The organism is Marivita sp. S6314 (assembly GCF_023015985.1).
In the GTDB taxonomy this organism is placed as follows: domain Bacteria; phylum Pseudomonadota; class Alphaproteobacteria; order Rhodobacterales; family Rhodobacteraceae; genus Marivita.
This window is the reverse complement of the sequence record NZ_JALKAO010000007.1, coordinates 54,720-169,634: the sequence shown is the minus strand read 5'-3', so window position 1 is coordinate 169,634 and position 114,915 is coordinate 54,720. Positions and strand designations below refer to the sequence as shown.

Below are 114,915 nucleotides of genomic sequence, written 5' to 3'. Positions count from 1 at the left end.
AAAGTCCGCCTTCTGACCGAGCTGTTCGATCGGGCCGCCTGAATTAGGGCAATTCCGGGCCTCAGTCCGTCCTTGAGCGATCTACGCAACGATCCTAGTTTAACGGTTACCCATGGGTAACCGTTAAGATGCATTAACCAAATGCGATCAGATCAATCCGCGGGCGCGGAACAGGGCCTGCAGGTTGGCTTCGGGCCGTGGTCCGATATGCGAAATCACTTCGGCCGCAGCAACGCAGCCCATGCGCCCCGATGTCTCCATGTCGCGGCCTGTTGCCAAACCGTACAGGAACCCGGCCGCAAACTGGTCGCCCGCGCCGGTGGCATCTACGGGGACCACCTTGTCCACCGGGATATCGGTCCGTGTGCCGTTATGGATGATCGACACGCCGTCACCCGACCGCGTGCACACAACCAAGGGACAGATCGCGGCAACGGCTTTCAGGTCTGCCTCTAGATCATCGTTCTGGTAGAGCGACATGATTTCGGCTTCGTTGCCGATCACGTAATCCATCTCGTTTTCAATGAGATCCAGGAAGTCATCCCGGTGCCGTTCGACGCAGAACGGGTCGGAAATCGCAATGCCCGCCTTGCCACCCGCCGCGCGGCAGGTGCGGGCGGTGCGGATGAACGCCTCTTTGCCCTTGTCCTTGTCGAACAGGTAGCCTTCGAGGAAGACAACCTCGGCCTCTGCTGCCACATCTTCGGCCACGTCCTCTGGCCCCAGTTCGGCCGAAATGCCCAGATAGGTGTTCATCGAGCGTTCGCCATCGGGTGACACAAAGATCATCGACCGCGATGTCGGCAATTCGCCGCTCGTAACCGGTGCGTTCACGAAATCGGTGCCTTCTTTCTTCATCGCGTCCGCATAGAACCGGCCCAAGGCGTCGTCATGCACCCGACCAATAAAGCCGGTGCGCAGCCCCAGATTGCCCAAGCCCGCCAGCGTGTTCGCCACCGACCCACCGGGCGTCTGCACGCGTTCTTTCATCGCCGCATACAGCGTCTCGCCCCGGTCGCGTTCGACCAGTTGCATGATGCCTTTCTGAATACCCATGAGGTCCAGAAACGTGTCTTCCGCGCGCGCGATCACGTCGACAACGGCATTGCCGATGCCGACAACCTGGTACTTTTTGTTCATTCGGTTTTGTCCTCGAATTGACAGAGATCGCGGATCAGACAGGCCGCGCATTTGGGTTTTCGGGCGACGCAGGTGTAGCGTCCGTGCAGGATCATCCAGTGATGGGCGTGGTGCTGAAAATCGACCGGGATGTGATCTTCTATGGCGCGTTCGACCGCGACCACGTCTTTGCCCGGGCAAACGCCGCTCCTGTTGCCAAAGCGAAAGATATGCGTGTCGACCGCCTGAGACGGGTGGCCCCACCACATGTTGAGCACCACATTGGCCGTCTTGCGCCCTACACCGGGCAGGCTTTCCAAGGCAGCGCGGGAATTGGGGACCTCGCCACCGTAGTGTTCGACCAGAATGCGGCTGAGCTTGATGACGTTCTTGGCCTTGTTGCGATAGAGACCGATGGTCTTGATATGCTCGATCACACCCTCTTCGCCCAAGGCGAGCATCTTTTCGGGTGTGTCGGCGATCTTGAAAAGCTCTTTGGTGGCCTTGTTCACGCCCGCATCGGTGGCCTGTGCCGACAGCGCCACCGCCACGACGAGCGTATAGGCGTTGACGTGATCCAATTCGCCTTTGGGCTCTGCTTCAGCCGCCTGAAAGCGTGTGAAAATCTCGCGGATGGTGTGATAGTCGAGTTGTTTGGCCATAGGTTGCGGTATGCCAATCAGCGCCAAAAGGGGCAAGCGCGTAACTTGCGCAGGTTTCGGGTCGAAGCGGTACGGTTCGATGGGCTAGACCCTGAGTGCACAGAAACGAAAGGGCGGACGCATGCAGAACCTCGCGGAAGACACCCAAGGATATCACTTCAACGTCATGCGCCGCGCGCTGGATGCGGTTGATACGCTTGGACCGCAAGCGACTCTCGAAGACCTCGCGGCCTCGGTCCAGATGAGCCCGGCGCATTTTCAGCGCGTGTTTTCGCGCTGGGTGGGTGTCAGCCCGAAGCGGTATCAGCAATATCTGACGCTGGGGCACGCGAAGGCCTTGCTGGCGGAACGGTTCACGACGCTGGAAACGGCCCATTCCACAGGCCTGTCCGGTGGGGGGCGTCTGCATGATCTGTTCCTGCGGTGGGAGGCGATGAGCCCCGGTGAGTTTGCCCGAAAGGGCGACGGGCTCACGATCTATTGGGGGTGGTTCGACAGCCCGTTTGGCCCGGCATTGGTCATGGGCACGGACAAAGGGCTTTGCGGCATCGGGTTCACGTCTGAATGCACCGAAGAGCATGCGTGGAACGACCTGATCAGCCGTTGGCCCAATGCGACCTATGAGGAAAACCCGGACAGGTTGCGTGACTGGGTCGATACCGCCTTTGGCGCGCAGGATGCGCCGACGCCGCTTTTTATGATCGGGGCCCCGTTCCAGATCAAGGTCTGGGAAGCGTTGATGCGCATCCCGTCGGGACATGTGACCACCTATTCCGAGATCGCAGAGTATATCGGGCATCCCAAGGCGGTGCGTGCGGTGGGAACTGCCGTTGGCAGAAACCCGATCAGTTACCTGATCCCCTGCCACCGCGCCCTGCGCAAATCAGGGGGATTGGGCGGGTACCACTGGGGGCTGCCCGTCAAGCGCACGATTCTGGCGTGGGAGGCGGCGCGACAGGAGGCTGGGGTGTGACCAGACCCTTTGCGCGGAAAGGTGCCGATTTTCCCGCGACATCTGGCTGAAACCGGGTATGTTATCGCATAGCAGAAGCGAGACCCGTACAATCGGGCGCAGTTAAACGAGGCGAACCTATGACCCTATCCAAACTTTCTTTGTCCACAGCTTTGTGCGGTGCGATCTTTCTGTCGGCCTGTACCGACCCGAATGATCCCAATCGGCAAACCAAAACCGGTGCTCTGGTGGGCGCAGGTGCCGGTGCCGTTGTTGGCGCGCTGATGGGCAATGACCCCGAAGAACGTCGTCGGAACGCGGTTCTGGGCGCCGCCATCGGTGGCGGCGGCGGCGCGATCATTGGCAACCAGCTTGATAAGCAAGAGGCCGACCTGCGTGCCCAATTGGGCAATGACAACGTGACCATCCGCAACACCGGGGATCGTCTGATCGTGACCCTGCCGCAGGACATCCTGTTTGCCACCGACAGCGCAAGCCTGCGCCCGGATTTGCAGCGCGAACTGCGTCTGGTTGGTCAGAACCTGCTCGCCTATCCGGACACCACGGTTCAGGTGCTGGGTCACACCGACAACACGGGTGACGCGGGATATAACCTTGATCTGTCCCAGCGTCGGGCGCAGTCGGTTGCGAATATCCTGATGAGCGAAGGCGTGCCGTCGTTCCGTATTCAAAGCATCGGTCGCGGAGAGGACCAGCCGATCGCAAGCAATCTGACGCCGGACGGCCGCGCGCAGAACCGTCGTGTTGAGATTGTGGTTCTGCCGAACGCTTGATCCTATTCGATACTCTCATCGAAAAACCCGCGTTTCAGGACGCGGGTTTTTTTGTGGGTCATTGCGCGGGCTCTTGCCATCGTTTCGCTTTGGCCCAGTTTTTGTCGCGACCATAAGGAGAAGACCATGGCTGAACTCAAACTACTCGGGCTGTGCGGATCACTGCGCGCCGCGTCCACAAACCGTTTGTTGATGCAGGAAGCGGCCCGGCGGTTCGGTGACGCGGATTTCGTCGAAGGCGACATCCGTTTCCCGCTTTATGATGGCGATCTGGAAAGCGGTGAGGGCATTCCACCGGCGGTCCTGACACTGGCCGACCAGATTTCCGAGGCGGATGCGGTGCTGGTGGTGACGCCGGAATACAACAAGGGCATCTCCGGGGTGTTGAAGAATGCGCTGGACTGGGTCAGCCGCACCAAGGGCACGCCCTGGTCCGGCAAGCCGGTTGCGCTTTTGTCTGCGACGGCGGGTCGGGCCGGTGGAGAGCGTGCGCAAAACATGGCACGGCTGTGTCTTGTGCCGTTTCGCCCGTTGATCGTTCCCGGACCTGAAGTGCTGGTTGCTGCGACAGCTCAACAGTGGGACGATGACGGACGTTTGACCAACGAACTCAATGCGAAAGCGATTGATGAGTTGATGCAGAACCTGCGCAAGGCGGCAATGGCCAACTGCGCAAACTGAGGGATCAGCAGCCGGTGGCCTTGGTTACAACGCTGACGGTTTTCCACATCACTTTGATGTCTTGGGCAAGGGTTACCTTGCTCAGGTAATCCGCATCGTAATTGGCACGGTCCGCAAAGCTGCTCTCGTGGCGTTCGGAAATCTGCCAGAACCCTGTGAGGCCCGGGCGCAGTGCATAGTAGGCCGACCCTGGATACAACGCTTGCTGATCGACCATCATGGGGCGCGGGCCAACGATGGCCATGTCGCCTTTGAACACGTTCCACAGCTGGGGCAATTCATCGAGCGAAGTCTTGCGCAGGATCTGGCCAACCTTGGTGATGCGCGGATCGTGACGCAGTTTCTGGTTGTGATCCCATTCCGCCTTGGCGGCCGGGTTGTCTGCAAGATACGCCTCAAGCGCCGCATCAGCGTCGGCAACCATGGTGCGCAGTTTCCACATTTTGAAGGTCTTGCCAAACCGGCCGATACGCTGCTGGCTGTAGAACGGTGATCCACCGTCACGGGCGACCAGAATGGCGCAAACCGCGAGGACAATGAGAACCGGAAGAGCCGCAAGCGAGACGAGCAGAAGATCGAACCCGCGCTTGAGGTAGTTGCGATAAACGCTTTTGATTTCCGGTTTCGCGAACGCCTTGGTGACAAGCGTTTCGATTTCATTGCCAGGCAGCGGTTGGCGAATGTGAAGTGTCATTGGAACACCTTTTGACCCTTTGTGCAGGGGTCCGGTGCCGAGCTGTCTTGGGCATGCAAAAGTCGGTTGCTTGCCACGCAAAGTCGCAAACAGTGTGAAAGGGAAAGTTCCCGATTTTCAGACATTTATAGTACTAGGCAGATTTCAGCAGACGAACCTTACGCAACTCCAAAATGGAAGCACCAACCCCCAAGTGCCAAACTCAAACATGGCAGGAATGTGACCCGCCAGATCGTGGCTTGTTTATGACTATGTGCCTCATTTAGGTCAACTTTCAGAACGGGGGGAAACTATTGCGTGTATTCTCATGTTGTACTCGCCTCTGGGCAGATCGACGCGACAGCCGATTTTGGCCGATCTGCGTGTTCTCTTCACTTTTTACAAATCGTGAGCAATCTTCCGCTTAAAGGCGAGTTTCGGCTCAAACAGTTGGTTTAACATGTTTTCTTGATGCAGGTTTAAGGTTGACCGGACTGATCAAATCACGAGTTCAATTCCAAAAGAATGAGAGAACTGTTCTAAAATTCTACGCAACTTTGGAATTAATCGTAAATTAAGCTTTTCATTGTTTCCGCTTCGGAGACAATTGACCAAACGTAAGCTGATTTGCAATTCTATTTCCGTCGTTCACGGCGTGGAAACAATTTGAACCGCGTCAAGTTGAATTTTTGGTCCAGCCAACCGTCCGCGCCGTCCGCGCACACGCGATTTTTCGCCGATCACGGATCGACACATATTGAAACATATCAGGCGGAAGTTGGACATGACCGTGTCAGCTTTGGACGCAAATTAGGGCGAATCGTGGCGGGATTTCGAGAATCGGGAGAAACTTGGGCAAAGTTGGACCGGTTGCGCCACATTCTGCGAAGGTCTATTTGCGGATCGTTGTTCCAAGCAGAAAGCGCGCGCCATGCCACATCACGTGTATTCCCGTGACCTTCCGGACGCTCTGGACCTGGGGTCCGAGGTTGCGATTGATTGCGAAACCATGGGTTTGCACCCGCACCGCGACCGGTTGTGTGTGGTCCAATTGTCCGGCGGTGATGGCACCGCGCATCTGGTCCAGATTGAAAAGGGCCAGACCTCTGCCCCGAACCTGGAAAAGCTTTTGGCGGACCCATCGGTTCTCAAGCTGTTCCATTTCGGGCGATTTGACATAGCGGCACTTTATCATGCGTTCGGGGTTGTTACGGCCCCGGTCTATTGCACCAAGATCGCCAGCCGCCTTGTGCGCACCTACACGGATCGGCACGGGCTGAAGGCGTTGTTGCAGGAACTGCTCAGCATCGACATTTCCAAACAGCAACAATCCAGCGATTGGGGCGCGCCGACGCTCAGCCAGGCGCAGATCGATTATGCCGCGTCGGATGTGCTGTACCTGCACAAGCTGCGGGATGCGCTCAACGGTATGCTGGAGCGCGAAGGGCGAGCAGAGATCGCGCAGACCTGCTTTGATTTTCTTCCGACGCGGGCCAGACTTGACCTGATGGGGTGGCCGGAGACCGATATCTTTGCCCACTCCTGAACCCGGTAAGGGGCCCTCATGTATTCGCGCCTGATTGCCTGGCTGAAGATCCTGCTGCCATTGGGGGCGTTGGCGCTGCTGTCGACGATTTTTCTGTACTCCAGAAGCCCGGATCCGATTTCGGTCATCCCGGTTCTGACCAATGGCGCAGACCCCAGTCAGGGCGAACAGGTTGGCAAACCGTTTTTTGCCGGGACCACCGATGGCGGGCATGCGGTGACGCTGTCGGCGCGACAAGCGCGCGCGCGGGAGGATGATCCGTCCCGGATGGTGGTGTTCGATTTGCAGGCGGTGCTGGATACCGACGAGGGCAGCCGCATCACGATTGATGCAGAGCAGGGCGAAATGTCTGGAAGTGATGCGTTGCAACTGCGTGACGGCGTCGTGTTGGAAAGCAGTTCCGGCTATATCGTCCGCACCGAAGGGCTGAACGCGGCGATTGACCGGGTCGATATTGAAAGCACCGCTCCGGTCGCGGCAGAAGGCCCCGGATTGACCCTGACCGCCGGTCGGTTGCGGGTCGAGGACATGGGGCCCGAATCCGATTTACAGCTTCTCTTCACGGAAGGCGTAAATCTGATATACATCCCGCAGACATCAGAGGCAGAGCAATGATCCGGGTATTGACGATAGTATGTGCGCTTGGTCTCGCAACATCCCTGGCGGCACAGGGAACCGAAGTGGCCTTCGGGGCGGTTCAGCAGGACACGTCTCTGCCGGTTGAGGTCAGCGCGCAAAGCCTGTCAGTCTCGCAGAATGACGGATCGGCCCTGTTCACCGGCGACGTGGTGATCGGTCAGGGAGAGATGCGCCTGTCCGCCCCGCGCGTTCTTGTTTTCTACACGAAGGATCAATCCGGCATCGAACGTTTGGAAGCAACGGGTGGCGTGACGTTGGTGAATGCGGATCAGGCCGCCGAAGCCGATACGGCAGAATACGAGGTCAACCGCGGCACGATCCGGATGGTGGGCAACGTGTTGCTGACGCAAGGGGCCAACACATTGGTGTCTGACACCATGGATGTCGATCTTGAGAACGGCACGGCGCGGATGAATGGCCGCGTGCGGACCGTGTTCCAGTCAGGCGACAACTGATGGGCGCGACGGACCTGACGGTCACCGAGGGCAATAGCGGACTGACGGTCCGCCATTTGCGCAAAAGCTACAAGAAACGCGTGGTGATCCGCGACGTGTCGCTGGAGGTGCAGCGCGGAGAGGTTGTGGCGCTGCTTGGTCCGAATGGCAGCGGCAAGACCACGTCCTTTTATGCAATCGCCGGGCTGGTGAACCCCGAAGGCGGGCAAGTCCTGATTGATGGCGCGGATGTGACGTACCTGCCGATGTATCGGCGCGCGCGGATGGGGATCGGATATCTGCCGCAGGAAATGTCTATCTTCCGGGGCATGAGCGTCGAGGATAATATCAGCGCAATTCTGGACATCAGCCAGCCGGATCGGCACAGCCGCCGGGAACGTCTGGAAGAGTTGCTGGGCGAGTTTTCCATCGAGCACCTGCGCCGCGCTCCGGCATTGGCGCTGTCTGGCGGAGAACGCCGTCGGGTGGAGATTGCGCGCTGTCTGGCGGCTGATCCCAAGTATCTGCTGCTGGATGAACCGTTCGCCGGTGTGGACCCGATCAGTGTTGGCGATATCCGCCATCTTGTGGCCGATCTGAAAAAGCGGGGCATCGGCGTGTTGATCACCGATCACAATGTGCGCGAGACGCTTGAGATCGTGGACCGGGCCTACATCCTGCATGATGGCAAGGTGCTGATGTCCGGGTCGCCGGATGACGTTGTGCGAAACGAGAACGTGCGCCGCGTCTATCTTGGCGACAGTTTCCGCATCGGATAATTCCTGCCAAATTTGACGGAAGTCATTGACACACGCGCGTTGCGGGATTGAAATGATGGTATGGTGCTTGGCTCATCAGACCGTCAGTTCCGCAACAACCAGCTTCTCTGGCTGGACCGTGGAACGCTACAGTCAACGCGCCTGATTTCCTTGCTTTGTACAGTGCAACCGGATCCGTCCGGGCGCGTTTGTCTGCGAGGCTAGAACAATAAAAAGGACACCCTATGCGTTACCAGATAACCGGCAAACAAATTGACATTGGTGAAGCGCTTCAAACCCATGTGAAGACCGAATTGGAGGAGATGCTGAGCAAGTATTCAGGCCGTCCCACCGATGCGACCGTCGTCTTTTCAAAAAGCGCGCATGAGTTCGTTTGCGAGACAGTCGTCCACCTGTCGACCGGTTTGAACGCGAGCGCGAAGGCGCACGCGACTGAAATCTACGCCGCTTTTGACGGTGCGTGCGAGAAGATGGACAAGCAGTTAAGGCGCTACAAGCGGCGTCTGAAAGATCATCACAAGGACCGTACAGAACCTGTTGAACTTATCGGCGCTTCTTCTTATATCCTCGCCAGTGATGCAGAGGCGCATCAAGAGGAACCCGAGTCGCTTCAACCCATTATCGTCGCTGAGATGGAAACCAAAATCCCATCTTTGACGGTAGGTGAAGCGGTGATGCAAATGGAGTTGGCTGGACTGCCGGTACTGGTTTTCCGCAACGACAAAAAGGACGGTGTAAACGTCGTATACCGCCGGGACGATGGCAACATCGGCTGGATCGACCCGTAGGTCAGAAAAACGGGCGACGCAAAGTCCACAATGTGAGCAGAGCATGAATTTCACAGATTTGTTGAATTCGAAGGCCGTAAAGGCCGTTACGACCGTTTCCAGCAAGAAACGTCTGATGCATGACATCGCCGACGTTGCTGAAGCGGCCTACGGAATCTCTGCTCAGAGGGCTGTTGAAGCCTTGATGGAGCGCGAAAGTCTGGGACCAACCGGCGTTGGTCATGGCGTCGCGCTCCCGCATGCGCGGTTGAACGGTGTGCAATCGGTGTCCGGCGTGTTCATGCTGCTGGAAAAGCCAATTGATTTCGAAGCCGTGGATCGTCAGCCGGTTGACGTGATCTTTGCATTGTTCGCACCCGAAGATGCAGGCGTTGAACATTTGAAAGCGCTGGCGTTGGTGTCGCGGACGCTGCGCGATCAAAACTTCTGTGCGAAGCTCCGGTCAAATCCGGATTCGACCACCCTTCACACGATCATCACGGAATCGGCGGCTGTTCAGGCCGCCTGATCGCGTCTTTCCAAGAGACATCTGACATTTGAAACGCGCTTTGCGCGGCCATCAGGCAGGCGTGCAGGGTGCTGTGCCTGCCTGATGTGGTGTCGCCCGACCGTGTCAGGCGACGGAATATGCACCGATTTTGGACGTACGCAGCCGCGTGTTGACCAACGCTTCGGCAAAGGTGATGCCAGCGGCAACGCCGTCGATCACGGGCAAGCCAAATTCAGCGCTCAGGTCTGCCATGAGGTCTGCCATGCCGGCACAACCAAGAACGATTGCCTCGGCCTTGTCTTCGGCAATGGACACGCGGATTTCGGATTTGATCTTTTCCAGTGTCGCCGGATCGCCATCCTCAAGTTTCAGCACCGGGATCTCGGTCGCTCGGACCTTGGCACATTTCTGGGCCAGGCCGTAGCGCATCAGATTGTTTTCGATCCCGGGAACAGAGCGGGACAGCGTGGTGATCACGCTGAACTTGGTCGCAACCATGCTGGCGGCATGATACGCGGCTTCTCCGATGCCCAAGACGGGTGCCGAGACCAATGTGCGCACGGCGTCAACGCCGGTGTCGTCGAAGCAGGCGACAACCACGGCGTCCACATCGGTGTGGCGGGCCACTTCATCCAGCAGACCCGGCACGCAGGTGGCGACATCCAGAAAGCCCTGGATGCTGGTCGGTCCGTTTTGCGAATTTGTTGCGATGATCTCGGTGTCTGGCCGCGCGACGGCGCGCGCCGCAGCGCCGATCTTGTGGGTCATCGACTCGGTGGTGTTTGGGTTTACGACGAGGATTTTCATCTTAAACGTCACCACCCAGATAGGCCGCCTTGATACGGTCATCGTGCAGCAATTCCTTGGAATTGCCTTCGATCACCACATTGCCGGTCGCCATGGCGTAGGCACGGTTCGAAATGCTGAGCGCCATGCGGGAGTTCTGTTCCACCAGCAAGACCGATACACCCTCATCCCGGTTGATCGCCACGATGGAACGGGCGATGTCCTGCACCAGCTTTGGCGCAATTCCAAGGCTGGGTTCATCCAGCAGCAACAGCTTGGGCTTGGCCATCAGCGCGCGACCGATCACCATCATTTGCTGTTCGCCGCCTGACAGGGTGCCGGACGCCTGGTTGTACCGTTCCTTCAGGCGCGGAAAGCGTGTCAGGATGCTGTCGAGCGTGTCCTGGATCTCGGCCTTGTTGGAGCGGGTGAAGGCCCCCATCATGAGGTTGTCCTTGACCGACATGTAAGGAAACACGCGGCGGCCTTCGGGCACCATGGCGATGCCGCGTTCCACGATGCTTGACGGATCGGTTCCGTCGACGCGTGTGCCCTCGAACGTGACCGACCCCTTGGACGGTTTCGCCAGTCCGGTGATGGCCCGCAAGATGGATGATTTACCCGCCCCATTGGCCCCGATCAGGGCCACGGTTTCGCCTTCGTTGACGACCAGCGACACGCCTTTGAGCGCATAGACATGATCGTAGTAAAGTTCGACGTCTTTGAAATCCAACATAACTGTCATGGCTTACATCCCGATCTCGTCGTCGGCGCTGCCCAGATAGGCCTCGATGACTTTTTCGTTGTTCTGAATTTCCGACGGTGAGCCTTCGGCGATTTTCTCGCCAAAGTTCAGAACGACAATCCTGTCAGAGATTTTCATCACTGCGGGCATGTCGTGTTCAACGAGCATGACCGTCACGCCCCGTTCGTCCCGCACGGACCGGACCAGATCCACCATGCGCATGGTTTCGTCGTGGTTCATGCCAGCGAAGGGTTCATCCAAAAGCAGCACCTTGGGGTCCGTGGCCAGCCCGATCGCAATGCCAAGTGCGCGCAGGTTGCCCTGCGGCAGATTGCTGGCCAGTTCATCCGCGATGCTGTCCATACCGAGGAATTCAAGCAGTTCGTCGGCATAGCGTCCAAAGGACTCAACGTCCTGCCGGGCTGTTTTCGAACCCCAGAAGTAGCCCGCCAAAGATGCCTTGGCCCGCAAGTGCTGGGCCACGACCACGCTTTCCCGGACGGTCATGCTTTTGAAGATCGTTGTTTCCTGAAAGGTGCGCACGACGCCTTTGCGGGCCACCGTATGCGGTTTCAGGTTCGAAATCCGCTCTCCGCGATACAGAACTTCGCCGGAGGTGGTGGGCACGAAAGACGAGATCATCTTGAACAGGGTGGACTTGCCGGCCCCGTTCGGTCCGATCACCGACAGAATTTCGTTTTCCGCCACATCAAACGAGATGTCATTGTTCGCCGTCAGACCACCGTATTTCTTGGTGACGTTCTTGATTTGAAGGAGGGCGCTCATTTCTTTTCCCCCTTGCCAAAGCGGATGCTCAGCAAGCCATCAGGCAGGAAGCGGATCACGACGATCAGGATGGTGGAGTAAATCAGCAGTTGGTACTTGCCGAATTCGAACAGCAGGTCCCAGCCGAAATAGATCAGCAGCGTGCCAAGCATCGGGCCAAACACGTAGCCCAGACCACCCAGAAAGCAGTTGAGCATGAAATCCACGGAGTCCTTGACGACAAAGGTCGCGGGATAAACCGACTGCGAAATCGAGCCGAACATCGCGCCACCGATGCCACCAAAGAAGCTGGAGATCGCGAAGATCAGGATGCGGATATATGTGATGTTCACGCCGATAGAACTTGCCAGCTCTTCGTTCTGCTGCATCGACCGGCACAGGTGCCCGAGACGCGAATTTACCAGACGGTAAAGCGCGGCGTAGGTGATAATCATCAGGATGCAGGCGGTGAAGTAGAACGCCATGCGTGTGTTCTCAAGCTGACCGAAATCGGGGATCAGGGTTAGTCCGAAGAGCGACACACCCGATGGAAGTGGGATGTTGGTAATCCCCTTGGCCCCGTTGGTGATCGGCAGGGCCAAAGCTGTCAGCGTGGCCACCTGCGTCAGGACAAGGGTGATCATGGCGAAATAAACACCGCGCAGGCGCAGGATCGGCAGGCCCAGAAGTACGGCGACAAGTGCTGCGAACAGCCCGGCGGCCGGCAGGGATATCCAGAACGACCATCCGGCCTTCACCACCAGAATGGCCGAGACATAGGCACCGACCAGCGCAAAGGCGCCCTGACCAATGTTGATGCGACCGATGTAAAAGGTCAACCAGACCCCGGCGCTTGCGATGGCCAGAAGGGCCACCGACGTCAGCGTGAAGTAAAAGTCCCAGCGGCCGGTTGCGGCGATGAACATCGGCACGCCGACAAAGATCACCAGTAGAAAGACGGCTACGCCAAGGATTTGTTTTGCGGAAAAGTTCATCATGTGCTCAGCCCCACGGTTTGCCCATCAGGCCCTGCGGCCGGATCGCGAGGAAAATCATGAGAGAGACGAAGATCAGCAGGTAGGTGATGTCACCATATTGCGACAGATAGGCCAGACCAAAGGCTTCGAGGAAGCCAAGGATGAAGCCGCCCCAGATCGCGCCTGAAATCACGCCCGCGCCGCCGATCATGACCATCATGAAGGCCTTGATGGATGTCGGGCCCCCCATGCCAAGGTTGATCCCGGTGATGGTGACCAGCAGACCGCCGACCAGCCCCGCCAGCATCGCGCCAAGGGCAAAGCCGATCATCGAGTAGCGGTCGACGTTGACGCCCATAAGCTGGGCCGCTGTGCGGTCCTGCGCCAGCGCGCGCAGGGCGCGGCCGGTCTTGGTGTATTGCATCAAAGCGATAAAGGCGACGATCGACAGGATCGCCAGCACACAGATCAGGATGCGGTCATAGGGCATGATCAGCCGGAAATCCCAGTTGAAAACGCCATCCACGATCTTGGGCACACCGCGCTGCTTTTCGCCAAAGACCAGAAGGATCAGCGCATCCAGCAGGAAGGCGATGCCCGCCGCGAGAAGCATGGTGCTTTCTTCGCGGGACGACCCTTTGATGACAGGTGCGAACAGGTATTTTTCAATCAGCGCGCCGATGACCGCCAGGGTCATGCACGACATGAACAGCGCCAGCACAAAGGGAACGCCCCATTGTCCGTAGAAGGTATAGGTGACGAAACCGCCGATGACATACATCTGCCCGTGGGCAAAGTTCAGGACGTTCATCAAGGCGAAAATCAGGGTCAATCCCAACGCGATCATTGCGTACTGAGACCCCAGATAGACCCCATTGGCCAATATCTGTTCCATGAGCTTTTACTTTCTTTGGCAAACCCGGTCTGTGCTGCCGGAGGAATCTGCTTCCGGACGTATCCGGAAGCAGCCAGTCATATTGAGTGGTTTAGTCGACGCGCGCGATGAACATCGTTTCAAACGCACCGTCCTGATAGACGTTCACCACCAGAGGGACCGCGATCTGGCGCTTCTGACCAAAGGAGGTCATGCCCACATAGGTCAACTGCTCGTCGCCGTTCATGTAGGGGTTTGGCGCAGAGAAGCTGTCCATGGAGGCCTTGAACGCATCAACATCGTCGATGGCTTCGGGCGTCGCCTTCAGCGTCTCAAGGATGTACTCAAGCGCGTAAACCTTGGTGTTGGATTCGTCGTTATATTCGCCAAACATGTTGGTGTACCGCTCGACGAATTCGTTCATCATCGGCGAGGCCAGTTCGGGTGTGGACGCGCCACCAACCGAGATAAAGCCGTTCGCCAGATCACCGGCGCCTTCCGCCAGAACACCGGCGTCCTGTGCGGTTTCGGTCGAGATCAGACCTTCAAAGCCCAGTTCGCGTGCAGAGCGGATCAATTGCGGCGCGTTGGCTGGCGACACACCGGACAGCACCAGAAGGTCAGGACGGGTGCGCAGAACCGGTGTCAGAACCGGCGTGAAGTCTGTTGTGTCGACCTGATAGGTGACCGAGTCAGAGACAACTTCGAGGCCCAGTTCCTTGGCCGCGGCAACACCACCGTCGCGCTGGCTCAGCGGGTCGGATTCGTTGGCGGCAATAAACGCAACGGTTTTGACGCCTTCGTTTTCCATCAGGTGCTTATAGATTGCAGGACCGGACTGGTAGTTGGCGATCATGCCCAGAACCGCGTTGGAGGCGGGCGGCGAATACAGTTCCTTCGGGAACGCATATGGGAAATACATGATGTCGTTGGCTTCTGCGACCGGGCGAACCGCTGCCGCGCCGTCATCCACGTTTGGCCCCACAACGTAGTGGATACCTTCCTGCGCCATCTTTTCCATGCCCGCGATCGCGCGCTTGGGGTCTTTCTGATCGTCGAAGGACACGATCTCGATGTCGTAGGTTGTGCCACCGATTTCGAAACCGCCGGTTTCGTTGATCCACGCGGCGCGGGTTTCCATCGAACGCTGGTTCGAGATACCCTAGGCCGCCGCCGGGCCGCTTGTTACACCGACAAAGCCGATCTTGAGAACTGGGTTTTCGGCGTAGGCCGCCGAAGACTGAAACGCTGTGATGGCGGCAGCCGTAACCGCGGCCTTCAAAAGTGATCTACGTTGCATTCTTAACTCCTGCTGAATTCTGTTCTGACGCTGACAGCGCCAATTCTTGTTCGACGACGTGACGGGAATGTTGACCGTGCCGTAGGGTCAGGGAGCAATTGTTAACAATATTTGTCAACATATTTATTGATTTCGTCGACAAAAACTGAAGACTGGATTTAAGCTGGGCAGACGTTAGGTTGCGATGCGCTGCCACTCGGCCAAATATAACCGCGGAAGGTGTCGATTTGCCCCTGAACACGCAGATAACCGAAGCAAAAGAAACGGATATTCAATCCGGAACCGAAGAAAGCGTGATCGTTGAACGCATCTACAAAGCGGTGATGGAGCAACGGCTTGCGCCCCGAACCAAGCTGAGTGAGGCGCGTTTGTGTGAAACATTTGGCGTTGGGCGCATGCGTGTGCGGCGGGCACTGCTTTTGCTGTCCAGTCAGGGAATCATTGATCTGCAATCGAATCGCGGCGCGTATGTGGCCTGTCCGGACAAGGACGAGGCCAATGATGTGTTTGCAGCCCGCCTGCTGATCGAGCCGCCCCTGGTCCGGCAACTGGCCGAACGTTCGGACCAGATTGATCTGTCGGTGCTGGTGGATCATCTTGATCAGGAAAATGCAGCGCGGGCCAAGAATGAACGAACCGAGGTCATTCGCCTTTCTGGTGAGTTTCACACCAAGCTGGCGCAAGCTTCGGGGAACAAGTTTATCTCGCGCGTGATGCGTGAACTGGTGACCCGCACATCGCTGATTGTCGGCCTGTTCGGGTCGTCCAACACGGCAAGCTGTTCCGATGACGAGCACACCAACATCCTTGACGCGATCAAGGCGCAACAGCCCGACCGCGCGGAAGAGCTTGTGACCCTGCATCTGCAGCATATTCAGGGCGGATTGGATATGAATGCCCGTCAGGACAAACAGGATGACCTTGCGGCCATCCTTGCCTGATACGCCTGACTTTTATTCAGCCATCTGCCGGTCGACCACCTGTTCCTCGTTGATCATCGCCTGCAACTGTCGCCGGAACCGCAACTGACCGCCATCAATCGGCAGGTCGATATGAGGAGAGGTCTTGTTGGACATACCCTTCTGCACCTCGTTCAACACCGCGCGGTCTTCTTCGAACGCGTGCTGGACGTCCTCACTCATCATCTGTGACAAAGCTTCGTCGTCGGGGCGGATATTGCGCAACTGGAACCAGTAGTACCGCGTTTGCCCTTCATTCGTCGGTGTCATGAAGTTGTAGCTGTCCATGATAAAGGTTTTTTCATGCAGCGGCCCATCCGGACCCCCGGTGCCAGCCGGAGTGAAGATCGCCCGGATCAGCGCATGCGAGGGGTAGCGGACCTCGTAATGCTGGAGGCGGTCGCAATTGCCTTCGAACTCCACCACCTTCTTGTAGAAGGGTGCAGGTTCGTGATCCATCATCCAGCGATGCACGATCACGCCGTCATCCGTTTTAGAGATCCGGAGCGGCGTGTCCTTGGTCGCGTCAGCGGCAAAGCTGCTTTGGTGAACCCAGGCCACATGGGTCGGGTCCAGCAGGTTGTCGCACATCAGCAGGTAGTTGCAGTCCAGTTCCATCGCGGCACCACGGTTGATGCCCCAATCGGGATTGTCATAGTTTTCGATCTCGAAAATATCGTTCGGATCGGCCAATGCCGGGTTGCCCATCCAGATCCAGACCAGCCCGTATTTTTCGTGCAACGGATAGGCGTGGACCTTGGCGTTGGACGGAATGCTGCCCGACCCCGGTGCCCAGACGCATTGGCCGACGCAGTTGAACGTCAGCCCGTGATAGCCGCATTCCACGGTGTCCCCCTTGATCCGCCCTTTGGACAGGGGAAGTTTGCGGTGCGGGCAAGCGTCTTCGAGGCCAACCAGTGCCCCCGCCTCGGATCGGAACACACAGATCTTTTCCCCCAGTACGGTGATCTGCTGAAGGTCGCGTGTGATCTCGTGATCCCACGCGGCAACGTACCATGCGTTCTTCAGAAACATGTGATTACTTTCCCAAGATTCCGGGCAAGTTCAGCCCCTGTTCGCGTGCGCAGTCCAGTGCCTCCTGGTATCCTGCATCGGCATGTCGCATCACACCGGTTGCGGGGTCATTCCAAAGCACGTTGGCAATGCGCCGGTCGGCATCTTCCGTGCCATCGCAACAGATGACCATCCCCGAATGCTGGGAAAAGCCCATGCCAACGCCGCCGCCATGGTGCAGAGACACCCAGGTTGCACCGCCTGCGACGTTCAGCATCGCGTTCAGCAGCGGCCAGTCGGACACGGCGTCAGAGCCGTCCTTCATCGCCTCGGTTTCGCGGTTGGGCGAGGCGACTGACCCACTGTCGAGGTGATCGCGCCCGATCACAACAGGGGCGTTGAGTTCGCCGGTGCGCACCATTTCGTTGAACGCCAGCCCCAGCTTGTGGCGCAGGCCCAGACCCACCCAGCAGATGCGCGCGGGCAGACCCTGGAACGAAATCCGCTCGCGGGCCATGTCCAGCCAGTTGTGCAGATGCGGATCGTCGATCAGTTCTTTGACCTTGGCGTCGGTCTTGTAGATGTCTTCCGGATCACCGGACAGCGCACACCAACGGAACGGGCCGATGCCCCGGCAGAACAGCGGACGGATATAGGCAGGCACAAAACCCGGGAAGGCAAAGGCGTTCTCTAACCCTTCTTCCTGCGCGACCTGCCGGATGTTGTTGCCGTAATCCAGCGTCGGCACGCCCTGGTTCCAGAAATCCACCATCGCCGCCACTTGCGTTTTCATCGATGCGCGGGCCGCTTTTTCGACAGCCGCCGGATCGCTTTCCTGCTTGGCGCGCCATTCGGCGACGTTCCAGCCTTGGGGCAGGTAGCCATGGATCGGGTCATGTGCCGAGGTTTGGTCGGTCACGATATCGGGCTTCACGCCGCGCTTGACCAGTTCCGGGAAGACATCGGCGGCGTTGCCGATCAGCGCGACAGATTTCGCTTCGCCCGCCTTGGTCCAGCGGTCGATCATCGCCAGCGCTTCGTCCAGATCGTTGGTTTTCTCGTCGACATACCGCGTGCGCAGACGGAAATCGGCGCGGCTTTCGTCGCATTCCACGGCCAGACAGCACGCCCCGGCCATCACGGCCGCCAAAGGCTGCGCGCCACCCATGCCGCCCAGACCGCCGGTCAGGATCCAGCGGCCTTTAAGGTTGCCGTCATAATGCTGGCGGCCCGCTTCCATGAAAGTCTCGTAGGTGCCTTGAACGATGCCCTGCGTGCCGATGTAGATCCACGACCCGGCGGTCATCTGGCCGTACATCGCAAGCCCTTTCTTATCGAGCTCGTTGAAATGGTCCCATGTCGCCCAGTGCGGCACGAGGTTGGAGTTCGCGATCAACACGCGCGGGGCGTCCTTGTGGGTGTTGAAAACACCGACCGGCTTGCCCGACTGCACCAGCAAGGTTTGGGTGTCGTCCAGGTCTTTCAGCGCGGCGACGATGGCGTCAAAGTCATCCCATGTGCGCGCGGCACGCCCGATACCACCATACACAACCAGTTCATGCGGGTTTTCCGCGACATCGGGGTGCAGGTTGTTCATCAGCATGCGCATCGGCGCTTCTGTCAGCCAGCTTTTCGCGGTGATCTCGGTGCCGGTGGGCGGGAAGATGTCGCGCTGGTTGTGACGGGGGTCGGTCATGATGTGCCTCCTAGGGTCGGGGCCAGTGCGGCCAATGTGGTCAGAATTTGAGTCAGGTGGGGTCTTAGCTTTGCGGCCTTGGTGCCGTCATAGGTCCAGGGCGCGGCTTCATCTGTCAGGTATGTCGATTGGGCCAGTTCCATCTGGATCGCGTGCATCTTGTCCTGCGGCTGTCCGTAGTGTCGCGTGGTCCAGCCGCCTTTGAAGCGGCCATTCACGGTCGCGGTGTAGCCGCCGGCGGCTTTGCAGATATCGGTTGTTGCGGCTTCGATCCGCGCGTCGCAGGTCGCGCCCTGATTGGTTCCGATGTTGAAATCGGGCAATGTGCCGTCGAACAGGAACGGGATATTCGACCGGATCGAGTGGCAATCATACAGGATCGCAATGCCATGCAGCCCCCGAACACGGTCCAGTTCAGCCTTCAGCGCCGCATGATAGGGCGCGTGAAAAGCCTGACGGCGGTGTTCGATGTCGTCGGATGTTGGCGGGGTGTCCCAGATGTCCTGCCCGTCAAAATCGGTGAGCGGCACAAGCGTTGTTGTATTCTGACCGGGATAGAGGCTGACGCCCGCCGGGTCACGATTGGCGTCGATGACATAGCGATGGAAGTTCGCCCGAACGGTTGTAACATCTGCCAGCAGGCCATCATAAAGCGTGTCGATATGCCAGTCCGTGTCGGCCAGTTTGCGGCCGTTGTCGTTCAGCTTGGCTGCAATCTCATCTGGCACGAACGTACCGGTATGGGGCAGGCCCAGAACGATGGGGCTGGTGCCGTGTGTGACGGTAACCGGGATCATGTTGCGTCCCCTTTCACAAAGGCGGGCAGGTCGACAGAACCGGCCAGGGTTCCGTCCGCCACCAAGACGCTTGCGGCCTCGATGCAGGGAGCCATGTAGCGGTCTTCGGCCAGTGTTGGCACGGCGGCGCGCAGTGTTTCCATTGCGGATTTGAGCGCGGCACTGGTTTGCAGCGGCGCGCGGAATTCCACACCCTGCGCCCCGCACATCGCCTCAACCCCCAAGATCACGTTCAGGTTCTTGTTCATCCGCAGCAAACGGCGCGCGGCATGGGCGGCCATGCTGACATGGTCTTCCTGATTGGCTGAGGTCGGCGTGCTGTCGGTGGTGCAGGGATTGGCCAGATGCTTGTTTTCGCTCATCAGCGCGGCGGTGGTGACTTCGGCGATCATCAGACCGGAATTCAGGCCGGGATCAGGTGTCAGGAAAGGCGGCAGGTCAAAGGACAATGTCGGGTCCACCATCAAGGCAATGCGCCGCTGCGCGATTGCGCCGATCTCGGAAATCGCGACGGCGATCTGATCTGCGGCAAAGCCGACCGGTTCGGCGTGAAAGTTGCCGCCTGACACGATCAGGCCATCGTCGACCAGCACAAGCGGATTGTCCGTGACGGCGTTTGCCTCGATCTCAAGCGTGCGGGCGGCAAAGTGCATCAGGTCCATGGCGGCCCCGGTCACCTGTGGCTGGCAGCGGATGCAATAGGGGTCCTGCACCCGTGTGTCGCCATCCCGGTGGCTTTCGCGAATTTCAGAGCCTTCCATCAGCGCGCGCTGCGCCCGGGCAACCGCGATCTGGCCGGCATGACCGCGCAACGTGTGAATGGCGTCCTGCAGGGGTGCGGTGGACCCCATGATCGCGTCGGTCGACAGCGCGCAGGTCAGAACAGAGGTCGCCGCGTTGCGCCAAGCGCCCCAAAGGCCGACCAACGCGCAGGCGGTTGAAAACTGGGTGCCATTGATCAGGGCCAGCCCTTCTTTCGGGCCAAGCACGATCGGCGTGATACCAGCTTTGGACAACGCCGCGCCTGAGGACATGCGGGTGCCCTCGTACATCGCTTCGCCTTCGCCAATCATGGTGGCCGCCATATGCGCCAGCGGGGCCAGATCGCCGGACGCCCCGACCGATCCCTGCGCGGGGATCACGGGCGTGACACCCTTGGCCAGCATGTCCTGAAGGATCTCGACCGTTGTCATGGCAACGCCAGACGCGCCACGCCCAAGGGACAGGAGTTTGAGCACCATCATCAACCGCGTGGTGGCGACGTCCAGCGCGTCTCCGACGCCGCAGCAATGCGACAGGATCAGGTTGCGCTGCAGGGTTGCAACATCCTTGGCCGCAATCTTGACGCTGGCAAGTTTGCCGAACCCTGTGTTGACGCCGTAAACCGCCTCTTCGCCAGCGGCGGCGGTGGCGACCAGTGCATGGGCCGCCTTGATCCCATCATGGAAAGCCGGATCGAGAACGACCGCCTGTTCATGCGCCCAGATGTCGTGCAACTGCGCCAGTGTCGCCGCGCCGGGGGTGAGTGTGATGATCATAGCGCGCCCCCGAAGATGCGTTTGTGAAGTGGATTGAACCCGATGCGATAGGCCAGCTCTGCGGGGTGATCCGCGTCCCAGACACACAGATCGGCGCGCGCACCTGTGGTGATGCGGCCCTGGTCAGACATCCCAAGTGCTTTTGCGGCATGGGCGGTCATGCCCAAGAGCGCTTCTAGCGGTGTCATGCGGAACAGGGTGCAGGCCATGTTCATGGTCAGCAAAGGCGAGGTCAGCGGTGACGATCCGGGATTGCAGTCCGTGGCCAACGCCATCGGGACACCATGGTCGCGGAACGACTGGATGGGCGGGGCCTGGGTTTCGCGCAGGGTGTAGAACGCACCGGGCAGGACGGTTGCGACGGTACCGGATGCAGCCAATGCGCGGGCGTCTGCGTCGGTGGCGTATTCCACGTGATCCGCGCTGAGCGCCTTATACTGTGCCGCCAATTGTGTGCCGCCGATATTGGACAGTTGTTCAGCATGCAGTTTGACGGGAAGGTCCAGATCTACTGCGACGTCAAAGACACGTTTTATCTGGGCGGTGTCAAAGGCAATCCCTTCGCAGAACCCGTCCACGGCATCGACCAAGCCCTCCGCATGCGCCGCGCGCAGGGTTGGGATACAGACATCGTCGATATATGCGTCGGGACGGTCTTGATACTCTGGTGGTACAGCATGCGCGCCCAAGTAGCTGGTGCGCACATCGATAGGACGCGCCTGCGCAATCTGGCGCGCGGCGCGCAGCATCTTCAGTTCGGTGTCCTGATCCAAGCCGTAGCCGGATTTCACTTCGATCAGGGTGACACCTTCGGCGATCAGCGCATCAACGCGGGTGAGCGCGTCTTGCAGTAGAGCGTCCTCAGCGGCGGCGCGCGTGGCTTTGACGGTCGAAACGATCCCGCCCCCGGCACGGGCGACCTCTTCATAGGATGCGCCGTTCAAACGCAGTTCGAACTCCGTCGCGCGATTGCCGCCAAACACAACATGGGTGTGACAGTCGATCAGCGCCGGGGTTACGAGGCGGCCTGCAAGATCGTGCACCGGTTCGGTGCGATAGGTGTCGGGGATGTCCTTGGCCGATCCAACCCATGCAATCTTCTGTCCATCCAGTGCAATCGCACCGGCGTCGATCATGCCGTAGCTCTTGTCGTCTTCCAGGGTCACGATCCGGGCGTTTGTTAAGAGCATGGGTCCGACTCACTTGCAAAGAAACGTACTTAATGTTGTTATGTGCATACATAATAACATGTCAAGCGGAGTAGACCATGCAAACGATCTGGGCGGAGACGGCGTTGTTGCCGTCAGGTTGGGCGGAAAACGTGCGGATCGACATTGATGCCACGGGCCGGATCAGCGCGGTGGAGGCCGGTGCGCCCAAGGCGGGCACGCAAGTGCCGATGCTGTTGCCTGCCCCCGTCAACGTGCATTCCCATGCGTTTCAGCGCGCAATGGCCGGTCTGACCGAACAGCGCGGCCCTGATCCCAGCGATAGTTTCTGGACCTGGCGCCAGTTGATGTTCCGCTTTCTTGACCGTCTGACCCCCGATCATATCGAAGCGATCACCGCTTTTGTGCAGATGGAGATGCTCGAAGCCGGGTACGGTGCGTCGGTCGAGTTCCATTACCTGCATCACCAGCCGGGCGGCGTGCATTATGATGCGATTGCAGAGACGTCCGAGCGTGTTGTCGCTGCATCCGATCACTCCGGAATGGGGCTGTGCCTGTTGCCAGTGCATTACCAATTCGGCGGCTGCGACCGGCGCGGGTTGGGGCCAGGACAAATCCGCTTTGGAAATACGCTTGAGAGTTTTCAGCGTCTGCATGCCGGTGCCGCGAATGCGATCAAAACCAGCCGTGCAGACGCAGCCCTCGGCGTTGCGCCGCATTCCCTGCGGGCGGTGGGGCAGGATGATCTGAAGTCATACGCGACCACGTTTGCCGATGGCCCGATCCACATGCATCTGGCGGAACAGCGGGCCGAGGTTGACGAAGTGCAGGAACACTGGGGCGCGCGGCCTGTGGAATGGGCGCTGGGCAATATGGGGTTGGATGATCGTTGGTGCCTGATCCACTGCACCCAGATGATCCCGGATGAAACCATCGCCCTCGCGCGCAGCGGCGCAGTTGCCGGGCTGTGCCCGATCACTGAAAGCAGCCTTGGCGACGGGATCTTCGACGCGGTGCGCTGGCTGGATCATGGCGGTGCGTTTGCCATCGGGTCTGACAGCAACATCCGCATCGCGCTGAGCGAGGAATTGCGGACGCTGGACTATTCCCAACGCCTGCGCGACGGGACGCGGGCAGCCTTGGCAACGCCGGAAAAATCGACCGGCCGGCGCGTGTTTGACGGCATGCTTGCGGGTGGCGCACAGGCCGCCGCGCGCTACTCCGGCCGGATCGAAGTTGGGGCTTGGGCGGATCTTCTGTCACTTGATACCGCATCAGAGCATATGTGGGGCCGCACGGGCGATACCGCGCTCGATGCGTGGGTCTTCGCGGGCGATGACACTCTGGTGCGCGACGTCTGGTCTGCGGGCCGCCACAAGGTGACAGGGGGGCGTCATGTCGCGCGTGACGAGATCGTGGCGGCGTATAAGCAGACGATCGATGCGCTGAGGGATGCCTTGTAATCGCCCGTCAGGTCGCGTGCATCAGTAGCGCGTGGTCAGCCGATGCCCCTGCCGGTAGGTCAGCTGAACAAACGTGACAGGTTCATCATCCTGTCGCGTGGTGCGTTCAACCTGAAACAGCGCATCGCCTCGCGCGCAGTCCAGATGTTCGGCGTAGACCGCATCGGCCTGAATGGCGCGAAAGCTGATCTGGACATCGGTGAAGGGCACCTGCTTGACGAGCCATTCGTTGGGCCCGGTCTGCGAAAAATCGAACGTCTCGGCATCCGGCGTCGCGGCAAGGTTGATCCAGCGATTTTCGTATTGGTACGGTGCATCGTCGGCATAATGCATGCAGATCAGGTGCAGCAGCCGGTCAGATGATTGAAGCCCAAGCCGCGCCCGCAATCTGTCACTGGCCGGGGCAATATCCCGGCTGACAAGAGCGTAGCGGTAGACCGATCCCTGTTCCTCGACTTCCTGTTGAACCAGCGGGATGTTGAACTTGGCCTGCCGCAAAGGGTTGCGCCGCACACGGCTTCCGGCTTTGCGACGGCGTTCAATCAAGCCGTCATCGGCGAGTTCCCGCATCGCGCGGTTCACCGTGGCCCGGGCACATCCATAGCTTGCGGCAAGGTCCACCTCGTTGGGAAGGATGCTGCCGGGGGCCAGCTCGCCCTGGGTGATCTGGCGAAGAATGTCGGCTTTGACTTCGCGATATGTTGTCGACATGACGCGCCCCACAATCTGGACCAAACGTTTGGTATCGCCACCCGCTCTGGATCAGTCACAAAGATATAGACATAAAACCTATAAATCTAGACCAATGGTGCGTCCCGTTGCACGCCGCAAGTCACCACCCGCGTGTGTTTATCTGAACCACTGCACAACATGGTCCCGAAAGCGCGCGACCAACGGACCGCCATGGGCCTGCGCAATTTGTGCCAAGGCGATGCGATGCGGGGCCAGAGGGCCGTTCAGGTCCAGCCGGACCACAGGTTGCCCATCGCATGCGGTTGATTGTGCGATGTCGGTCGCCAGCAGGCCAACGCCCATCCGATTGGCGACCATCGCGCGTAGCATTTCGATTGATCCGGTCTCGTATTCGATCCGGGGCCGGACCCCGTTCATCTGGGCCAGAGACAGGAAATATTCGCGGCTATGGGGCAGGTTCATCAGGATCAGCGGGTCGTCCAGCAAATCCCCCAGATCGACCGCACCGTGCTGTGCCAACCGGTGGTCTGCGCAAACCAGACCGTAAGGGCGCACATCCGCCAATGGCACGATCTCCAACGATGTGGGCACACCGAAATCGTAGATCAGTGCCAGATCGATGCGGCCGGTCTGTAGCCAATTGGTCAGCTGCTCCAGATCGCCTTCGACCAGATCTACACGGCTCTGCGGCGCGATGTCTTTGAAGGTCCGGATCAAGGCCGGGGCGTAGCGTGGACCAAGCGTGGAAAACACGCCCAGTTTCACCGGCTCGGTGTCGACGCTCTCTGCGCTGAGCGCGGACTGCGCCTGGATGCGCAGGCTTCGCAAGGCCGCCAGTTTGCGCAGGCCGAACGGGGTGGGTGTCATGCCCTGACCGCTGCTGCGGATAAACAAGGCGCGCCCGAAATGGGCTTCCACCTTGGCAATGGCCAGCGACACAGATGGCTGTGACACATTCAGCGCCCGCGCCGCCGCCGCTGTGCCGCCGGTTTCTGCCGTGGCGATCACGTAATCAATCTGGCGCAAGGTGACGGGTATAGATTGCATTTATTGCCTTATGAGAAACCTATATTTCCACCAATAGCGGGCGCGTGCGTACGATCCAATGAAAGAGTCAGGAGAACACCATGCCCGCAGATCCCTCGCCCGTTTCAGACAAGCCGCTGTCCGGTGTGCGTGTGCTGGATTTCACCCGTGTCCTGGCCGGACCCTATTGTACCGCGATGATGGCCGATCTTGGGGCCGAGGTGATCAAGGTCGAAGCGCAGCACGGCGATGATTATCGCCATATCGGTCCGTTCAAAGATGGGGAAAGCCTGTTGTTTCAAGCGGTCAATCGCGGCAAACGGTCGATCGCGCTGGACCTCAAATCGCCGGATGCGATTGCGACGGTCAAGGCGCTGCTGGTCGATTGCGATGTCATTATCGAAAACTTCCGCCCGGGTGTGATGGACAAGCTTGGCCTTGGGTTCGACGCTCTGCATGCTGAGTTTCCCAAGCTGGTTTACGTGTCGGTGTCGGGTTTTGGTCAAACCGGTCCCAACACACGCCAACCTGCCTATGACATCATCGTGCAGGCGATGAGCGGTCTGATGGATGCCACCGGTGCGCCGGACGGCGCGCCGACCATGGTGGGCGAAGCCATCGGTGATGTCGCAGGCGGCGTGTTCGCGGCCTGGGGCACGATGGTTGCGCTGTTCGAACGCAGCCGCACGGGTCTTGGGCGTCACGTCGATGTCGCGCTGTTCGACAGTCTTGTGTCGATGATGCCGATCCTGGCCTGTCGCACGTTGATGGCGGATGAATCGCCGGTGCGGACGGGCAATCGGCACCCCCTGTCGGCCCCGTTTGGCACCTATGCCGCGCAGGGTGGACATTTTGCCGTAGCGGTTCTGAACGACAGGCTGTTTGCCACGTTCTGCACTGTCATCGACGCGCCCGCATTGGTCCAAGACCCACGGTTCGCCACCGACGCGCTGCGCCGTGTCAATGAACCTGCGCTGGCCGAAGTGATCGAGGGATGGGCCGAGACCAAACCGGTTGATGCCGTAGTGGCGGCCCTGCTGGATGCCGGTATTCCGGCATCGACGATCCAATCGGTTGCACAGGCCTGGACCTCGCCGCAGGCGTCGGCGCGCGTACTGGCTTCGGACGTTTATCATCCGGTGCTTGGGGCGCTGACGACGCCCGAACAACCTGTGCATTTTAGCGGCGTGCCCCGAGGCAACCGCGCCCCGGCCCCGGCCCTGAACGCGGATGGGCCGGATATTCTTGGAACAATCAGCAAGGACGCATTGAAATGAACACCTATCCAATGACCGATGATGAACGCGCCATGATCGACCAGGTCGCGCGGTTCTCTGGTGACGTTCTTGCCCCGAAGGCGGCGCAACTGGATGAAGAGGCGCAATTTGCGACGTGTCACTTACCGGCGATGGCCGATCTTGGCCTGCTGGGGATGAACCTGCCGGAAGAGCACGGGGGTCTGGGGCTGTCAGGACCGGCGCTTTATGCCGCTGTAGAGGCGATTGCCGGGGCCTGTGGATCAACTGCGTCGATGCTGACCGCGCATTTTCTGGCCACGGATTCCCTTCTGCTGGGTGCAGACGCAACCTTGCAGGACCGATTTTTGCCGGATGCGGCGGCGGGTCGGACGCTGGGTGCGTTTGCCCTGACCGAACCGCAGGCGGGATCAAACCCGGCAGATATGCGCACAGTGGCGCGGCGCGAGGGCGAAGGATACCGGATCAAAGGGTCCAAGTGCTTTATCTCGAATGCGGGGGCGGCGGATTTCATCGTCGTCTATGCCAAGACCGATCCGGACGCGGGCGCGCGGGGTGTCAGCGCCTTTGTGGTTGAGCCGAAATCGACCGAAGGCGTGTCCATCGCGCCGAATGAACGGACCATGGGGCTGAAGGGCGGACATGTGTTCGGCATCAGTTTCGATTGCTGGGTGCCCGAGGGCAATCGCGTGGGCGCGGAAAATACCGGGTTCCGCACCGCGATGAAGGTGCTCGACAATGGGCGGATCGAAGTGGCGGCGCAGGCGACGGGGATCGCTGATGCGGCCCTGAAAGCTGCGATTTCCTATGCCAAGGAGCGACAGGTCAGCGGGCACGCGATTTCGGAATTCCAGGGATTGCAGTGGATGCTGGCCGACTGCGCAACAGAACTGGCCGCCGCGCGCGCGCTTGCGATGCAGGCGGCTGTACTGCGCGGAACCGGCGTTCGGTATTCCAGCGAATCTGCCTACGCGAAACTCTATGCCAGTGAAGCGGCGTGGCGCATTGCGGACCGGGCGTTGCAGATCCACGGTGGCTATGGCTACACACGTGACTTCCCGCTTGAACGCTATTTGCGCGATCTGCGGATTTTCCGGATTTACGAGGGATCTTCGGAAATTCAGCGCACCATTATCGCGCGGGGGCTTCTGGCCTGAAGGCGACGGCACAGAGCCGATTGACTCCAATATGTGTATACATAATAACATTAGATACGGATTTTAAGTGGTGCAAACGGCGACTTGACTCGTCGCTGCATCACGTCAGCGGAGGAGAGACGCATGGAAAGACGGACATTTTTGAAGGCTGGCGCGATTGGCACCGCCGCAACAGCTTTGGCAAGCCCTGCCATCGCGCAGGATATCCGCCAGTGGAAGATGGTCACCGCATGGCCCAAGAACCTGCCTGGGCCGGGCGTTGCCGCGCAGATGCTGGCCGACCGGATCACAACCCTGTCGGGGGGGCGCATTGACGTTCGCCTGTTCCCTGCGGGGGAACTTGTTCCCGGTCGTGGCGTGTTCGACGCCGTCAGCGAAGGCACGGCAGAACTCTACCACGCGGTTCCAGCCTATTGGGGGTCGAAATCCAAGGGGATCCTCCTGTTCGGCTCACAGCCATTTGGCCTGCGCGCGGATGAACAGTTCGGCTGGATGCTGCATGGCGGTGGTCAGGCGCTTTACGACGAGATGTACGGCCGTTTTGGCATCAAGCCTTTCCTGTGTGGCAACTCTGGCCCGCAATGGGGCGGTTGGTTCCGCAACGAGATCGCCTCTGCCGAAGACCTCAAGGGTATGAAATTCCGCACAACCGGGCTGGCCTCTGAAATGGCGACCAAGCTGGGGATGGCGGCCGAAGCCATGAGCGGTCCGGCGATGTTCCAGGCGTTGCAGACCGGTGCCCTGGATGCAGGTGAATTTATCGGCCCGTGGACAGACAGCGCGCTGGGCTACTACCAGGTTGCGAAGAACTACTACTGGCCGGGTGTGGGCGAGCCGTCCTCTGCCGAGGAATGCGGCGTCAATGCCGAAGCGTTCAACGCGCTGCCGGATGACCTGAAAGCCGTTGTTCAGACAGCCTGTGACAGCCTCTACACACAGGTTTGGACCGAATACACAACCAAGCACGCACAAGCCCTCCGGGCGCTTCAGGCCGAACAGGGTGTGCAGGTCAAGATGTTCCCCGAGGATGTTATCACGGCCTCCGGCAACGCCGCCGCCGAAGTGATCGACGAACTGCGCCAGGACGACGATGAACTGGTCGCGCGGATCACTGAGAGCTTTGTCAGCTACCGCGACTCGGTTGGCCCCTACATGGTCTTTGCCGATAACGGCCAGATGAACGCGCGTGCCGCGGTCATGGGGTACTAAACACCAACAAAGGCGCGGGCAGGGTCCGCGCCTTTTTCAGTCTCTGACTTGGGGCGGATCATGGACAGGCTGGCCGATGCGCTGGACAGATTGAACACGGGTGTGGCGCATGTCGTCCGGTGGCTTGCAATTGCAATGATGCTTGTGCAGGTCTGCATCGTTGTCGGGCGGTATGCGTTTGGCGTAAATTCGATCGCGGCCCAGGAAAGCGTGCTTTACATGCATGCGGCGCTGTTCATGCTGGCAGGGGGATACACCCTGCTTGTCGACAAGCATGTGCGCGTCGATGTTTTTTATGCCAAGGCGTCGGACACTGTCCGGCGACGCATCGACATATTCGGACATCTGTTCTTTCTGATCCCATCCATGCTGGCGCTTCTCTATTGGTCGTGGCCATCGGTGCGCAATTCGTGGCGCATCCTTGAAGGGCCGCTCTCTGTTGGCGGGATCGAAGCTGTTTTCCTGTTGAAATCGCTGATCCCGGCGTTTTGCGTGCTGGTGCTCTTGCAATCGCTGGCAGGGCTCATCCGGCTTCTGAGCAGGCAAACCCCTGATGCTTGAATATCTTGACCTGATCATGTTCGTCGCCTTGATGTGCGCGATCCTTCTGGGCTTTCCTGTGGCGTTCAGCATTGCAGGTGTGGCGGTGATCTTTGCCTATCTGGGCTGGTCGCTGGGCAAGATGGACATCACGCTGCTGGGCGCATTGGGGCAACGGGTGTTCGGCGTTCTGACCAATCAGGTTCTGATTGCCATTCCGCTGTTTGTCCTGATGGGTGCGCTGCTGGAAAAAAGCCGGATCGCGGAAGAGCTTCTGGACAAGATGGGCCGGCTTTTTGGCCAGCTGCGCGGCGGGCTTGGCATTGCGGTGGTGCTGGTTGGCACGTTGCTGGCGGCCTCAACCGGGATCGTCGGTGCGACCGTTGTTGCAATGGGGATGATCGCGCTCCCGACAATGTTGCGGGTCGGGTATGACGCGCGCGTAGCATCGGGCATCGTTTGCACCGCCGGAACGCTGGGACAGATCATTCCGCCCTCGACGCTGCTGATTATCCTTGCCGACGTCATGTCCAACGCCTTTCAACAGGCGCAATACGAGCAGGGCAAATTCTCGGTTCAGGCCTTGTCTGTCGGTCAGTTCTTCGCGGCGGCGATGATCCCGGGCTTGGTGCTTGTCTGTCTGTACCTTCTCTACATCCTTGTGCGCGGCTGGCTGCGACCGCAGGACATGCCCCCTGCACCGCCCGATCTTGTCAAGCCGGATTGGCGCGAAGTTGTCGGCGCGGTGATGCCGCCGGTTCTGCTGATCTTTGCCGTGCTCGGTGCCATTCTGGGCGGCGTCGCCACACCGACTGAAGCGGCATCGGTGGGTGCGGTTGGCGCGCTGTTGATGACAGGGTACCGCTATGGCGCGGGACCGCGCATCATCTTGTCGGGGGCGATGGCGCTGATTGCCTTGGCCATCCTCGCAGGGGTCATTCCCGTCCGCTTGCAACGCAACGATCTGACTTCCACTGAAATCGGTTTGGGCGTGCTGTATACTGGTCTTGCCATTCTGGGGGGGCTTGCCGTTCTGGCGGCCCTGCGCGCGTCCTTTCGGGCCAAGATCGCGCATCAGGCGATTGAATCGACCATGACCATGACCGCGATGATCTTTGCCACGATCATCGCGGCGGGGTTTTTCAGCCTCGTGTTCATCGGGCTCGGGGGCGAAGAACGGGTTGCAGGTATCCTGTCCGAGATGCCGGGCGGCGCGACCGGGGCGCTGGTGTTCTCCATGGTGGTGATATTTGTGCTCGGGTTCTTCCTCGACTTCGTGGAGATCTCGGTCATCGTCCTTCCGCTGGTCACGCCAAGCCTGATCCTGCTGGGGCATGATCCGATCTGGTTGGGCATCCTGATTGCCATCAACCTGCAGACCTCGTTCCTGACTCCCCCGTTCGGGTTTTCCCTGTTCTACCTGCGCGGGGCTGCCCCGAAAGAGGTCAGCACCGGGCAAATCTATGCAGGTGTCATTCCGTTCATCGGGCTTCAGATCGTCGGCGTTTGCCTGATCTGGTTCGTACCATCGCTGGCAACGTGGCTGCCGTCCGTTCTGTTCTAACAGCCTCACGCCCGTCCTCGGTCGATGGCGCGCGTATTGAACGCTGACACAGCCGGGAAAACTTCGGTATAGACCGAAGGATGACCGACACATTGCCCCGACCAAAGAGCATTGTCATGGATCCGTCTCATCGACGGGGGGCCTATATTCTTGCGGCGATTGTCGGGCTCTCGGTCTTTGCCGTGGCAAGCTATCTGGTTCTGGCGGCCTTCTTCCTGCGATCAGAAGCCGCGCAAACACCCGAACGCGCGCAGTTCTTCGCATCGTCGATTGACGACGCTCTGACCCGGCTGGAACACCTTCCTTATGTGCTGTCGATTGACGAAACGACGCTGGCGTCGCTGGTCACCGGCAACAGCGCCGAATTGAACCCGATCCTGGCAGATATCGCCCAACGCGCCGGGGCAGAGTTTGTCTATGTGCTCGACCTGCAGGGCAAGACGGTTGCGTCGTCGAATTACCGGGACGCCGATAGCCTTGTCGGAAACTATTATACGTTCCGACCCTATTTCACCGACGCGGTCAGCGGTGCGTCTGGTCGGTTCTACGCCGTGGGCGTGACCACCGGTCGACCGGGGTACTTTATCGCAGAACCGGTCAAAGATGCGGAAGGGACGATCCACGGCGTTGTCACGGTCAAGATCGGATTTGAAGATCTGAGCCGCGCACTGACCGGAAACGGAGAGCTTGTGCTGGTGGCCGACGAACAGGGCGTGGTGCTGGCAAGTTCCGACCCGTCCCTGATTTACGGATATCTGTCGCCGCTGTCCGATGCGGAAAGACGCACGCTGGAAGAGCAGCAGCAGTTCGGATCGAAAACGCTGTTCCCTCTTGATTGGGAACCAGAGGGCGACCGCCGCGCGCGTCTGGATGGAACGGCGTATGTCTGGACCAAGGCCTATCTGGAGCAGGAAGAGTGGTCGCTGCACCTGTTGTCCGAGGTAAGCGAGAGCCGCCGACAAGCGCTTTTATACGTGGCGGGTGGCGTGATGAGCCTGCTTGTCCTGACCGTGGCCGCCGCGATTTATCGCGCGGCACAGTTGCGTCATGCGCTGACGATCTCCAACGCGGATCGGCAAAGACTGACCCGCGAGATTGAAGAGCGTCGGATTGCCGAGAAGAAGCTGGAATCGGCCCGCAGCGAATTGGCGCGCAAGGATCAGCTGGCGGCATTGGGCCAGCTTTCCGCGTCCATCACCCATGAGCTTGGCCAACCGATTTCCGCGATGAAAAACTATCTCGCAGCCGAGGAAATCGCCACCGGTGCACAGCCCAACGGGCTTTGGCCGCAATTGTCCGGGCTGGTGGACAGGATGCAGCGCATCCTTGACCAACTGCGCCTCTTCGGGCGTACGACAGCGTCGGCGGATACCACGTTTCCGGTGCACGCCACGGTGGACGCTGCGGTGCAGTTGGTGCGTCACACGGCGGTGGATGCGGGTGTCGATCTGCGTGTGCACGTGGATCGTGATCTGGGCCATGTCCGAGGTCGGCCGGAACGGTTCGAACAGGTCATCGTCAACCTTCTGCGCAACGCGATCGAATCGACGCTGGACGCTGATCCGGGGGTGGTGACGCTGCAGGTGTCGCAACGCGATGATCAGGTGATCGTGACAGTGTCCGATACCGGTCACGGGCTGGGCGATCTGCAGATCACCGATCTGCGAGAACCGTTCTTCAGCACCAAACCCTCGGGGCAGGGGATGGGGCTGGGTCTGGCCATTTCCGGACAGATCATTGACGAAATGGGGGGACTTCTGCATGCCGAAAACATCGCCGGTGGCGGGGCGCGGTTTGTGATCTCCCTGCCAGCGATAGAGGGGCAGGATGTCTGAACAGTTCCGTGCATTGATTGTCGATGATGACCGCGAGATGCGGCAGTCCCTGACCGTTCTGCTTGAACGATCCGGGTGGAGCATTGATGCAGTTGGATCTGCAGCGCAGGCCTTGGCGAAGCTGGACGTCACCGCGCCGGATGTTGTGTTGTCGGATGTGCGCATGCCGGGCATGTCCGGTCTTGAACTGCTGGATGAAATGATGGCCCGCCCGGCGCCGCCTTTGGTTCTGATCTCGGCCCATGGCGATATTCCGATGGCGGTCGAGGCGATCCAGAAGGGGGCCTACACCTTTCTCGAAAAACCGTTTGAGCCGCGCCGATTGCTGACGGTGATGCGCCATGCAGGTGAAAAACACCGGTTGTCCGACATGACCAAGCGGATGCGCGAACAACTCGTGTCACTGTCCGGACTGGACCGCGTTCTGCTTGGCAACAACGCGCGGGTTGTCGAGTTAAGGGCGCAAGCGGTTGATCTGGCGATGGCGGAAGGCACCGTCCTGATCAAGGGAGAGACGGGCACCGGCAAGGAACTGGTGGCACATGCGCTGCACCGTCTGGGGCACCGGCGGGACAAGGAGTTTGTCGCCGTCAACTGTGCGCTGCTGGCCCCGGACAAGGTTGAGGAACAGGTGTTCGGCAAAACCGATGGCCTGTTGGGCAGCTTCCGAAAGGCCGATCAGGGTACGCTTTTTCTGGATGAGGTGGGGGCCTGTCCACCCGAAGTGCAGACCAAGCTCCTGCGGGCGATTGAAACCGGGGTTGTTCAGCCAGTTGGATCAGACGAGACCTTCCAGACCAATGTGCGGATCGTGGCGGCCACCAACGAAGACCTGCAGGATCTGGTTGATGCCGGGACATTCCGATCCGATTTCCTGTTCCGCCTCAATACCTTCGAATTGCACCTGCCGCGTCTGGTGGATCGTGGGGAAGACATCGTAATGCTGTTCGAAAACTTTGTCGCGCAGCTGTGCGAAACCTACGAAATCGCGCCGGTTGAGATGACCGCCGAAGATGCAGCGGCGTTGCTGGCCCATGACTGGCCGGGCAATGTGCGCGAACTGCGTCATGTCGCCGAACGCCGTGTGCTTGCCGCGCGGCGCGGTGCGGGGTCGGTTGCCGAAGCGTTGCGCACCGACGATCTGATCGACGACGTGCCCGCAACCCTGCGCGAAGCGGTGGCCCGGTTCGAAAAAACCCTGATTTCGCAAGCCATCTCGACACATGAAGGCCGGATGGATGCGGTCGCCGAAGCCTTGGGCATTGGCCGGCGGACGTTGAACGAAAAGATCGTGAAGCTTGGTTTGGAGAAATCCAAGCTACTGGAATAGGCCCTGCGGAAATCCGCAGGGGGGATTGGCCCAGCCTGCGGATTGCTTCGTATCAAAACGTGCCTTTGCAAGCTATCCTTCTTCTAGCGCTGAAACAGTGCACTAGTGGGAGGACATCATGAAACATTTCAAAACCGCCGCGCTTGCGGCGACACTCGCGTTGTCGGGGGCGGCCGTACAGGCACAGGACGAAGGTGCGAACTACGTGCTGGCAACAGCATCCACCGGCGGGACCTATTACCCGGTCGGCGTTGCGCTTGCCACGCTCGTCAAGGTAAAGCTTGAGCCAAAACAAAAGATCGGCATGGCCGCGATCAGCTCCGCCGGGTCGGGTGAAAACGTGCGCCTGATCCGCGAAGGCGAAGCGCAGTTCGGGATCATGCAGGGCCTTTACGGCTACTACGCCGCATCCGGGACGGGCCCGCTGGCAGAGGTTGGCCCACAGGAAAACCTGCGGTCCGTCTCAATGCTGTGGCAGAACGTTGAGCACTTCATCATTGCCGCAGACGCTGCCGAAACCGGGACAATCTCGGACATGGTTGGCCTGAAAGGTGAAGCCATGGCCTTGGGCCGTCAGAATTCCGGGACAATCGGGTCGAATGCAACAATCCTGTCCGGCTTCGGGATTGATATCGAGAATGATTACGAACTGGTCTTTGGCGGATATGGCCCATCGGCCGAGGCGTTGCAGAACGGTCAGGTCAAAGGCATCGGTACACCGGCTGGCGTCCCGGTTGGGGCGGTCAGCCAGTTGATGGCGTCGGCTGGGGACAGCGTCACCTTGCTGAGCTTTACCGAGGAACAGATCGCACAGGCCGACGGCGACCGGGGTCTCTGGACACCGTACACCATCGCGGCGGGCACCTATCCGGGTCAGGATGCGGATGTGCAGACGATCGCACAGCCGAACTTCCTCGCAACCAGCGCGGACCTGCCGGAGGATCACGTCTACCAGATCACCAAGGCGATGTACGAAAACCTGCCCTTCCTGCAGGCGATCCATCCAGCCACCAAGGCAATGGCCATTGAACGCGCGATTGCGGGTCTGCCGTTGCCGCTGCACCCCGGTGCTCTGAAGTACTACCAGGAAGTTGGTCTGGACGTCCCTGAGCGTTTGATCGCTCAGTAACCAACTCCTTGAAACCGCCGGTCCGGGGGTGTCCCGGGCTGGTGCTCTGACGTTCGGGTGGGACCATGTCAAATATTGAAGAAGACGATGATGCAGGCCGCCTGAGGTCTTTCAAAGGTGTGGCCGACACGATTTTGTCGATTGTCTGCTTCCTGATCGCAGTCGGTCATATCTATGTGGCTTTCGATCCGGTTCTGTCGGAATTTCAGCGTAACGCGTTTCACTTTGCCGGATTTGCGGCGTTGGCGGCCATTCTGTACCCGATGTGGCGCACAGGCTCGGGCAAGACGGCACCGATCGCGCTTGATCTGGTGCTTGGTCTTGCGGTCGCGGCTTCTGCCGTCTGGCTGACATTTGCGGAAAATGCGATTTACGACCGGGGGGTCAAACTTGCGCCGCTTGATTGGATCGCAACGGCGATCTGTGTATTCGGTGCGGTCGAACTGACCCGCCGGGTCGCGGGATTGATCATTCCCATCCTGATCCTTCTGGCGCTCAGCTATGTTGCGTTCTGGGGCAAATTCGTCAGTGGTGTTTTTGCCTTTCCGGGCCTGAGCATCGAAACCGTGGCGTTCCGGTCGATCTATGGCGACGACGCGATGTTCGGCACAATCGCGCGGATTTCGTCCACCTACGTCTTTCTGTTCATTATCTTCGGCGCCTTCCTGCTGCGCTCGGGCGCGGGTGAGTTCGTGATCAACATGGCGCGCGCGGTGGCCGGAAAGATGGTGGGCGGACCGGGGATCGTTGCGGTCATCGCGTCGGGTTTGACGGGCACGATTTCGGGGTCTGCTGTTGCCAACACGGCCTCTACCGGCGTGATCACCATCCCGCTGATGAAGCGGGCGGGGTTCCAGCCCAAATTTGCAGGCGGTGTGGAGGCGGCGGCATCGACGGGCGGTCAGCTGATGCCACCGATCATGGGGGCCGGGGCTTTCGTGATGGCCAGCTTCACTCAGATTCCATACGAGAAAATCGTCGCTGTCGCGGCCCTGCCCGCGCTGTTGTACTTCCTGTCCGTGGCGTTTTTTGTGCGGATCGAAGCACGGCGGCACAACCTGCCTCCGATGGCGGATGAAGGGCAGACCATGGCGTCGGCCTTCAAGGAAGGGGGCGCGAGTTTCTGCATTCCCATTGCCACCTTGATTGGCATGCTGGTCGCCGGGTTCACACCGACATATGCCGCCGTCTTTGGCATCCTTGCGGTGATCGCCTCAAGCTGGCTGACCAAGAACCGGATGGGGCCGAAAGCAGTGTTCGAAGCCTTCGTGATGGGCACGAAAGGCATGGTGCTTACGGCGGTGCTGTTGTGCTCGGTTGGATTGATCGTGAACGTGATTGCCACCGCCGGGATTGGCAACACCTTCAGCCTCATGATCTCAAGCTGGGCGGGGGGCAACATTCTGATTGCTCTGGTGCTGATTGCTTTGGCGAGCCTCATTCTGGGGATGGGGTTACCGGTGACGGCGGCGTACATCGTTCTGGCCACGCTGTCCGCACCTGCGCTGTCGGGCATGATCAGCGACCAGTTCGTGATCGCGGAACTGGCGGCGGGAACCTTGCCCGAGGCCGCAAAGGCGGTCCTGCTGTTTGGTGTTCCGGAACAGGCCGAACTTCTCAGTCGGGAATTGACCTGGGCGGAAGCCGCCAGCGTCATCCAGACCCTGCCGTTAGAGATCGCCGCCCCGTTGCGCGACCTTGTGGTGCCGCAGCCTGTGGCGATGAGCGCGCTGCTGTCGGCGCATATGATCATTTTCTGGCTGTCTCAGGACAGCAATGTCACACCACCTGTCGCCCTCGCGGCGTTCACGGCGGCCGCGATTGCAAAGGCCCCGGCCATGGCAACCGGGGTTGCGAGTTGGAAGCTGGCCAAAGGTCTTTATATCGTGCCGGTGTTGTTTGCCTACACGCCCTTCCTGTCCGGCGATTGGCCCGCGATGATCCAGATTTTCTGCTTTGCTGTGATCGGCGTTTACGGGCTGTCGGCGGCGTTGCAGGGGTGCATGGAAAAACCCTTTGGCCTGATCATGCGCGTGCTGTGCTTTGCAGCGGGTCTGGCCTGTTTGTGGCCCGCGTTCTTGGTGGCCAACCTTGCGGGCGCGGCGGCGGTTGTGGGGCTGTTGATCTGGAACGTGCGTTTTACCAAAAGCACCTTCGCAGAGGCCGCGACTTAAGTGACCGACACCGTCATGGAGCCAAGCCCATCGACGCTGATCTCAAGCGTATCCCCCGGGACAACAGGTCCCACGCCAGCAGGTGTGCCGGACAGGATCACGTCACCCGGCGCAAGGACGTAGTAGTCTGACAGGTAGGAAATCATCTCTGGCACTTTCCAGATCATCTGGTTCAGATCCCCGTCCTGTTTGACGGTGCCATTCACCTTAAGCGAAATGCGCCCGTGATCCATGGGTCCGACGGACTCTGCCGGATGCACCGGGCCAACCGGGGCCGATGCGTGAAACGCTTTGCCGATTTCCCACGGACGCCCCATCTTCTTGGCGATGCCCTGAAGATCGCGGCGCGTCATATCAAGGCAAAGCGCATACCCGTAGACATGCGCCATCGCGTCTTCGATCGCGATCTGCGTGCCGCCCGATTTGAGAAACACCGCAACTTCGGCTTCGTGATGCACGTCCTTGCTTTGCGCGGGATACGGAAAGACGCCGGTTGGGTTCAGGTCGTCCGGGTTTTTCTGAAAGAAAAACGGCGGCTCGCGGTCCGGGTCGTGCCCCATTTCAACAGCATGCGCGGCATAGTTCCGTCCGATGCAATACACCCGGCGCACGGGAAACGCGCCTCCGCCGACGACGGGAACAGATACGGTTGGCGGGGCGGGGATCACGAACTCTGGCATGCTGGCTTCCTTTATCGCGCAGGTGCCGTCAGGAATACGCACAATCCGGGCCACGTTCCAGCGGGGTTTCGATGGTGATTTCGCTTGGGATCCAGTCAAAGATCGCCAGGGCCTGCCCGCCATCAAATCCGACATACAGGGTTCCGGTCTCGGGTTGCAGGGCAACCCCTTCGGCATCGACCCCGTATTCCGACAGCGGTTGCACCGACAGCACGCGCCCGTCCGGAGCCAGCTCAAACAGACTGTTCAGACCTTCATTGTCATCGACCACAAGAATATTTCCGGAATACGGATCGCGGGTAACGCCCTGTGGTTCGGTCATGGGGGGATCAAACGTGTCGCCGAACAACTCCATCACCACTGCACCATCCGGCGCGATGCGCAGCAGGCGGGACGGATCGTCTTCGACCACCAGAAAGCTGCCATCGGCGTCCCGGTGCAGGCCCTCGGTATCAAACAACGTCTCGCTCAGCCGAAACGGTTGGTCGATGGACCGACCCTCGCGGTCAAGCCTGCGAAACTCGCCCCAGCCATTGGCGATCAGCAATCCGCCATCTTCAACGGTCAGGCTGCGAACCGAGGTCATTCCGGTATCCAGCCGACGCAGTTCTTTGCCAAAGGTGGACAGCAGCAGAACCTCACGGCTTTCATTGGCCACCCAAATGCCGCAGACCTCGGCATCATAGGCGATACTAACGGCCCTGAAATTCGGGATCGTCTCACGATGAAAGATATCGGCCTGCGTCGGTCCCGTGTGCAAACAGAGCCCTGCAGCCACCACCAATGTCAGAGAGTTTCGCATCTGCACCTCCATCGCCCTGAAACGACCTGTTCCAAACTGACCACGTTTCAAGTCTACCGCCAAACCTGACGCGCCCGACGGACGCCTGGACAGAGCGTCGGGCCGCTTGCCCGGCTTTTTGATAATGTGCCATCAATGGCAGGATCGCGAGAGGGCGGTTTGGCAAGGGATCGTGCGACAATGACCGGCACACACGTGGCTATGCCTTGGCCCGCCCAGATCCCGGTTGATACGGCATCATGGATGCCACTGGCCTCTGCCTCCGACCGGGTGTCGACGCCGTCCGTCCTCGGTCCTTTTGCGCGGTATCCCCGATGAACATCCTGCACCTTGCGGCCCGCCACGGACGGTTTTGTCTTGTTGCGGGGCTGATCGGCGGCGCGGCATTGCCCGGTCTTGCGGCCGTGCTTCGCCCGTGGTTGCCGGAACTGGTTGCTCTGCTCCTGTTCCTGACAGCCTTGCGCGTCGGACCAAGAACCGCGTTCGGGAGCCTGCGCGATGTCCGGCAGGTCGGTGCATATGTGTGTGTCCTGCAAGTGCTCGCCCCGCTTAGCGCCATTGCGGTTTTTTCGCTGTTGGGGCTTCTGTCACAGCCGTTTGTTCTGGCGGTTGTGCTGATGTTGTCGGCACCATCGGTCACGGGCGCGCCAAATTTCCTGATTATGGTGGGCAAGGATCCGTCTTACGCAATGCGCATCCTGGTGTTGGGCACTGCGATGTTCCCGGTGACCGTCATTCCCGTTCTCTGGGCCTTGCCGCTTGCCGATCCCGTGGGCGTCATAGCAGCGGCGGGTCGCCTGATTGCGGTGATCCTGGGTGCCACCGCTGTCGGATTTGCGGTCAGGCATGTCCTGTGGCGCGATCTAGATACGAACGGACGGTCAAACCTCGATGGGCTCAGCGCCTTGGCCCTTGCGGTGATCGTGGTTGGTCTGATGTCCGAAATTGGCCCGCTGCTGCGGTCCGCGCCGATGATCCTGCTGTCCTGGGCGTTGGCGGTCATGGTGCTTAATTTCGGCTTGCAGCTGTTCACCTTTGCAGTTCTGAAACACACCCAGCGCCCCGAAGTGCCGGCCCTGTCGATCATCTCCGGCAACCGGAACATCGCGCTGTTCCTGATTGCCCTGCCGCCAGAAGTGACCGGACCGTTGCTGGTGTTCATCGGGTGCTACCAGATCCCGATGTACCTGACCCCCTTGGTGCTCAGGCGGTTTTATGCGTCATCGGGATAGACCGAGATTTCAATAAGATTGTCATCGGGATCCCGCAGGTAAATCGACTGGATCGGCCCGTTTGCCCCGGTGCGCGGAACTGGTCCATCAAGGATTGGCACGTCCAAAGTTCGCAGGTGATCCAGCACTCCAGACATGGTGCCCTCCGCGATGAAACACAGGTCCGCACTGCCGGGCGTTGGGTGCGCCGCTTTCGGCTCAAACTCTGCTCCTGCCTGATGCAGGTTGATCTTTTGCGCCCCGAATTTCAACGCAACACGCCCCTCTTGAAACGTCACGTTCTGCATGCCCAGAACCGTGGTGTAAAACGCCGTTGTCGCGCCAATGGACGCAACGGTGAGCACCAGATGGTCCAGCCGGTCGATCCGCATGGTGTGTTTCCTCGCAGTTTCGGCAAACATGTCGATTTTTAAGTGTTAAGCCAAGGTTTACGTCCCCCTGCTAAGCCATGTCCCGGGGTGTAAGGAAAGGTATGGGAATGGCGTCCGACAGAAATGTCGCGCCAGTTATCATCAAGCGTAAGAAGATCGTTGTTGAAGGCGGGCATCATGGCGGTGCCTGGAAGGTGGCATATGCCGATTTTGTCACCGCGATGATGGCGTTTTTTATGCTGATGTGGCTGTTAAATGCGACAACAGAAAAGCAACGCAAGGGCATTGCAGATTATTTCAGCCCAACCGCGCCAATCAGCCGATTGTCGAGCGGTTCAGACGGTTTGATGATGGGCGACAGTGTCTTTGCCGCCGATGTTTTGCCGCGCATGGGGGTCGGGGCCAGTTCGCTGCACCCGACCCAGGGCGACAAAACGGATGCCCAGACCGAGGCCGAGGACAAGGCCTTCAAAGAGGTCACGGACGTCCTTCTGGGTCTTGGCGGCGAAAGCATGGTAGAGGACCAATGGTTGCGCCACGTGGTCACCCGCGTGACGGACGAGGGCCTCGTTCTTGAATTTCACGACACGGTCAACGCGCCGCTGTTCACCAATGATGCGGCCCCAACACCGTTGCTTCACGACATTGCCTACGCGGTCCGCGAGGCAAGTCGGATCATCGACAACGAGGTTGCGATCGAAGCGCATGTTGCCAAGGTCGCCGTCGTCAGGCGGGAAGACCCGGCATGGGCCATGTCATCGGACCGGGCGTTCAGGTTTTCGGACATGCTCACCGATCTGGGGTTTCCCGAAGACCGTGTTCGGCGCGTAACGGCATATGGTGACCGGGAACCGGTTGCGGACAATCTCATGTCCGTGCGCAACAACCGGATCGAGATCATTTACCTGAGGTATTGATGCGCGTCACAGAAATCATTCGAGTTTTATCTGTTAGGTCATCGTTAAATCGACCGCCCTAAAGCTGTGAAGGCGAACAAGCCATCACACCAGAAAGGCGATACATGTCGATATCCTCTTCTCTCAGCGCGGGCGTTGTTGGCCTTGCGTCAAACGCGACGCGGCTGGCTACAATTTCCGATAATATCGCCAACTCCCAGACACCGGGCTACAAACGGGTCGAAGCCAACTTTCATTCGATGGTCGTGACATCAGGCGGCGGAACCTACACTGCGGGCGGGGTGCGGACGACAACCCAGCGTTATATTGACCAGAACAGCGCGATCACGACCACGTCCAATTCAACCGACCTCGCGGTCAGCGGGCGGGGGTTCCTTCCCGTCGCCCAGGCGACAGAGGTTCTGGCAGGCTCCGAAACGCCGCAGATGTTCTTGACCACGACCGGGTCGTTCCGAACCGATTCAAACGGGTATCTGCGAACGGCATCGGGTCAGATGCTTTTGGGCTGGCCTGCCAATCTTGACGGCACAATCCCGAACTACCCACGCGCCACAAGCGAAGCGCTTGAACCCGTCCGGATCAACGTCAACCAATTCAGCGGGGAGCCGACGACGCGTATTGAACTGGGTATCAATCTGCCCGCAACCGAAACCGAGGTCGGGGCTTCGGGCGATCCTTTGACCCAGTCGATCGAGTATTACGACAACCTCGGTCGCGCGGAAACGCTGGAATTCACCTTTACCCCCACAGTGCCGGGAACCGGGACCTCAAACCAATGGACATTGGAAATCGCCGACAGCAGTGATCCGGCGACGATCATTGGTCAATACGACCTCGAATTTGATGATGCGCGCACACTAGGTGGAACACTGCTTGGCGTGACCGACGTGTCCGGCGGCCCGTATGATCCTGCCACAGGTATATTGACGGTAACGGCACCAAGCGGGCCGATCGACATCAATATCGGGCGTCCGGGCCTGAACGAGGGCCTGTCCCAGTTGTCCGACATTTTTGCCCCCTTCAATATCAGCCGTGACGGGGCGCCCGTTGGCAAGGTCACATCCGTCGAAGTTGATGAAACGGGCCTCGTGAATGCCTTCTACGACACCGGCACAACGCGAACGCTCTACCAGGTTCCCTTGGTCGATATTCCCAACCCCAATGGAATGGCGGCGGTGGGCAGCCAACTTTACATGCCCACACCCGAAAGCGGGAGCTTCTTTCTCTGGGATGCGGGGAACGGATCAACGGGTGACATTCTGTCCTTCGCACTCGAAGAATCCGCGACCGACATTGCCAATGAACTGACCGAACTCATCCGCACCCAACGCGCATATTCATCAAATGCGAAGGTCATCCAGACCGTGGATGAAATGCTTCAGGAAGCCACAAACATCAAACGCTAGGTGCGTGAAACCACCCTCAGGAGGTCGACATGACTTTGTCCGGAGCCCTGTCCAACGCCGTCAGTGGTCTTAATGCCAACGCATTGGGAACAAGTGTCCTGTCGGCCAATATTGCCAACGCATTGAACGAACATTACGGGCGTCGCGATTTGATCCTGTCGACGGATGGCAACCAGACGTCTGGTGGCGTCCGGGCCTCAGACATCCAGCGCTTTTCAAGCCCCTTGCTCAATCACCAGAAACGGATTGCGATTTCGGATCACGCCCAAAAAAACGCGTTTGCAAACTTCGCAGTCGCGTTGGAAAACGCGGTCGGCAGCGTCGATACGCTGACATCGCTGTCGCAAAAACTCACGCAGTTCGAAACATCGCTTCTGTCTGCTGCCAGTGATCCGTCCTCGCAAACGCGGTTGCGGTCTGTTGCCTATTCCGCCGATGAACTGGCCTCTTTCCTTCGGGCTGCATCTGACGGCGTTCAAACCAGAAGAACCGCCGCTGATCAGGACATCGCCGCTGCGGTTGGTCAGATCAACCAGCATCTCTCTCAATTGGAGGGTTTGAACAACCAGATTATGTCCGGTCGACATACCGGACAGGATACACTTGCGCTTCAGGATCAACGCGATGTCGTGCTTGATCAATTGTCCGAGTTTATTCCGCTGCACGTCATCGAACGCGAAAGCGGCGCGGTGTCCGTGTTTTCCGGTCAAGGGCGCACATTGCTTGATGGGCGTGCCGTGGAATTCGGCTTTGCACGCACACCGACCATATTGCCTCATATGAGCGTTCAAAACGGATTGCTCTCGGGTCTTCTGATCAACGGAGAGCCTGCGGATACCCGGACGATGACCACACTCTCCGGCGGCCGTCTGTCTGCGCTGTTTGACATCCGGGACTTCCATTCCCCGGCCGCGCAAACAAAACTGGACGGGATAGCGCGCGACATGATCGAACGGTTCGGACCAGGCGGGCCGGACGCCACCATTCTTCCCGGAAGTGCCGGTGTCTTTGCCGATGACGGCGCTGCGTTTTTGGCCGCAAATGAACGCGGTCTCGCCGGGCGGATTGATCTGAATGTCGCGTTAAAACCGTCATCAGATGAACTCTGGCGCTGGCGCGACGGATTGTACGCGGCAGCCGAGGGTGAACCAGGCGAATCCGCGTTGCTCATTGACCTGCGCGGGCACATTCTTGCGGATATCCCGCCGTCTTCACCAGCTTTGGCGACAAGTGCGACTTCGCTCATCCGTCATGTGGAAGAATTTGCCTCACAGACAGCCACCAATCGCGTGAGATCGAACGAGACGTTTGAATTCGCGACAACGCAGCTTGCTGCGCAAAAACAAGCAATATTCGATAAGGGCGTGAATACCGATCAGGAACTTCAAAAGCTCATCGCATTGGAGAAATCATATGCCGCCAATGCGCGGGTGGTTCAGGTCGTCGACGACATGCTGACCGAGTTGCTTCGGATTTAGGGGAAATACAGTGCTATCACTTGGAGAACTGTCCAATCTTACCTTTATGACTGTTCGGCAAAGCATGCTTGAGGCACGCTCACAGTCGCTCGGCCAATCCATGACAACGGGCGTTGTTGCCGAAAAATCTGCCCACCTGCGGGGGTCAACAATTGGTTTGGCTCTGCTGGACCGCAAATCGGACTTGCTTCAGCAATTCAAAACCAATCTGACGGAAGCTGCATTTGTCGCGCAGTCGCAGCAGTTGGTTCTTGGCGAAATCCAGGAGAACTCTGAGAGGTTGATCAACGATTTGGCATTGGTGAGTCAGCAGGCCTCGCCCGAGGCGATCGATAGCCTCTCCAAACAAGCGTCGTTCATATTTAAGGATATCGTGAATTCTCTTAATAGCCATGTTGCCGGGCGTTTTCTATTCTCTGGCACATCCACTCAGCATGCCCCACTTATAAATGGTGACACGATCCTTTTGGAGATCGAAGCTGCCATTGCAGGCGCAACCTCGTCATCTGATCTCATCAACAGCATAGACGCCTGGTTCGATACAGGAGGTGGATTTGAAACCATTGCATATCAAGGAGCCACAAGCGGTCACCTCAGATTTCCGATCGGGGATGAGGCAACTGTTTCATTCGACCTGCGTGCAGATGATAAGGCGATACGCGATATTTTAAAAGCAGCGGCGTTGGCCAGATTTGCACAAGATGATTCAACCTCACTTTCGGCCTCAGATCGTCAGGACGTAATCGAAACAGCGCGTTCTGAACTGATAGCCTCGAAGGATGATATCATCGCACTCCGCGCCGATATTGGTGCAAAAGAGGAACTTTTTTCTACGAAAGCGACGGGAATAGAAAGTAAGCTGCATCAGCTTTCATTAGATAAAAACTCTTTAATCGGTATCGATCAGTATGAAAGCGCAACTGAATTTGAAGCCGTCCAACAGAATTTGGACGTTTTATATCGCATTGCCGCCCGCCAAAATCGAACCAGCCTGGCCGAGTACCTGAGATGAAATACCTACTCCTTGCACTAAGCTTGATGTGTATATTCGACATTGAGGCAGCAGCACAAGGTGTCCGTCTAAAGGATCTCGCATATTTCGAAGGTGTACGTGGCAATGACCTGGTCGGATATGGCCTGGTTGTTGGCTTGAACGGAACCGGCGACGGTTTGCGGAACTCTCCGTTTACCGAAGACATGATGTCCAACATTCTCGAGCGTCTTGGCGTCAATGTAACTGGCGAACAGTTTCGCGCAAAAAATGTAGCGGCTGTCATCGTGACCAGCAAACTCCCGGAATTTGCACGGGCAGGAAGCCGGATCGATGTTACGGTGTCCGCCATAGGCGACGCCAGCAGTCTGCGGGGCGGCACCCTGGTCATGACGCCGCTCAACGCCGCAGACGGAGAGATCTATGCCGTTGCTCAGGGGTCGATACTGGCCGGAGGCGCTGTTGCGGAAGGCGAGGCGGCAAAATCCGTGCAAGGCGTTCCAACCTCGGGCAGTATCCCGTCGGGCGCCTATGTCGAACGCGAAGTGGACTTTGACTTAAGCGCCCTGGAAACCTTGAATATTGCACTGAAAACCCCAGATTTTTCAACGGCATCTCGGATCGAGCGCGCCATCAATTCACTTGTCGGGCGTCAAAGCGCACGAATGATGGATTCGGGAACGGTGTTGGTAGACATTGCCCGCGCGGAAGTCGTGTCACCGGCACATTTCGTGGCACGTATCGAAAACCTCCAGATCCAGCCGGATACGGTTGCAAGGGTCGTGGTGGACCAGCGGTCAGGCACTGTTGTTATCAGCGAAAATGTACGTGTTTCCCGTGTCGCAATTGCAAAAGGCAACCTGACACTTACCGTGCAGGAACAGCCGTTGGTTGTGCAGCCGGATCCCTTTTCGGAAGGTCAATCTGTGGTGGTGCCAAGAACCACTGCACAGATCGAAAACACTCCCGCCGTTTCATTGGCGGAAGTTCCGACCAGCACAACTTTGGCGGACGTCGTAACAGGGCTCAACGCCTTGGGGATCACACCGGGCGACCTCATCGACATACTCAAGACGATCGAAGCAGCCGGCGCGCTGCATGCCGACTTTATTGTCATGTAATCAGTGAACAGGATCGGGTAACATGATCGCAATATTCGGAATAGTATTCACCTTTGGTATGGTTTTTGGTGGATACCTGCTTGCTGGTGGCAAGCTTGGGATCATTCTAAAGTCTTTGCCTTTTGAAATAATGATGATTGGTGGCGCGGCGATTGGAGCCTTCGCCGTTGGGAATTCCACCAACTCCCTAAAGCAAACGCTGAAGGATACAATGATGGTTTTCAAAGGGAGTTATTGGAAACCAGCCGACTACAGTAACCTTTTGACGGTAATGTATCAGGTTATTTCGATAGCAAGGAAAAATCCAGTAGCTTTGGAAGAACATATCGAGAATCCAAAAGAGTCGGAGATATTCAGTCAATTCCCCAAGTTGCAACAGGATCACGCAGCAATTGATGCAATCTGCGACACATTACGGTCAACAACAATGAACTATGATGATCCGAACCAGGTTGAAGAGCTATTATCAAAGAAAGTTGACGATACAAAACACCATCGTCATGTGTCCGTGCACGGTTTGCAAAGCATTGCGGACGGACTGCCGGCCCTCGGAATTGTTGCAGCCGTGCTTGGTGTCATTAAGACGATGGGCTCAATCGATCAACCTCCCGAGGTTCTTGGCAAACTCATTGGCGGGGCGCTTGTGGGAACGTTTCTTGGCGTTTTTCTTGCTTACTGCCTTGTTGCCCCGTTTGCCGCCAAGGTTAAGGCCGCTGCAGATGATGATCTGAATTTCTACCTTGCAATTAAAGAGATACTGCTATCGCATCTTCACAATCATCCGCCGAAAATGTGCCTTGAAGTCGCGCGTCAGGGCATCCCCCATGAATTTCGACCCAGCTTTTCAGAGCTTGATGAGGCGATCCGAGCGCTGAAGTGATATGAACGCTTTTTCCATTTTTGCCGTGCTTTTTGTCCTGATCCCAACATCGGGCTGGGCTGTGAACGCAATTGCGCGCGGCGGTGAGCATGGAACCTTCACACGAGCAACGCTACAGTTTGACGCCAAAATTGAAATTCTTGATGTTGCGGTTGTCAAAAATAGATTGGTTCAAGTTGAGGTAAATAACCAAATTGTTGATTTAGATACGAGCAGGCTTCAAGAAAGGTTATATGGGCACAGATTGGGTGCGGTAACGGCGAGTAATCAGAAAGTTTCTCTTGAGTTGCTTTGTGACTGTCGCGTTGATGCCAGGATAGTCGATCAAACGCTTCTCGTGGTTGATATCTTCGACGCCGACCCAGGTCAGGAGACGAAGCCCATAGAGAGCATCAATCGTACAGCAAGCGCGGCCCTCATCGAGGCACCGATCCGCTCTGAAATGCTTCGCCGATCTGAAGCCTCGAAACTCATAAAAGACGCGGTCGCGTCTTTTGATCGGTATCCCTTGAATACCGTTGCGGGTCCGCTTGTGGACGTGCAGAAGGGTCCGCCGTTTTCGAAACCTCCCAAAGAGGCAGGTGATGCCGCCGAGGATCAACAAGAGCAAACCGCGGTCGAGGAGTGCAAACTCGAAGACATCATTTGGTCTGCACTGACCAAGACACCAAAAACGGATGTCGTGTTGGTGATGAGCCAATCATCGAGTCTGCTTGAGACTGACCTTGCGAATGAAGGCGACCAGGAAACTCTGTCACATCACGTGATCGAGTCTGGAGATGTTTTGGCGCTTCAGAGCGCGCTTTTAGAATACCCGGAAACCGATAACTTCAAGCGATTGATGGATGCGCTCACTCACGATGCGGTAGCAAGTGAAGAGAGCGCCCTTAGAGCATGTACACCACTGTCCGAAGCAGTTGTCGCAACGGCCTCGCGGCGTAACTTCGCAGCTTTGACGCGGCAAGATGTCATGACGCTTATTGAGACGATCGCTGCGTTGCCTTTGGGCTGGCAACTCGAACTGTATCCAAGGCTTGTTAAGGTCAGTAGCAAAAATGATTTCGCCATTTATGAAGATCTGGAATCCCATCGAAGACTCGAAATGAAGATGTCTCCCGGACCTGAAGACCCAAGCGATTCATCTGTCGACACGGCGTCCGACGTTACCCAACCCGATGATGCAGCCGCCTTGGCTCGGGTGTTCAAAGGCACGGATCACGCGGTCGAAAGCTGGCGTGCGGCGCAAGAAGCCTACTTGGCGGCGGGCCGTTACTTCGATGCGCTTGCGGCGGTTGGCGACATGCCAGATCTTTCACCTGTCGAAAAACGCAAATTCGTCAATCGATCCTTAATGGAAATTGCGAACAGCGCTGACGCGACAACGCTTTTGCAAATTGCGGTTGAGAAGATGCCTGATCTGGACGTGGCTGTTGAACCAGAGGTTATTGCCGCGGTCCACACCCGGCTTGAAGACGCGGGATTTCATCAACATGCGCAGGCATTTCTAGACCGTCATCCAAATAACGAAGTCACGAAAGCACCGAGCGCCATGGCCGAGGACAGCGCTAAGTCGACACGCGAAGACGCGCCAACCCCGCCGATTGCTGCAATGCGCACGTCAGAACCCAACCAGACGGCGACGGCAGCGCCTGATGCAGTTCAATCCAATAGCACGCAGCCATCAGGCTCTGAAGCAGACTCGACGCGATCGCAGGCCGAGATCGCGGTATCCGTTGCGGCGGCAGGTGCGCAACTTGCGACGACAGAGGCGTTGCGAAAAAGCTTGAGCGCGCGCTTTGCGAATGATGCGCAACGGTAGCCGCAGATCTTTGAAGATGTTGGAAACTGGCTGTGTTAATCAGTTAAGGATGACCCGCTTTGTACACCACATAATTTTGCGCATTTGTGCGTCGTTTCTGCTGCTCGTCCTGTTGGCAGCGCCGATGACAACGCAGGCGCAGCAAAGCGCGGCGCGGCCTGGAATTGCGTTTGGTTTGAACGCAATTTCCGACTGGTCAACGCAGCATCCGTTTATCGATCTGATGAAAACGTCGCGCCCCTGGATCGGGCATCTGCCCGATACGTGGGGCGGGTGGAGTTTCCAAGATCTCATGGCCGACGGTTTTCTGGATCAACAGGGCTGGCCGCTTGCTCTGCCAAATGAAGTGGTGCGCCTGGAGACCCGTATTCTCACTGACCAGCCCGAAACGGCGATGAGCCTTGCCGGACGCTATCACCTGCTGTTCGACGGGGATGGGGATATCGGCATCTCGGAACGAGGTCGCGTGGTCCGCAAAGAACCGGGGCAGTGGGTTTTCCAGTACAGACCCGGAGAGGGCTCGGTCACCATTTCGATCAAGGAAACGGACTCACAGAACCCAATTCGGAACATCCGGGTGGTCAAAGAAGACCAGTTGGAGGCTTTCCAATCGGGGCAGGTGTACAATCCGAACTGGTTGGCACGGCTGGGCGCGGTGCACAGCCTTCGCTTTATGGATTGGATGATGACCAACGACTCGCAGATCGTGTCATGGTCTGACCTGCCCAAGTCCGACGATTTTTCCTACGCATGGCGCGGTGTGCCACTGTCCGACATGGTTGCGCTGTCGAACCAGTTGGGGGCGGACCCGTGGTTTACGATGCCGCATCTAGCCAATGACGAGTTGATCAAGACCTTTGCAGACTACGTGCATCAGGAATTGTCTGCCGACCGTGTCGCGCATGTCGAATATTCCAATGAGATGTGGAATTTCATTTTCGAACAGGCGCATTGGGCCCGCACGCAGGCAGAATCGCGGTGGGGTGATCTGGGTGATGGCTGGATGCAATTTTACGGTTTGCGCGCAGCGCAGGTCATGCAGATCTGGTCTGACGTCTTCGGGGCGTCATCGGAGGCGCGCCTAAAGCGTATCCTGTCGGTGCATACCGGTTGGCCAGAGCTTGAAAAATCCAGCTTGTTCGGAGCATCGGCGCAGGCGGCGCTTGGCAGTAAGCCGCTGGATAGCTTCGACGCTTATGCGGTCACCGGATATTTCGGGCATGAGCTTGGTGTGTCAACGACATTGGCCAACGCGTTGAACAGCGCAGAAGCCGATGCCCTGAAACGCGGGCAAGAGGCAGGATTATCGCGTGCGGCGCTGCGGGCTTATGTTGCAGAAAACCGGTTCACCGTGGCGATCCCGATTGCGGCTGAGATTGTCCGGCGCGGATCGTTGCGCGAAATGATCGAAGTGTTCTGGCCGTATCACGCGGATGCGGCGCGGGCGGCCGGGCTGGACTTGCTGATGTACGAGGGTGGCACACATGCTGCGCCATTGGGCGAAGCGGTCGAGGATGAACGACTGTCGCAGTTCCTGATCGCCTTCAACTATTCTGACGACATGGGTGCGCTGTATTCCGAGGCTGTGTCGGCATGGCGCGATCTTGGGGGCGGGCCGTTCAACGCGTTTGTGGATGTCGCCGCCCCCAGTAAATGGGGCAGTTGGGGTGCTTTGCGCCATCTGGAAGATCAAAACCCCAGGTGGGAGGCGTTGCGCATGACACAGGAAAAGCCGGTCGAATAGGCGCGTTTTCGGCGCGCAATCCTTAAAATTGCCACGATTTCATGGCACCCGCACGGCGTCGTACAGTAAACGTTCCCAAGGTATATATCGGATCCCGCATGGCCCGCACCGGTTCTGACTCAGCTGAGGCACACCTCCCCGCGATGAGCGTGCTCATCCCCGCCTCGAACGAGGAAGCCCTGATCGGGACATGCCTCGACACGGTTCTGAACAGCGCCTGGTCCCGGCCCGAGACCGTCGAAATCCTTGTGATTTCGAACGGCAGCACCGACCAAACCACCTCCAAAGCGTTAGACTACACCTCTGCGTTTGCCGAAAAAGGATGGGCGCTGCGCGTGCTGGATCGGCCCGAGGGTGGCAAGCTGGGGGCGCTCAACGCGGGTGACGCAATCGCGCGGGGGGCCATTCGGGTGTATCTTGATGCCGATGTGGAACTGACCCGCGATCTTCTGAGCGATCTGTTTCATGCGCTCGATGTGCCGCAGGCGCGCTATGCCAGTGGCACGCTCGAACTTGCGCCGTCGTCAAGCTGGATAACCCGGGCCTATGCACGCATCTACGCGCAGGTGCCTTTCATGAAAACCGGCGTGCCCGGCGCTGGCCTGTTTGCCGTCAACGCTGCGGGTCGGCTGCGATGGGGAGCGTTTCCGGACATCATTTCCGACGATACGTTTGTCCGACTGAGTTTTGCGCCGCACGAACGGGTTGCGGTTGACGCACCGTATCGGTGGCCTCTGGTGGAGGGATGGCGCAATCTTGTCCGGGTGCGCCGCAGGCAAAATGCGGGTGTCGACGAGATCCACAAACTGTATCCGGACCTGATGAAGAACGACGACAAACCAAGTTTCCCGACACGGGACAAGCTGAAGCTCGCGCTTCGGGATCCGCTGGGATTTGCCGCCTATAGCGGCGTCGCGCTGGCTGTCCGGCTGTCGCCCGCCAAGACCCCGGAATGGAGCAGGGGCCGGTGATACAGGCGCTCAAAACGCGCTTTCTCGGAGGATCGCTGAACGCGCGCTTCATGCGCAGCTCGGCATTCACGATGGGGGGCTACGTCGCGGCGCAGGCGTTGCGGTTGGGGTCCAACCTTATTCTGACCCGCCTTTTGTTTCCCGAAGCGTTTGGATTGATGGCCCTCGTTGCGGTGATCCTTCAAGGCTTGGCCATGTTCTCGGATGTTGGTGTCAGCCCGTCGATCATGCAATCCAAGCGCGGTGACGATCAGGACTTTCTGGATACGGCCTGGACGATCCAGGTGATCCGCGGTGCCCTGCTCTGGTTGTTTGCCTGCGGTATGGCTCTGCCGCTTGCCGCGTTTTACGAAGAACCGCTGCTGGCATGGATCATACCGTTCGCCGGTCTGAACCTACTGATCGCGGGCTTCAATCCGACGCGCATGGACACCGCCAATCGCCACCTGTTGCTGGGGCGGCTCACGCTGCTGGAATTGATCAGCCAGGCGGGCATGATCGCCATTGCCGTCGGGCTGGCCTGGTACATGCAGTCGGTCTGGGCGCTGGTGATCAGCGGGATCGCATGGGCGCTGATCCAGCTGGTGCTGTACAGCACGTTTCTGCCGGGGGCCCGCAATCGGTTTCGTTGGGAACGCGCAGCCGCGGGCGAATTGATCGGATTTGGAAAGTGGATCTTTCTCAGCACGATCTGCGGCTTTCTCTATATGCAGGGGGACAAGCTGTTTCTCAGCAAGTTTCTCCCGCTCGATCAGTTCGGCATCTACAACATCGGCTTCTTCCTGGCGAGCTTTCCGCTTTTGATGGGTGGCGTCCTGACACGCAAAGTATTGATCCCGCTTTATCGCGAACGCCCCCCGGCAGAGAGTGTCGAAAACTTTCGCAAGCTGCAGAAAATGCGATTTCTGCTGACCGGTGCCATGGTCGGCCTGACCGGGTTTGTATCGGCGGCAGGGGTGTTCCTGATCACGTTGCTCTACGATCCGCGCTACGAAATGGCCGGGGCCGTGGTTGTGCTGATCGCGGCCATGCAGATCCCGCACATGATCGTGCTGACCTACGAACAGGCCGCGCTTGCGGCAGGGGATTCGCGCAGGTTCTTTGTGCTGTCCGCAGCCCGCGCGATCCTGACCTTGGGGTGTCTGTACATTGGGCTGGTCACGGCCGGGCTGGTGGGGGCTTTGGTGGGGCAAGGTGTTGCAGGTCTGGCGGCGTACCCATTTGTTGTCTGGCTGGCGCGTAAGGTGGGGGCATGGGATCCCAAGCACGATCTTGTCTACGCCATTATCGGGGCCCTGATCATTACCGGTGCGCTCTGGTTGAACGCAGGGGCCGTGACAGAGTTGGCGGCGCTGTAGCGCTGTCGCAAAGGGCATCGGAAACCGCGACCGGAAACGAAAAAATCGCCCAAGTTTCATCATATTTGTGAGATACTACCTCCATCAAGGGAATAGGTACGAGTATGGTTCACGAAGCAACCGCGTCTCCTTTGATTTCGGAGAGCGACATTGCGATTGTTGGTATGTCGGCGCATTTGCCCGGCGCGGCCACTCTGGCAGAATACTGGCGCAACCTGCGCGACGGGGTGTCTTCGATCCGGCGTCTGGACGAGGACGACCTGATCGCGGCAGGCGTGCCGCCCGGTCTGTTGCGCCACCGCGATTACGTCCCTTTTGCCGCACCGCTTGACGGGTTCGATCACTTCGATGCCGAGTTCTTTGGATTGTCACCCAAAGACGCGGCGATCATGGATCCGCAGCACCGCAAGTTCCTGGAATGCGCGTGGGAGGCGTTGGAAAACGCGGGTCACATGCCGGAACGGGTCGACGGGCGCATCGGCGTTTTCGGCGGCTGCGGGATGGGCAGCTATTTCTATTTCAACCTGTGTTCGAACCCCGATCTGGTCGACAACACCGGGATGTTCCTGTTGCGGCATACCGGCAATGACAAGGACTTCCTGACCACGCGGGTCAGCCACATCTTCGATCTTGATGGCCCGTCGATCAGCGTTCAGACGGCCTGCTCCACCTCCCTGGTGGCGACCCATTACGCCTGTCAGTCGCTGCTGAATGGCGAATGCGACATGGCGCTGGCCGGTGGGGTCACCATCGAACTGCCGCAGGGGCGCGGATATCTCTACAAAGAGAACGAAATCCTGTCACCTGACGGGCAATGCCATGCCTTTGATCACCGGGCGCAAGGCACGGTCTTCGGCTCTGGCGCCGGTGCGGTTGTGCTGCGCCGGCTTGAGGATGCGCTTGCCGACGGAGATCACATCTGGGCCGTGATCAAGGGCAGCGCGGTGAACAATGACGGTGCCGCCAAGGCCGGTTATCTGGCCCCGTCCGTGGACGGGCAGGCCACCGCCATCGCCGAGGCACATGCCATCGCGGGCGTCACAGCCGACAGCATTGATTACGTCGAATGCCACGGCACTGGCACCTACCTGGGTGACCCGATCGAGGTTGCCGCCCTCACGCAGGCGTTTTCCGAAACAAGCGATGCAATCGGGCATTGCCGCATCGGGTCTGTCAAAACCAATATCGGCCACCTTGATACCGCCGCAGGCGTGGCCAGCCTGATCAAGGCGTCAATGGCGTTGCACAACCGGCAGATGCCCCCGAGCTTGGGCTTCGAAAAACCGAACCCGACGATTAATTTCGAAACCTCGCCTTTCCGCGTCAACGACCGTCTGACCAAGTGGGAACAATCAGATCACCCAAGACGGGCCGGGGTGAACTCTCTTGGTGTCGGCGGCACGAATGCCCATGTCGTACTCGAAGAAGCGCCGGATCGCGGGTTGTCCGAAGACAGCGACTGGCCGTTCCAGATCCTGACCGTGTCGGGCCGCACCAAAGCGGCGCTCGAGGCCAACACGGCGCAGCTTGCCGCCCATCTGCGCGCCAACACCGATCAACCGCTCGCCGATGTCGCTTGGACCCTGCAACAAGGGCGGCGCGCCTTTGACAAGCGGCGCGTGGTGGTTGCGTCAAACCATGTCGAAGCGGCCAAGCTGCTGGAACAGAAAACGGGTCACCGGGTCCATTCGCACGACGCATTGCAGCAACCGGATACGGTGTTCCTGTTCCCCGGTGGCGGGGCGCAATACGTCAATATGGGGCGCGATCTGTACGAAACGGAACCGGTCTTTGCCGAATGGATGGATCGCGGATTGGCGCATCTGGATACGCTGGAAGATCGCGATATCCGCGCCCTTTGGATGCCGGACGCGGATGCGGAATCGCAAGCAGCCGATGCGCTGCGCACGCCGTCTTTGCAACTGCCGCTGATCATGATCGTCGAATATGCGCTGGCGCAGCTCTGGATCAGTTGGGGCATTCGGCCCGCTGCGGTGGCCGGGCATTCCATGGGGGAAAACACCGCCGCCTGTCTGGCGGGCGTCATGTCGTTCGAGGATTGCATCGGCCTTGTTCACCTGCGCGGCACCTTGTTTGACACGGTGGACAAAGGCGGCATGATTTCGGTGGCCTTGCCGGAACAGGACTTGCGCCCGCTCCTCGGGCCAGAGCTTGATCTCGGCGCGGTCAACAGTCCAAGCCTCAGCGTCGCCTCTGGCCCTGCCGATGCGCTTGCGAAACTTGAGGCCGATCTTACCGCCCGCGATATCGACTACCAGCGCATCCAGATCGACATCGCCGCGCATTCGCGCATGCTGGACCCGATTTTGGAGCGGTTCCGCACCTATTTGTCGTCCATCGACCTGCACCCACCACGCCTGCCGATCACGTCCAATACAACCGGCACGTGGATGACCGACGATCAGGCAACCAGCCCCGATTACTGGGTCTCGCATCTGCGCGGGACGGTGCTGTTTGCGCAGTGTCTTGAAACGCTCAGCGACGCACTCAACCGCATCTATCTTGAGGTTGGGCCCGGAAAAGCCCTGTCAGGTCTCGCGCGGCAATGTGAAGGGATCACCGGGCAACAGGTTCTGTCGAGCCTGCGCCACCCCGAGGAAGACGTCGAAGATGATCGCTACCTTCTTGAGGTGCTGGGCCGGATCTGGGCGCTGGGCGGTGACTTTGACTGGGGCCAGTACTGGGGCGAGGCAAAGCGCCATCGCGTGCCATTGCCCAACTACGCGTTCCAGCGGTCCCGCTACTTCATCGAACCGGGCCAACCACAAACGCACGAAGCCACGAATTTCCTGACCCGTCTGGACGGGATCGAGAACTGGGGATGGGTGCCGTCCTGGCGTCCCAAATACGCCGACACATCGCTGGATGTGGCGCGTGACCTGGGCGCGGCAGAGCCGCAAAGCTGGCTGATGTTCATGGATGATGTCGGCATCGCCTCTGGCGCAGCCGCGCGTTTGCGGGATGCCGGGCATGCCGTGGTCGAGGTCTGGCCCGGCGACAGCTATGCGCGGCTGGATGACACCACCTATGTCATCGCCCCGGAACGCGGACGCGAAGGGTATGACCTGTTGTTCCGCGACATGCTGGCGCGCGGATTGGTGCCAAGCCGCATCGCGCATTTCTGGGGGGTGACAAAGGACAAAAGCCACCGACCGGGATCAAGCTTTTTCCACCGCGTGCAGGAACACGGCTTCTATTCGCTCATGTTCATCGCGCAGGCGATTGTGGACGAAACCCTGCCCAAACCGACCCATATCTCGGTCTTTACCAACAATGCCGCTGCGGTTGGTGATGAGGTCCTGAACACGCCGGAAAAGGCCATTCTTGCCGGACCCGCGCGCGTCATCCCGCACGAAGTTCCGGGATTGACGGTGTCCTCCGTTGATCTTGATGTGCCAGAACCACCGGAAAAATCCTGGCTTTGGTTCGTTCCCAAAAGCGCTGACTACGACGACGGTTTGACCCGGCTGACCGATCAGGTGCTGGAAGAACTCGTTTCAGACCCGCACACCTGCGTCGTTGCGGTGCGGTCCGGAAAACGGTTCGAAAAGGCGCTTCAGAAAACCCTCTTGTCCGAAGATGTCCGCCTCGCGATCAAACCTGGCGGCATCTACCTCATCACCGGGGGTCTTGGCGGCATCGGGTTGACGATTGCCAGATCGCTGGCGGCCGAAGGCTGCACCCTGATCCTGACAGGGCGGGATCCCTTGCCAGACCGCGACGTCTGGGACCGCTACCTGCAACTGCACGCGCCGCAGGACCGGGCCGTCAAACGCATTCGCGCGGTGCAAGAGCTTGAAGCCCTCGGGGCAACCGTTCGGATGTGCGCGCTTGATGTGTGCAACCTGACCGACATGTCTGACATGGTGCAGAACACGCAGCGCGAATTGGGTCGGATCGACGGCGTGATCCATGCGGCAGGCGTGATGGACGATGCGTTGATCCTGTCCAAAACCACCGCATCCGTGGAACAGGTGTTCTCGGCCAAGATTCACGGGACCAAGGTGCTGGACCAGGTGTTCCCCGATGGCTCCACGGACTTTATCGCGCTGTTTTCGTCCACATCGACGCAAACCGCCCCCGCTGGCCAGATCGACTATGTCGCGGCCAATGAATATCTCAACGCCTATGCCAAATCCCGCAAGGGCGACGCCACCCATGTGGTCGCCATCAATTGGGGCATCTGGTCGGACGTGGGCATGGCCGCCAACGCCTTGGCAGACCGGTTGGGCGATGGCGATCCACAGCCTTTGACCGATGCCAACCTGCCGCTTCTGCACAAGACCGGGTTCGATCCATCCGGTCACCGGATCTTTGAGGCCCGGTACGCGACAACGGACTGGTTTATCGACGAGCATCGCACCAAGCAGGGCGACGCCCTGTTCCCCGGTGCCGGATACCTGACACTGGCGTCCCAGGCGTTGCGCGGGCAGGGCGAAGGTGATGCCTTTGCCGTACATGACATGACCTTCCTTCGCCCGCTGAATGTGCCCGAGGACGGGCATCGCGACATTCGCGTCCGGCTGAAACGGAAAGACGAAGGATATGCGCTCGAAGCCTTGGGCAGTTGCACGCATTCGGGCCGCGACGGGTTCGCTCCCGTGGCAACCGCCAACCTGTCCCTGATCCCCGAAGCCCAGCCGCGCAAGCTTGATATCAAGGCCATCCGCGCTCGGTGCGGCCCGCTGTGTACCGCGTCGAACGGGCGCAAACTCGATGCGGCGCAGGAAACCCAACTGGCCTTTGGACCCAACTGGAAGGTGCTGGACACCTGCGCGTTCGGCGACGGCGAAGGCATTGCAGACCTGTCGCTGAACCCCGAAGCCGATCATCCCGAGGACTGGCATTACCACCCGGCGCTTCTGGATATCGCGACCGGCTGGGCGATGGAACTGATCGACGGTTACCGCTCGGACAGGCTTTGGGTTCCGGTCTCCTATGCCTCTGTGCGGGTGTGTCATCGCTTTCCGGACCGGATCGTCAGCTGGGTCCGGTCGGCAGGCCCCAACCGCAACGAAGACGCGACAGCGTCCTTCGACATCACCCTGGCGGCCCCCGACGGCACCGTCTGCATGGAGATCGAAGGCTTTTCGATCAAGCAACTGGACGACCCATCGGTCCTGACCGCCCCGGTCAAAGTCACCGGGTCTGAATTCGAACCGCGGGATTTCAGCCGCGCCACCCAACCGCTGTCCTCCTCCGAAGAGCGGCTTCAGCACAACCTGACACAAGGCATACCGCCCAGCGACGGGGCAGAGGCGTTTTGGCGGGCGCTTGGTCAGAACAAACCGCACGTCTTCGTGTCGTCGCTTGATCTTGACGATCTGATTGCACAGGCAGGCGCAACAGCCGACAGCGCGTCGGATATTCAGAAATTCGACCGTCCGCAGCTCGATGGCGATTACGCCGCGCCGGAAACCGAAGTTGAACGCACGCTGGTCGACATCTGGGAAGACCTGCTTGGCGTGCAGAATGTGGGCGTTGAGGACAGCTTTTTTGACCTTGGTGGCCATTCCCTGATCGCGGTGCGGCTCTTTGCCAAGATCCGCAAAACCTACAACGTGGATTTCCCGATCTCGATCCTGTTCGAGGCCCCGACCATCCGTGCCTGTGCGACCCTGATCCAAGACCGCGCCGAGATTTCGGACCCCTCGGAAAGCACCGCGCCAAAGCCGAAAAAGCGCAATCGCCGGTTCAAGCACCTGGTAGCGATGCATGACGGCGAGGGCGGATCCAAAACGCCGTTCTTCCTTGTGGCCGGGATGTTTGGCAACGTCCTCAACCTGCGCCATCTGGCGCAGTTGATTGGCCGGGACCGACCGTTCTTCGGCCTTCAGGCCAAGGGTCTTTACGGTGACGAAGCCCCGCACACCTCGATCAAGGACGCCGCCCGCGACTACATTGCCGAGATGAAACAGGTGCAGCCTGAAGGCCCCTATTTCATCGGCGGCTTTTCTGGCGGCGGCATCACGGCGTACGAAATCGCGCATCAACTGCGCGACATGGGGGACGAGGTCGCGATGGTTGTCCTGCTCGACACCCCTCTGCCGCAGCGCCGCCCGCTCAGCCGCAAGGACCGCTTGCTCATTCAATGGGAAGAAACCCGCAAGAAAGGCCTGTCGTATCCGTTTGTCTGGCTCCGCAATCGCATTGCCTGGGAAATCCAGAAACGCCAGCCAAGCGAAGGCACACAAACCGCGCACAGCTTCCACAACGAAGAGATCGAACAGGCGTTCCTGCACGCGGTGTCCGCGTACAACATGGACGGCTGGGATGGCCGGATCGTTCTGTTCCGGCCGCCCCTGATCGGCACCTGGCAGGTGTCCGGCGGGCGGTGGGTCAACCATGAACGGGCCTACCTTTTTGACGACAACGATTGGGGCCAATACACCCCCCAGATCGAAGTGTTCGAAGTGCCCGGCGACCATGACAGCATGGTTCTGGAACCAAATGTGCGGGTTCTTGCCAGCCATCTGCGCAACGTCATTGTCGCGACCGAGGCTTCAGTGCAGGGCAAAGGCCAGATCATAAATTTTGAAGCCACTGAGGCTGCGGAGTAGCTGCATGACAGAGATTGTCGTCGTTATCTTGAATTACAAAACGCCGGATCTTGCGGTCAAGGCTGCGCAATCGGCTGCGGTTGCCATGACGGGATTCGGCGGCGCGATCCTCCTTGTGGACAACGACTCCCCGGACGACTCGCTTGACGTCATGCAGACCGCGGTCGCGGGCCTGTCGTGGCCGGACCATCTGACCGTTCAGGTGCTGCAATCGGGACGGAACGGCGGTTTCGGCGCGGGCAACAATTTCGGCATTCGTGCCGGGCGGTCCATCTGCCCGAAGGCCGAGTTTGTTTACATCCTCAACCCCGACGCGCAGGTCGAGGAAAACGCCATTGCGGCCCTTGTCGACCATCTGACATCCCATCCCAAAGCGGCGATTGCAGGCAGCTGGATCTACAACCAGGACGGCCATGATGATTGCAGCGCCTTCCGCTTTCCCGGGATCGCGTCCGAATTCGAAGCCTCAATCCGGTTCGGGCCCGTCACGAAGCTTCTCAAGAACTACGTTGTCCCGCTGCATCTGCCCGAAACATCCGGCCCGGTGGGCTGGATCGTCGGGGCGTCGATGCTGGTTCGGACGGACGTGTTGTCTGAAATCGGCCTCTTTGACGAAACCTTCTTTCTGTATTTCGAAGAAACCGACCTGTGTCTGCGCGCGCACCGCGCGGGCTACGAGGTTCACTTCGTCCGCGCCAGCAAGGTCTGCCATATCGGGTCGGTGTCGACGGGGATGGGCACGTGGAAACGCACGCCGCGCTACTGGTACGAAAGCCGCTGGTACTACTACAGCAAGAATTACGGCCGCCTTTACGCAATTGCGGCCACCTCCATGAACGTGATCGGCACGTCTCTCTGGCGCATCCGCCGCTGGATCGAACGCAAACCCAACACCAATGCGAACCGGTTCCTGCGCGATCTGATCCGCCATGACGTTCAGGCGGTGTTCCGGCCCACGCCGGAAACATCCATCCAAACCAACACGGACCTGCCCGAGATGCATCTCCGGGCCAGGACAGAGTGATTTATGACCGCATTTGACAGCATCCTGATCGGTGACGAAAGCCTGACGCAGCACTGCGCGGAAACGCTGCTGGCGCAGGGTCACCGCATTGCGGTTCTGGTGACGGGAAATCCCGAAATTGCCAAATGGGCCAGCTCCCGCAGTATTCGTGTTGAACCCCATGGCCGCGATCTGGGCGCACGCATGGGCACGGTGTCGGTGGATTGGGTGCTGAGCATCGCCAACCTGCACATTTTGCCCAGTGATGTGATCAAATGCGGCCGGCAGGGCGCGGTGAATTTCCATGACGGACCGCTGCCAAAACATGCGGGCCTGAATGCGCCCGTATGGGCGCTGCTCGAAGGCGAGTCCCGTCATGGCATCACCTGGCACCTGATTGAAGAGGGCGTTGATACCGGTGACATTCTGGTGCAGCGCAGCATCGACATCACCCGGGACGACACGGCCCTGACGCTGAACACAAAATGCTATGAGGCCGCGCTGTCCAGCTTTCCGGATCTGCTGACCGAACTGACACATGGTCTGCCCAACCGCCAACCGCAGGACGCCTCCCGTCGCAGCTATCACGGGCTTGCCGACCGCCCCGATGCCAACGGGCTTTTGCACCTTGAAGGACCGGCGGACACCGCCGAACGGCTGGTGCGCGCCTTGGACCACGGGCCATACTGGAACCCGCTGTGCACCGCCAAGATCTGGACGGGACAGCAACTTTTGCACATCGGTCAGGCCCAGCGACTGGACAGCAGCGCGGCGCCCGGCACGGTGATTGACGTGGATGATCACTCGCTGACCGTGGCCTTCGCGGACGCTGCCCTGAAACTGACGGGGATCAGGGCCAGCGACCGGTCCCCCCTTGATCCATCGCGGCATGTCTCGCTAGGGCAGGTGTTGCCGACACTCTCGGCGCAGGACCGCACCACAATTTCAGACGCCGCACAGCGCGTCGCGCCCCGCGACGCCTATTGGCGGGGTGTGTTGGGCGCATCCGTTCCCATCACGCTGCCGTTCCTGACCTCCAACCCCCCCGCGCTGGATCGTGTCGAAACCGCCATCGACGCCCGGCACCTGCGCGCGGCGCTTGCCGCTTTGGCAAACCGATTGTCTGACGCGCCCGGCACGGTGCTGGCCTGCGCCAACCCGCAGATCGCCCCCGATGACGGGTTCCGCGTGATCAATCCATGGGTGCCCCTGTCGCCCGAGGATCTGCGCCGCGACGGTCCCGATATTCAGGTCGGGTTCGCAACCGATCTGCCGCTGCGAGATCCGAACCTGCCACCCTTGCACACCCCGGCGCTGGGCATATCCGACCGCGTCGGCCCCATCCCGAATGTCGCCATCACCTTCGAACTTTCGAACAACGCGGTGGTGGCCCATATCGACACCGGCCGCATCGCGCCGGATTTCGCGCAAATCCTCATCCATCGGGTGCATTGGATGGCCTCCCAGATCGGCGACGGCAAAACGCCCGACGCCCTCGATCCGCTGCCCCCCGGCGAACGACGGGACGTGCTGGAACGCTTCAACGCAACCCAAAACGCCCCGGCGCCACACAAGACCCTGCATCAGGCCTTTGAAGCCCAAGTTGTGCAAACGCCAGATGCCATCGCGCTTGTGCATGAACGCTCCGAAATCACCTTTGCCGCTTTGAACGAACACGCCAATCGCGTCGCGCACAGGCTGCGCGATATGGGCGTCGGGCCAAACATAATGGTTGGCCTGCATTGCGCCCGTGGCCCCGATCTGGTTGCCGCAGCGCTGGGCATTCTCAAGGCCGGTGGGGCGTATCTGCCGCTGGATCCCGACTACCCCAGGGATCGGTTGGACCACTACCTGACCGACAGCCAGGCCCCGATTGTGATCACGCAATCCGCACTACAAGACGACCTGCCGGAAACCGGCGCGAAAACCCTGATCATGGATCACGACCCGCATCTGGCGCAGGCCGATAGCACCAATCCGGAACCGACCACCGCGTCAGAGGATCTGGCTTACGTGATCTACACGTCCGGCTCGACCGGAGTGCCCAAAGGGGTGATGGTCGAACATGGCAACGTGCTCAATTTCTGTGTCGGCATGGATGCGATTGTGCCTGACAGGGAGGATGCGACCTGGCTTGCGGTGACCAGCCTCAGTTTCGATATCTCGGTGCTGGAGCTGTTCTACACCTTGTCGCGCGGCATAAAGGTTGTCCTGCCAAGCACCAGCCAACGGGGTGTGATCTCCAGCGGGGCGGCGCGCACCGGCTCTGATGGGATGGACTTCTCGATCTATTACTGGGGCAATGATGACGGCGTTGGCCGTGACAAATACCGCCTGCTTCTGGAAGGCGCGAAATTTGCCGATGCCAACGGCTTTTGCGCGGTCTGGACCCCGGAACGGCATTTCCACGCCTTTGGCGGCCCCTATCCGAACCCGTCGGTCACAGGCGCTGCAGTGGCGGCGGTCACCAGCCAGATCGGCGTGCGTGCCGGCAGTTGCGTGGCTCCGCTGCACCATCCCGCGCGCATTGCCGAAGAATGGGCGGTGATTGACAACCTGACCAATGGCCGGGCAGGTCTTGCTATCGCCAGCGGCTGGCAGCCGGATGATTTCGTACTGCGCCCGGAAAACACACCACCCGACAACAAACCGGCCATGTTCGACGCCATCGACCAGGTGCGCAAACTCTGGCGCGGCGAACCCGTCGCGTTCCCGCGCAAAGACGGCCAGATGCACGAGGTGGTCACGCAGCCGCGTCCTGTGTCCCGGAACCTTCCGATCTGGGTGACAACCGCAGGCAACCCCGAAACCTGGCGCGAGGCGGGGCGAAACGGGGCCAATGTGCTGACGCACCTGTTGGGGCAATCCGTCGATGAAGTGGCGGAGAAGATCGGGATTTACCGCCACGCGCTGCGGGATGCCGGGCACAACCCGGATGACTTCACCATCACGCTTATGCTGCACACCTGTCTGGCCTCCACCCGCGAAGAGGCGCGGGACATCGCGCGCGAGCCGATGAAAGACTATCTGCGCTCTGCCGCAGGCCTGATCAAACAATACGCCTGGGCCTTCCCGGCCTTCAAAAAGCCCGAAGGCGTGAAAAACGCCTTTGAACTGAACCTCGGTGATCTGAGCGAAGACGATCTCGAAGGCATCCTGGACTTCGCGTTCGAGCGGTACTTCAACGACTCGGGCCTGTTCGGCACGATTGAGGATGCGTTGAATCGGGTCGATCAACTCAAGAACATCGGCGTGTCCGAAATCGCCTGCCTGATCGACTACGGCATCGAGACAGATCAGGTGCTCGACGGCCTGAAACCACTGGCCGAGGTGGTGCGCCAATCCGCCCCGTCGCGCGATCACGAGGACGAGGATTTCTCGATCGCGGCAATGCTGGCCCGCCACAATGTCACCCACATGCAATGCACGCCCTCAATGGCCCGCATGATCGCGATGGATGACGACGCACGCGCGCAGCTGACAGGGCTCAAACATCTGTTTCTTGGCGGCGAAGCGCTGCCCGGCGCTTTGGTCGCTGATCTTGAACAGGCGACACAGGCGACGATCACCAACTTGTACGGCCCGACCGAAACAACGATCTGGTCATCAACCGAACGCGCCCAGGCGGATGAGGCCACCGTCAATATCGGCACCCCCATCGCCAATACACAGCTTTACGTTCTGGACGATGCGCTTGAACCCGTGGCCATCGGTGAAGACGGCGAATTGTGGATTGGCGGTGGCGGCGTGACGCGCGGCTACTGGAACCGCGCGGATCTGACCCGTGACCGTTACCGCCCGAACCCGTTTGGCCCCGGACGCCTCTATCGCACCGGCGATCTGGTGCAGCGTCGCCCGGATGGGAAGCTGAACTTCCTGGGCCGCACGGATCATCAGGTCAAGCTGCGTGGCTTCCGCATCGAACTGGGCGAAATTGAAAGCGCGCTCCAGTCCTTTTCCGGCGTCACGAACGCCGTGGTTCTGGCCCGCGAGGACGCCCCCGGCGATGTGCGTCTCGTGGCGTATATCACCAGCCGCACCGATGCGGACACGCAAGCGTTGCGCGCCCATCTGGCGGATCGGTTGCCCGACTACATGATCCCGGCGCATTTCGTGACACTTGACGCGTTTCCGGTCACGCCAAATCAGAAAATCGACCGCAGCGCCTTGCCTGCGCCCACCAAAACCGTGTCGCGGCCAAAGCCAACCAAGGTGGTCGCGCCAGCCGATGGGCACAAGGCGGACGCCGAACTGCAATCCCGAATTGCCGGCATTTGGACCGAAGTTCTTGGCGTCGACAAAATCAGGCCAGAGGACAATTTCTTTGATCTTGGCGGGCATTCCCTGTTGGCCGTGCAAACGCACCGCGCTTTGCGCGACCGTCTGGATATTGCGAAACTGTCGATCACCGACATCTTCCAGTTCCCGACCCTCGGGGCCTTGTCCGACCGCGTTGCGACACTTGGTGGGCACGCCCTATCGCGCGGGGCGGGGTCGTCGACCGTGATCAGCCTGCCGTCGCAGGATGCGTCCGACCGGGCAACGCAGCGGGCAAACGCGATGTCCCGCCGCCGCGAAATGCGCGCACGCAGGCGGGCGTCATAATGATCTCGGCCAAATCCCTTTTGGCGGGTCTCGCCATACTTGCGCTTGGGGCTGCGGGCTGGATCTACGTGAAACCCCCCAAAGCGCTGACGGTCGCCGAACGCACGGCGGCGTTTGCGACACCCTTGTCCCCGCCTGACGGCCCGTTGTCGGTATACCATCTGGGCCATTCGTTGGTTGGCCGCGACATGCCCGCGATGTTGGCGCAGCTTGCCGGGCACACCCACGCGTCGCAACTTGGTTGGGGCACCCCGCTTAAGGCGCATTGGGAGCCCGATATCGAAATTCAGGGCTTTGCGACCGAAAACGACCACGACCATTACCAGGACGCCAAGACGGCACTGGCCAGCGGTGCGTTTGACGCCTTTGTGCTTACCGAAATGGTCGAAATCGAAGCAGCAATCGAGTACTTCGAGGCGCCGCTCTACCTGAACAAATGGGCCTCAGCAGCGCGTGACGGTCGCCCTGACATCCGCGTGTACCTGTACGAATCCTGGCACGATCTGAACGATCCGCAAGGATGGCTCGCCCGTCTGGACACCGATCCCGAGCGCTATTGGGAAGGCGTGCTGATCGCACGTGCGATGGCGCAGGATCCGGACACCCGACCGATCTACGTGATCCCGGCGGGCCGGGTCATGGCCGAACTGGTGCGGCGCGTTGAATCGATGGGCGGTGTTGACGGCATGTCATCGCGCGAAGACCTGTTTGCACGTCTTGAAGACGGAACGCTCGACCACATTCATATCAACGATCTTGGGGCGTATCTCGTCGCTCTCACGCATTACGCTGTGCTCTATCACCGCTCTCCCGTCGGGCTTCCGACGCAACTGCGGCGTGCGGATGGCGGTCGGGCCAATGCCCCGTCCGATGCGTTGGCAGAGCTGATGCAGGCGACGGTCTGGGACGTGGTCAGCACGCTGCCCGTGACCGGCGTGGCCCCACCATGACATGGCTTGGCGGAAACGCGCTGTTTCCAGAATCGACGTCCTTAATGATGGCAAAACAAGGCAAATTTGACTAGATTGTGACCTGTCTGTGACGCAAAAGCGTGGTCTTGTTGCAAAGCAGGTAAGGCGGGGGCCTTAGACCGGAGCTGGAAAATATGTTGTATTTTCAGTCAATATCAGAGGTCCTGTCCGCGCTGAAACGCCGGAAAGGGTTGATCGTTGCGCTCACGCTGCTTGGCTGCGTGATCTCGCTCGTGGTCGCCCTGATCAAAGAGCCGGTCTACAGCGCCATCGCGGTTGTCCAGATCGAGGATGCGCAGGTCACCGGCACCACCTCAACTATCGGCGCGCCGCCCGACACGCGCTCCAGCCTGGATGCCAGCCGTACGGTCCGACTGATCGAACAGCGGGTGATGTCCCGTGGCAGCCTGTTCGAAATCATGGAAGAGCACGGCCTGTTTGCCGACAATCCCAGCATGACGCCAAATGAACGCATCACCGCGATGCGGCAGTCGATCCTGATCGAGGCGATCATGTCAGGTGAACCGTGGCAGCCCAACCAGGCGGTGTCGGGCATGGTGATTTATGTCAACCTGAACGATGCGCAAAAAGCGGCGGATGTCGCCAATGACGTGCTGGATCGCGTCATGGAAGAAGCCCGCATTCGCAGCGTCGATCGTGCCCGGTTCGAGCTTGATTTCTTCAACACGGAGGAAGCGCGCATTCGGGCCGAGATCTCTGCCGCTGAAGATGCAGTTGCAGAGTTCAAGTCCGCCAATGCAGAGGTATTGCCGTCCAACATCACGGTCCTTCAGGGCGAATTGACGACCCTGAATGGCACGCTCATCACCTTGCGTCAGCAGATCCTGAGCCTTGAATCCAACAGTGGCCGCACCCGGGCGGACGCGCTGGAGCGGCAGGTCAATGTCCTGGAAGACCAGATCGCGCTGATCGAAAGCCGGATCGTGGAAATCAACGGCCTGTTGGCCCGCGCGCCCGGGGTCGAGCGTGAACTGATCTCGCTGGAACGCGAACGCGCGCAGCTGACGGAACAATTCACAGTCATTTCGCGCCGTAAGGCCGACGCGGAAATGAGCCAGAGCCTGGAAGAGCAACGACAGCTTGCCCGCTTCGAAGTGCTCGAACGGGCCGAGCCGCCGGTCTATGCGACCTCGGGCAGCAAACGCTCGGTCGCGATGCTGGGTGCCGTTGCAAGCGTGATCATGGCCGCCGGTATCGCCCTGGCGCTTGAGATGCTGAACCCCCCGATCCGCACCGCGTCGCAGATGGAGCGGGCTCTTGGCGTGCGTCCTGTTATCTCGGTTCCGATCCTTGATACACCACCGCCGCCCAAGAAAGGCGGCAAAGGCAACGGGTCCAAGTTCGGGTTAGGGGTCGCGGTGGCGTTATTGCTGGGGGCGATTGCCCTTGTTGCAAAACCGCTGACGGAATGGGCGAGCATGCATATGGCCCAACGCAACGCTCAATAAGCGTATTCGCTGGCCTCGACATCTTCGGCCTTGTTCAGCACAACGCCAAGCAACGGTATCTTGTCGCCCAGGCGGCGTTCCGTTTCCTTGATATCGCTCGCCTTGGTCATGCCGCCCGCCGCAACGATCAGCAGCGCGTCGATATGCGGACGCATTGCAAGCACATCGTCGTTCAGCAACGCGGGGGGCAGATCGAACAGCATCACGTCCGGGTCGAACTTGGTTTCGATGTCTTTCAAAACGCGCTCTGTTGACGGATCCTGCAACAGCTCGGACGCATAGGGTTCAACCAACCCGTTAAACCCAATCGCCACATGCGATCCGGCAGAAATGGCGTTGGGGGCAAAGCCCTGAAGATGATGTTCGGGCGCAATCTCGTCGCGCAGCAGATCCCCGATGACACCGGGATCGGTCACGCCAAAGATCTTGTGCAGGCTTGGGCTGCGCATATCCAGATCAAGCAGAACCGTCTTGCAGTTCTCCTGCCGCGACAGGCTCATGGCCAGATTGGCGGAGGTAAAGGTCTTGCCGCAGTCCTTTGTTGGCGACGTAATCGCCACCCGCCGCCAGCCATTTTCGGCCAGCGCCTGCAACATCCGTGTGCGCAAGATGTCGAACCGGGCATGGGCCGCATTGTCCCGCAGCGCTGTGATCACATTGCGTCGGGCCAGACCTTTCGGGTCCAGTTCAAAGCGATCGATCTGCTTCCAGACCGCTTCGGGATCGTGCCGGGGCGGCGCGGACGGCTTTGGCTCGGGCGCCTTGGCAAGCACCAGCGGCTTCTGAGGTTTGGCCTTTGGCTTTGGCTTGGGTTCCGCAGGTGCGTCTGTCACCTCGGCCACCGGTGCGGGCGTTTCGGCAACCTTCGGCTGTGCCGCAACCTCTTGCTCCGCCGCCGATTTGGGCGTGGGCTTGGCCGTTGGTTCTTGGGCGGGCGGTGCGGATTTGGACGCTGCGGCGGTCTTGAGCTTGGCTTCCGCCGCCTCGACTTCCGCGCGCAAACGTTGTGTCTCAAGCTCTGCCTTGCGCTGCAGCAACGCTTCTTTTTCGGCCAGCAACGCCTTAAGCGCGGCGCGCTCTGATGTGCTCTGTGGCGATGGGCGTGTCGGAGCCTGAGGCGCAGCCTCAACCTCGGAGATACGCCGTTTCCGGCGCTGAAATTTCGGCTGCTCTGTCATTTTTCAGCCCCGCATCCCGACATCGTTCCGCACTCACATAAACACTGTACGCAGACACATCCACGTCCCTCGTCTATGGCAGCGCAATCTGTCAAGAATACGTCCGATTTGAGGGGATTGTTGATCAAAACGCGCAAATCACCGCCGGTCAAAATCCAAACAGGTTGGCGTGTTTGATGGCGGCGTCGACAAACCGCGCCTTATCCGCCTCTGGCGTCCACCCCAGTTCAGACTTCGGTTTGGTGTTCACAAACGGCGACAGATGCGCACGGCTTTTCCAATCGGCCAGCGACGGGCGCGTCAGCCCCCGGCGGCGCAGCGCATATACCTTCAACACATGTTTCACCGCATCCGCCGCCCAGAACAGGGTCAGGTTGCCGGTGCTGACACGAATGCGTGCGCCGATGGATGTGTGGATCGCGTCAAAATACCCCTGACCGCTCAGCATCGGTTCCCCGATCAGGTTGTAGCTTTGGCCAATCGCGTCCGGGTGTTCCGCCATCAGGATCAACCCGTCCGCCACATCGTCGATCAACACGAAAGGCAGGATGTTCAGGCCATTGCCCCAGATCCGAACCGCACCCGCGCCATGCCAGCGGCCAATGCCCCAGTGCTGCAAGGGCCCTCCATGACCCACCACGATTCCCGGCCGCGCAATGACCAAAGGCAGCCCATCGCGGCGATGCATCTCCATCAGTCGCTTTTCGCATTCCGCCTTGGACCGCGCATACATGTTGCGGTCGCTCATATCATCGGGAAATGGCGTGTCTTCCGTGATCTTCTGTGCCGGCGTCGACATGTCATAGCTGGCGATTGTCCCGGTATAGACCAGACGTTTCACCCCCGCCTCCTGACAGGCCTCGGCGATGCGCACCGCGACGCCGACATCATGTTCCAGCGCCTCTTCCCATGTGCCTTCCAGCGACCGGGCAAGGTTGTAGACAACGTCGATCCCCTGCATCGCCTCAACCAGAGCTGCCTTGTCGTAAAGCGACACGCCCACGGTCTCGACCTCATCGGGCAGGTCCGGGAACGGGCCAAACCGACCCCGGCTCAGCACACGCACGTCCTGACCCTTGGCCACCAAGGCACGGGTCAGTGCCCGCCCGATAAAGCCGGTGCCGCCGATGACCATCGCGGTCGGTTTGGGATCGCGGGTTTTGGCTTTGGGCGCAGCGGGTTTGAGATCACCCTCGGGCACCAGATCCAGCGCCTGATCCAACGCGGTCATCACCGCAACCGCGCTTTCGCCCGAGAACCGCGCGTCGGGTGCCGCGTCCTTGCGCAGCGGGCCGTAAATCGCGGCATTCATGCCCTGAAAGCTCAGCGCATAGGGGGATTTTCGGTTCAGGGACGCCACTTGGGTAAGTGTGTTTCCCAGACCTTCGCGCAGATGTTGCCAGCTTAGATCCAACTGTTTCCGCAACGGGTTCAACACCAGATCCGACGCGTTCTCGCGTTCCACCACCAAGGTATCCGCCGCAAAATCCAACCGCGCCCGTCCGGATGATCCGCGCAGGGTCAGCGACCGGTCGTCAATCGTTTCGACCATCGAAATGGTCAGCGTGACATCGACCTCCCCGGCCTGCGCAACAATGCGCCAGGCCTGGTGGCGGGTGTCGTCCCCCGGCAGGTCAATCGGTTTTGACAATTGCACAGACTGCACGTCCGGCACGCCAAAAAGATCAACAATGAACCCCATGAGGTGGGGGCCAAGTTCCAGTAACAGGTTCTTGGGGTCGCGCAGCAGCCAGATCCCAAACGGTCCGGACCGCAACGGGGCCAGGGGCAGGCACCAATGCACCTCCGCCACCGACACGCGGCCCAACGCGCCCTTGTCGAGCATGCTCTTCAACCGATCATAGGACGGCAACCCCATGAAATTGTGCCCGGCATGAAACCGCACGCCATTTTCGCGCGCGACCGCTTCCATTTCCGCGGTCTCTGCCGCCGAGGTCGCAACCGGCTTTTCGACCAGCACATGTAATCCGCCGCGCAGGCATTGCAGCGCAAGAGGATGGTGAAGGTGGGGTGGTGTCAGGATATGCACGGCATCACACACGCCTGCGTCGATCAGGTCGGCCACATCGGAAAAGACCCGAACACCCAGCCCGTCAGCCAGCGCCTTGGCCGCCGCTTCGGACGGATCGCAAACCGCTGTGATTTCCACATCGTCGGTCGCCCGCAACGCATCTGCGTGCCAACTGGCGATATATCCGGCCCCGATCAGACCAACACGAATTTTGGAAGACGCCATCTGCGCACCCCTTACTTGTACTCAATGATGCGCATTTGCGCTTGGGTCAGCCGCCGCCAGTGATAGCGGATCATGCCAATGACATTCGGAAATTTGGACAGCGTCAGATAGATCGCGTGATGCAACGCCTCTGACCGTGGCAAACCATCCTGCATCAATCCCTTGGCTGTGCGTGTGTAGGACAAGGCATAAACACCAAGGATCAGAACGGGAACCGCAGGCGACATAAAGGCCCCCGCAATCGCCATAAACGGCAAAAACGCGCCATAGACCAAGGCGCGCTGTCGTTCGCGGACAAAGTAGTCCGGATGCAGATGCCCGACTTGTGCAAACCCGTGTCCGGTGCGTTCCGCGCGTTTCCACCATTGCGAAAACCGGGTCATATTCGCGTCATGCCGCGCCATGTCTTCCGGAATGCGTTCCAGCCGCCATCCGGCCTTGCGGAGGCGTGTGCAAAACTCGTCATCCTCGGCCGCGATCACGGTGGGATCGAATCCGCCGACCGCGTCAAAAGCACGGGTGCGCACCATCATGTTGCCGCTACAGGCCAGAATATCGCCAGCGGGGCGTTTCCATTCGACATCGAACATCTGGTTATAGACCGTCGCATCGCGCCGCATCTCGGCGGCTTGGCCGGTCACCAGACCAAGATCGTCATGCGCCGCCATCCATGCTTGCCCCTTGGCCAGCCAGCCGTCAGCCATGATGCAATCGCCGTCCAGAAACTGCACCGCATCGGGCGCATCCCCCGAGGCCGTCAATGCCTGAAACCCTTCGTTGCGCGCGCGCGCGGCGGTGAAGGGCACGGACATATCAAGGTTGACCACCTCGGCCCCGACGCGGCGCGCGTTGGCGACGCTGTCGTCGGTGGACCCGCTGTCCACATACACCACCCGGCGTGCCTGTGGCACGACCGAGGCCAGCGAGTTGACCAGACGGTCACCTTCGTTGCGGCCGATCAGGACAACATCGACGCTCATTCCGGCACCTTCCGATTGGGGCGCAATCCGGGGGACGGGGCGGTGTTGGCGTATGCGCAGAACAGCTCTGACAGCCAGCGGGCTTCGGCGGCGGCATCGTAATCGGCCACAACCTTTGCCCGGCCTGCCGCACCGTAGGCGCGTCGCAGGTTGCCGTCCGTCAGCACGTCATCCAGCGCGGCGGTAAAGGCCTCTACATCGCCCGGCGGCACGACGCGTCCGCTGACATGGTCTTCGACCAGTTCGGGCACGCCCGCGGTCCGCGTTGTGATCACCGGCACCTGTGCGGCCATGGCTTCCATCAGGACAACGGGAACCCCTTCGGCAAAGCTGGGCAGGACGAACACGTCGGCTTGGGCCAGTTCCCCGGCCACTTCGGCTTGTGACTTGTACCCCAGAAACGTCACGCGATCTGTGAGCCCTCGGTCCCTGACCTCGGCTTCCAGCGCGGCGCGGTCCGGCCCATCGCCGACAAGCCGCAGTGTCAGATCGGGGTGGGTGGTCGCCAGACGCGCAATGGCGTCGATCAGGATCGGCACGCCTTTGACCCCGGCCAAACGCCCGACAAAGAGCGCGGTTTTCCCGGTATGCGCGGGCGGTGTGGCATAGCGCGACGGATCAACGCCGCAATGCACGATATGGAACCTGTCCCAATGCACAGCGTCCGCGAAACACATCAGTTGCGAGCGGCAGAAATGGCTGATGCAGGCCACGAAAGACGCGCGCGCAGCCTTTTCATCGATCCGCCAGTGATGCGGTTCGAAAAAGATATCCGGCCCGTGGATGGTAAAGCTCCAACGGATGCCTGACAGCGCCCCGACCAGCATGGCGACGGTGCAAGAGGCCTTGGCGATGTGGTTGTGCAGATGCGTGACGCCCTCGCGGTCAAGCTTGTCGGCCAGCACGCCCGCTTCAACGAAGTAGATCAGGTTGTAGAGCCGCCCCTTGATCCCCTTGGGCGCGGTTTTCCATGCAAGGCCGAGGGCGGACAGGTATCGGCCCGGCGTTTTCATCCAGCGCAGATGCGCCCGAAGCGTGGTGGCGGGTGTCTTGACCGTGTCGAGCACTTTGAACGTGCGGGCGTGTTCGTCGCGCTGTTCGGGGCCGACCAGATGTTCGGCCCCGGTTGTGCGGATCGAACAGGTCAGAACCTCGTGCCCGAGGGCGCGCAGATTGGCGACTTCGCGTTGAATGAACGTGTCGCTGGCGCGGGGGTATTCTCCGGTCAGATAGGCGATCTTGGGCCGCGTCATGTCGTGGCCCCCCAGTCAGGGGAGGGGTCGGGCAAAACGTCTGCACCAAACGGTTTTTTCATGCGGTTACCCATGGGTAACCCGCGCTGGCGCAGGACATTTTCGCGCAAAAGGCCGGGAAGTTTTGCCGAAAACGGGCGCAATATCCGCGCGGTGGACCACAAGATTTGCCAGGGGAGCGGCACAACTTGTTTCGGCCAGCCGGTCTGACGCAACGCGGCGATGACCTGCCCGCGTGTGGGTGACCTAGGGTCAAGAATGGTAAACGTGTCATTTACCTTATGCACAGTTGCGTGAACGAGCGCCGCGGCACAGCGGTCCACATGGCACATCGGCAAGGGATCCTCGCCGCCGATTCGCAGCAGCACAGGCCCGAAGCCCACACCCAGATGGGCGTTCCACAGGTGGTCTGCATCATAGACGATGCCGGGCCGCAGGATGGCTGTCGAGCCCAGCCGCGCCGCGCGCACCAATGCTTCCTGCTGGACCTTGGCACCAGAGTAGACATCGCGCGACAGGCTGGGGTTTTCCAGGGGGCAATCGTCGGTCAGGTCACCGCCGATGGGGACATGGCTGGTGTCGAAAACGGCGATTGAGCTGGCGAGTGTCAGATGCGCAACCCTGGCGCGCCGCATCGCTTCGATCAGATGTTCGGTTCCGCCAATGGTCAGGCGCTTGTGGTCGGACGCTGCGCCGGTCATGGCCGCAGCAAGGTGGATCACGGCATCGCATCCGTTCAGGGCGTCGGCCAGAACGGGCACGCAATCCTGTACGGTCAGGTCCGTTGAAACGTACGTGACGCCGGGCCTGTCCGCGCCGCTCTGTCGCTGAACGGCGACGACATCCAACCCGGCGGCTAATGCCGCATCTACGGTCGCGCGCCCGATGAAGCCGGATGCGCCCGTGATGAGGATGCGGGTCACATTGCCCATGGCATCGGCTCCATCGGATCGCAGCGTGTGGTCATCGCCTGCGCGCCCGAGGTTTCCCCGGCGTTCTGCATGGCAAGGGTCACTTCGGTCATGTGCAGGGCAAAATCGTTCGACATCCGCGTTGGTCGGTTTTCGCGCAGGGCGTCCAGCATTTCGGCTGGCCCAAGCATGAAGTTCATCGCCGCAGCACCCCAGCGTTTCACTTTGGGATGTGTGGGTTGCGCGAGCTTCAGCCGTTTCGGGAAGGGCGATTCCATCAGCCGTCGCCGCAGGGTCATGCGTTTGGCAAAGGTGACCTTGGCGGAATTGTCCCACGCCGCCTTGCAGGCCAGCACACCCTTGTCGCCGACAATGCGGATGCGGTGGTCATGGGGGGCCGCGATTGAGCAGGTCAGACGGGTCACGGGTCCGTTTTCGAAAAACAGGGTTGCGACCGACAGGTCCGGGGCAAAGGGGCCGTTGCCTTCTTTGTCGGGGATCGTTTCCGCCGAGGCGGCAACCACGGTGCGCACCGATCCGAACCACGCGATGAGCCAGCCCAGGTAATATCCGGCATGTTCGAGGGTGCAGCCGACGCGAAACTCGTCCTCATAGGGCCAGGGGGCGCCGGATTCTGACAGCCATTTCTTGTAGGCGGCCTGCGGGACAAAGCCGTCGTCCAACTCTGCATAGATGACGCGGGGGGTTCCCGCGATATCGGCGCGAAGGGCATGGCCCAATGTCTGGGCCGCCTCGCCCAAGACGCTGCAGGGTGCGGAGGCCAGCATCAGGCCGGCGTCATGTGCGCGTTGGTGCAGCGCCTTGGCGTCTTTTACGGACATGGCCAGCGGTTTTTCGGAATAGGTGTGGCACCCGGCATCAAGGCAAGCGGTGTTGATCTCGAAATGTGCGGACGGGTTGGTGAGGTTGAGCACAACCCCATCGCGCGGATGGGCGTTGAGCAGGGCCTGCAACGAAGACACTTCTGGCACGTTCCAATGCGCGCAGAACTGCGCAAGACGGGTGGCGTCGCGGTCATAGACACCGGCCACGGTGATTCCGTCCATCGCCTGCAGGGACCGCATGTAGAGATCGGCGACAAACCCGCATCCGATGATGGACACCACACCTGTCACAGGACACCCCCAATGCGGGGATCACCCCAGCGCGTGCCGGGGAAAGGACGGGTGGTCAGTGATGTCACGATCTGCTCTCGAATTAATCTCGTGTTTTCAGGTGCCTTAGAACAATCAATAATGGTCATATTTCGACAAAACTGGATTATCTCACGGCAATCCGGCGATTTCCTTGTATCATGTCTTGATTTTGCAGCGCTCTCGCCCCGATTTGGCCCTATGGACCCTGTACCCGATCCCTCGAAGACGATGAAGGAGCCGCAGATGCGCTTTTGGGGTGACGCGTATGACGTGTCGGTCAATGTACGGGATTGGGTGGCACTTGAGCGGCATGTGTCCGGACGGCTGCGCAACGGCGATGGGTTTTCGCTGGCGACCATCAATCTGGATCATCTGGTCAAACTGCGCACCGATCCGCGGTTTCGGGACGCTTATGCGGCGCAGGATCTGGTGGTGGCCGATGGCAATCCGATTGTCTGGATGTCGAAGCTGGCCAAGCGACCGGTGGAATTGATTCCGGGGTCCGACGCAATCCTGCCCCTGACGCGGATTGCGGCGGCGCATGGCAAGTCGATCGCGCTGGTCGGCAGCACCGAGGACACGTTGCAGGACGCCAAGGTCTATCTGAAACGCACGGTTCCCGGAACGCGGGTGGTGGCAACGATTGCGCCGCCGATGGGGTTTGATCCGGTGGGCCAGAGTGCGGATGACGTGCTGGAACGGTTGGACGCGGCCGGGGCCGACATGGCGTTTCTGGCGCTGGGCGCGCCCAAGCAGGAGCTGTTTGCGGCGTATGGTCGGGGTCAGCTGGACAGCGTCGGGTTTGTGTCCATTGGCGCGGGGCTGGATTTCTTTTCGGGATCGCAGGTGCGCGCCCCTGCCTGGGTGCGGGCGATTGCGATGGAATGGCTCTGGCGGGCGCTGTCACAACCGGGGCGGCTCATCCCGCGCTATGCAAAGTGCTTTGCCATATTGCCCACCGAAATTGCCCATGCGCTGAAACTGCGCGCCGGGTCCGTGTCGGATCAACCGGCCTCGGAACGGTAGGCGGTCAGTCCAGCGTGTGAACCGGCCCGCCGGCGGCGGCGGCATCGGCGTGGTCGTGGGTGACCAGCAGAACCGGCAGGCCCTTGGCGCGCGCCTGATCGAACACCAATGTGCGGATCATATCGCGCCGTTCCGTGTCGAGCCGGGAAAACGGTTCGTCCAACAGCAGGGCCTTGGGATCTGACAAGAGCATCCGCATCAAGGCGACCCGCGCCTTTTGTCCGCCGGACAGGGTTTCGGGGTCACGGTCGGCAAAGCCGCTGAGCCAGATGTCGTTCAGCGCGGTTTCGATCCGGTCCCGCCGCGCGGCGCGTCCCTTGACCGTGGGGCGCAGCCCGAAGGCGAGGTTTTCGCCAACCGACAGATGCGGGAACAGCAATTCGTCCTGAAACAGGATGCCAACGCGCCGTTGTTCCGGCGGCAGGTCGGTGATGTCGATGCCGTTCAGGATCACCCGTCCTGAGGCGGTGAACCCGGCATCCAGCGTGCCGATGATATAGGCGAGCAAGGTGGACTTGCCCGACCCGCTGGGTCCCATCACGGTGAGCACATCGCCGGGGTCGATCCGGTCTGACAGGTCAACCAGCACGCGCCCGTCGCGGCGGATCGTGATGTTTTGCAGGATCAATCCGGGGTCAGACATGGCGAAGCCCCTTGCGATTGCGCCAGACGATGGCCGGGACAAAGACGGCCAGTGCAAAAGGCAGGAATGCCACGGCGGTCTGGGTCAGCGCGTAGACCGAAATCACCCGCCTGTCGCCGCCGGAGGCCAGTGCGACCGCTTCGGTGGTCAAGGTCTGCACGCGTCCGGCGCCCGCGAGAAGCGTTGGCAGGAACTGTCCGATGGACACGGCGAACCCAACCGCGGCCGCCGTCAGGATCGGGCGCAGCAGCATCGGCAGGCGCACCCGCCACAGGACGCCGTCACAGGACGCACCCAAGGCCCGGGCAACGGACCCGTAGCGCGCGTCCCAGGCGCGGAACGGATCGGCCAGGGACAGAAACACGTAGGGCAGGACAAAGATCGTATGCACCGCGATCACCGCCGTGCGGTTGCCATCCAGCCCGGTGAAAATGGCAAGCGTTTGCAGACCGGTCAGAAACGCGATCTGCGGCACGATCAGCGGGACATAAAGCATCCAGAGCGCGCGGGTGCCGGGTTTTAAGCCGTGCCGGTCCTCGGCTTCGAGACAGGCCAGGGTCAGCAACAGCGCGATCAGTGTGGCCACGGTTGCAATGATCAGGGTTTCGCCTATCACCGGCCAAAGCCCCATCGCGTGCCGCATCCATGTGCGGGTTGAAAAGCCATTGGGAAGGGCGTCCGGAAAGCTCCAGAACCCGGCGAAGGACCACACCAGAAGGCCAAAGAGACCAAACACGATTGCAGCGGCGCTGACCGTGGCGGCCAGGAGCGATACCAGCCGCACCGTTCGCGTCCCGCCCCCGCGCCTGCCGGAGGCCACCCAGCGGCGGCCCATCCACGCCACGCAGATTTCGCCCACACGCCAGAGAAGCAGCGCGCCGATCACCAGTGCGAGTTGCCAGAGCGCCGCCGCAGAGGCGAGAAAGCGCAGGCTGAGGTCGGGATCATTCATCCAGCGCAGGATTTGCACCGCCAGCGTCGGCGGTGTGGTTGGCCCCAGGATCAGCGCCACGTCGATGACCGTCATGGAGAATGCCAGCACGGCATACACCGGCAGGCGGATCTGGGCATAGACGCGCGGGAACACGGTTTTGAACCATCCCGACACCGGCGCATAGCCAAGCGCCATGGCGGTATCGCGGGCCTGCGCCGTGCGGATCTGCGACAGCGCCGCCAGGGTCATGAGCAGCAGGAACGGGACTTCCTTGACCACCAGCCCGGCAATCAGCGACAGGCCCTGCGGGTCTTGCAGGATCAGCACATCGGGTGGACGGTCCCACCCCGTCAGCCAGGGCGACGCGGCGCGGGCGATCCAGCCGGACGGGGCAATGAGAAACGCCAGCCCGAAGGCCGCAGCGGCATGGGGCACCGACAGCAAGGGCGACAGCGCGCGTTCGATCACGCGAAACGCCGCAGATCCGCTCCAGGCAGCGCAGATCAGGGACACCACAAGCAGCGACAGGGTTGTGGCGATCAACCCGGTGGTGACACTCAGCACGCTGGCGCGGGTGATGCCCGGCCAGTCAAACAGCATCGCAAAGGCATCCAGCGTGATCTCAGTGCCGCCAAGCGCGGGCAGGACACCAAAGGCGGGCGCAAGCGTGCCCAGCACACCCGCCGCAACCGGACCCACCATGATCGCAACCGTCAGAAGCGGGGCCCAGGGCAACAACCGAGGCCGCGCAGAGGTGGAGGCACAGGGGGGCGTCACGGCCAGAGCCTATTGCGCAACCCCGTAACGCTCGGTCCAGTCTTCTTCGAGTTTGACCATCCAGCTTGGGTGCGGTTCGGGCAGGGTTGCGCCAAGCTCTGCCGGGGGCAGGGTGGCGATGCCCAGTTCCAGCGCATCAAACCGCGCGCGGTCTTCTACCGATAGCTTTTCAAGGTCGAGCACCGTGCCCAAGCCCCAGACATTGGGATCCTGCATCATGGCCTGCGCTTCGGGCGACATCATGAAATTGGCGACAACCATGGCACCTGCCTTGGCATTGGCGTTGTAGGGGATGGCGACAAAGCTTGCATTGCCGATGCTGCCTGCGTCCATCACGAAGGTGCGGACGGTGTCCTGAAGTTCGGAATTCGCAATCGCGTTGCTGGCCTCGTTGGGGTTGAAGCTGATGGCCAGGTCGATTTCCCCGTCCGCCATCAACTGGATCTGACGCGATTCATTCTGCGGATAGGCCCGCCCCGACCGCCAGAGGTTCGGAGTCATACCGTCCAGAAATGTCCAGAGATCTTTGGTTGCGGCGGCGTAGTCGGCGTCCTCTACCGGGGCCTGCAACACCGACGCATCTGGTACAAATTCGATCAGCGCCTGTTTGAGGAACGTCCCACCAAGGAAATTCGGCGGTTGCGGATAGGTGAACCGCCCGGGGTTTTCAGCCGCCCATGCCGCTAGATCGGGCATGGTGGTCGGCGGTGTCTCAAGCCGGGCAGTGTCATAGTAGAACACCACCTGCGCCATGCCCCACGGTGCTTCAAGCCCGTCGGTCGGCACAGTGAAATCCGAAATCACCGCCGGTTTGCCCGCGACATCCACATTGGCCCAGCTCGGCATTTGTTCCACCCACGGTCCAAACAGCAGGTCCTGCCGTTTCATGGCGGCAAAGTTTTCGCCGTTGATCCAGATCATGTCGACCGCGCCGCCTGCGTCTTTGCCAGCCGATTTCTCGGCCAGAACGCGGCTGACCGCGTCGGCCGTGTCTGACAGTTTCACATGTTCCAGCGTGACGCCGTAGTCTTCGCTCACCCGCGATCCGATCCACGCGATGAAGCTGTTGATCGTGTCCGACCCGCCCCAGGCGTTCCAATAGACGGTCTGCCCGCGGGCCTCTTCGGTGACGGCTTGCCAGTTGGAGGGGTCAGGCTCGGCTGTGGCCGCAAACGCGGTGAACGTGGCCAGGGTGGCCGCTACAAGTGAACGCATAGGTCTGTCTTCCTTGGTCGTTTGGGCGCAGGCCCGGGATCATCGGGGTAAAACCAGCGATACCCCGTCTGGGTCAAATGACAAACAGGTGTGCAAGATTTCAGTGTACGGCTTTTGGCGGGGCGGCTAAGGCATGGCGCGACCTGAAACAATGTGACCCGCCATGATCGACGCCCGTCTCCTGCCCTTTATCAAGCGCGCGCTTGACCGGCCTGCCCGCGCCCTTGTGGCACGCGGGATCAGCGCGGATCAGATCACCCTTGCCGGGTTCGGGATTGGCCTCTTGGGTGTTGTGGCTGCGGCGGCGGGGCTGTTTGGTGCAGCGCTGCTGTGCCTTGCCCTGAACCGTCTGGCAGACGGCTTGGATGGTGCGGTGGCGCGCCTGACCCGGCCGACCGACCGGGGCGCGTTTCTTGATATTGCGCTGGATTTCATGTTCTACGGCTTGTTTCCGCTTGGCTTCGCGCTGCACGACGCGCCCACCAACGCGCTGCCTGCGGCGGTTCTGATTGCCAGTTTTATCGGCACGGGCTCCAGCTTTCTGGCCTTTTCGATCATCGCCGAAAAGCGCGGGATCACGTCGGATGCGTATCCGACCAAGGGCATCTACTATTTGGGTGGTCTGACGGAAGGCACGGAAACCATCGCCCTGTTTGTGGCAATGTGCCTGTTTCCTGCGCTTTTCCCATGGCTCGCCTACGGCTTTGCCGCGCTCTGTGCGATCACCACCATCACCCGCTGGATGGCGGGATGGCGGCTTTTTTCCCGCGATCACACCTAGTCCATCGGTTTCCCCTTCTTCGGTTTAAAAATACCGCGGGGGGTTTGGGGGGCTGGCCCCCCAACCGGTCGGACCGCGCAGCGGTTCGATCCTGATCATCTGGCGACCCTCCACATCCCGGCGCAGTTCTGCTACACCGCGCGCCAATACCACGCCGAGCAGAGGGCCCCTTGCATGACCATCCCGAAACCTGTTGTCCTGACCATCCTTGACGGCTGGGGTCTGCGCGATGACGCGACGGCCAACGCCCCCAAATTGGCCAATACGCCAACGATGGATCACCTGATGGCGACCTGTCCGAATGCGACGCTGATCACGCATGGGCCGGATGTCGGATTGCCGAGCGGGCAGATGGGCAATTCCGAGGTCGGGCACACCAATATCGGCGCGGGGCGGGTTGTGGCGATGGATCTGGGCCAGATTGACCTGGCGATCGAAGATGGCAGTTTTTTTGAAAACGCCGCGATCCTGGAGTTTGCAAACACCGTGAAGGCCGGGGGCGGCCGGGCGCATGTGATGGGTGTGGTTTCGGATGGCGGGGTGCATGGGCATATCTCCCATATAAAGGCGGCGGTGAAATTGCTGACTGATCAGGGGGTGGATGTCGTGCTGCACGCCATCACCGACGGGCGCGATGTGGCGCCGACCTCGGCGGGCGGGTTCGTGGCGGATCTTACGGCGTCGCTGCCTGACGGCGCCACAATCGGCACGGTGATCGGGCGCTATTTCGCGATGGACCGGGACACGCGCTGGGACCGGGTCGAACGGGCGTATGATGCGATGATCAAGGGACAGGGCGTGCCTGCAGAGACTGCGATCAAGGCGGTTGAGGACGCTTATGCCAAGGATCAGAACGATGAATTTATCGAACCGCGTGTCATCGGTGATTACGCGGGTGTCGCGGAGGGAGACGGGTTTTTCTGCCTGAACTTCCGGGCTGACCGCGCGCGGGAAATACTGTCGGCGATTGGGGATCCCGCGTTTGACGGGTTCGAGCGTGACGCCCCAAAGCTTTCGGCGTTGCTGGGGATGGTGGATTATTCCAAGGCCCATAACGCCTACATGAGCACGGCGTATCCGAAACAGGAGATCAAGAACACGCTGGGCGAATGGGTCGCAAAACATGGCAAAACGCAGTTTCGGTTGGCCGAGACCGAAAAGTACCCGCATGTGACGTTTTTCCTGAACGGTGGGCAGGAAACGCCCGAAGACGGGGAAGACCGGTTCATGCCCAAAAGCCCGAACGTGGCGACTTATGATCTGCAGCCCGAGATGTCCGCCGATGAAGTCACAGAGAAATTCGTGGCGGCGGTTGAGGCGGGGTATGATTTGATCGTCACCAACTATGCCAATCCCGATATGGTGGGCCATACCGGTGATCTTGATGCGGCGATCAAGGCCTGCGAAGCGGTGGATGCGGGGTTGGGCAAGGTGCTTGAGGCCGTCAAGGCGGCCGGGGGCGCGATGATTGTGACCGCTGATCACGGCAATTGCGAAACCATGGTCGATCCGGACACCGGGGGGCCACATACGGCGCATACCACCAACCTTGTGCCGGTGGTTCTGTTCGGGGGACCGGAGGGTGCAGAACTCCGCGATGGGCGACTTGCCGATCTTGCGCCGACGCTGTTGGAACTGATGCAGATCGACAAACCAGCCGAAATGACCGGCGAAAGCCTGATCCGGACATGATGCGACTGGCGCTGGCGTTCTGTGTGGGTCTTACGGGGCCGCTGGCGGCGGAGACCCCGGCGCAGGCCGCGCGCACGGCCATTGCCGCGCTTGAAACGGCGACCGGCAAACTGGACGCCGCCGGATCGGCGCGGGATCGTGTGCGCGCGCTGACCGATGCGGTGCAGGCGTTCGAAACCGGGCTTGGCGCGATGCGGGACGGGTTGCGCGCGGCGTCGATCCGCGAAACCGAATTGCGGCGCGATCTGGATGCGCGCAATGCCGAAGTGACGCGGCTTCTTGCGGCGCTTTCTGCGCTGGGGCCGACGGTGGGGCCACAGACCTTTGTGCATCCCGATGGTCCGATTGGCGCGGCACGGGCGGGGCTGCTGATGGCTTCGGTCACGCCGGCGCTGTCCGAGGCGGCAGCAGAACTGCGCGCCGATGTGGAAGAGGCCACCATCCTGCGGCAGCTTCAGCAGGATGCCGCGAACACGTTGCAGGCCGGGCTGCAATCGGTTCAGACGGCGCGCACGGAACTCAGTCAGGCGATGGCCGACCGCACCGACCTGCCGCGCAAGTTCACCGAAGACCCTGTGCGCACCGCCTTGCTGATCGCGGCCAGCGAAACGTTGGACGGGTTTGCCAGCGGCCTGAGCCAGATCACCGATGTGGAGACGGATATCGCTCTGCCGACCGTTTCGGCCCGCAAGGGTCGGCTGCCGTTGCCCGTGTCCGGAGAGATCCTGCGCCGCGCCGGGGAAACCGATGCGGCGGGTGTGACGCGGCCCGGTGTGCTTGTGGCGACCCGGCCTCGCGCGCTTGTGACAACGCCTGCGGCGGCGACGATCCGCTATCGCGGCCCGCTTCTGGATTACGGGTTGGTGACCATTCTTGAACCGGAACCCGATATTTTGTTTGTGTTTGCGGGTCTGGACACCGTTTTTGGGGAGACCGGGCAAGTCCTGCCCGAGGGCAGTCCTGTGGGTGTGATGGGCGGCCCTGTGGGGCAGGTAAACGATATTCTATCACCATCTGGTGAAAGGGCTGGCGCAGCCTTGTCTGAAACGCTCTATATAGAGGTCAGACTTGGCGATACGCCAGAGGACCCGCTTGGGTGGTTCGCAGAGGATAAGGGAATGACCGAATGAAGAAAGTAGTCATGGCGGCAATGGGTGGCACGCTGGCAGGCATCGTCGCCACAACCCAGTTCGTGGGTCCGCTTGTTGCGCAGGAAAACGCGCGATCCACCAATGTCTATGAACAGCTTGATCTTTTTGGCGACATCTTTGAACGCATCCGCGCCCAATATGTTGAGGAAGTCGATGCAGGGGACCTGATCGAAGCGGCCATTGACGGCATGCTGACATCGCTTGACCCGCATTCCAGCTATCTGTCTCCCAATGACGCCGCCGACATGCGTGTGCAGACGCGCGGCGAATTTGGCGGTCTTGGCATCGAGGTGACGCAGGAAGACGGCTTTGTGAAAGTGGTCTCTCCGATTGACGGCACGCCAGCGGATGCCGCCGGGATCGAAGCGGGGGATTTCATCACCCATGTCGATGGCGACTCGGTTCTGGGGCTGGCGCTGGATGAAGCGGTGGACATGATGCGCGGCCCGGTCGGGTCCGAGATCATCATCACCGTGGTGCGCGAAGGCGAGGCCGAACCGTTTGACGTGTCGATCATTCGTGACACGATCAAACTCACCGCCGTGCGCACCCGTCTGCAGGGTGATGCGGTGGTGCTGCGTGTGACCACGTTCAATGACCAGACCTATCCGAACCTGGAAGAAGGGCTTGCCGAACAGGTCGAGGCGGCGGGCGGCATGGACAATGTCGAAGGCATCGTTCTTGACCTGCGCAACAACCCCGGTGGTCTGCTCAACCAGGCGATCCGTGTCAGCGACGCGTTCCTTGAGAAAGGCGAGATCGTCAGCACCCGGGGCCGCCAGCCCGAAGACGGGGATCGCTACAACGCGACGCCGGGGGATCTTGCCGAAGGCAAGCCGATTGTCGTGCTGATCAACGGCGGGTCGGCGTCAGCGTCCGAGATTGTCGCCGGGGCGTTGCAGGATCATCGCCGGGCGATCGTGGTGGGCACCAAGTCCTTTGGCAAAGGGTCGGTTCAGACGGTGATGCCGCTGCGCGGGGACGGGGCCATGCGCCTGACCACGGCGCGGTATTACACGCCGTCGGGCCGGTCGATCCAGTCGCTGGGTGTGTCGCCGGACATCGTCGTGGCGCAACCGCGCCGGGCTGACGCGTCCGAGGAGACCGAGGAAGAAACCAACGCCTTCAGCCGGTCCGAAGCCGACCTGCGCGGCAGCCTCGACAATGACAGCCTGACGGAAGACGAAATCCAGCAGATCGAAGCGGACCGCGCCAAGGCCGAAGCGGCGGCGGCACTGCGGGAAGAGGATTACCAACTGGCCTATGCCATTGATATCCTGAAGGGTCTGACGGCCCTTCAACCGTCTGACGACTGATCTGCAGCGCGAATGATGTGACAATCAAACCCGGAGGCCTTTGTGCGTCCGGGTTTTTTTGCGCCACTATGGGGCGGGCATGATGTTCAGGTGTGCGGGACACGCCCCGGGCAACCGTCCCGGCATTTGAAATCGTAATCTGTTGGTGTATCGAACAGGAACGTGCGCATAGTCTTGCGGATGACGTGCGCGACTGTTGCTGCCGCGCTGAAAGACAAGGAACGACCTGACCATGACCCCTGCTGACATCGCAAAACTGCCCTACCGACCCTGTGTCGGGGTGATGCTTGTGAACCGCGACGGTCATGTGTTTGTGGGCCAGCGGATCGACAATCCGGGCCCGGCCTGGCAGATGCCGCAGGGTGGTGTTGACAAGGGCGAAGCCCCACGTGATGCAGCGCTGCGGGAGTTGTGGGAAGAAACCGGCGTGACGTCGGATCTGGTCAAAATCGACGCGGAATCAAAGGAGTGGATTCCGTATGATCTGCCTGCCGATCTGATCGCAAAGCTCTGGAAAGGGCGGTATCGGGGGCAGGAACAGAAGTGGTTCCTGATGCGCTTTCAGGGCACCGATGATCAGGTGGATATCGCCACCGAACATCAGGAATTCAGCCGCTGGAAATGGATGGAACCGGATCAGTTGATCAACCATATCGTTCCGTTCAAACGGCATGTGTATGAACGCGTTCTGGCGGCTTTCAAGGACCACCTGTGATGCGCCGGGCGCTTCTGGCGGCCTGTCTGTGGGCCTTGGCGGGTCCGGTCTGGGCGCTGAGCTGTCTGCCCAACGACATTGCCCGGGATTTCAATCGCGCTGCGGCGTCAGAGGATGCGTATATCGTCGTCAAAGGCGCTTTGTTCTTTGATGAAACGGCGCTGCCGAAAACCGATTTCACCAACCAGACACGCACACCGCCGCAGACCGATATCCCGGCATGGCTGGACGGGCATTCCCTGTCGCAAGCGGGGTTTGACCGAAGGTTTCAGCGGGACATCATCCTGCGTGTGACGTGCGCTGGACCATGGTGCGGCGGGGCGGCCAAGGGGCCGTATCTTGCGTTTCTGAAGCGCGAGGGGACCAGCTTTGTCATGATGGCCACGGCCTGTGGCAGCATGTCTTATCCGGACCCGACACCCGGCCACGAGGCGCGCGTCTTGAGCTGCATGCGTGGCGAAGGATGCAGGGAAGACCGCGCCCCGTCCCGGTGAGGCCGTGCTGACTAGCGCAGTTTTTTGAGAATTCGCAACGACGCGTAGCCATCCGGAATGTCGCCCACCGATGTTTGGTAGCGGCGCACGGCGTTGATGGTCAGCGGGCCGATCTTGCCGTCGATCTTCTTGGTGTCGAACCCCTTGGCGGTCAGAAGCCGCTGCATTTCCTTGCGTTCGTCAAAGGTCAGCGCGCGGTCTTCGCGTGGCCAGTCGGACAGGATCGGCCCCCCGCCGGTGATCCGGTCACTCAGATGGCCGACACCGATCACATAGGCATCTGCCGTGTTGTAGGTTTCGATGACGTCGAAGTTCTTGAAGATCAAAAACGCCGCCCCGCGCGCGCCTGCGGGCAGAAGGACAGAGGCCTGCCCAAAATCCTCGACCGACGTCCCGTTCAAACCGGTTACACCCAGTTTTGCCCATTCGGACGGCAGTTTCTGGATGTCGCGATTGGCCAGCAGGTAATCGAACCCATCGGGGATCTGAACCTCAACCCCCCAGGGCGCGCCTTTGACCCAACCGTTCTTGGCAAGGTAATTGGCCGTGGAGGCCAGCGCATCTGCGGGATCGTCGGACCAGATGTCACGTTTGCCGTCGCCGGTGAAATCCACCGCAAGCCGTTGATAAGATGACGGGATAAACTGGGTGTGCCCCATGGCCCCGGCCCAGCTTCCGGTGAAGTTTGTCAGCGCGACATCGCCGCTTTGCAGGATCTTCAACGCGTCGATCAGTTCGGCCTCGAAAAAGCTCCCGCGGCGTCCGTCATAGGCCAGGGTCGCCAGTGATCCGATCACCGGGTTGGAGCCGCGAAACGTGCCGTAGGCCGATTCCAGACCCCAGATCGCCACAATGACATCCTTGTCGACACCAAACCGGGCCTCGATCCGGTCGAGCAAGGCCCCGTGTTTGCGCAGCGCGTCTTTGCCATTGCGGACGCGGGCGTCTGACGCGGCGCTGTCGAGGTAATCCCAGATTGTCTTGGTGAATTCGGATTGGTTGCGATCCCGGCGGATCACATCGGCATCGTAACGGGCACCGGCCAAGGCGCGATCAAAGACGGCGGCCGAGATGCCCTGCCGCAACGCGCGGGACCGGAAGTCGCGGATCCAGCTGTCGAACCCGGCCTGATCGGCGGCGGGCACCACCGCGTTCAGGTTCGGGGCAAGCGTGGGCCGCAACGTGGGGCGCAGCGAATTCTGTGGCGCGATGACGGACACCAAAGACACCGCGTTGCGGGTGACCGCAGCGTCTGTGTCCGCCCGGTCCACCGGTCTGGTCGATTCCTCGACCGGGCCTGCGGCGGCCCATGTTCCAATTGTTGCCAGTACCGATGCAATCACTCGAAGACGCATGTTCACAATCCTGCTGCTCGTGTTCGTTTCCCGAACTTGAACAAAGCCTACCGCGATTGTTTCCATTTGCGAAGCAATCAAAACGGGACCAAGCGATCTCCTGCCGCTGCTTTGAGGTTTGCAAGGTAGGTTTTCATCAGCGGTGCGCGCTCTGGCCGGAAGGATCGGTCTGTCACCACGAGGGTTGCCATGCGGTCGAGCCGAAAGGCACGGAAATCCTCGCGCGTCAGGCACCAGGCCAACAGGCAATGTGATTGATCGAACAGCATGATGCTGAGTGGTTTGACCTCGCGCCGGGTGGGGGTGCCGTTTTTGTCGGTGTAGTCGAACCCGACGATTTTTTCCTCCCAACACGCTTCGCGCAGCACACCTGAGTCGATATTGGGTTTGGTCGGCGGGTTGAAGCGATGGGCCACGAGCACCGAATGACGCAACCTGTGCGCCTGCCGTTTCGGCAATCGCGCGCGCAGTTTGGTCAGGGCGGTGCGTGCGGCATCGGCCAGCGCCGGATCGCCAACCGCCGCCACCTCGCGCAAGCCGAGCACCAGCGCCTCAAGCTCTGCGTCCTTGAACCCCAGGGGCGGTAGATGCGCGTCTTCGATCAAGGTGTAGCCATACCCGGCTTCGCCGTCGATCACCGCCCCAAGTCCGCGCAGCGTGTCGATGTCACGGTAGAGCGTTCGCGCAGAGACACCCGTCGCATCCGCCAGGTGTGCCGCCGTGGCGGGAGAAGGCAGGCTGCGCAGGGCTTGCATCAGTTGGAACAGGCGATGGGTGCGGCTCATAGGATGAGCATGGTCGCGCATGCTGACAGAAATTGACAGTACATATGGATAGAAAAAGCCCAGACACATTCTGTTTGGAGATTGCACCATGTTGACTTTGATCACGTTCCCCGACGGCTTTGATGAACCCAGCCTTAGCCCGTTCTGCGTGAAAGCCATGATACAGTTGGACATGGCGGGGGTGGACTGGCGACCTGAATATACCGGGACTCCCGGTGATGGTCCGTTGGGTCGCTTGCCTGCCTTGCGAACGCCGGAGGGCGTGATCCCCGAATCGGGGTTTATCCAGACCTATCTTGAAGGGCAGGGGGCTGTTTTCCACATGGGCCTGTCCAGCGTGGCGCGCGTCCGGGCTCATGCGTTGGTGCGCATGATCGAAGAGCATCTGCGCCTTGGGATTGCGCATGATCGCTGGCTGGTGGATGCCTGCTGGGAGAAAATGAAACCCGTGGCGTTTGCGTCCGTGCCTGCGCCCATCCGCCCGGCGGTGGCGACCATGGCCCGGCGACAGGTGCGATCAGGTCTGAAAAGTCAGGGCTTTGCGCGGATGACAGAGGCGCAGCGGATGGCCTGTTTTCAGCCTGATCTGGACTGTCTGACCGACCACCTTTGGGACACGCCGTACCTGCTTGGGGATCATCCGACCGCGCCCGACACGATTGCTGTCCCGGTGCTGAGCATGCTGGCCGGGTTGCCTGCCAGCACCGCCTTGCGCGAGACGGTGCGCCGCAATGCGACGCTTATGGCCTATATCGACCGTGGGCGCGCCGCGCTTTACCCGAAGACTATCCGTTCCGCCGCTGCCGCGTGACCTTGCGCTTGGTCTTGGCGTCTTTCTTTTTCGCCTTGGCCGGTTTGCGCTTTGGCCCACCTTTGCCCTTGGGGCGCGATCCGCGTCCCATGCGGCCTTTGCCGGACCCACCGGGCAGTTTGGCGTCTTCGAGCGTGAGCAGTTCCAGACCGATCCCACCGGTCACGGCTGCTGCATCAATCAGCTTGACCGTCACCCGCTGACCCAGCGTGATCATGGTGCCGGTATCAGCCCCCATGAGCGTTGCGGCGTCGGCATCGAAATGGAAGTATTCGTTGCCCAGAGACCGGATCGGGATCAGCCCGTCGGCACCGGTTTCGTCCAGTTTCACAAACACCCCGAACCGCGCGATGCCGCTGATGCGGCCGCCAAATTCAGCCCCGACGCGGTCGGACAGGAACGACGCGAGATAGCGGTCGGTGGTGTCGCGTTCGGCCATCATCGACCGGCGTTCGGTATCGCTGATGTGTTGCGCGGTGTTTTCCAGCCGCTCGATATCCTCGGGGGACAGCCCGTCATCACCCCAGCCATGTGCTTTGATCAGGGCACGGTGCACGATTAGGTCGGCATAGCGCCGGATGGGCGACGTGAAATGCGCGTAGCTTTGCAAGGCCAGCCCGAAATGGCCGAAATTGGCCGGGTTGTAATAGGCCTGCGTCATGGATCGCAGCGTGGCGAGGTTGATCAGTTCGGCCTCTTCTGTACCTGCGGCTGCGTTCAGCAACCGGTTCAGATGCGCGGTTTTGAGAACCTGCCCCTTGGCGAGGGTCAATCCCGCTGCATCCGCCGTTTCACGCAGGCTGTCGAGTTTTTCGGGCGGCGGTTCTTCATGCACGCGGAACAGCAGGGGCGTGCGTTTTGCGATCAGGGTTTCTGCAGCGGCGACATTGGCCAGCACCATGAATTCCTCGATCAGCTTATGCGCGTCCAGCCGTTCCGCGAAATCCACCGACTTCACCGTCCCGTCTTCGGCCAGAACGATCTTGCGTTCCGGCAGATCAAGGTTCAGCGGCTGGCGTTCGTTCCGCGCTTTCACCAAGGCAGCATAGGCGGCGTATAACGGGCGGATCACCTCCGACACCAAAGGCGCGACCTTGTCGTTCGGGTCGCCATCCATCGCCGCCTGAACCTCTTGGTAGTTCAGCGACGCGGGCGATTTCATCAATCCGCGCACAAAGCGGTGGCCGATCTTTTTGCCCTTGGCATCAACCTGCATCCGCACTGCAATACAGGCGCGCGGCACACCTTCGTGCAGCGAACACAGGTCACCGGACAACCGGTCCGGCAACATCGGCACTACGCGGTCGGGGAAGTAGCTGGAATTGCCGCGCTTGCGCGCCTCAATATCCAGTGCCGATCCCGGCGTCACGTAATGCGCCACATCTGCAATCGCGACCCAGATGACGTGGCCGCCTTCGTTCTTTGGGTCATCGTCGGCATGGGCGTAACACGCATCGTCATGGTCGCGCGCATCCGCCGGGTCGATGGTGATCAGCGGCATGTCGCGCAGGTCTTCGCGGCCCGACAGGCCCGCAGGTTTCATCGCGTCGGCTTCTGCGATCACCGCATCGGGGAAACTGTCCGGGATGCCGTGCTGGTGGATCGCGATCAGCGACACCGCGCGCGGGGCAGATGGGTCGCCCAGCCGTTCGGTGATGCGCGCGCGGAGTAGGCCCATGCGGCCTGCAGGCCCGGCTTGTTCGGCCTCGACCAACTCACCGTCCTTGGCCCCGCCCATCGCGTCTGCGGCGACCATCCATTCCTTGTCGGAGCCTTTATCAATCGACTGGATGCGCCCGCCTTCGGACGTTTTTTTGAAGATGCCCACGACCCTGCGCGGGTTCGCGCCGATCCGGCGGATCAGGCGGGCCTCGTAGTTGTGGTCTTCCTCGTGCACCACCTGCAACCGCGCCAGAATGCGGTCGCCTTCGCCCAAGGCGGGGTCCGACGCGCGCGGGATGATCAACACAATCGGCTCCACCCCTTCGCCGTGCCATTCCAGGGGTTGCGCAAACAGATCGCCATCCGGCGTCGGTTCCTTGACCTGCAACACGCTTACGGGCGGCAGGCGGTCGGGATCGCGGTACGTTTTCTTGCGCTTTTCCAGATGGCCCTCATGCTCCAGCTCTTTCAGCAGGCGCTTGAGATCAATGCGCGCAGCACCTTTGATGCCAAAGGCTTTGGCAATGTCGCGTTTCGCGGTGAGGGTCGGGTTCGCGGCGATCCATTCAAGAATATCGCCTTTGGTCGGCAGTTTGCTCATAGTCCTGAGGTAGCACGCGGCCCGTCAGGTGTCGAAGCGCAATTCCATCATGCGATGATCAATGCCCGCATCGTCGAACACATCGCCATAGGCGGCAAAGCCAAACCGTTCGTAAAAGCCAAGCGCATCAAGCTGTGCGCCAAGTGCGGCACGCTCAATGCCGGGGGTTTGCCGCAAAACCTCCAACGCCGCCTTGATCAACGCGGCACCCAACCCGGTTCCGCGCGCCTCTCTCAAAACGCAGACGCGCCCGATCTTGCCTGTCACATCCTTGATCACAATCCGGGCTGTCCCCATGGGTGTGCCGTCCACCGTCGCCAACAAATGGATCGCCGACGCATCCAGTTCGTCGCGTTCAAGGTCCACCGGCACGTTTTGTTCTTCGACGAACACGGTATGGCGCAGCGCAAGGCAGTCGCTGAGGTCCTTGACCTGCTTGATTGTCACACTCATGCGGCGAAATAGTCCTTCAGGATGCGGGTGTAGATGCGCTTTAATTCGACGATCTGCGCGATCTCGACCCGTTCATCGACCGCATGCATGGTTTTGCCAACAAGGCCGAATTCCACCACCGGGCAGTGGTTTTTCACAAACCGCGCGTCCGAGGTGCCACCGGTTGTCGACATCTCTGGCACAACGCCTGTTTCTGCCGCGACCGCTTTGGAAATCAGGTCGGACAACGGGCCGGGCGGGGTGATAAAGCTTTCGCCCGAGATCTTGATCTTCACCTCGGTCGTTGTCCCGAATTCCGCATCGACCTTTGCCGCTTCGGCCAATAGCCAGTCAGACAAATCCGCGCCGGTATGGGTGTCGTTGAAGCGGATGTTCACACACGCTTTGGTCACAGCCGGGATCACGTTTGTCGCCGGGTTCCCGGTATCAATCGTCAGCACCGCCAGCGTGGACGGATCGAAATGCTCTGTCCCGGTGTCGAGCACATGCGACGACAGCCGATCCATCAACCGCGCCATTGCGGGCATCGGGTTCAGCGCGCGGTGCGGATAGGCCGAATGCCCCTGTTTGCCCGTTGTCGTGAACCACGCTGTCATCGACCCGCGCCGCCCGATTTTCATCATCTCGCCCATATGGTTGGGTGCGGTTGGCTCTCCGACTAGGCAGACCGACATCTGTTCGCCCTCTGCCTCCATCCAGTCCAACAGCGCGACGGTGCCGTCGGTTGCTTCGTCTTCCTCGTCCCCGGTGATGGTCAGAACGACGGCGCCTTCCGGAGGGGTGTCGCGCACGAAATCCACGGCGGCGGCGGCAAAAGCGGCAACGCCGGATTTCATATCCGTCGCCCCGCGCCCGTAAAGAAAACCGTCTTTGATCTTGGCCCCGAAGGGCGGCATGGTCCAATCGTCCGGATTGCCCAGCGGCACCACATCGGTGTGACCGTTGAAACCAAACGTCTTGGGGTGGCCCTTGTCGCCCCAGCGGGCATAGAGGTTCGAAATGCCGTTCCGATCCACGCGCGTGCACGCAAACCCTGCGTCAGACAGCAGCTTCTCCAGCAAGACCAGCGCGCCGCCCTCTTCGGGCGTCACCGACGGGCATTTCACCAAAGCGGCTGTCAATTCGATGGGATCGGTTGTGGTCATGTCGGGCCTCTTTGCAAACGGTCCGCCTTGGCTACCGCCAACCGCGCAAAAGGGCAAATGTGACGAAAAAAGCGCAACATCAAGGGTGCGCCGGTCCGTGTCCGTCGCGTCAAAGATGACAGCCGTGGCAAAGCTGTGTTAAAAATCTTTTAATAATAATACGCCACGAGGCAGGCGGTCATACAAACGGTGGCGCGGCACGGTGAAAACACCGGTCATGCGCGTGTGAATTTATCATCGGTATGGGCCGTTTGCCTTCGCATGGATCGAGGCAGGCATGGCAACAGGCGCAGAGCTTACGTACAACACCGGGGCCAGCCCTCTGGCGATGGCGCAGGCGATCTTTGGCACCGGCGTGACAATTGATGGTGCCAGCTTTACCGGCGATTCCAACGCGTCCGCCATTTTCAGCAACGGCGATGCTTTGGCTCCGGGGGTCACGCCCAGCGACACGGGTGTGATCCTGTCCACCGGCCGGGTTGACCGGTTCACACAATCCTCTGGCGATCCCAACCGCAGCGCATCGACCACAAGCAGCAACAGCGGCCAAAACAACCTGCAGCAATTCAACATCGCAGCCGGCAACACCAGAACCTACGACGCCAATTATCTTGATGTCGATTTCACGCCCGAAAATGACCTGATGACGATGCGCTTCGTCTTTTCGTCCGAGGAATATCCCGAATTCACGAATTCCATTTATCAGGATTTCGTCGGCGTCTGGGTGAACGGGGTGCAGGTTGAAATCGTTGCCGGTGACGGTGACGTTGACCCGGCAAACCTCAACACGTCGCAAAACGTCAACCTGTTCAACAACAACACGGGCGACGCCTACAACACGGAAATGGATGGCTTTACCGTCACATTGACCATGACCATCCAGGTCAATGCGGGCGAGCCGAATTCCATCCGCATCGGCATCGCGGATGTGGGCGACTCCAACTACGATTCCAACCTGCTGATCGCGGCGGATTCGATCCAGACCGAATTGGTTGCGCAGTCTGACCTCATCAGCATGTACACCAACCAGACCAAAGTGCTCGACGTTCTGGACAATGACGTCAATTACGGCACGGGTGGTATGGTTATCACCCATATCAACGGCATCGCCGTGATCGCGGGCGACAGCGTCACCCTGACCTCCGGGCAGACGATTACGCTGAATGCGGACGGCACCCTTTCGGTGACATCCGACAATGATTTCGAAACCGTCAATTTCACCTACGGCATCGAAAATGGCGATGGCGAAATCGACACCGGCTTTGTCACCATCGCCACGGTGCCGTGCTTTGTGGCGGGCACCCTGATCCGGACAGAGGACGGGCAGGCCCGTGTCGAGGATCTGCGTCCCGGCGACATGGTGTGGTCGATGGACCGCGGATTGCAGCCGTTGCGCTGGATTGGTCAGCGAACTGTCGCGGCGACGGGCACGTTTGCGCCGGTGCGCGTCAAGGCGGGGACCTTTGGGGATCACGCGAACCTGATGCTGTCGCCGCAGCACCGCATTCTTGTCCGCGATCCGCTGGCAGATCTGGTGTTCGGTACACCCGAAGTGCTGGTTGCCGCGAAACATCTGGTGGACGGGCGCAACGTTCAGTCGGTCGAGGGCGGCAGCGTCACCTATGTGCATTTGCTTTTCGACCAGCACGAGATTGTCATGGCCAACGGGCTGGCGACAGAAAGCTTCCTGCCCGGTCCGCAAACGGTGGATGCGTTCGAGGACGATATCGTTGATGAGATTGCCCAGCTGTTTCCCGATCTCGATCTGGAGACAGGAGAAGGCTATGGCGATGCGGCGCGACAGATTCTCAAGAAACACGAGGCCAGAATGCTGTTCGGGTCCGCTGCATGAGCTGGTTTGCGCTGCTTGACTGCGGGGCGCGTGAGCCGTGGGTGCGCGAGGACGTGGAGGACGTTCTGGCCAAGCGTCCCAAGGCCTGCGTGCCGCGCGGGTCGGTTGTGCTTGAAACGCGGTTGTCGCCGGATGCCCGTCCGCAGACGCTGATTTCATACCGACGCGACACCCGGGCAACAGCGAGCTTTTCGCTGATGTCGACACCGCATGGCAGTCTTGTTCTGGTTATCGCGCATGGCGACACCGTTGTGCACGAAGTCATGGAGCGCGGACGCGAAGCGCGCACCGATACGTTGCAGGTGACGATCAGTTGGGATGTTGCAAGCGGCGTCGGGCGGCTGGTGGTGGCGCGGCCTGAAACCGAACATGTGCTGATCCGCAATTTCGCAATGCCCCACCCGCCGTTGCTGTCTGATCTGGTGGCCCTGTCCCGTCCGCAAGGGCTGACCGAGGTGGATCCGGATGTGATTTTCGTGGCGCTGTCGTCGGATATTGAGCCTGTGGGGCCTATGCCCACGCTTGCACCCTCCGTTCCGCTTCAAACGGCGCAGGGGCCGAAACTGGCCATGTCGCTGAAACCGGGGGATGTGGTGCGCGCGGCGGATGGCAAGCTGGTTCCGGTGCTCCACACGGTTCGGCGCGCTGTGCCAAGCCTTGGGTCGTTTCGCCCTGTTCGGCTCAGAGCGCCGTATTTCGGACTGACGCAGGATGTGGTGGTGTCCCGCCACCAGCGCTTGCTGGTCAGCGGTCCCGAGGTGGAATACCTGTTCGGGCGGGAACAGGTGCTGATCCCGGCATCGGCGCTTGTGAACGGGTACGCGGGGCATTTCGAACCCGCGCCGCGTTTCGTGACCTACCACCAGATCCTGCTGCCGCATCACGACACGGTGCAAACCCCGGATGCAGCGCTTGAATCCCTGTATATCGGCCGGATGCGGCGGGATAAGGCGCAGCTGAATGCGTCGGTTCTGAGCGACGTGTCGCGATCCTTGCTGCCCGAACACCACCGCGCCGGGTACCAGGTGCTGCGTGCGTTCGAGGCGATTTCACTGGCCGAAGCCCGCGCCGCCTAGTCGCGGTCGTCGCCGTAATACGGCGTGACCTGCGCCACGATCACCGCATTGTCGTCCAGTGCTTTCTGCATCAGTTCGATCTCGTCCGGCTCGATCTCGTGGCCTTGCGCCTTGCGCTCTTCCAGCGTGCCATAGCCGGTCACATCCAGCGGAGCCATATCGGCCTGCTTCAGGATCGCAACCGTCTCGCGCACGGCTTCGGCTTCGTCAACGCCCGAGGCATAGCACATCAGGCCTGCGCCGGTTGCCTTCTTGGGCAGGCCATCGCCGGACTTGCGGCCAACCTCAACGACCAACGTATACACATGCTGGGGTTTCTTCGGTTTGCGGGGGGCGTCGCTCATGGGGGAACCTGTTTCTGGATGCGGCACAGCCTCTGACACGAAACGCTGCGCAGGTCGAGGGTTGTCGCCATTCCAACTCTGCGCATACTGCCCCGGAACAAGAGGAATGACCCCATGAAATCAGTCAAGGACATGGTGGCTGCCGCCAATCGTGTTGTCGAACATGCGCCTGCCGCCGAGATGCTGGATCTGGTCGGGCAGGATGGGGTCACGTTTGTGGATCTGCGCGATCCGCGCGAACTGGACCGCGAGGGCATGATCCCGGGGGCGTTTCATTGCCCGCGCGGGATGCTGGAATTCTGGATTGATCCGGACAGCCCCTACGCAAAACCGCAGTTCCAGACCGGCAACCGCATCGTGTTCTACTGTGCCTCTGGCTGGCGGTCCGCCCTGTCGGCAAAAACCGCGCAAGAGATGGGGCTGAAAAACGTCAGCCATATGACTGACGGCTTCACAGGCTGGGTGGCGTCGGGCGGTGACGTGGCGCAGCGCAAAAAAGACACTTAGAAAGCGGGGCCAGATGAGCAACGATCACACGCCAGATCGGTCCAGGGCAAACCCGTCATTGACGCAATCCTTGTCATGCCTTGACGATGACGACCGCAAGGCAATGGAAGCCGCCGCGCGCCATGCCGTGGCCTATCGTGCCGGTCTCGATGCGGCGCGCGCCGCGCCTGATAAACGCCCTTCGGCGGTGGTTGACCGCTTCAAGGGGGATTTGCCGAAATCCGGGCAAGACGCGCTTTCGGTGATCGAAGACATGGTTGCTCAGTCAGCCGATGGCATACACGCGCACAGCTCTTCGCGGTTCTTTGGCTATGTCTGCGGCGGGTCCATGCCGGTGGGCGCGGCAGCGGATTTTCTTGTCACGTCCTGGGGGCAGAACGCAGCGTCCTCATGGGAGAGCGCGTCGGTCGCCGTGATCGAACAAACCGTGTGCCGGTGGTGTCTTGATCTTTTGGGGCTGCCACCTGATTGCGGTGTCGGCATCGTGACCGGGGCCACGGTGGCCAACACGCAAGCCATCATCGCGGCGCGGGATGCGTTGCTGGCGCGGCAGGGATGGGACATCAGTGATCAAGGTCTGTTCGGCGCGCCGCATATTCCCGTCCTTATCGGTGCGGATGCCCATTCCGCGCCTATGGCGGGCATTCGCTATGCCGGGCTGGGCCTTGGTCGGGCCACACGGCTGGACACCGACGATCAGGGGCGCATCCGCATGGATGCTTTACAGGCTGCGCTGGACACCTGCGAAACGCCGCCACTGGTCATCCTGCAAGCGGGACAGATCAATACCGGGGCGTTTGACCCGTTCGCCGAGGCGATCCCGCGTGTTCACGCGGCGGGGGGCTGGGTGCATGTTGATGGTGCGTTCGGTCTTTGGGCCAACGCGATCCCAGAGATGCGCGATCGCACCGCCAGCGTTGAGACAGCAGACAGTTGGGCCGTGGATCTGCACAAATGGCTGAACGCACCTTACGACGCGGGGCTGTGCATCGTGAAGGATCGCACCGACCTTGTGACATCCATGACCGCGCGCGGCGCGTATCTGCCCGAGATCGGAGAGACTTGGGAACCCAGCGAATCGACCTTGGAGCTGAGCCGCCGCGCCCGCGGGGTGCCCAGCTACGCGATACTGAAACATCTGGGCGCGGATGGCGTGCGGGCCATGATCCGGCGGCATTGTGATCTGGCGGTGTACCTGGCGGACCAGCTCTCCGTGATCCCGGGAATCCGGATTCTGAATGATGTTGTTCTGAACCAGGTGGCCATCGCTTTTGAAAGCGATGAGGTCACAACCAAAGTGCTTGAACAGGTGCAAACGCGCGGTCGCGTTTATCCAAGCCACGGGGTTTGGCAGGGTCACCAGATCGTGCGTGTGTCGATTATCAATCACGCGACCGACAAGGCGGATATCGATCTGTTGATCGAAGAGCTGTTATCGGCGCAGCAATCGGTGGCCGCGCCGACATAAGGCCCGCCCGGCGTCTGCCGGACAGACCGAAACAGGGGTTTAGTCGCGCAGCAACTCGTTGATGCCGGTCTTGGAGCGTGTGCGTTCGTCCACGCGCTTCACGATAACCGCACAATACAGGTTGATGCCGTTCTTGGACGGCATGGAGCCTGCCACAACCACCGAATAGGGCGGCACTTCGCCATACATCACTTCGCCGGTTTCGCGGTCCACGATCTTGGTGGACTGGCCAATGAACACGCCCATACCCAGAACCGAGCCTTCGCGCACGATGCAGCCTTCGACCACTTCGGAGCGCGCGCCGATGAAGCAGTTGTCTTCAATGATGGTGGGCCCGGCCTGCATGGGTTCCAGAACGCCGCCAATGCCCACGCCACCCGACAGGTGAACACCTTTGCCGATCTGCGCGCAGCTGCCCACGGTTGCCCAGGTGTCGACCATTGTGCCTTCGTCTACATAAGCCCCAAGATTCACGAATGACGGCATCAGAACCACGCCGGGTGCGATGAACGCGGATTTGCGCACGACGCAGTTTGGCACGGCGCGGAACCCTGCCGCTTTCCACTGATTGTCACCCCAGCCTTTGAACTTGCTGTCAACCTTGTCCCACCAGCCACCGGCCTGCGGGCCGCCGTCCTGCTGTTCCATGTCCTTGATCCGGAACCCCAGCAACACGGCTTTCTTGGCCCACTGGTTGACATGCCAGCTTCCATCGCCCTGCTTCTCGGCCACGCGCAATTTGCCGCTGTCGAGCGCGTTCAGCGTGTCTTCGATGGCCTCGCGCGTTTCGCCTGATGTGGCAGGCGTGATGGTGTCACGGACTTCCCATGCGGCTTCGATGGCGGTTTCAAGCTGTGCGTTGGACATCAAACTTCCCCTTGTTCCGACGAACTTTCAGACGCCTATAGTGTTTGGGGCGCATAGGCGCAATCATCTCTGACAGGAGGGAACACCCATGAAAGCAGCCCTGACACGCGCAGAGGGTTTTGCGCAAAGCTATGGTCTTCGGGTTCCGATCCTGATGGCCCCGATGGCGGGGGCCTGTCCGGTGTCGCTTGCCGCGGCTGTGGCGGATGCCGGTGGTATGGGGGCCTGTGGCGCGTTGCTGATGGATGCAGGGGGCATTGCCGACTGGTCCCAGCAGATGCGTCGGTCAAGCAACGGGGCGTTCATGCTCAACACCTGGATCCCCGATCCGGACCCGGTGCGCGATGACGCCCACGAAGCGCGGCTGCGCGACTGGCTGGAAACCTGGGGGCCGGACGTGCCGCCTGTTGATCTCGGCGGGCCGCAGTTTGCCGATCAATGCGCGGCGATGATTGCGGCGGGTCCAACGGTCATGTCGTCGATCATGGGGCTGTACCCGCCGGATGTGGTGACCGAGATGAAGGCGCGCGGCATCCGTTGGTTTGCCACCGTGACCACCGTGTCCGAAGCCCGCGCCGCAGTTGAGGCCGGGGCCGATGTTCTGATTGCGCAAGGGGCAGAGGCCGGGGGCCATCGCGGGGCGTTTGAGGCAAAAGACGCCTTGGCGAAGTCTGTTGGATTGTTTTCGCTGCTGCCCGCCGTGGTGGATGCGGTCGATATCCCCGTGGTTGCCGCAGGGGGTGTGGCCGACGGGCGGGGCTTGGCGGCAGCGCTGGTGCTGGGGGCGTCTGCTGTTGTTGTTGGCACCGCCCTGTTGCGCAGCCCCGAGGCGGGTGTGGCCCCGGCCTGGGCCGACGCGATTGGCGCTGCTGCCCCCGAGGACACCCTGCCGACCCGCGCGTTTTCGGGGCGACTGGGGCGGGCCATTGCCAACAGCTATGTCACCGCAGCCGCGCAACCCGACGCGCCCGATCCGGCCCCGTACCCGGTGCAACGGGCGCTGACGGCACCGATGCGGGGGGCTGCCACCAAGGCCGACAGCATCGACACGATGCAAGCCTGGGCGGGCCAGTCCGCCGGTCTGGCCAAGGCCCATCCGGCAACACAGATCGTGACCGAGATGTGGGAGGATGCCCGCGCGTTGCTGGCCTAGATATCGGGGTCCGGCGCGATATTCCCGCCGCAGACCAGCACCGCTACGCGTTCGCCCGGTTCCGGCGTATACGCGCCCGACAGAAGCGCCGCCAAAGCTGCCGCACCTGCCGGTTCAACCAGTTGACGGTGTGCCTGCCACAGCGCTTTTTGTGCCTCGGTGATCGCGCCGTCGGTCACGCGCACAACATCCAGACCCGCTTTGAGCGAGGTCTGGAAGCAAATCTCTCCGATCCGCCGCGCCCCCAGTGCGTTGGCGGCCACACCCGACACCGGCACATCCACCGGTTCACCGGCCTCCAGTGCGGCATGCAGCGCGCAGGCCGTCATGGGTTCGACCCCGACAACCTTGCGCCGTCCGGCCAGCCAGTGCAGCGCCCCGGCGATCAACCCGCCGCCGCCCACGGCGATCAGCACCGTGTCTGCGTCCAGCGCCTGGGCTTCCCATTCCCGCATCACCGTACCCTGACCGATCACGGTCATATCGGCATCATAGGGATGGATCTGCATCGCGCCGCTTTCGGACGCCTCACGGTCGGCCAGCGCGGCCGCGTTCGCGTATTCGCCCGGCACGACGGTCAGGTCCGCGCCGACCCGCTCGATCAATCCGATTTTCGCAGGGCCTGCAATTTCCGGCACAAAGATCTTGGCGCGGTGTCCCAGCGCTTTGGCAGCAAAGGCCACCGCCGCGCCGTGATTGCCGCCTGACGCGGCCACAACACCTGCCTCTGGCACATCAGAGGCCAACAGGGTGGCAAACGCGCCGCGCGCCTTGAAGCTGCCGGTGTACTGCATCTGCTCAAGCTTCAGCTCCAGCGGGCGACCAAAGGCATCCGACCGCAAAACAGGTGTTTCGACAACATGACCCGCGATCCGTTTGGCTGCGGCTTCAATCTCGGCTTGCCAATCCATCCCAACCCCTCTTTGGTGCGTTGATGTCGGACGCTATAGGTCTGTCGAGACGCGAACAAGGAGCCGTTCCATATGAAAGACCACCGCACCAGCCCGTTCCGGGACGCCAAACTGGATCGCAGCACCGCGCGCGAGGTGCCGGATACGCCCCAGACACGGTCTCCGGCCTACCGACTGGCCTTTGCGGATGACGAATTCCTGTGCCGCGAGGATCTGCGCCCGGTGCGGTTGCAGCTTGAATTGCTGAAACCACAGCTTTTGCTGGACGAACACCAGATCGAAAGCACGATTGTGCTGTTCGGCGGGGCCCGTATTCCGCGTCCTGCGGACAAGGATCACGCGCGCACCGAAACGCTGGCCAAGCTGTCGCATTTCTATGACGAGGCGCGCAGTTTCGCCCGCCTGATGACGCGCAAATCGCTGGAAACGCAGAACCGTGAATTCGTGGTTGTCACCGGTGGAGGCCCCGGCGTGATGGAAGCGGGCAACCGCGGTGCGATGGACGAGGGGGGCAAATCCATCGGTCTCAATATCGTGCTGCCGCACGAACAGGCGCCGAACGAATATGTCACGCCCGAGCTGTGCTTCAACTTTCACTATTTCGCGATCCGCAAGATGCATTTCCTGATGCGTGCCCGCGCGATCTGCATCTTTCCCGGCGGGTTCGGGACGCTGGATGAAATGTTTGAATCCCTGACCCTGATCCAGACCGGGCGCATGGACCGTGTGCCGTTCCTGCTTTTTGGCAAGGCATTCTGGGACAGCATCATCAACTGGGACGCGTTGAAGGACGCGGGCACCATCAGCCCCGAAGACCTGGACCTGTTCCGCTTTGTCGAAACCGCGGAAGAGGCGGCCGAGATCATCGAGAACTGGGAACCCGCCCCGCCGCGCGACGGTATTCCCGGCAGATAGGCCAAAACGCCCCCTTTCGCACATGCAGCACCTGCTGTATGAGCCGCGCCAGTCCAGCCGCGTCACGACCGTTGGCTGGCCAGTGAAAGGAGAGCCACATGGGCTACAGAGTCGTTGTTGCCGGTGCCACCGGAAATGTGGGCCGCGAAATGCTGAATATCCTGGCCGAGCGCCAGTTCCCCGTAGACGAGATCGTCGCGCTTGCGTCGCGCCGGTCCCTGGGCACGGAGGTCAGCTTTGGCGACAAGACGCTGAAAACGCAGGATCTGGACACGTTCGACTTTACGGGTTGGGATTTTGCGCTGTTTGCCATTGGCTCTGACGCGACGAAGAAATACGCGCCCATCGCGGCCAAAGCGGGCTGTGTGGTGATCGATAACTCGTCGCTCTATCGCTATGACCCCGACGTGCCGCTGATCGTGCCGGAATGTAACGCCGATGCGATTCACGGCTATTCCAAGAAGAACATCATCGCGAACCCGAACTGTTCGACGGCGCAGATGGTTGTGGCCCTCAAGCCGTTGCATGACCGTGCGCGCATCAAGCGCGTTGTCGTCAGCACGTACCAGTCCGTCTCTGGTTCGGGCAAAGACGCGATTGACGAGCTGTGGGACCAGACGAAGGCGGTCTACAACCCGACAGCGGATTACGAGCGCAAGGTCTACACCAAGGACATCGCGTTCAACGTCATTCCGCATATCGACGTGTTCCTTGAAGATGGATCGACCAAGGAAGAATGGAAGATGGTCGCCGAGACGAAGAAAATCGTCGACCCATCCATCAAGGTCACAGCCACTTGCGTGCGCGTGCCGGTGTTTGTTGGCCATTCGGAATCGATCAACATCGAATTTGAAGATTTCCTCGACGAAGACGAAGCCCGCGATATCCTGCGTGAATCGCCGGGCATCATGGTGATCGACAAGCGCGAGGACGGTGGCTACGTCACGCCCAAGGAATGTGTGGGTGATTTCGCGACCTTCATCAGCCGCATCCGGCAGGACAGCACAATCGACAACGGCCTGAACCTCTGGTGTGTCTCTGACAACCTGCGCAAGGGCGCTGCCCTGAACGCGGTTCAGATCGCCGAAGTGCTGGGGCGTGAGGTTCTGAAAAAGGGCTGACCGGCCCCCGGTGCTGTCGCATCAAGCAACACTGTCACCCTCGTGCATCCAGCGCGAGGGTGTTTCGTTTGCGGCGCTGGCTTGTCCAGGCCTGGTAGGGGCGTTCGACCCAGACCGTCAAACCGTAGCTGATCACCGTGACCGAGATCAGCAGCGCCACCATCCAAAGCTGTGAGTGGTAAATGCTTTGCCCTGTCACAAGGGTGAACACGGTGCCGGCGATCGAAAAATACAAAAGATGCAGCAGATACAGAATGTAAGAGCTTTCGCCCCACGTCTCTAGCACCTCATGTCTGGCAAGGCTGAACCCCAGCGCGCCACACACAAGCAGCGCCGAAGGAAGACCGGCCGCGATCTCTCGGCCGAAGGGGCCGATGACAAAACCACCGGTGACAAGATACACCCCGACACCGGTGCCGCCCAGGATCAGAGCAGGCCAGCGGAATTGCCGGACCCGGTCCGGCGCGCTGAGAAACAGCATCGCAATCCAGATCCCAAGCAGGAATTCCAGCACTGCGGAATGCAGACCCAAAACAAGCCAGAGCGGTTTGGGATCGACGGCATGCAGGAACACCTGCGATGCAAGAATCCACGCCCCCATCGCCAGCACGAGGCGGTGTGTTCCGTTGCGACCAAAGAACGTGGCCGCAAACAGCGCGTAGAACAATAGCTCGATTGCCAGCGTCCAGGCGATAATGATCACGTGGTCCGGATAGGGCAGCAGCAGGTACGAGACAATGAGGCTTCGCAGGTCGGGCAACGCATCCGGTTGGCCAAGACCGTACGCCAGTGTTGTGGCGGCAAGCACGTACAGCGTCAGGATGGCCCAATAGGGGGGGACGATCCGCCAGAACCGGGCCTGTATAAAGTCGCGGCCCGACTGCGCCGGACGCAGCGTTGAGACGTAGAAGATGATAAACCCGCTGATGACAAAGAAGATGTCCACACCGATGGCACCGCCGTCAAAAACCTGGAACAGCCCCGGATCGCCGCCTTCGGCCAAGGACGCGCGTTGCAGGTGATGTCCCGCAACAAGCGTTGCGGCCACGCCACGCAGGACCTGGATGGTGGTAATCTTCGACACAACACGACACCTATGAACACCACCACCTGCCGCGACACTCATGGGTTTTCTTCGCCATAGTCAAGACATCCTGCGCTTACGTCACGCGGTGTCACGTATCGCAACTGTATGTTGCGTAAACTTCACACCCTCAATCACCGCACGCGACTGCCCCAATTCTGCCTCATTTGATTCGCAGGCTGTTTTTTGCGGGGGCATGTTTGTATAGGTGATAGAGATGACAGCGCAGACCGGGCCCATTGTGGCAGATCAATCCGTCAGTATGCCGACCCCGCTGGATAGCGAAACGGCGATGCTGTTGCGCACCGTGCTGCTTCCGCATTTTGAACACGCGACCAGTTGGGGCGACCTGTGCAAGCGGCTGGGGGCCAAAGGGTACGAGATCACGTTCCGTTTCGGGCATCTGGTGCTTGCCGATGAACAGGGCAAACCGGTGTGCACCGGCGCCATGATCGGATCGCCATTGTCGCGCCTTGCGGATCGGTTGGGGCGTCCGAAGTTGCGCAGCGATTGTGCCGGGTCAACCGCGACGCTGCAAAACTGATTACACCGGCTGGAAGGACCGCGAGGTCGGTTCGAAATATTCCAGGCCCCCTTCGCCGATATCCGTCCACAGGCCGTGCAATGTGAGGCTGTCATCCTTGACCGCTTCTGACACGAACGGGAACGTCATCAGGTTTTCTAAAGATACGATCACCGATTCCTTTTCCAGCGCGCGTACGGGATCTTCGGCTGTATTCGAGGCCGTCACCCGCTCGAACCCGGGGCGCAGGATATCCATCCAGCGGCCCACAAAGCTCGATTTTTCCTCTAGTTGCGGCGCATTGCCGGAACACATGTCATAACACCCCTGTACACCGCCACAGCTTGAATGCCCCAGCACAACCAGATGCGCGACCTTCAGCGCGGTCACCGCGTATTCAATCGCGGCGGACGTGCCGTGATGATCGCCGTCCGGTTCATAAGGCGGCACGAGGTTCGCGATATTGCGGTGGATAAAGAACTCACCCTGATCAGCGCCAAAGATCGACGTCACGTGGACGCGGCTGTCACAACAGGAAATCACCATCGCCCGGGGGCGTTGCCCTTCGGTGGCAAGCCGTTTGTACCAGGCCCGATTGTCTGAATAGGTGGTCGCCTTCCAGCCATGGTAACGCTGGATAAGATAAGAAGGCAGCGGCTTCGCGGCGTTCATGAATTCCTCCGCCTCGTCATACGTCATTCCATGCGGGATACGTCGAATTTGATCGGAATTCGAGAGAAAAACCGTCGCGGGAGTCACCGGATGGAAACCGATTGCTGCCAGAACCGCTTCAAGGTTGGGGTGAGAAAGGAAAAACGATGGTGGACCAAATCTCGGTTCTGCATCCGCATGATACCGCATATTTCGATGAAGACACGCTCAATGCGCTGAGTCGGGATCTGGGGCCAAACGTGGCTGAGAACATTCTGTGCCGCGCGCTTGAAGACATGGCATCGCGCCTGTCGCAGATCCGCGAACATTACACGCGGGCGGAAACGCCCGAATTGCGCAAATCCGTACGCGCGCTGATTCCAATCGCCGAACAGATCGGTTTGCCCTGTGTCGCGACCATCGCCGAAGACGTGGTGATCTGTGTGGATCGCGGCGAAGGGGTTGCACTGGCGGCCACGCTGTGCCGCCTGCTGCGCAGCGCGGAACTTGCCATTTCCTGTGCCGAAGTTGGAATGGACCTGTCGCTCTGATTTCCCTTGCAGCGGTCGGTCATCGGCGTACCCTTTGACCAAGCGACAAAGGGGATCTTCATGACCGTAGCACTTGCGCCTGCGGGCACAAAAGCTGTGCCACTTCACGTCCTTGGCAGTGACGACGTCGCGCTATGGGCCGGACAGCAAAGCGACAAAATCCGCACCTGGGTCGACGCAAGCGGCTTCAAAGGCGCGCTGGGATCGGCCTTGATGATCCCGAACGATCTGGGCCAACCCGAAGCGGCGTTGATCGGCTATGGCACGGCGGCAAAACGCAAGCGCAGCCGCTTTGCCCTTGCGGCGGCGCTGCCCAAACTGGCGCCGGGCACCTACCGCATCGCCAGTGGCGTGCCCGAGGATCAGCTGGAACAGGAAGTGCTGGGGTGGCTTCTGGCAAGCTATCAGTTCGACCGCTACAGCGACGCCAAGTCTGACATGGCGTCGCTGGTCGCGCCGGACGGTGTTGACGCGGACCGGATCAACACCCTCGCCGAAGCCGAATTTCTCACCCGCGACCTGATCAACACCCCGGCGTCAGATATGGGGCCGGATGAACTGGACGCCGCCGCCCGGGCCCTGGCTGACCAGCATGGTGCCACGATCTCGGTCATCACCGGCGACGCGCTGCTCGACCAGAATTTCCCGATGATCCACACGGTTGGGCGCGCCTCCAGCCGCGCGCCGCGCCTGATTGACATGACCTGGGGATCGCAAGGCCCGCACCTGACACTGGTTGGCAAGGGCGTGTGCTTTGACACCGGCGGACTCAACCTCAAACCCGGCGGGTCCATGGGTCTGATGAAAAAGGATATGGGCGGTGCCGCCAACGTGCTGGGGCTGGCCCATATGATCATGGCCTCAAACCTGCCCCTGCGTCTGCGTGTCTTGATTCCGGCGGTGGAAAACAGTGTCAGCAGCAACAGTTTCCGGCCGCAGGATATTCTCACCTCGCGCAAGGGCCTCACGGTCGAGATCAATAACACCGACGCCGAAGGGCGGCTTGTTCTGGCCGATGCCTTGTGCCTTGCTGCCGAGGAGGAGCCCAGCCTGATTGTCTCCATGGCGACCCTGACCGGTGCGGCCCGCGTTGCGGTGGGCCCTGACCTCGCCCCGTATTTCACCGATGATGACGTCATCGCCACCTCGCTTGACCTGTCGGCCCGTCGCGTTGCCGACCCGGTGTGGCGGATGCCGTTTCACGCCCCGTACGAAGAGATGATTGAACCGGGGATCGCGGATCTCGACAATGCGCCCAAGGGCGGCTTTGCCGGTGCAATCACGGCGGCACTTTTCCTGCGCCGCTTTGTGAAAGAAGACGACCGCTACGTGCATTTCGACATCTACGGCTGGCAGCCAACCGCAGCGCCCGGGCGTCCCAAGGGCGGCGCGTTGCAGGGCGCGCGGGCGTTGTTTGACGCCCTGCCGGACCTGCTCGACCTATGACCGACAGCCGATCGCTCTGGTCCAACGGCACCGTGGCCCATTCCAGCCTCAAGGGGCAGGTAACAGCCGAGACCTTCACCGACGGCACCGATCATCGTGTGACATGGCCACCGGTCGCCGCTTTGTGGCGCCGCCCCGGAGGCGCGCGTGACCGCGAAGTGCTGTGGGGACAGACCTTTTGCGTACTCGACGTCGCGCAGGGCTTTGCCTTCGGTTTCTCGCGCGCGGATGGCTATGCAGGTTATATCGAAGCACAGATGCTGGAACCGGTGGTGGCACCGCCCACCCACCGCGTGATCGCGCGCCAGACGATGGCGCTGTCCGAGCCGGATTTCAAAGCCACCCGCGCCGAACAGGTTGCCCTGTCCATCGGGTCAGAGGTGACGGTCACCGCCGCCACTGACCGATGGAGCACAATCCGGGGCGCACCGCATGACCTCTACATCCCGTCTGCCCACCTGTGTGAGATTGACAACGACGCAGACGATCCCGTCGCCGTGGCCGAAACGCTGCTGGGCACGCCCTATCTTTGGGGTGGCAATTCGGCCTTCGGGATCGACTGCTCGGGGCTTGTGCAGATGGCCTGCCGGGCCTGCAACATCCCGTGCCCCGGCGACAGCGATCAACAAGCCGCGTCCTTGGGTGAGACGATGCCGGAAGGCACGCCACCGCAACGGGGGGATGTGATGTTCTGGAAGGGCCATGTTGGCTGGGTCGCGGATGTAGACACCTTGCTGCACGCCAATGCGCATCACATGGCCGTCGTTTACGAGCCCTTGCAAGACGCCATCGCGCGCATCGCGGCGCAGGGGGATGGCCCTGTCACCCGACATGCCCGCTTGACGCTGCGCTGAAATCGCACCAAGCCTGCGGCTCGGAAAAAAACGGGTGCACCATGACCACGCAACACCAACCGCTTTTGACCCCGGTTCTGATCGCAGGATGCGTGATCATCGTCGTGTCGTTTGCGATCCGCGCAAGCTTTGGCGTGTTTCAGATCCCGATCGCCGAAGAATTTGGCTGGTTGCGGGCCGAATTCTCGCTCGCCATAGCGATTCAGAACCTCGCCTGGGGCATCGGCCAGCCGATTTTCGGGGCCATCGCCGAAAAGATCGGGGATCGCAAGGCCATCTTCCTCGGCGCGCTCACCTATGCCGCAGGGTTGGTCCTGTCGTCTTTTGCGGTGACACCGGAGGCGCATCAGGGGCTGGAAATTCTCGTGGGGTTCGGCATCGCGGGCACCGGCTTTGGCGTGATCCTCGCGGTTGTCGGGCGCGCGTCCAGCGATGAAAACCGCTCCATGAGCCTCGCGCTTGTGACAGCGGCGGGCAGCATCGGCCAGATTTTCGGCGCGCCCATTGCCGAATGGATGCTGGGCTTTCTGGCGTGGCAAACCGTGTTCCTGTGGTTTGCCGCCGCGATCCTTGGCGTCATGTGCATCCTGCCGATCATGCGGTCCCCGCAGCGCCCCGCCACCCGGGCCGAGCTTGAAGACAGCATGGGCACCGTCCTGATGCGCGCGTTTCGCGATCCGTCTTATGCGCTGATCTTTCTTGGCTTTTTCAGTTGTGGCTACCAGCTTGGGTTCATCACCGCCCATTTTCCCGCCTTTGTCACCGAACTGTGCGGCCCGATCCTGCCCGGCGGCGCGTTGCATGCCATCGGCATCACCACCACGTCGGCGCTGGGCGCGTTGGCGATCTCGATCATTGGTCTGGCCAATATCGTCGGCACCCTGACCGCCGGTTGGGCGGGCAGCCGCTGGCCCAAGAAATACCTGTTGTCGGGGATTTACGTCGCGCGCACGGTGGTCGGTGCGGTGTTTATCATGCTTCCGATCACGCCCGCATCCGTCATCCTGTTTTCTGCCGCCATGGGGTCGCTCTGGCTGGCCACTGTGCCGCTGACATCGGGCCTTGTGGCGCATATCTACGGTCTGCGCTACATGGGCACGCTTTACGGGATCATCTTTTTCAGCCACCAGCTGGGCAGCTTTATCGGCATCTGGCTTGGCGGGCGTCTTTATGACACCTACGGGGATTACACGCTGGTCTGGTGGATCGGTGTTGCCGTGGGGGCGTTCAGCGCCATCGTGCACCTGCCCATCCGGGAAAACCGGGCGCCTGTGCGAGGCGTTGCCTGACCTGTGTTCCCTGCCGGAAGACCTGGCGCAAGAGTTTCCAAGCATGGAAACTCGAAACGCGGCACCGCGTTTTCGCGCGGTCAGGACCGCGCGCGCCAACGCTCCAGGATGTAGCGACTGACCATCAGGTCCAGATGCGCGCCGCCCCCGTTTTTGAACAGCGTGATCTCGTCGTCAGAGCGCCGCACAAACGCGTTCAATTCATAGTACTCGGCCACGATATCCGTCTCCGAAATCACAGACCGCGCAATCGGGTCTTTCAGTTCGCCGATATGCCCCACGGTCGTGTCGCGCGAATCCACAAAGATCCGCGACCGCAACAAGGTGGCATCATCGGCCTCGCGCATATCCGGTCGATAGGCCCCGATCAGATCCACATGCGCCCCGGAACGCAGCCAATCTCCCTGCAAAACAGGTGTTGTCGACATGGTTGCGCAGGTCACGATATCCGCCTGTGCCACCGCCCCGGGCAAATCCGCAACCGCTGTCACATGCGGATGCGCGGCCGCCAGCGCGTCTGCGCGGGCCTGCGTCCGGTTCCAGATCTGGAACCGCGCCTCGGGAAACCCCGCTGAATAGGCCTCGACCAAAGACCGCGCGACCGTGCCGGCCCCGACGATCAGGATCACTTTGCTGTCCGCCCGTGCCAACCGCCGCGCCGCCAGCAAACTGTCGCCGGCGGTTTTCCACTTGGTCACAAGGTGGAAATCGACAATCGCCTCAAGCGTTCCATCGGTGTCCGAATAGAGAGACACCCCGCCATTGACCGCAGGCTTCTTGTGACGGGTGTTTCCCGGAAAGATCGTTGCGGATTTGACCGCCAGTCCCAGCCCGTCAATCCACGCGGCCCGGTTCAAAAGCGTGTCGTCGCCGCGATAGAGGAAGCTGTCCGCGATGTCCGCTTTGGGCAGATCATGACCCGCCGCAAGCGCCTCTGTCAGGCCCAGCCAGTCCAGCTGCGCCTCTCCTTCGTCAAACGGGATGATGTCTGGCAGGCTCATAACAGCCCCTCCTGTTCCAGCCGGGTCCGAAACCCGTCGGGCCCGTCAAATAGATGCCCTTGCCACCCCCGCGCCTCGGCTGCGGCGATGTTCTCGGGGCGGTCATCGGCGAAAAGCAGGCACGCAGGGGACACACCGCAATCCTCTTCCACGCGCCGGTAAATTTCCGCATCGGGCTTCATCACTCCCATGCGCCCCGACACGTATGCGCGGTCAAACAGCGTATAGAACGGGAATTTCGGCACCGACATGTCGAACGTCCCGCGCCCGTAATTGGTCAGGGCAAAGACCGGAACGCCCTTGGCCTTCAACGCAAGCAGCATTTCCACCGATGGCTCAATCACCGGGCCCACCATGTCCAGCCAGTTGTCGCGCCAGATCAGGATGTCGTCGGCCCAATCGGGATGCGCCCGCGCGCAATCCTGCACGATGGTGGCCAGATCGCCACCGCGGTCCACGCCTTCGTGCATGCCGTGCAGGTCCACCGCCGCGAACAGCGCCTTGCGTCGCGCCTCACCGATCTTGCTGTCGAAGAACCGCTCCGGGTTCCATTCCACCAGCACGTTGCCGATGTCGAACACCACCGCCTCAACCGCCATCTTTCAACGCCCCCCGCATTTCGCGTTCCAAGGCGTCCAGAAACCGCGACCGGTCTGCCTTGGAAAACGCCTTGCCACCGCCCTGCCGGAACGGGTCTGCCGCGCGCAAATCCGTCATCAGGTCCCGCGTTGCCAGAGCCTGCCCGACATTGCGTGCGTCCAGCCGTTCGCCATTATGCTTGAGCACCCGCGCCCCGGTTTCAACGCAGCGCGCAGCAAGCGGAATGTCCCCGGTGACAACCACGTCCCCCGGCCCGGCGCGATCTGCGATCCACATATCGGCGACGTCCGGTCCGTCGGGCACAACCACCACCTCGACAAACGGGTTCTGCGACGGGCGCAGCCCGCCATTCGCCACAAGATACATCTTTACCTTGTGGCGCGTCGCCACCCGCTCGGCCTCTTGTTTGACCGGGCAGGCATCCGCATCAATGAAGAGCCGGGTCACGACCCCAGGGCGTCAGCGTGAAACGCCATGTGATCGGCGATGAAGCTTTGCACAAAGAAGTACGAATGATCATACCCTTTTTGCATCCGGAACACGCCGTCCTGACGCCGCGCCGCCATCGCCTGCGACAGCTCTTCGGGTTTGAGCAACTCAAGGAACTGGTCGGATGCGCCCTGATCCACCAGGACAGGCCCGTCAAACCCGACCTCCCGCATCTGCAGGGTTGAATCATGCTTGGCCCAGGTCGTCTCATTATCACCCAGATACGCCGACAATTGCTTGCGGCCCCAGTCACTGCCCGACGGATGCGCAATCGGCGCAAAGGCAGATACCGATGCAAACCGCCCGGGGTGTGCCATCGCAAGTGTCAGCGCGCCATGTCCACCCATCGAATGTCCAGTGATCGCCTGACGGTCCAGATCAACGGCAAACTCCGCGCCGATCAACGCGGGCAATTCGGCTGACACATAGTCCCACATCTGGAAATGCGGCGCCCACGGGTCTTGCGTGGCGTTCACGTAAAACCCGGCGCCTTTACCCAGATCATAGGCTTCGTCATCGGCAACATCGTCGCCGCGCGGTGAGGTGTCAGGGAACACAACCGCCATGCCCAACTCTGCGGCAACGCCCTGCGCTGCTGCCTTGGTCATCGCGTTTTCATGGGTGCAGGTCAGGCCCGACAGGTACCACAGCACCGGCACCTTCTCGACCCGCGCCAAGGGCGGCAGGTAAAGCCCGAACGTCATGTCACACCCACACGCGTCAGAGCTGTGCGTGTAGACCCCCTGAACCCCATCAAAACAAACGTTTTCAGATACCGTTTCCATAAGCCCCTCTCAGACCAAAACCTGTGAAATCACAAACGACACTGTCACGATGCTCAGTGTTGTTGAAATCAGAATTGCCGCAGACACCCGCTGCGGCGCGACATTGTAGTGTTTCGCCAGAATGAACACGTTCCCGGCCACCGGCAAAGACGCGGCTGCCACAGCAACCCCTGCATTATAAGGGTCTGCCGGGAACAGGAAATACACCCCGACCGCCACCATCAGCGGGTGAATGACCAGTTTGCAAAAGCTCAGCCAGCCCGCGATGTGCAGACGCTCTGCCGATTTGCTGGCCAGAGATGCGCCAATCGCAAACAGCGCGCCGGGTGTGGCCGCAGCGCCAAGAATGGCCAGGAAATCGTTGATTGGTTTGGGGATCGGTGTGCCCGTGGCAGACACACAGAACCCCAGCACGATGGACACGATCATCGGGTTCTTCAGCAACCCGACACCGACCGTTTTGAAAATGCTCAGCGAGAGCGACCCTTCGCGCGACCCGACCACAAGGATGACGATCAACGATGAAAAGACGACGAGGTCGATGGCCAGGATGAGGATGATCGACCCAACCGCTGCTTCGCCCATCAGCAGCGCCAGCATCGGAATGCCCAGAAAGCCGGTGTTGCCAATCGCGGCGACCTGTCCTTCGAACCCGGCGCGCGCCACGTCCATGCCGCGCATGAACGCGACCGCCATGGCAAGGCCATAGACAAACGCGGTGCCCCACAGATATCCCGCTGCGATCCGCCAGTCGAAGATGTCAGCCAGCGACAGGTTGGCCGAGAAGCGAAAGATCATCGCCGACAGCGCGAAATAGAACACGAACTTGGTCAGATAGGCGGTGGCGTCTTCCGTGAAAAACCCGGTTTTGCCCGCGCCGTAACCGACGGCGATGATGGCAAAAAACGGAACAGTTTGAAGGAAGATTTCCAGCATAACGCCCGTGTTACCATGCAAAGAACCGGCGTCAATCTCGACAGGGTTCTGTTAACCACTTATATCTTAAGGTGGTGCAGTGAACTGTACGGGACATGCGGATGACACTTCAGGAACAATCCATCGCGGATGACAAGATGCGCGCTGAAATTGCCAAGCTGGTCGCGGAAACATCGGAAATCAACCAGAACATGAAATACCGTTTCTGGGTGCTGATGGCCGCGTATGCCAGCGCGATGGGTATTCTGTTCAAGTTTTTCTGACCTGTTGGGTGCGTGATTTCCCGCACCACGTCACACCAAACCCCATAGAAGAATCGCGCCACGCATGCTACATCTCGTGGCATGAATACCCATGCCCCCAAGATACGCGCCTCAATTCAACAGCTTGAGGAAAGCGCCATCAACCGCATTGCGGCGGGTGAGGTGGTGGAGCGCCCGGCCTCTGCGGTCAAGGAACTGGTCGAAAATGCCATCGACGCCGAAGCCACCCGCATTGACATCGCCATTGCGGATGGCGGCAAAACCCTGATCCGGGTCAGCGACGACGGCTGTGGCATTCCACCCGAAGAACTGCCTCTCGCGGTGTCGCGGCATGCGACCTCCAAGATCGACGGATCGGATCTTCTCAGCATTCACAGCTTTGGCTTTCGCGGCGAAGCGCTGGCGTCGCTTGGCGCAGTTGGACGGTTGAGCTTGACGAGTCGTACGGATCGTACGGATGCCGCCGAACTGAACGTCACCGGTGGCAAGGCCGAGCCGATCAAACCTGCAGCGCTGTCCAAAGGCACCGTTGTCACGCTGAGCAACCTCTTTTTCGCCACCCCCGCGCGCCTGAAATTCCTCCGTTCCGACCGGGCCGAGATGCAGGCGATCTCGGATGTCATCAAACGCCTCGCGATGGCTGAACCTTCGGTCAGCTTTACCCTGCGCGACGTGTCCGGCGGCGGCGAAGGCCGCGTCACCTTCCGCGCCGATGCGGTCACGGGCGATCTGTTCGACGCCTTGCGCGGACGGCTGGGTCAGGTCATGGGCCGCGAATTCATTGAAAACGCGGTGCAAATCGATGCCGAACGCGAAGGCATCCATCTGACCGGTCTTGCCGGATTGCCGACCTATTCCCGTGGTGCGGCTGTGGCGCAGTTCCTGTTCGTCAACGGACGCCCGGTGCGGGACAAGCTGCTGATCGGGGCGCTGCGTGGGGCCTATGCCGACTTCCTGAGCCGCGATCGTCACCCGGCGGTGGCTC

General features: G+C 60.4%; 102 protein-coding genes (1 of these 102 cut by a window edge). 58 read left to right on the top strand and 44 right to left on the bottom strand.

Features of this window, described 5'->3' with window-relative positions; translation table 11 throughout:
* Positions 1 to 147 precede the first annotated feature (147 nt).
* Both MWU54_RS17035 and nth read right to left on the bottom strand, forming a co-directional pair.
* Positions 148 to 1,140, bottom strand: coding sequence for an adenosine kinase (locus tag MWU54_RS17035; protein ID WP_247086152.1), 993 nt, complete (start codon positions 1,138 to 1,140; stop codon positions 148 to 150).
* Positions 1,137 to 1,781 carry an endonuclease III gene (nth, locus tag MWU54_RS17030; protein WP_247086151.1) on the bottom strand — a complete coding sequence of 215 codons (645 nt, stop codon included), beginning with the start codon at positions 1,779 to 1,781 and terminating at the stop codon, positions 1,137 to 1,139. Before nth ends, MWU54_RS17035 begins: the two co-directional genes overlap by 4 nt.
* Before the next feature lie 121 nt (positions 1,782 to 1,902).
* On the opposite strand from nth, the gene MWU54_RS17025 reads away from it, so the two are divergent.
* The 3 genes from MWU54_RS17025 (at position 1,903) to MWU54_RS17015 (ending at position 4,208) form a co-directional block, all read left to right on the top strand.
* A complete protein-coding gene (locus MWU54_RS17025; protein ID WP_247086149.1) occupies positions 1,903 to 2,754 on the top strand; it encodes a methylated-DNA--[protein]-cysteine S-methyltransferase in 852 nt (283 codons plus the stop codon).
* A 119-nt stretch (positions 2,755 to 2,873) separates the two neighbouring features.
* Positions 2,874 to 3,527, top strand: a complete 654-nt coding sequence (locus MWU54_RS17020) for an OmpA family protein (RefSeq protein WP_247086147.1) — start codon at positions 2,874 to 2,876, stop codon at positions 3,525 to 3,527.
* A gap of 126 nt (positions 3,528 to 3,653) precedes the next feature.
* Positions 3,654 to 4,208 (top strand): NAD(P)H-dependent oxidoreductase, encoded by a 555-nt coding sequence (locus tag MWU54_RS17015; RefSeq protein ID WP_247086145.1) that lies wholly within the window; start codon positions 3,654 to 3,656, stop codon positions 4,206 to 4,208.
* Between the two features lie 4 nt (positions 4,209 to 4,212).
* Here the strand turns inward: MWU54_RS17015 and MWU54_RS17010 are convergent, their stop codons facing one another.
* The gene (locus tag MWU54_RS17010; RefSeq protein WP_247086143.1) at positions 4,213 to 4,902 is read right to left on the bottom strand and encodes a sugar transferase; all 690 of its coding nucleotides are present in this window, start codon (positions 4,900 to 4,902) and stop codon (positions 4,213 to 4,215) included.
* Between the two features lie 910 nt (positions 4,903 to 5,812).
* Between MWU54_RS17010 and MWU54_RS17005 the strand changes: the two genes are divergently transcribed.
* From MWU54_RS17005 to MWU54_RS16980, 6 genes are all read left to right on the top strand, one after another.
* Positions 5,813 to 6,427 (top strand): ribonuclease D, encoded by a 615-nt coding sequence (locus tag MWU54_RS17005; RefSeq protein ID WP_247086141.1) that lies wholly within the window; start codon positions 5,813 to 5,815, stop codon positions 6,425 to 6,427.
* 18 nt (positions 6,428 to 6,445) lie between these two features.
* Positions 6,446 to 7,042, top strand: coding sequence for an LPS export ABC transporter periplasmic protein LptC (gene lptC, locus MWU54_RS17000; protein ID WP_247086139.1), 597 nt, complete (start codon positions 6,446 to 6,448; stop codon positions 7,040 to 7,042).
* Positions 7,039 to 7,521, top strand: coding sequence for a lipopolysaccharide transport periplasmic protein LptA (gene lptA / locus MWU54_RS16995; RefSeq protein WP_247086137.1), 483 nt, complete (start codon positions 7,039 to 7,041; stop codon positions 7,519 to 7,521). The genes lptC and lptA overlap by 4 nt, the downstream gene beginning before the upstream one ends.
* Positions 7,521 to 8,279 (top strand): LPS export ABC transporter ATP-binding protein, encoded by a 759-nt coding sequence (lptB, locus tag MWU54_RS16990; RefSeq protein WP_247086135.1) that lies wholly within the window; start codon positions 7,521 to 7,523, stop codon positions 8,277 to 8,279. The genes lptA and lptB overlap by 1 nt, the downstream gene beginning before the upstream one ends.
* Positions 8,280 to 8,503: 224 nt before the next feature.
* Positions 8,504 to 9,067, top strand: a complete 564-nt coding sequence (raiA, locus tag MWU54_RS16985; RefSeq protein ID WP_247086134.1) for a ribosome-associated translation inhibitor RaiA — start codon at positions 8,504 to 8,506, stop codon at positions 9,065 to 9,067.
* A gap of 43 nt (positions 9,068 to 9,110) precedes the next feature.
* Entirely contained in the window at positions 9,111 to 9,575 is a 465-nt protein-coding gene (locus tag MWU54_RS16980; RefSeq protein WP_247086132.1) for a PTS sugar transporter subunit IIA, read from the top strand.
* Between the two features lie 105 nt (positions 9,576 to 9,680).
* Here the strand turns inward: MWU54_RS16980 and MWU54_RS16975 are convergent, their stop codons facing one another.
* From MWU54_RS16975 to MWU54_RS16945, 7 genes are all read right to left on the bottom strand, one after another.
* Positions 9,681 to 10,364, bottom strand: a complete 684-nt coding sequence (locus tag MWU54_RS16975; protein ID WP_247086130.1) for an aspartate/glutamate racemase family protein — start codon at positions 10,362 to 10,364, stop codon at positions 9,681 to 9,683.
* Position 10,365: 1 nt separating this feature from the next.
* Positions 10,366 to 11,079, bottom strand: a complete 714-nt coding sequence (locus MWU54_RS16970; protein WP_348647672.1) for an ABC transporter ATP-binding protein — start codon at positions 11,077 to 11,079, stop codon at positions 10,366 to 10,368.
* A gap of 12 nt (positions 11,080 to 11,091) precedes the next feature.
* Entirely contained in the window at positions 11,092 to 11,874 is a 783-nt protein-coding gene (locus tag MWU54_RS16965) for an ABC transporter ATP-binding protein (protein WP_247086126.1), read from the bottom strand.
* Positions 11,871 to 12,851, bottom strand: a complete 981-nt coding sequence (locus MWU54_RS16960) for a branched-chain amino acid ABC transporter permease (protein ID WP_247086125.1) — start codon at positions 12,849 to 12,851, stop codon at positions 11,871 to 11,873. Before MWU54_RS16960 ends, MWU54_RS16965 begins: the two co-directional genes overlap by 4 nt.
* A 4-nt stretch (positions 12,852 to 12,855) precedes the next feature.
* Positions 12,856 to 13,725 carry a branched-chain amino acid ABC transporter permease gene (locus MWU54_RS16955; protein WP_247086123.1) on the bottom strand — a complete coding sequence of 290 codons (870 nt, stop codon included), beginning with the start codon at positions 13,723 to 13,725 and terminating at the stop codon, positions 12,856 to 12,858.
* Positions 13,726 to 13,816: 91 nt separating this feature from the next.
* Positions 13,817 to 14,845 (bottom strand): ABC transporter substrate-binding protein, encoded by a 1,029-nt coding sequence (locus MWU54_RS16950; protein ID WP_247086121.1) that lies wholly within the window; start codon positions 14,843 to 14,845, stop codon positions 13,817 to 13,819.
* A gap of 21 nt (positions 14,846 to 14,866) precedes the next feature.
* Positions 14,867 to 15,004, bottom strand: coding sequence for a hypothetical protein (locus MWU54_RS16945; protein WP_247086119.1), 138 nt, complete (start codon positions 15,002 to 15,004; stop codon positions 14,867 to 14,869).
* Positions 15,005 to 15,231: 227 nt separating this feature from the next.
* Here MWU54_RS16945 and MWU54_RS16940 point away from each other — a divergent pair, with 227 nt between their 5' ends.
* Positions 15,232 to 15,945, top strand: a complete 714-nt coding sequence (locus MWU54_RS16940) for a GntR family transcriptional regulator (RefSeq protein WP_247086117.1) — start codon at positions 15,232 to 15,234, stop codon at positions 15,943 to 15,945.
* A 12-nt stretch (positions 15,946 to 15,957) separates the two neighbouring features.
* On the opposite strand, the gene MWU54_RS16935 is transcribed toward MWU54_RS16940, so the two are convergent.
* Genes MWU54_RS16935 through hutI form a run of 5 tightly spaced genes read right to left on the bottom strand, consistent with a single transcriptional unit; the run spans position 15,958 to position 22,198 of the window.
* Positions 15,958 to 16,998: an aromatic ring-hydroxylating dioxygenase subunit alpha gene (locus MWU54_RS16935; RefSeq protein WP_247086115.1), complete on the bottom strand. Its 1,041-nt coding sequence runs from the start codon at positions 16,996 to 16,998 to the stop codon at positions 15,958 to 15,960.
* 4 nt (positions 16,999 to 17,002) lie between these two features.
* Positions 17,003 to 18,673 carry a urocanate hydratase gene (gene hutU, locus MWU54_RS16930; protein WP_247086113.1) on the bottom strand — a complete coding sequence of 557 codons (1,671 nt, stop codon included), beginning with the start codon at positions 18,671 to 18,673 and terminating at the stop codon, positions 17,003 to 17,005.
* Positions 18,670 to 19,470 (bottom strand): N-formylglutamate deformylase, encoded by an 801-nt coding sequence (gene hutG / locus MWU54_RS16925; protein WP_247086111.1) that lies wholly within the window; start codon positions 19,468 to 19,470, stop codon positions 18,670 to 18,672. Before hutG ends, hutU begins: the two co-directional genes overlap by 4 nt.
* Positions 19,467 to 21,008 carry a histidine ammonia-lyase gene (gene hutH / locus MWU54_RS16920; protein WP_247086109.1) on the bottom strand — a complete coding sequence of 514 codons (1,542 nt, stop codon included), beginning with the start codon at positions 21,006 to 21,008 and terminating at the stop codon, positions 19,467 to 19,469. Before hutH ends, hutG begins: the two co-directional genes overlap by 4 nt.
* Positions 21,005 to 22,198, bottom strand: coding sequence for an imidazolonepropionase (hutI, locus tag MWU54_RS16915; RefSeq protein WP_247086107.1), 1,194 nt, complete (start codon positions 22,196 to 22,198; stop codon positions 21,005 to 21,007). Before hutI ends, hutH begins: the two co-directional genes overlap by 4 nt.
* Before the next feature lie 77 nt (positions 22,199 to 22,275).
* Between hutI and MWU54_RS16910 the strand changes: the two genes are divergently transcribed.
* Positions 22,276 to 23,640: a formimidoylglutamate deiminase gene (locus MWU54_RS16910; RefSeq protein ID WP_247086105.1), complete on the top strand. Its 1,365-nt coding sequence runs from the start codon at positions 22,276 to 22,278 to the stop codon at positions 23,638 to 23,640.
* 21 nt (positions 23,641 to 23,661) lie between these two features.
* Here the strand turns inward: MWU54_RS16910 and MWU54_RS16905 are convergent, their stop codons facing one another.
* Both MWU54_RS16905 and MWU54_RS16900 read right to left on the bottom strand, forming a co-directional pair.
* Entirely contained in the window at positions 23,662 to 24,351 is a 690-nt protein-coding gene (locus MWU54_RS16905; protein WP_247086103.1) for a GntR family transcriptional regulator, read from the bottom strand.
* A gap of 138 nt (positions 24,352 to 24,489) precedes the next feature.
* A complete protein-coding gene (locus tag MWU54_RS16900; protein ID WP_247086101.1) occupies positions 24,490 to 25,380 on the bottom strand; it encodes a LysR substrate-binding domain-containing protein in 891 nt (296 codons plus the stop codon).
* 80 nt (positions 25,381 to 25,460) lie between these two features.
* Between MWU54_RS16900 and MWU54_RS16895 the strand changes: the two genes are divergently transcribed.
* The 9 genes from MWU54_RS16895 (at position 25,461) to MWU54_RS16855 (ending at position 37,553) form a co-directional block, all read left to right on the top strand.
* A complete protein-coding gene (locus MWU54_RS16895) occupies positions 25,461 to 26,636 on the top strand; it encodes a CoA transferase (RefSeq protein ID WP_247086099.1) in 1,176 nt (391 codons plus the stop codon).
* Positions 26,633 to 27,772, top strand: a complete 1,140-nt coding sequence (locus MWU54_RS16890) for an acyl-CoA dehydrogenase family protein (protein WP_247086097.1) — start codon at positions 26,633 to 26,635, stop codon at positions 27,770 to 27,772. Before MWU54_RS16895 ends, MWU54_RS16890 begins: the two co-directional genes overlap by 4 nt.
* Before the next feature lie 123 nt (positions 27,773 to 27,895).
* Complete coding sequence (locus tag MWU54_RS16885; RefSeq protein WP_247086096.1) at positions 27,896 to 28,981, top strand: TRAP transporter substrate-binding protein; 1,086 nt, start codon at positions 27,896 to 27,898, stop codon at positions 28,979 to 28,981.
* A gap of 60 nt (positions 28,982 to 29,041) precedes the next feature.
* Positions 29,042 to 29,542, top strand: a complete 501-nt coding sequence (locus MWU54_RS16880; protein WP_247086094.1) for a TRAP transporter small permease subunit — start codon at positions 29,042 to 29,044, stop codon at positions 29,540 to 29,542.
* A complete protein-coding gene (locus MWU54_RS16875) occupies positions 29,535 to 31,085 on the top strand; it encodes a TRAP transporter large permease subunit (RefSeq protein ID WP_247086092.1) in 1,551 nt (516 codons plus the stop codon). Before MWU54_RS16880 ends, MWU54_RS16875 begins: the two co-directional genes overlap by 8 nt.
* Positions 31,086 to 31,165: 80 nt before the next feature.
* Complete coding sequence (locus MWU54_RS16870; RefSeq protein ID WP_247086089.1) at positions 31,166 to 32,920, top strand: ATP-binding protein; 1,755 nt, start codon at positions 31,166 to 31,168, stop codon at positions 32,918 to 32,920.
* Positions 32,913 to 34,250, top strand: a complete 1,338-nt coding sequence (locus MWU54_RS16865; protein WP_247086087.1) for a sigma-54 dependent transcriptional regulator — start codon at positions 32,913 to 32,915, stop codon at positions 34,248 to 34,250. Before MWU54_RS16870 ends, MWU54_RS16865 begins: the two co-directional genes overlap by 8 nt.
* A gap of 118 nt (positions 34,251 to 34,368) precedes the next feature.
* The gene (locus MWU54_RS16860; RefSeq protein ID WP_247086085.1) at positions 34,369 to 35,379 is read left to right on the top strand and encodes a TAXI family TRAP transporter solute-binding subunit; all 1,011 of its coding nucleotides are present in this window, start codon (positions 34,369 to 34,371) and stop codon (positions 35,377 to 35,379) included.
* Positions 35,380 to 35,444: 65 nt separating this feature from the next.
* Positions 35,445 to 37,553 carry a TRAP transporter fused permease subunit gene (locus tag MWU54_RS16855; protein ID WP_247086083.1) on the top strand — a complete coding sequence of 703 codons (2,109 nt, stop codon included), beginning with the start codon at positions 35,445 to 35,447 and terminating at the stop codon, positions 37,551 to 37,553.
* Here the strand turns inward: MWU54_RS16855 and MWU54_RS16850 are convergent.
* Together MWU54_RS16850 and MWU54_RS16845 are read right to left on the bottom strand one after the other, a co-directional pair.
* Positions 37,550 to 38,233, bottom strand: coding sequence for a fumarylacetoacetate hydrolase family protein (locus MWU54_RS16850; RefSeq protein WP_247086081.1), 684 nt, complete (start codon positions 38,231 to 38,233; stop codon positions 37,550 to 37,552). The two genes, MWU54_RS16855 and MWU54_RS16850, sit on opposite strands and share 4 nt — an antisense overlap.
* Before the next feature lie 28 nt (positions 38,234 to 38,261).
* Positions 38,262 to 39,035: a hypothetical protein gene (locus MWU54_RS16845; RefSeq protein WP_247086079.1), complete on the bottom strand. Its 774-nt coding sequence runs from the start codon at positions 39,033 to 39,035 to the stop codon at positions 38,262 to 38,264.
* A gap of 314 nt (positions 39,036 to 39,349) precedes the next feature.
* Between MWU54_RS16845 and MWU54_RS16840 the strand changes: the two genes are divergently transcribed.
* Positions 39,350 to 40,267: a hypothetical protein gene (locus tag MWU54_RS16840; protein WP_247086077.1), complete on the top strand. Its 918-nt coding sequence runs from the start codon at positions 39,350 to 39,352 to the stop codon at positions 40,265 to 40,267.
* Here MWU54_RS16840 and MWU54_RS16835 read toward each other — a convergent pair.
* Positions 40,249 to 40,638, bottom strand: coding sequence for a VOC family protein (locus MWU54_RS16835; RefSeq protein WP_247086075.1), 390 nt, complete (start codon positions 40,636 to 40,638; stop codon positions 40,249 to 40,251). The genes MWU54_RS16840 and MWU54_RS16835 overlap by 19 nt on opposite strands.
* 107 nt (positions 40,639 to 40,745) lie before the next feature.
* Between MWU54_RS16835 and MWU54_RS16830 the strand changes: the two genes are divergently transcribed.
* The 15 genes from MWU54_RS16830 (at position 40,746) to MWU54_RS16760 (ending at position 67,952) form a co-directional block, all read left to right on the top strand.
* Complete coding sequence (locus tag MWU54_RS16830) at positions 40,746 to 41,555, top strand: flagellar motor protein MotB (protein WP_247086073.1); 810 nt, start codon at positions 40,746 to 40,748, stop codon at positions 41,553 to 41,555.
* Between the two features lie 104 nt (positions 41,556 to 41,659).
* A complete protein-coding gene (locus MWU54_RS16825; RefSeq protein ID WP_247086071.1) occupies positions 41,660 to 42,961 on the top strand; it encodes a flagellar hook protein FlgE in 1,302 nt (433 codons plus the stop codon).
* 29 nt (positions 42,962 to 42,990) lie between these two features.
* Positions 42,991 to 44,439 carry a flagellar hook-associated protein FlgK gene (flgK, locus tag MWU54_RS16820; RefSeq protein WP_247086069.1) on the top strand — a complete coding sequence of 483 codons (1,449 nt, stop codon included), beginning with the start codon at positions 42,991 to 42,993 and terminating at the stop codon, positions 44,437 to 44,439.
* Positions 44,440 to 44,449: 10 nt separating this feature from the next.
* Positions 44,450 to 45,451, top strand: a complete 1,002-nt coding sequence (locus MWU54_RS16815) for a hypothetical protein (protein WP_247086067.1) — start codon at positions 44,450 to 44,452, stop codon at positions 45,449 to 45,451.
* The gene (locus tag MWU54_RS16810; RefSeq protein ID WP_247086065.1) at positions 45,448 to 46,551 is read left to right on the top strand and encodes a flagellar basal body P-ring protein FlgI; all 1,104 of its coding nucleotides are present in this window, start codon (positions 45,448 to 45,450) and stop codon (positions 46,549 to 46,551) included. The genes MWU54_RS16815 and MWU54_RS16810 overlap by 4 nt, the downstream gene beginning before the upstream one ends.
* Positions 46,552 to 46,573: 22 nt before the next feature.
* Entirely contained in the window at positions 46,574 to 47,431 is an 858-nt protein-coding gene (gene motA / locus MWU54_RS16805) for a flagellar motor stator protein MotA (protein ID WP_247086063.1), read from the top strand.
* A 1-nt stretch (position 47,432) separates the two neighbouring features.
* On the top strand, positions 47,433 to 49,250 hold the full coding sequence (locus tag MWU54_RS16800; RefSeq protein ID WP_247086062.1) for a hypothetical protein: 1,818 nt from the start codon (positions 47,433 to 47,435) through the stop codon (positions 49,248 to 49,250).
* A gap of 124 nt (positions 49,251 to 49,374) precedes the next feature.
* Positions 49,375 to 50,994, top strand: a complete 1,620-nt coding sequence (locus MWU54_RS16795; protein ID WP_247086060.1) for a hypothetical protein — start codon at positions 49,375 to 49,377, stop codon at positions 50,992 to 50,994.
* A 143-nt stretch (positions 50,995 to 51,137) separates the two neighbouring features.
* The gene (locus MWU54_RS16790; protein WP_247086057.1) at positions 51,138 to 51,965 is read left to right on the top strand and encodes a glycosyltransferase; all 828 of its coding nucleotides are present in this window, start codon (positions 51,138 to 51,140) and stop codon (positions 51,963 to 51,965) included.
* Positions 51,947 to 53,323 (top strand): oligosaccharide flippase family protein, encoded by a 1,377-nt coding sequence (locus tag MWU54_RS16785; RefSeq protein WP_247086054.1) that lies wholly within the window; start codon positions 51,947 to 51,949, stop codon positions 53,321 to 53,323. The genes MWU54_RS16790 and MWU54_RS16785 overlap by 19 nt, the downstream gene beginning before the upstream one ends.
* A 104-nt stretch (positions 53,324 to 53,427) precedes the next feature.
* On the top strand, positions 53,428 to 59,904 hold the full coding sequence (locus MWU54_RS16780; RefSeq protein ID WP_247086052.1) for a type I polyketide synthase: 6,477 nt from the start codon (positions 53,428 to 53,430) through the stop codon (positions 59,902 to 59,904).
* A gap of 4 nt (positions 59,905 to 59,908) precedes the next feature.
* Positions 59,909 to 60,928 (top strand): glycosyltransferase family 2 protein, encoded by a 1,020-nt coding sequence (locus MWU54_RS16775; RefSeq protein WP_247086049.1) that lies wholly within the window; start codon positions 59,909 to 59,911, stop codon positions 60,926 to 60,928.
* A gap of 3 nt (positions 60,929 to 60,931) precedes the next feature.
* On the top strand, positions 60,932 to 65,512 hold the full coding sequence (locus tag MWU54_RS16770; protein ID WP_247086047.1) for a MupA/Atu3671 family FMN-dependent luciferase-like monooxygenase: 4,581 nt from the start codon (positions 60,932 to 60,934) through the stop codon (positions 65,510 to 65,512).
* Entirely contained in the window at positions 65,512 to 66,462 is a 951-nt protein-coding gene (locus tag MWU54_RS16765) for a hypothetical protein (protein ID WP_247086044.1), read from the top strand. The genes MWU54_RS16770 and MWU54_RS16765 overlap by 1 nt, the downstream gene beginning before the upstream one ends.
* Positions 66,463 to 66,617: 155 nt before the next feature.
* Positions 66,618 to 67,952, top strand: a complete 1,335-nt coding sequence (locus MWU54_RS16760) for a Wzz/FepE/Etk N-terminal domain-containing protein (RefSeq protein ID WP_247086042.1) — start codon at positions 66,618 to 66,620, stop codon at positions 67,950 to 67,952.
* Here MWU54_RS16760 and MWU54_RS16755 read toward each other — a convergent pair.
* From MWU54_RS16755 to MWU54_RS16730, 6 genes are all read right to left on the bottom strand, one after another.
* A complete protein-coding gene (locus MWU54_RS16755) occupies positions 67,946 to 69,130 on the bottom strand; it encodes a P-loop NTPase (RefSeq protein WP_247086039.1) in 1,185 nt (394 codons plus the stop codon). The genes MWU54_RS16760 and MWU54_RS16755 overlap by 7 nt on opposite strands.
* Positions 69,131 to 69,278: 148 nt before the next feature.
* Positions 69,279 to 71,387, bottom strand: coding sequence for an NAD-dependent epimerase/dehydratase family protein (locus tag MWU54_RS16750; RefSeq protein WP_247086036.1), 2,109 nt, complete (start codon positions 71,385 to 71,387; stop codon positions 69,279 to 69,281).
* Between the two features lie 11 nt (positions 71,388 to 71,398).
* Positions 71,399 to 72,367, bottom strand: coding sequence for a glycosyltransferase (locus tag MWU54_RS16745; protein ID WP_247086033.1), 969 nt, complete (start codon positions 72,365 to 72,367; stop codon positions 71,399 to 71,401).
* Positions 72,364 to 73,620, bottom strand: coding sequence for a glycosyltransferase (locus tag MWU54_RS16740; protein WP_247086031.1), 1,257 nt, complete (start codon positions 73,618 to 73,620; stop codon positions 72,364 to 72,366). Before MWU54_RS16740 ends, MWU54_RS16745 begins: the two co-directional genes overlap by 4 nt.
* A complete protein-coding gene (locus MWU54_RS16735; protein ID WP_247086028.1) occupies positions 73,617 to 74,552 on the bottom strand; it encodes an NAD(P)-dependent oxidoreductase in 936 nt (311 codons plus the stop codon). Before MWU54_RS16735 ends, MWU54_RS16740 begins: the two co-directional genes overlap by 4 nt.
* Positions 74,540 to 75,667: a Gfo/Idh/MocA family oxidoreductase gene (locus MWU54_RS16730; RefSeq protein WP_247086026.1), complete on the bottom strand. Its 1,128-nt coding sequence runs from the start codon at positions 75,665 to 75,667 to the stop codon at positions 74,540 to 74,542. Before MWU54_RS16730 ends, MWU54_RS16735 begins: the two co-directional genes overlap by 13 nt.
* 264 nt (positions 75,668 to 75,931) lie before the next feature.
* Between MWU54_RS16730 and MWU54_RS16725 the strand changes: the two genes are divergently transcribed.
* A complete protein-coding gene (locus tag MWU54_RS16725) occupies positions 75,932 to 76,714 on the top strand; it encodes a WecB/TagA/CpsF family glycosyltransferase (protein WP_247086023.1) in 783 nt (260 codons plus the stop codon).
* A 4-nt stretch (positions 76,715 to 76,718) separates the two neighbouring features.
* Here MWU54_RS16725 and MWU54_RS16720 read toward each other — a convergent pair whose 3' ends face one another.
* From MWU54_RS16720 to MWU54_RS16710, 3 genes are all read right to left on the bottom strand, one after another.
* A complete protein-coding gene (locus MWU54_RS16720; protein ID WP_247086021.1) occupies positions 76,719 to 77,357 on the bottom strand; it encodes an ATP-binding cassette domain-containing protein in 639 nt (212 codons plus the stop codon).
* On the bottom strand, positions 77,350 to 78,993 hold the full coding sequence (locus MWU54_RS16715) for an ABC transporter permease subunit (protein ID WP_247086158.1): 1,644 nt from the start codon (positions 78,991 to 78,993) through the stop codon (positions 77,350 to 77,352). Before MWU54_RS16715 ends, MWU54_RS16720 begins: the two co-directional genes overlap by 8 nt.
* A gap of 84 nt (positions 78,994 to 79,077) precedes the next feature.
* Positions 79,078 to 80,283, bottom strand: a complete 1,206-nt coding sequence (locus MWU54_RS16710) for an ABC transporter substrate-binding protein (RefSeq protein ID WP_247086019.1) — start codon at positions 80,281 to 80,283, stop codon at positions 79,078 to 79,080.
* A gap of 163 nt (positions 80,284 to 80,446) precedes the next feature.
* On the opposite strand from MWU54_RS16710, the gene MWU54_RS16705 reads away from it, so the two are divergent.
* From MWU54_RS16705 to MWU54_RS16680, 6 genes are all read left to right on the top strand, one after another.
* A complete protein-coding gene (locus MWU54_RS16705; protein WP_247086018.1) occupies positions 80,447 to 81,064 on the top strand; it encodes a CDP-alcohol phosphatidyltransferase family protein in 618 nt (205 codons plus the stop codon).
* A gap of 174 nt (positions 81,065 to 81,238) precedes the next feature.
* Positions 81,239 to 82,756 (top strand): 2,3-bisphosphoglycerate-independent phosphoglycerate mutase, encoded by a 1,518-nt coding sequence (gene gpmI, locus MWU54_RS16700; RefSeq protein WP_247086015.1) that lies wholly within the window; start codon positions 81,239 to 81,241, stop codon positions 82,754 to 82,756.
* Positions 82,753 to 83,886: a peptidase M23 gene (locus MWU54_RS16695; protein WP_247086013.1), complete on the top strand. Its 1,134-nt coding sequence runs from the start codon at positions 82,753 to 82,755 to the stop codon at positions 83,884 to 83,886. Before gpmI ends, MWU54_RS16695 begins: the two co-directional genes overlap by 4 nt.
* A complete protein-coding gene (locus MWU54_RS16690) occupies positions 83,883 to 85,223 on the top strand; it encodes a S41 family peptidase (protein WP_247086010.1) in 1,341 nt (446 codons plus the stop codon). The genes MWU54_RS16695 and MWU54_RS16690 overlap by 4 nt, the downstream gene beginning before the upstream one ends.
* Positions 85,224 to 85,455: 232 nt before the next feature.
* On the top strand, positions 85,456 to 85,938 hold the full coding sequence (locus MWU54_RS16685) for an RNA pyrophosphohydrolase (RefSeq protein ID WP_247086008.1): 483 nt from the start codon (positions 85,456 to 85,458) through the stop codon (positions 85,936 to 85,938).
* Positions 85,938 to 86,432, top strand: coding sequence for a hypothetical protein (locus tag MWU54_RS16680; RefSeq protein ID WP_247086006.1), 495 nt, complete (start codon positions 85,938 to 85,940; stop codon positions 86,430 to 86,432). The genes MWU54_RS16685 and MWU54_RS16680 overlap by 1 nt, the downstream gene beginning before the upstream one ends.
* Before the next feature lie 11 nt (positions 86,433 to 86,443).
* Here the strand turns inward: MWU54_RS16680 and MWU54_RS16675 are convergent, their stop codons facing one another.
* Both MWU54_RS16675 and MWU54_RS16670 read right to left on the bottom strand, forming a co-directional pair.
* Entirely contained in the window at positions 86,444 to 87,787 is a 1,344-nt protein-coding gene (locus tag MWU54_RS16675; RefSeq protein ID WP_247086004.1) for a lytic murein transglycosylase, read from the bottom strand.
* A 77-nt stretch (positions 87,788 to 87,864) separates the two neighbouring features.
* Positions 87,865 to 88,572: a YafY family protein gene (locus MWU54_RS16670; protein WP_247086002.1), complete on the bottom strand. Its 708-nt coding sequence runs from the start codon at positions 88,570 to 88,572 to the stop codon at positions 87,865 to 87,867.
* An 88-nt stretch (positions 88,573 to 88,660) separates the two neighbouring features.
* Here MWU54_RS16670 and MWU54_RS16665 point away from each other — a divergent pair, with 88 nt between their 5' ends.
* On the top strand, positions 88,661 to 89,383 hold the full coding sequence (locus MWU54_RS16665; protein WP_247086000.1) for a Tom37 metaxin N-terminal-like domain-containing protein: 723 nt from the start codon (positions 88,661 to 88,663) through the stop codon (positions 89,381 to 89,383).
* Here MWU54_RS16665 and rnr read toward each other — a convergent pair.
* Genes rnr through dapE form a run of 3 tightly spaced genes read right to left on the bottom strand, consistent with a single transcriptional unit; the run spans position 89,358 to position 93,244 of the window.
* Positions 89,358 to 91,646, bottom strand: coding sequence for a ribonuclease R (gene rnr / locus MWU54_RS16660; RefSeq protein WP_247085998.1), 2,289 nt, complete (start codon positions 91,644 to 91,646; stop codon positions 89,358 to 89,360). The two genes, MWU54_RS16665 and rnr, sit on opposite strands and share 26 nt — an antisense overlap.
* A 24-nt stretch (positions 91,647 to 91,670) precedes the next feature.
* On the bottom strand, positions 91,671 to 92,099 hold the full coding sequence (locus tag MWU54_RS16655; protein ID WP_247085996.1) for a GNAT family N-acetyltransferase: 429 nt from the start codon (positions 92,097 to 92,099) through the stop codon (positions 91,671 to 91,673).
* Positions 92,096 to 93,244 (bottom strand): succinyl-diaminopimelate desuccinylase, encoded by a 1,149-nt coding sequence (dapE, locus tag MWU54_RS16650; protein ID WP_247085994.1) that lies wholly within the window; start codon positions 93,242 to 93,244, stop codon positions 92,096 to 92,098. Before dapE ends, MWU54_RS16655 begins: the two co-directional genes overlap by 4 nt.
* A gap of 277 nt (positions 93,245 to 93,521) precedes the next feature.
* Here dapE and MWU54_RS16645 point away from each other — a divergent pair, with 277 nt between their 5' ends.
* Positions 93,522 to 95,096 (top strand): Hint domain-containing protein, encoded by a 1,575-nt coding sequence (locus MWU54_RS16645; protein WP_247085992.1) that lies wholly within the window; start codon positions 93,522 to 93,524, stop codon positions 95,094 to 95,096.
* Positions 95,093 to 96,172, top strand: coding sequence for a Hint domain-containing protein (locus tag MWU54_RS16640; RefSeq protein ID WP_247085990.1), 1,080 nt, complete (start codon positions 95,093 to 95,095; stop codon positions 96,170 to 96,172). The genes MWU54_RS16645 and MWU54_RS16640 overlap by 4 nt, the downstream gene beginning before the upstream one ends.
* On the opposite strand, the gene MWU54_RS16635 is transcribed toward MWU54_RS16640, so the two are convergent.
* Positions 96,169 to 96,516 carry a hypothetical protein gene (locus MWU54_RS16635; protein WP_247085987.1) on the bottom strand — a complete coding sequence of 116 codons (348 nt, stop codon included), beginning with the start codon at positions 96,514 to 96,516 and terminating at the stop codon, positions 96,169 to 96,171. The genes MWU54_RS16640 and MWU54_RS16635 overlap by 4 nt on opposite strands.
* 114 nt (positions 96,517 to 96,630) lie before the next feature.
* Between MWU54_RS16635 and MWU54_RS16630 the strand changes: the two genes are divergently transcribed.
* Positions 96,631 to 97,023 (top strand): rhodanese-like domain-containing protein, encoded by a 393-nt coding sequence (locus MWU54_RS16630; RefSeq protein WP_247085985.1) that lies wholly within the window; start codon positions 96,631 to 96,633, stop codon positions 97,021 to 97,023.
* A 13-nt stretch (positions 97,024 to 97,036) separates the two neighbouring features.
* Positions 97,037 to 98,491, top strand: coding sequence for an aminotransferase class V-fold PLP-dependent enzyme (locus MWU54_RS16625; RefSeq protein WP_247085983.1), 1,455 nt, complete (start codon positions 97,037 to 97,039; stop codon positions 98,489 to 98,491).
* 39 nt (positions 98,492 to 98,530) lie between these two features.
* On the opposite strand, the gene dapD is transcribed toward MWU54_RS16625, so the two are convergent.
* Positions 98,531 to 99,358, bottom strand: coding sequence for a 2,3,4,5-tetrahydropyridine-2,6-dicarboxylate N-succinyltransferase (gene dapD, locus MWU54_RS16620; RefSeq protein WP_247085981.1), 828 nt, complete (start codon positions 99,356 to 99,358; stop codon positions 98,531 to 98,533).
* 88 nt (positions 99,359 to 99,446) lie between these two features.
* Between dapD and MWU54_RS16615 the strand changes: the two genes are divergently transcribed.
* On the top strand, positions 99,447 to 100,511 hold the full coding sequence (locus tag MWU54_RS16615) for a nitronate monooxygenase (protein WP_247085979.1): 1,065 nt from the start codon (positions 99,447 to 99,449) through the stop codon (positions 100,509 to 100,511).
* Here the strand turns inward: MWU54_RS16615 and MWU54_RS16610 are convergent.
* A complete protein-coding gene (locus MWU54_RS16610) occupies positions 100,508 to 101,422 on the bottom strand; it encodes a threonine/serine dehydratase (RefSeq protein WP_247085977.1) in 915 nt (304 codons plus the stop codon). The genes MWU54_RS16615 and MWU54_RS16610 overlap by 4 nt on opposite strands.
* 72 nt (positions 101,423 to 101,494) lie before the next feature.
* Between MWU54_RS16610 and MWU54_RS16605 the strand changes: the two genes are divergently transcribed.
* Both MWU54_RS16605 and MWU54_RS16600 read left to right on the top strand, forming a co-directional pair.
* On the top strand, positions 101,495 to 102,337 hold the full coding sequence (locus tag MWU54_RS16605) for a TIGR00730 family Rossman fold protein (RefSeq protein ID WP_247085975.1): 843 nt from the start codon (positions 101,495 to 101,497) through the stop codon (positions 102,335 to 102,337).
* A 98-nt stretch (positions 102,338 to 102,435) separates the two neighbouring features.
* On the top strand, positions 102,436 to 103,458 hold the full coding sequence (locus MWU54_RS16600; protein ID WP_247085973.1) for an aspartate-semialdehyde dehydrogenase: 1,023 nt from the start codon (positions 102,436 to 102,438) through the stop codon (positions 103,456 to 103,458).
* Between the two features lie 34 nt (positions 103,459 to 103,492).
* On the opposite strand, the gene MWU54_RS16595 is transcribed toward MWU54_RS16600, so the two are convergent.
* Positions 103,493 to 104,542, bottom strand: a complete 1,050-nt coding sequence (locus tag MWU54_RS16595; RefSeq protein ID WP_247085971.1) for an acyltransferase — start codon at positions 104,540 to 104,542, stop codon at positions 103,493 to 103,495.
* Positions 104,543 to 104,759: 217 nt separating this feature from the next.
* Between MWU54_RS16595 and MWU54_RS16590 the strand changes: the two genes are divergently transcribed.
* Complete coding sequence (locus MWU54_RS16590; protein WP_247085968.1) at positions 104,760 to 105,086, top strand: hypothetical protein; 327 nt, start codon at positions 104,760 to 104,762, stop codon at positions 105,084 to 105,086.
* On the opposite strand, the gene MWU54_RS16585 is transcribed toward MWU54_RS16590, so the two are convergent.
* On the bottom strand, positions 105,087 to 105,737 hold the full coding sequence (locus tag MWU54_RS16585; protein WP_247085966.1) for a carbonic anhydrase: 651 nt from the start codon (positions 105,735 to 105,737) through the stop codon (positions 105,087 to 105,089).
* A 146-nt stretch (positions 105,738 to 105,883) separates the two neighbouring features.
* Here MWU54_RS16585 and MWU54_RS16580 point away from each other — a divergent pair, with 146 nt between their 5' ends.
* Genes MWU54_RS16580 through MWU54_RS16565 form a run of 4 tightly spaced genes read left to right on the top strand, consistent with a single transcriptional unit; the run spans position 105,884 to position 109,856 of the window.
* Entirely contained in the window at positions 105,884 to 106,267 is a 384-nt protein-coding gene (locus MWU54_RS16580) for a hypothetical protein (protein ID WP_247085964.1), read from the top strand.
* A 60-nt stretch (positions 106,268 to 106,327) separates the two neighbouring features.
* Complete coding sequence (locus tag MWU54_RS16575) at positions 106,328 to 107,713, top strand: leucyl aminopeptidase family protein (protein WP_247085962.1); 1,386 nt, start codon at positions 106,328 to 106,330, stop codon at positions 107,711 to 107,713.
* Positions 107,710 to 108,567 carry an NlpC/P60 family protein gene (locus MWU54_RS16570; protein ID WP_247085960.1) on the top strand — a complete coding sequence of 286 codons (858 nt, stop codon included), beginning with the start codon at positions 107,710 to 107,712 and terminating at the stop codon, positions 108,565 to 108,567. Before MWU54_RS16575 ends, MWU54_RS16570 begins: the two co-directional genes overlap by 4 nt.
* Before the next feature lie 41 nt (positions 108,568 to 108,608).
* A complete protein-coding gene (locus MWU54_RS16565) occupies positions 108,609 to 109,856 on the top strand; it encodes an MFS transporter (RefSeq protein ID WP_247085957.1) in 1,248 nt (415 codons plus the stop codon).
* Positions 109,857 to 109,936: 80 nt separating this feature from the next.
* Here the strand turns inward: MWU54_RS16565 and MWU54_RS16560 are convergent, their stop codons facing one another.
* Genes MWU54_RS16560 through MWU54_RS16540 form a run of 5 tightly spaced genes read right to left on the bottom strand, consistent with a single transcriptional unit; the run spans position 109,937 to position 113,667 of the window.
* On the bottom strand, positions 109,937 to 110,857 hold the full coding sequence (locus MWU54_RS16560) for an ornithine cyclodeaminase (protein WP_247085954.1): 921 nt from the start codon (positions 110,855 to 110,857) through the stop codon (positions 109,937 to 109,939).
* Positions 110,854 to 111,456, bottom strand: coding sequence for an HAD family phosphatase (locus MWU54_RS16555; protein ID WP_247085952.1), 603 nt, complete (start codon positions 111,454 to 111,456; stop codon positions 110,854 to 110,856). Before MWU54_RS16555 ends, MWU54_RS16560 begins: the two co-directional genes overlap by 4 nt.
* Positions 111,446 to 111,904, bottom strand: coding sequence for a YaiI/YqxD family protein (locus MWU54_RS16550; RefSeq protein ID WP_247085949.1), 459 nt, complete (start codon positions 111,902 to 111,904; stop codon positions 111,446 to 111,448). The genes MWU54_RS16555 and MWU54_RS16550 overlap by 11 nt, the downstream gene beginning before the upstream one ends.
* The gene (fghA, locus tag MWU54_RS16545) at positions 111,901 to 112,731 is read right to left on the bottom strand and encodes an S-formylglutathione hydrolase (RefSeq protein WP_247085947.1); all 831 of its coding nucleotides are present in this window, start codon (positions 112,729 to 112,731) and stop codon (positions 111,901 to 111,903) included. Before fghA ends, MWU54_RS16550 begins: the two co-directional genes overlap by 4 nt.
* 9 nt (positions 112,732 to 112,740) lie before the next feature.
* Positions 112,741 to 113,667: an AEC family transporter gene (locus MWU54_RS16540; RefSeq protein ID WP_247085944.1), complete on the bottom strand. Its 927-nt coding sequence runs from the start codon at positions 113,665 to 113,667 to the stop codon at positions 112,741 to 112,743.
* 101 nt (positions 113,668 to 113,768) lie between these two features.
* Between MWU54_RS16540 and MWU54_RS16535 the strand changes: the two genes are divergently transcribed.
* Positions 113,769 to 113,930: a hypothetical protein gene (locus MWU54_RS16535; RefSeq protein ID WP_247085942.1), complete on the top strand. Its 162-nt coding sequence runs from the start codon at positions 113,769 to 113,771 to the stop codon at positions 113,928 to 113,930.
* A gap of 81 nt (positions 113,931 to 114,011) precedes the next feature.
* Positions 114,012 to 114,915, top strand: partial view of a DNA mismatch repair endonuclease MutL gene (gene mutL / locus MWU54_RS16530; protein ID WP_247085940.1) — the 5' portion only. It continues 932 nt past the right edge of the window; only the first 904 of its 1,836 coding nucleotides appear in the window; its start codon is at positions 114,012 to 114,014; its stop codon lies off the right edge, out of view.

Bases quoted from the DNA above. Each gene is read 5' to 3' on its own strand.
- MWU54_RS16980 (WP_247086132.1), top strand. From the start codon at position 9,111: ATGAATTTCACAGATTTGTTGAATTCGAAGGCCGTAAAGGCCGTTACG.
- MWU54_RS17005 (WP_247086141.1), top strand. From the start codon at position 5,813: ATGCCACATCACGTGTATTCCCGTGACCTTCCGGACGCTCTGGACCTG.
- dapD (WP_247085981.1), bottom strand. From the start codon at position 99,358: ATGTCCAACGCACAGCTTGAAACCGCCATCGAAGCCGCATGGGAAGTC.
- MWU54_RS16885 (WP_247086096.1), top strand. From the start codon at position 27,896: ATGGAAAGACGGACATTTTTGAAGGCTGGCGCGATTGGCACCGCCGCA.
- MWU54_RS16670 (WP_247086002.1), bottom strand. From the start codon at position 88,572: ATGAGCCGCACCCATCGCCTGTTCCAACTGATGCAAGCCCTGCGCAGC.
- MWU54_RS16945 (WP_247086119.1), bottom strand. From the start codon at position 15,004: ATGCAACGTAGATCACTTTTGAAGGCCGCGGTTACGGCTGCCGCCATC.
- MWU54_RS16600 (WP_247085973.1), top strand. From the start codon at position 102,436: ATGGGCTACAGAGTCGTTGTTGCCGGTGCCACCGGAAATGTGGGCCGC.
- MWU54_RS16840 (WP_247086077.1), top strand. From the start codon at position 39,350: ATGAACATCCTGCACCTTGCGGCCCGCCACGGACGGTTTTGTCTTGTT.
- MWU54_RS16830 (WP_247086073.1), top strand. From the start codon at position 40,746: ATGGCGTCCGACAGAAATGTCGCGCCAGTTATCATCAAGCGTAAGAAG.
- MWU54_RS16775 (WP_247086049.1), top strand. From the start codon at position 59,909: ATGACAGAGATTGTCGTCGTTATCTTGAATTACAAAACGCCGGATCTT.
- MWU54_RS16615 (WP_247085979.1), top strand. From the start codon at position 99,447: ATGAAAGCAGCCCTGACACGCGCAGAGGGTTTTGCGCAAAGCTATGGT.
- MWU54_RS16765 (WP_247086044.1), top strand. From the start codon at position 65,512: ATGATCTCGGCCAAATCCCTTTTGGCGGGTCTCGCCATACTTGCGCTT.
- MWU54_RS16855 (WP_247086083.1), top strand. From the start codon at position 35,445: ATGTCAAATATTGAAGAAGACGATGATGCAGGCCGCCTGAGGTCTTTC.
- lptA (WP_247086137.1), top strand. From the start codon at position 7,039: ATGATCCGGGTATTGACGATAGTATGTGCGCTTGGTCTCGCAACATCC.
- MWU54_RS16625 (WP_247085983.1), top strand. From the start codon at position 97,037: ATGAGCAACGATCACACGCCAGATCGGTCCAGGGCAAACCCGTCATTG.
- raiA (WP_247086134.1), top strand. From the start codon at position 8,504: ATGCGTTACCAGATAACCGGCAAACAAATTGACATTGGTGAAGCGCTT.
- MWU54_RS16635 (WP_247085987.1), bottom strand. From the start codon at position 96,516: ATGAGCGACGCCCCCCGCAAACCGAAGAAACCCCAGCATGTGTATACG.
- MWU54_RS16790 (WP_247086057.1), top strand. From the start codon at position 51,138: ATGAGCGTGCTCATCCCCGCCTCGAACGAGGAAGCCCTGATCGGGACA.
- MWU54_RS16605 (WP_247085975.1), top strand. From the start codon at position 101,495: ATGAAAGACCACCGCACCAGCCCGTTCCGGGACGCCAAACTGGATCGC.
- MWU54_RS16745 (WP_247086033.1), bottom strand. From the start codon at position 72,367: ATGAGCGTCGATGTTGTCCTGATCGGCCGCAACGAAGGTGACCGTCTG.
- MWU54_RS16630 (WP_247085985.1), top strand. From the start codon at position 96,631: ATGAAATCAGTCAAGGACATGGTGGCTGCCGCCAATCGTGTTGTCGAA.
- rnr (WP_247085998.1), bottom strand. From the start codon at position 91,646: ATGAGCAAACTGCCGACCAAAGGCGATATTCTTGAATGGATCGCCGCG.
- MWU54_RS16645 (WP_247085992.1), top strand. From the start codon at position 93,522: ATGGCAACAGGCGCAGAGCTTACGTACAACACCGGGGCCAGCCCTCTG.
- MWU54_RS16950 (WP_247086121.1), bottom strand. From the start codon at position 14,845: ATGGAAACCCGCGCCGCGTGGATCAACGAAACCGGCGGTTTCGAAATC.
- MWU54_RS16860 (WP_247086085.1), top strand. From the start codon at position 34,369: ATGAAACATTTCAAAACCGCCGCGCTTGCGGCGACACTCGCGTTGTCG.
- MWU54_RS16875 (WP_247086092.1), top strand. From the start codon at position 29,535: ATGCTTGAATATCTTGACCTGATCATGTTCGTCGCCTTGATGTGCGCG.
- lptB (WP_247086135.1), top strand. From the start codon at position 7,521: ATGGGCGCGACGGACCTGACGGTCACCGAGGGCAATAGCGGACTGACG.
- MWU54_RS16850 (WP_247086081.1), bottom strand. From the start codon at position 38,233: ATGCCAGAGTTCGTGATCCCCGCCCCGCCAACCGTATCTGTTCCCGTC.
- MWU54_RS16555 (WP_247085952.1), bottom strand. From the start codon at position 111,456: ATGGCGGTTGAGGCGGTGGTGTTCGACATCGGCAACGTGCTGGTGGAA.
- MWU54_RS16710 (WP_247086019.1), bottom strand. From the start codon at position 80,283: ATGCGTTCACTTGTAGCGGCCACCCTGGCCACGTTCACCGCGTTTGCG.
- hutG (WP_247086111.1), bottom strand. From the start codon at position 19,470: ATGATCCCGGTTACCGTCACACACGGCACCAGCCCCATCGTTCTGGGC.
- MWU54_RS16590 (WP_247085968.1), top strand. From the start codon at position 104,760: ATGACAGCGCAGACCGGGCCCATTGTGGCAGATCAATCCGTCAGTATG.
- MWU54_RS16890 (WP_247086097.1), top strand. From the start codon at position 26,633: ATGAACACCTATCCAATGACCGATGATGAACGCGCCATGATCGACCAG.
- MWU54_RS16575 (WP_247085962.1), top strand. From the start codon at position 106,328: ATGACCGTAGCACTTGCGCCTGCGGGCACAAAAGCTGTGCCACTTCAC.
- MWU54_RS16760 (WP_247086042.1), top strand. From the start codon at position 66,618: ATGTTGTATTTTCAGTCAATATCAGAGGTCCTGTCCGCGCTGAAACGC.
- MWU54_RS16865 (WP_247086087.1), top strand. From the start codon at position 32,913: ATGTCTGAACAGTTCCGTGCATTGATTGTCGATGATGACCGCGAGATG.
- MWU54_RS16740 (WP_247086031.1), bottom strand. From the start codon at position 73,620: ATGACGCGGCCCAAGATCGCCTATCTGACCGGAGAATACCCCCGCGCC.
- lptC (WP_247086139.1), top strand. From the start codon at position 6,446: ATGTATTCGCGCCTGATTGCCTGGCTGAAGATCCTGCTGCCATTGGGG.
- MWU54_RS16695 (WP_247086013.1), top strand. From the start codon at position 82,753: ATGATGCGACTGGCGCTGGCGTTCTGTGTGGGTCTTACGGGGCCGCTG.
- MWU54_RS16640 (WP_247085990.1), top strand. From the start codon at position 95,093: ATGAGCTGGTTTGCGCTGCTTGACTGCGGGGCGCGTGAGCCGTGGGTG.
- MWU54_RS16675 (WP_247086004.1), bottom strand. From the start codon at position 87,787: ATGCGTCTTCGAGTGATTGCATCGGTACTGGCAACAATTGGAACATGG.
- MWU54_RS16565 (WP_247085957.1), top strand. From the start codon at position 108,609: ATGACCACGCAACACCAACCGCTTTTGACCCCGGTTCTGATCGCAGGA.
- MWU54_RS16845 (WP_247086079.1), bottom strand. From the start codon at position 39,035: ATGCGAAACTCTCTGACATTGGTGGTGGCTGCAGGGCTCTGTTTGCAC.
- MWU54_RS16905 (WP_247086103.1), bottom strand. From the start codon at position 24,351: ATGTCGACAACATATCGCGAAGTCAAAGCCGACATTCTTCGCCAGATC.
- MWU54_RS16680 (WP_247086006.1), top strand. From the start codon at position 85,938: ATGCGCCGGGCGCTTCTGGCGGCCTGTCTGTGGGCCTTGGCGGGTCCG.
- MWU54_RS16880 (WP_247086094.1), top strand. From the start codon at position 29,042: ATGGACAGGCTGGCCGATGCGCTGGACAGATTGAACACGGGTGTGGCG.
- MWU54_RS16755 (WP_247086039.1), bottom strand. From the start codon at position 69,130: ATGACAGAGCAGCCGAAATTTCAGCGCCGGAAACGGCGTATCTCCGAG.
- MWU54_RS16570 (WP_247085960.1), top strand. From the start codon at position 107,710: ATGACCGACAGCCGATCGCTCTGGTCCAACGGCACCGTGGCCCATTCC.
- MWU54_RS16655 (WP_247085996.1), bottom strand. From the start codon at position 92,099: ATGAGTGTGACAATCAAGCAGGTCAAGGACCTCAGCGACTGCCTTGCG.
- hutU (WP_247086113.1), bottom strand. From the start codon at position 18,673: ATGACCGACCCCCGTCACAACCAGCGCGACATCTTCCCGCCCACCGGC.
- flgK (WP_247086069.1), top strand. From the start codon at position 42,991: ATGACTTTGTCCGGAGCCCTGTCCAACGCCGTCAGTGGTCTTAATGCC.
- MWU54_RS16935 (WP_247086115.1), bottom strand. From the start codon at position 16,998: ATGTTTCTGAAGAACGCATGGTACGTTGCCGCGTGGGATCACGAGATC.
- MWU54_RS16585 (WP_247085966.1), bottom strand. From the start codon at position 105,737: ATGAACGCCGCGAAGCCGCTGCCTTCTTATCTTATCCAGCGTTACCAT.
- MWU54_RS16535 (WP_247085942.1), top strand. From the start codon at position 113,769: ATGACACTTCAGGAACAATCCATCGCGGATGACAAGATGCGCGCTGAA.
- MWU54_RS16720 (WP_247086021.1), bottom strand. From the start codon at position 77,357: ATGTCTGACCCCGGATTGATCCTGCAAAACATCACGATCCGCCGCGAC.
- MWU54_RS17010 (WP_247086143.1), bottom strand. From the start codon at position 4,902: ATGACACTTCACATTCGCCAACCGCTGCCTGGCAATGAAATCGAAACG.
- MWU54_RS16580 (WP_247085964.1), top strand. From the start codon at position 105,884: ATGGTGGACCAAATCTCGGTTCTGCATCCGCATGATACCGCATATTTC.
- MWU54_RS16785 (WP_247086054.1), top strand. From the start codon at position 51,947: ATGGAGCAGGGGCCGGTGATACAGGCGCTCAAAACGCGCTTTCTCGGA.
- MWU54_RS16540 (WP_247085944.1), bottom strand. From the start codon at position 113,667: ATGCTGGAAATCTTCCTTCAAACTGTTCCGTTTTTTGCCATCATCGCC.
- MWU54_RS17015 (WP_247086145.1), top strand. From the start codon at position 3,654: ATGGCTGAACTCAAACTACTCGGGCTGTGCGGATCACTGCGCGCCGCG.
- MWU54_RS16975 (WP_247086130.1), bottom strand. From the start codon at position 10,364: ATGAAAATCCTCGTCGTAAACCCAAACACCACCGAGTCGATGACCCAC.
- MWU54_RS16825 (WP_247086071.1), top strand. From the start codon at position 41,660: ATGTCGATATCCTCTTCTCTCAGCGCGGGCGTTGTTGGCCTTGCGTCA.
- MWU54_RS16810 (WP_247086065.1), top strand. From the start codon at position 45,448: ATGAAATACCTACTCCTTGCACTAAGCTTGATGTGTATATTCGACATT.
- MWU54_RS16690 (WP_247086010.1), top strand. From the start codon at position 83,883: ATGAAGAAAGTAGTCATGGCGGCAATGGGTGGCACGCTGGCAGGCATC.
- MWU54_RS16610 (WP_247085977.1), bottom strand. From the start codon at position 101,422: ATGGATTGGCAAGCCGAGATTGAAGCCGCAGCCAAACGGATCGCGGGT.
- MWU54_RS16560 (WP_247085954.1), bottom strand. From the start codon at position 110,857: ATGAGCCTGCCAGACATCATCCCGTTTGACGAAGGAGAGGCGCAGCTG.
- dapE (WP_247085994.1), bottom strand. From the start codon at position 93,244: ATGACCACAACCGATCCCATCGAATTGACAGCCGCTTTGGTGAAATGC.
- MWU54_RS16705 (WP_247086018.1), top strand. From the start codon at position 80,447: ATGATCGACGCCCGTCTCCTGCCCTTTATCAAGCGCGCGCTTGACCGG.
- MWU54_RS16960 (WP_247086125.1), bottom strand. From the start codon at position 12,851: ATGATGAACTTTTCCGCAAAACAAATCCTTGGCGTAGCCGTCTTTCTA.
- MWU54_RS16900 (WP_247086101.1), bottom strand. From the start codon at position 25,380: ATGCAATCTATACCCGTCACCTTGCGCCAGATTGATTACGTGATCGCC.
- MWU54_RS16770 (WP_247086047.1), top strand. From the start codon at position 60,932: ATGACCGCATTTGACAGCATCCTGATCGGTGACGAAAGCCTGACGCAG.
- MWU54_RS17020 (WP_247086147.1), top strand. From the start codon at position 2,874: ATGACCCTATCCAAACTTTCTTTGTCCACAGCTTTGTGCGGTGCGATC.
- hutI (WP_247086107.1), bottom strand. From the start codon at position 22,198: ATGCTCTTAACAAACGCCCGGATCGTGACCCTGGAAGACGACAAGAGC.
- MWU54_RS16780 (WP_247086052.1), top strand. From the start codon at position 53,428: ATGGTTCACGAAGCAACCGCGTCTCCTTTGATTTCGGAGAGCGACATT.
- MWU54_RS16665 (WP_247086000.1), top strand. From the start codon at position 88,661: ATGTTGACTTTGATCACGTTCCCCGACGGCTTTGATGAACCCAGCCTT.
- motA (WP_247086063.1), top strand. From the start codon at position 46,574: ATGATCGCAATATTCGGAATAGTATTCACCTTTGGTATGGTTTTTGGT.
- MWU54_RS16965 (WP_247086126.1), bottom strand. From the start codon at position 11,874: ATGAGCGCCCTCCTTCAAATCAAGAACGTCACCAAGAAATACGGTGGT.
- MWU54_RS16735 (WP_247086028.1), bottom strand. From the start codon at position 74,552: ATGGGCAATGTGACCCGCATCCTCATCACGGGCGCATCCGGCTTCATC.
- MWU54_RS16895 (WP_247086099.1), top strand. From the start codon at position 25,461: ATGCCCGCAGATCCCTCGCCCGTTTCAGACAAGCCGCTGTCCGGTGTG.
- MWU54_RS16835 (WP_247086075.1), bottom strand. From the start codon at position 40,638: ATGCGGATCGACCGGCTGGACCATCTGGTGCTCACCGTTGCGTCCATT.
- MWU54_RS16750 (WP_247086036.1), bottom strand. From the start codon at position 71,387: ATGGCGTCTTCCAAAATTCGTGTTGGTCTGATCGGGGCCGGATATATC.
- MWU54_RS16800 (WP_247086062.1), top strand. From the start codon at position 47,433: ATGAACGCTTTTTCCATTTTTGCCGTGCTTTTTGTCCTGATCCCAACA.
- MWU54_RS16715 (WP_247086158.1), bottom strand. From the start codon at position 78,993: ATGGTGGGTCCGGTTGCGGCGGGTGTGCTGGGCACGCTTGCGCCCGCC.
- MWU54_RS16870 (WP_247086089.1), top strand. From the start codon at position 31,166: ATGACCGACACATTGCCCCGACCAAAGAGCATTGTCATGGATCCGTCT.
- nth (WP_247086151.1), bottom strand. From the start codon at position 1,781: ATGGCCAAACAACTCGACTATCACACCATCCGCGAGATTTTCACACGC.
- MWU54_RS17025 (WP_247086149.1), top strand. From the start codon at position 1,903: ATGCAGAACCTCGCGGAAGACACCCAAGGATATCACTTCAACGTCATG.
- MWU54_RS16970 (WP_348647672.1), bottom strand. From the start codon at position 11,079: ATGTTGGATTTCAAAGACGTCGAACTTTACTACGATCATGTCTATGCG.
- MWU54_RS16795 (WP_247086060.1), top strand. From the start codon at position 49,375: ATGACAACGCAGGCGCAGCAAAGCGCGGCGCGGCCTGGAATTGCGTTT.
- MWU54_RS16910 (WP_247086105.1), top strand. From the start codon at position 22,276: ATGCAAACGATCTGGGCGGAGACGGCGTTGTTGCCGTCAGGTTGGGCG.
- fghA (WP_247085947.1), bottom strand. From the start codon at position 112,731: ATGGAAACGGTATCTGAAAACGTTTGTTTTGATGGGGTTCAGGGGGTC.
- MWU54_RS16725 (WP_247086023.1), top strand. From the start codon at position 75,932: ATGCGCTTTTGGGGTGACGCGTATGACGTGTCGGTCAATGTACGGGAT.
- MWU54_RS16685 (WP_247086008.1), top strand. From the start codon at position 85,456: ATGACCCCTGCTGACATCGCAAAACTGCCCTACCGACCCTGTGTCGGG.
- gpmI (WP_247086015.1), top strand. From the start codon at position 81,239: ATGACCATCCCGAAACCTGTTGTCCTGACCATCCTTGACGGCTGGGGT.
- MWU54_RS16955 (WP_247086123.1), bottom strand. From the start codon at position 13,725: ATGGAACAGATATTGGCCAATGGGGTCTATCTGGGGTCTCAGTACGCA.
- MWU54_RS17035 (WP_247086152.1), bottom strand. From the start codon at position 1,140: ATGAACAAAAAGTACCAGGTTGTCGGCATCGGCAATGCCGTTGTCGAC.
- hutH (WP_247086109.1), bottom strand. From the start codon at position 21,008: ATGATCATCACACTCACCCCCGGCGCGGCGACACTGGCGCAGTTGCAC.